90 protein-coding genes (1 of these 90 running past the window's edge) are annotated in these 115,343 nt (G+C 44.0%); 47 read left to right on the top strand and 43 right to left on the bottom strand.

Translation table 11 applies throughout. The annotated features are described in order from the left end of the window. The 4 genes in view from A3860_RS36825 to A3860_RS36810 are tightly spaced (at most 56 nt apart) and all read left to right on the top strand, a layout consistent with a single transcriptional unit that may run on beyond the window. On the top strand, positions 1-342 hold the 3' end of the coding sequence (locus A3860_RS36825) for a GlxA family transcriptional regulator (protein WP_081155605.1). It extends 627 nt beyond the left edge of the window; 342 of the gene's 969 nt are visible here — the last part of the coding sequence; its start codon lies beyond the left edge, outside the window; it ends in the stop codon at positions 340-342. A gap of 3 nt (positions 343-345) precedes the next feature. Beyond that, positions 346-804, top strand: coding sequence for a helix-turn-helix domain-containing protein (locus tag A3860_RS36820; protein ID WP_245843704.1), 459 nt, complete (start codon positions 346-348; stop codon positions 802-804). A 56-nt stretch (positions 805-860) separates the two neighbouring features. Then, complete coding sequence (locus A3860_RS36815; RefSeq protein WP_081155603.1) at positions 861-1,268, top strand: VOC family protein; 408 nt, start codon at positions 861-863, stop codon at positions 1,266-1,268. 3 nt (positions 1,269-1,271) lie between these two features. Further along, a complete protein-coding gene (locus A3860_RS36810; protein WP_081155602.1) occupies positions 1,272-1,721 on the top strand; it encodes a DinB family protein in 450 nt (149 codons plus the stop codon). Positions 1,722-1,798: 77 nt separating this feature from the next. On the opposite strand, the gene A3860_RS36805 is transcribed toward A3860_RS36810, so the two are convergent. Together A3860_RS36805 and A3860_RS36800 are read right to left on the bottom strand one after the other, a co-directional pair. Then, positions 1,799-4,273: an FtsX-like permease family protein gene (locus tag A3860_RS36805; protein ID WP_081155601.1), complete on the bottom strand. Its 2,475-nt coding sequence runs from the start codon at positions 4,271-4,273 to the stop codon at positions 1,799-1,801. A gap of 247 nt (positions 4,274-4,520) precedes the next feature. Then, positions 4,521-5,423, bottom strand: coding sequence for an oxidoreductase (locus A3860_RS36800; protein ID WP_081155600.1), 903 nt, complete (start codon positions 5,421-5,423; stop codon positions 4,521-4,523). 121 nt (positions 5,424-5,544) lie between these two features. Between A3860_RS36800 and A3860_RS36795 the strand changes: the two genes are divergently transcribed. Beyond that, the gene (locus tag A3860_RS36795; RefSeq protein WP_081155599.1) at positions 5,545-5,889 is read left to right on the top strand and encodes a winged helix-turn-helix transcriptional regulator; all 345 of its coding nucleotides are present in this window, start codon (positions 5,545-5,547) and stop codon (positions 5,887-5,889) included. On the opposite strand, the gene A3860_RS36790 is transcribed toward A3860_RS36795, so the two are convergent. The 5 genes from A3860_RS36790 to A3860_RS36770 all read right to left on the bottom strand — a co-directional run bounded on the left by A3860_RS36790 (position 5,879) and on the right by A3860_RS36770 (position 9,706). Further along, a complete protein-coding gene (locus tag A3860_RS36790; protein ID WP_081155598.1) occupies positions 5,879-6,544 on the bottom strand; it encodes a metal-dependent hydrolase in 666 nt (221 codons plus the stop codon). The genes A3860_RS36795 and A3860_RS36790 overlap by 11 nt on opposite strands. Positions 6,545-6,604: 60 nt before the next feature. Further along, the gene (locus A3860_RS36785) at positions 6,605-7,177 is read right to left on the bottom strand and encodes a Crp/Fnr family transcriptional regulator (protein ID WP_081155597.1); all 573 of its coding nucleotides are present in this window, start codon (positions 7,175-7,177) and stop codon (positions 6,605-6,607) included. A gap of 184 nt (positions 7,178-7,361) precedes the next feature. Continuing rightward, positions 7,362-7,667, bottom strand: coding sequence for a hypothetical protein (locus tag A3860_RS36780; RefSeq protein WP_081155596.1), 306 nt, complete (start codon positions 7,665-7,667; stop codon positions 7,362-7,364). 185 nt (positions 7,668-7,852) lie between these two features. Then, complete coding sequence (locus A3860_RS36775) at positions 7,853-8,368, bottom strand: MauE/DoxX family redox-associated membrane protein (protein ID WP_081155595.1); 516 nt, start codon at positions 8,366-8,368, stop codon at positions 7,853-7,855. 801 nt (positions 8,369-9,169) lie between these two features. Continuing rightward, positions 9,170-9,706 carry a GNAT family N-acetyltransferase gene (locus tag A3860_RS36770; protein WP_081155594.1) on the bottom strand — a complete coding sequence of 179 codons (537 nt, stop codon included), beginning with the start codon at positions 9,704-9,706 and terminating at the stop codon, positions 9,170-9,172. 201 nt (positions 9,707-9,907) lie between these two features. Here A3860_RS36770 and A3860_RS36765 point away from each other — a divergent pair, with 201 nt between their 5' ends. After that, positions 9,908-10,204, top strand: a complete 297-nt coding sequence (locus tag A3860_RS36765; RefSeq protein ID WP_081155593.1) for a hypothetical protein — start codon at positions 9,908-9,910, stop codon at positions 10,202-10,204. Positions 10,205-10,366: 162 nt separating this feature from the next. Here A3860_RS36765 and A3860_RS36760 read toward each other — a convergent pair whose 3' ends face one another. Then, positions 10,367-15,238: an FG-GAP-like repeat-containing protein gene (locus A3860_RS36760; RefSeq protein WP_158085479.1), complete on the bottom strand. Its 4,872-nt coding sequence runs from the start codon at positions 15,236-15,238 to the stop codon at positions 10,367-10,369. Between the two features lie 464 nt (positions 15,239-15,702). On the opposite strand from A3860_RS36760, the gene A3860_RS36755 reads away from it, so the two are divergent. Together A3860_RS36755 and A3860_RS36750 are read left to right on the top strand one after the other, a co-directional pair. Continuing rightward, positions 15,703-16,575, top strand: a complete 873-nt coding sequence (locus A3860_RS36755) for an AraC family transcriptional regulator (RefSeq protein ID WP_081155591.1) — start codon at positions 15,703-15,705, stop codon at positions 16,573-16,575. A 65-nt stretch (positions 16,576-16,640) separates the two neighbouring features. After that, on the top strand, positions 16,641-17,378 hold the full coding sequence (locus A3860_RS36750) for an SDR family oxidoreductase (protein WP_081155590.1): 738 nt from the start codon (positions 16,641-16,643) through the stop codon (positions 17,376-17,378). 189 nt (positions 17,379-17,567) lie between these two features. On the opposite strand, the gene A3860_RS36745 is transcribed toward A3860_RS36750, so the two are convergent. The 7 genes from A3860_RS36745 to A3860_RS36715 all read right to left on the bottom strand — a co-directional run bounded on the left by A3860_RS36745 (position 17,568) and on the right by A3860_RS36715 (position 28,634). Continuing rightward, entirely contained in the window at positions 17,568-19,307 is a 1,740-nt protein-coding gene (locus tag A3860_RS36745; RefSeq protein WP_081155589.1) for a hypothetical protein, read from the bottom strand. Between the two features lie 6 nt (positions 19,308-19,313). Continuing rightward, positions 19,314-21,407: a tetratricopeptide repeat protein gene (locus tag A3860_RS36740; RefSeq protein WP_081155588.1), complete on the bottom strand. Its 2,094-nt coding sequence runs from the start codon at positions 21,405-21,407 to the stop codon at positions 19,314-19,316. Positions 21,408-21,416: 9 nt separating this feature from the next. Next, a complete protein-coding gene (locus A3860_RS36735; RefSeq protein WP_081155587.1) occupies positions 21,417-22,373 on the bottom strand; it encodes an RICIN domain-containing protein in 957 nt (318 codons plus the stop codon). 20 nt (positions 22,374-22,393) lie between these two features. Beyond that, a complete protein-coding gene (locus A3860_RS36730; protein WP_081155586.1) occupies positions 22,394-23,566 on the bottom strand; it encodes a hypothetical protein in 1,173 nt (390 codons plus the stop codon). 25 nt (positions 23,567-23,591) lie between these two features. Beyond that, positions 23,592-24,773, bottom strand: coding sequence for an OmpA family protein (locus tag A3860_RS36725; protein WP_081155585.1), 1,182 nt, complete (start codon positions 24,771-24,773; stop codon positions 23,592-23,594). Positions 24,774-24,899: 126 nt separating this feature from the next. Further along, entirely contained in the window at positions 24,900-25,523 is a 624-nt protein-coding gene (locus A3860_RS36720; RefSeq protein ID WP_081155584.1) for a response regulator, read from the bottom strand. A gap of 75 nt (positions 25,524-25,598) precedes the next feature. Then, positions 25,599-28,634 carry a sensor histidine kinase gene (locus A3860_RS36715; RefSeq protein WP_158085478.1) on the bottom strand — a complete coding sequence of 1,012 codons (3,036 nt, stop codon included), beginning with the start codon at positions 28,632-28,634 and terminating at the stop codon, positions 25,599-25,601. A 606-nt stretch (positions 28,635-29,240) separates the two neighbouring features. Between A3860_RS36715 and A3860_RS36710 the strand changes: the two genes are divergently transcribed. The 10 genes from A3860_RS36710 to A3860_RS36660 all read left to right on the top strand — a co-directional run bounded on the left by A3860_RS36710 (position 29,241) and on the right by A3860_RS36660 (position 36,935). Continuing rightward, positions 29,241-30,284, top strand: coding sequence for a T9SS type A sorting domain-containing protein (locus A3860_RS36710; protein WP_081155582.1), 1,044 nt, complete (start codon positions 29,241-29,243; stop codon positions 30,282-30,284). A gap of 91 nt (positions 30,285-30,375) precedes the next feature. Then, on the top strand, positions 30,376-30,627 hold the full coding sequence (locus A3860_RS36705; protein WP_081155581.1) for a hypothetical protein: 252 nt from the start codon (positions 30,376-30,378) through the stop codon (positions 30,625-30,627). 213 nt (positions 30,628-30,840) lie between these two features. Further along, complete coding sequence (locus A3860_RS36695) at positions 30,841-31,860, top strand: amidohydrolase family protein (protein WP_081155579.1); 1,020 nt, start codon at positions 30,841-30,843, stop codon at positions 31,858-31,860. A 56-nt stretch (positions 31,861-31,916) separates the two neighbouring features. After that, on the top strand, positions 31,917-32,507 hold the full coding sequence (locus A3860_RS36690; RefSeq protein WP_143774449.1) for an HD domain-containing protein: 591 nt from the start codon (positions 31,917-31,919) through the stop codon (positions 32,505-32,507). 60 nt (positions 32,508-32,567) lie between these two features. Beyond that, positions 32,568-33,275: a Crp/Fnr family transcriptional regulator gene (locus A3860_RS36685; RefSeq protein WP_081155577.1), complete on the top strand. Its 708-nt coding sequence runs from the start codon at positions 32,568-32,570 to the stop codon at positions 33,273-33,275. 89 nt (positions 33,276-33,364) lie between these two features. Further along, on the top strand, positions 33,365-33,976 hold the full coding sequence (locus A3860_RS36680; protein ID WP_081155576.1) for a methyltransferase domain-containing protein: 612 nt from the start codon (positions 33,365-33,367) through the stop codon (positions 33,974-33,976). Between the two features lie 19 nt (positions 33,977-33,995). Beyond that, on the top strand, positions 33,996-34,445 hold the full coding sequence (locus A3860_RS36675) for a DUF983 domain-containing protein (RefSeq protein WP_081155575.1): 450 nt from the start codon (positions 33,996-33,998) through the stop codon (positions 34,443-34,445). Between the two features lie 16 nt (positions 34,446-34,461). Then, positions 34,462-35,070, top strand: coding sequence for a class I SAM-dependent methyltransferase (locus A3860_RS36670; protein WP_081155574.1), 609 nt, complete (start codon positions 34,462-34,464; stop codon positions 35,068-35,070). A 115-nt stretch (positions 35,071-35,185) separates the two neighbouring features. Further along, positions 35,186-35,479 carry a hypothetical protein gene (locus A3860_RS36665; RefSeq protein WP_143774448.1) on the top strand — a complete coding sequence of 98 codons (294 nt, stop codon included), beginning with the start codon at positions 35,186-35,188 and terminating at the stop codon, positions 35,477-35,479. Positions 35,480-35,492: 13 nt separating this feature from the next. After that, the gene (locus A3860_RS36660) at positions 35,493-36,935 is read left to right on the top strand and encodes a SulP family inorganic anion transporter (RefSeq protein ID WP_216823596.1); all 1,443 of its coding nucleotides are present in this window, start codon (positions 35,493-35,495) and stop codon (positions 36,933-36,935) included. Here the strand turns inward: A3860_RS36660 and A3860_RS36655 are convergent. Next, positions 36,932-38,446 (bottom strand): glycosyltransferase family 39 protein, encoded by a 1,515-nt coding sequence (locus tag A3860_RS36655; RefSeq protein WP_143774447.1) that lies wholly within the window; start codon positions 38,444-38,446, stop codon positions 36,932-36,934. The two genes, A3860_RS36660 and A3860_RS36655, sit on opposite strands and share 4 nt — an antisense overlap. A gap of 141 nt (positions 38,447-38,587) precedes the next feature. Here A3860_RS36655 and A3860_RS36650 point away from each other — a divergent pair, with 141 nt between their 5' ends. The 3 genes from A3860_RS36650 to A3860_RS36640 are packed head-to-tail and all read left to right on the top strand — an operon-like array spanning position 38,588 to position 43,847. Then, a complete protein-coding gene (locus tag A3860_RS36650) occupies positions 38,588-39,871 on the top strand; it encodes a TolC family protein (protein WP_143774446.1) in 1,284 nt (427 codons plus the stop codon). An 11-nt stretch (positions 39,872-39,882) separates the two neighbouring features. After that, positions 39,883-40,794: an efflux RND transporter periplasmic adaptor subunit gene (locus A3860_RS36645; RefSeq protein ID WP_081155569.1), complete on the top strand. Its 912-nt coding sequence runs from the start codon at positions 39,883-39,885 to the stop codon at positions 40,792-40,794. An 11-nt stretch (positions 40,795-40,805) separates the two neighbouring features. After that, entirely contained in the window at positions 40,806-43,847 is a 3,042-nt protein-coding gene (locus A3860_RS36640; RefSeq protein WP_081155568.1) for an efflux RND transporter permease subunit, read from the top strand. Here A3860_RS36640 and mgtE read toward each other — a convergent pair. Continuing rightward, positions 43,827-45,206: a magnesium transporter gene (gene mgtE / locus A3860_RS36635; RefSeq protein WP_081155567.1), complete on the bottom strand. Its 1,380-nt coding sequence runs from the start codon at positions 45,204-45,206 to the stop codon at positions 43,827-43,829. The two genes, A3860_RS36640 and mgtE, sit on opposite strands and share 21 nt — an antisense overlap. A gap of 246 nt (positions 45,207-45,452) precedes the next feature. On the opposite strand from mgtE, the gene A3860_RS36630 reads away from it, so the two are divergent. The 3 genes from A3860_RS36630 (at position 45,453) to A3860_RS36620 (ending at position 49,186) form a co-directional block, all read left to right on the top strand. After that, positions 45,453-46,460 (top strand): YncE family protein, encoded by a 1,008-nt coding sequence (locus tag A3860_RS36630; protein ID WP_081155566.1) that lies wholly within the window; start codon positions 45,453-45,455, stop codon positions 46,458-46,460. 747 nt (positions 46,461-47,207) lie between these two features. Next, positions 47,208-47,912: a carboxypeptidase-like regulatory domain-containing protein gene (locus tag A3860_RS36625; protein WP_081155565.1), complete on the top strand. Its 705-nt coding sequence runs from the start codon at positions 47,208-47,210 to the stop codon at positions 47,910-47,912. Between the two features lie 2 nt (positions 47,913-47,914). Further along, positions 47,915-49,186: an outer membrane beta-barrel family protein gene (locus A3860_RS36620; RefSeq protein ID WP_081155564.1), complete on the top strand. Its 1,272-nt coding sequence runs from the start codon at positions 47,915-47,917 to the stop codon at positions 49,184-49,186. A 39-nt stretch (positions 49,187-49,225) separates the two neighbouring features. On the opposite strand, the gene A3860_RS36615 is transcribed toward A3860_RS36620, so the two are convergent. The 5 genes from A3860_RS36615 to A3860_RS36595 all read right to left on the bottom strand — a co-directional run bounded on the left by A3860_RS36615 (position 49,226) and on the right by A3860_RS36595 (position 55,514). Continuing rightward, on the bottom strand, positions 49,226-50,008 hold the full coding sequence (locus A3860_RS36615) for a phosphatase PAP2 family protein (RefSeq protein ID WP_143774445.1): 783 nt from the start codon (positions 50,006-50,008) through the stop codon (positions 49,226-49,228). An 88-nt stretch (positions 50,009-50,096) separates the two neighbouring features. After that, a complete protein-coding gene (rluF, locus tag A3860_RS36610; RefSeq protein WP_081155562.1) occupies positions 50,097-51,140 on the bottom strand; it encodes a 23S rRNA pseudouridine(2604) synthase RluF in 1,044 nt (347 codons plus the stop codon). A 105-nt stretch (positions 51,141-51,245) separates the two neighbouring features. Further along, positions 51,246-51,476, bottom strand: a complete 231-nt coding sequence (locus A3860_RS36605; protein WP_081155561.1) for a hypothetical protein — start codon at positions 51,474-51,476, stop codon at positions 51,246-51,248. Positions 51,477-51,602: 126 nt separating this feature from the next. After that, positions 51,603-54,047, bottom strand: a complete 2,445-nt coding sequence (locus tag A3860_RS36600; RefSeq protein WP_081155560.1) for an ABC transporter permease — start codon at positions 54,045-54,047, stop codon at positions 51,603-51,605. 162 nt (positions 54,048-54,209) lie between these two features. Beyond that, complete coding sequence (locus A3860_RS36595; protein ID WP_081155559.1) at positions 54,210-55,514, bottom strand: hypothetical protein; 1,305 nt, start codon at positions 55,512-55,514, stop codon at positions 54,210-54,212. Positions 55,515-55,619: 105 nt separating this feature from the next. On the opposite strand from A3860_RS36595, the gene A3860_RS36590 reads away from it, so the two are divergent. Next, positions 55,620-56,267: a phosphatase PAP2 family protein gene (locus A3860_RS36590; protein WP_081155558.1), complete on the top strand. Its 648-nt coding sequence runs from the start codon at positions 55,620-55,622 to the stop codon at positions 56,265-56,267. Between the two features lie 4 nt (positions 56,268-56,271). On the opposite strand, the gene A3860_RS36585 is transcribed toward A3860_RS36590, so the two are convergent. The 5 genes from A3860_RS36585 to A3860_RS36565 all read right to left on the bottom strand — a co-directional run bounded on the left by A3860_RS36585 (position 56,272) and on the right by A3860_RS36565 (position 63,584). Beyond that, complete coding sequence (locus tag A3860_RS36585; protein ID WP_158085477.1) at positions 56,272-57,255, bottom strand: DUF4249 domain-containing protein; 984 nt, start codon at positions 57,253-57,255, stop codon at positions 56,272-56,274. 19 nt (positions 57,256-57,274) lie between these two features. Then, positions 57,275-59,827 carry a TonB-dependent receptor gene (locus tag A3860_RS36580; protein WP_158085476.1) on the bottom strand — a complete coding sequence of 851 codons (2,553 nt, stop codon included), beginning with the start codon at positions 59,825-59,827 and terminating at the stop codon, positions 57,275-57,277. Positions 59,828-60,097: 270 nt separating this feature from the next. Further along, positions 60,098-61,012 (bottom strand): alpha/beta fold hydrolase, encoded by a 915-nt coding sequence (locus A3860_RS36575; RefSeq protein ID WP_143774444.1) that lies wholly within the window; start codon positions 61,010-61,012, stop codon positions 60,098-60,100. A 37-nt stretch (positions 61,013-61,049) separates the two neighbouring features. Further along, the gene (locus tag A3860_RS36570; RefSeq protein WP_081155554.1) at positions 61,050-61,628 is read right to left on the bottom strand and encodes a dihydrofolate reductase family protein; all 579 of its coding nucleotides are present in this window, start codon (positions 61,626-61,628) and stop codon (positions 61,050-61,052) included. A 111-nt stretch (positions 61,629-61,739) separates the two neighbouring features. Beyond that, positions 61,740-63,584: a glycoside hydrolase family 36 protein gene (locus A3860_RS36565; RefSeq protein WP_081155553.1), complete on the bottom strand. Its 1,845-nt coding sequence runs from the start codon at positions 63,582-63,584 to the stop codon at positions 61,740-61,742. A gap of 269 nt (positions 63,585-63,853) precedes the next feature. On the opposite strand from A3860_RS36565, the gene A3860_RS36555 reads away from it, so the two are divergent. Next, on the top strand, positions 63,854-64,846 hold the full coding sequence (locus A3860_RS36555; RefSeq protein ID WP_081155551.1) for a YncE family protein: 993 nt from the start codon (positions 63,854-63,856) through the stop codon (positions 64,844-64,846). A gap of 116 nt (positions 64,847-64,962) precedes the next feature. Next, entirely contained in the window at positions 64,963-65,763 is an 801-nt protein-coding gene (locus A3860_RS36550; protein WP_081155550.1) for a lipid II flippase Amj family protein, read from the top strand. A 77-nt stretch (positions 65,764-65,840) separates the two neighbouring features. Here A3860_RS36550 and A3860_RS36545 read toward each other — a convergent pair whose 3' ends face one another. Continuing rightward, positions 65,841-67,736, bottom strand: coding sequence for a vWA domain-containing protein (locus A3860_RS36545; RefSeq protein WP_081155549.1), 1,896 nt, complete (start codon positions 67,734-67,736; stop codon positions 65,841-65,843). Positions 67,737-67,963: 227 nt separating this feature from the next. Between A3860_RS36545 and A3860_RS36540 the strand changes: the two genes are divergently transcribed. Then, a complete protein-coding gene (locus A3860_RS36540; RefSeq protein WP_216823595.1) occupies positions 67,964-69,472 on the top strand; it encodes an alpha/beta fold hydrolase in 1,509 nt (502 codons plus the stop codon). A 34-nt stretch (positions 69,473-69,506) separates the two neighbouring features. On the opposite strand, the gene A3860_RS36535 is transcribed toward A3860_RS36540, so the two are convergent. Next, the gene (locus tag A3860_RS36535) at positions 69,507-70,067 is read right to left on the bottom strand and encodes a carboxymuconolactone decarboxylase family protein (RefSeq protein ID WP_081155548.1); all 561 of its coding nucleotides are present in this window, start codon (positions 70,065-70,067) and stop codon (positions 69,507-69,509) included. A gap of 12 nt (positions 70,068-70,079) precedes the next feature. Continuing rightward, positions 70,080-70,643: a carboxymuconolactone decarboxylase family protein gene (locus tag A3860_RS36530; protein WP_081155547.1), complete on the bottom strand. Its 564-nt coding sequence runs from the start codon at positions 70,641-70,643 to the stop codon at positions 70,080-70,082. A gap of 129 nt (positions 70,644-70,772) precedes the next feature. Between A3860_RS36530 and A3860_RS36525 the strand changes: the two genes are divergently transcribed. The 7 genes from A3860_RS36525 (at position 70,773) to A3860_RS36495 (ending at position 80,355) form a co-directional block, all read left to right on the top strand. Continuing rightward, on the top strand, positions 70,773-71,471 hold the full coding sequence (locus tag A3860_RS36525) for a DUF6304 family protein (protein WP_081155546.1): 699 nt from the start codon (positions 70,773-70,775) through the stop codon (positions 71,469-71,471). Between the two features lie 542 nt (positions 71,472-72,013). Beyond that, positions 72,014-73,003 (top strand): EndoS/ChiA family endoglycosidase, encoded by a 990-nt coding sequence (locus tag A3860_RS36520; RefSeq protein WP_081155545.1) that lies wholly within the window; start codon positions 72,014-72,016, stop codon positions 73,001-73,003. Between the two features lie 402 nt (positions 73,004-73,405). Beyond that, positions 73,406-75,553 (top strand): hypothetical protein, encoded by a 2,148-nt coding sequence (locus A3860_RS36515; RefSeq protein WP_081155544.1) that lies wholly within the window; start codon positions 73,406-73,408, stop codon positions 75,551-75,553. Between the two features lie 437 nt (positions 75,554-75,990). Further along, positions 75,991-76,524, top strand: coding sequence for an outer membrane beta-barrel protein (locus A3860_RS36510; RefSeq protein WP_081155543.1), 534 nt, complete (start codon positions 75,991-75,993; stop codon positions 76,522-76,524). 540 nt (positions 76,525-77,064) lie between these two features. Then, positions 77,065-77,322: a peptidase associated/transthyretin-like domain-containing protein gene (locus A3860_RS36505; RefSeq protein ID WP_081155542.1), complete on the top strand. Its 258-nt coding sequence runs from the start codon at positions 77,065-77,067 to the stop codon at positions 77,320-77,322. A gap of 127 nt (positions 77,323-77,449) precedes the next feature. After that, positions 77,450-78,046, top strand: coding sequence for a DUF4142 domain-containing protein (locus A3860_RS36500; protein WP_081155541.1), 597 nt, complete (start codon positions 77,450-77,452; stop codon positions 78,044-78,046). A 389-nt stretch (positions 78,047-78,435) separates the two neighbouring features. Next, positions 78,436-80,355 (top strand): kelch repeat-containing protein, encoded by a 1,920-nt coding sequence (locus A3860_RS36495; protein ID WP_081155540.1) that lies wholly within the window; start codon positions 78,436-78,438, stop codon positions 80,353-80,355. A 113-nt stretch (positions 80,356-80,468) separates the two neighbouring features. On the opposite strand, the gene A3860_RS36490 is transcribed toward A3860_RS36495, so the two are convergent. The 3 genes from A3860_RS36490 to A3860_RS36480 form a co-directional block, all read right to left on the bottom strand. Continuing rightward, positions 80,469-81,473: a non-reducing end alpha-L-arabinofuranosidase family hydrolase gene (locus tag A3860_RS36490; RefSeq protein WP_081155539.1), complete on the bottom strand. Its 1,005-nt coding sequence runs from the start codon at positions 81,471-81,473 to the stop codon at positions 80,469-80,471. A gap of 127 nt (positions 81,474-81,600) precedes the next feature. Beyond that, on the bottom strand, positions 81,601-82,827 hold the full coding sequence (locus A3860_RS36485) for a glycoside hydrolase (RefSeq protein ID WP_081155538.1): 1,227 nt from the start codon (positions 82,825-82,827) through the stop codon (positions 81,601-81,603). 440 nt (positions 82,828-83,267) lie between these two features. Then, a complete protein-coding gene (locus tag A3860_RS36480; RefSeq protein ID WP_081155537.1) occupies positions 83,268-87,365 on the bottom strand; it encodes a hybrid sensor histidine kinase/response regulator transcription factor in 4,098 nt (1,365 codons plus the stop codon). 225 nt (positions 87,366-87,590) lie between these two features. Between A3860_RS36480 and A3860_RS36475 the strand changes: the two genes are divergently transcribed. Next, positions 87,591-89,654 (top strand): family 43 glycosylhydrolase, encoded by a 2,064-nt coding sequence (locus A3860_RS36475; protein WP_245843703.1) that lies wholly within the window; start codon positions 87,591-87,593, stop codon positions 89,652-89,654. 43 nt (positions 89,655-89,697) lie between these two features. Here A3860_RS36475 and A3860_RS36470 read toward each other — a convergent pair whose 3' ends face one another. Continuing rightward, positions 89,698-90,459, bottom strand: coding sequence for a helix-turn-helix domain-containing protein (locus tag A3860_RS36470; RefSeq protein ID WP_081155536.1), 762 nt, complete (start codon positions 90,457-90,459; stop codon positions 89,698-89,700). A 96-nt stretch (positions 90,460-90,555) separates the two neighbouring features. Beyond that, the gene (locus A3860_RS36465; RefSeq protein WP_081155535.1) at positions 90,556-90,930 is read right to left on the bottom strand and encodes a SnoaL-like domain-containing protein; all 375 of its coding nucleotides are present in this window, start codon (positions 90,928-90,930) and stop codon (positions 90,556-90,558) included. A 225-nt stretch (positions 90,931-91,155) separates the two neighbouring features. Between A3860_RS36465 and A3860_RS36460 the strand changes: the two genes are divergently transcribed. The 3 genes from A3860_RS36460 to A3860_RS36440 all read left to right on the top strand — a co-directional run bounded on the left by A3860_RS36460 (position 91,156) and on the right by A3860_RS36440 (position 93,763). Then, positions 91,156-91,686 carry a DUF6036 family nucleotidyltransferase gene (locus tag A3860_RS36460; RefSeq protein WP_081155534.1) on the top strand — a complete coding sequence of 177 codons (531 nt, stop codon included), beginning with the start codon at positions 91,156-91,158 and terminating at the stop codon, positions 91,684-91,686. A gap of 518 nt (positions 91,687-92,204) precedes the next feature. Continuing rightward, positions 92,205-92,612 (top strand): hypothetical protein, encoded by a 408-nt coding sequence (locus A3860_RS36445; protein ID WP_143774443.1) that lies wholly within the window; start codon positions 92,205-92,207, stop codon positions 92,610-92,612. Between the two features lie 152 nt (positions 92,613-92,764). Then, positions 92,765-93,763, top strand: coding sequence for a GlxA family transcriptional regulator (locus tag A3860_RS36440; RefSeq protein ID WP_081155530.1), 999 nt, complete (start codon positions 92,765-92,767; stop codon positions 93,761-93,763). Positions 93,764-93,775: 12 nt separating this feature from the next. Here A3860_RS36440 and A3860_RS36435 read toward each other — a convergent pair whose 3' ends face one another. Continuing rightward, positions 93,776-94,276 (bottom strand): DoxX family protein, encoded by a 501-nt coding sequence (locus A3860_RS36435; RefSeq protein ID WP_081155529.1) that lies wholly within the window; start codon positions 94,274-94,276, stop codon positions 93,776-93,778. Positions 94,277-94,458: 182 nt separating this feature from the next. Between A3860_RS36435 and A3860_RS36430 the strand changes: the two genes are divergently transcribed. Next, entirely contained in the window at positions 94,459-95,472 is a 1,014-nt protein-coding gene (locus A3860_RS36430; protein WP_143774442.1) for a sensor histidine kinase, read from the top strand. Then, positions 95,469-96,188 carry a LytR/AlgR family response regulator transcription factor gene (locus A3860_RS36425; protein WP_081155527.1) on the top strand — a complete coding sequence of 240 codons (720 nt, stop codon included), beginning with the start codon at positions 95,469-95,471 and terminating at the stop codon, positions 96,186-96,188. Before A3860_RS36430 ends, A3860_RS36425 begins: the two co-directional genes overlap by 4 nt. Before the next feature lie 70 nt (positions 96,189-96,258). Here the strand turns inward: A3860_RS36425 and A3860_RS36420 are convergent, their stop codons facing one another. The 6 genes from A3860_RS36420 to A3860_RS36395 form a co-directional block, all read right to left on the bottom strand. Continuing rightward, entirely contained in the window at positions 96,259-96,960 is a 702-nt protein-coding gene (locus A3860_RS36420; RefSeq protein WP_081155526.1) for a hypothetical protein, read from the bottom strand. 85 nt (positions 96,961-97,045) lie between these two features. After that, positions 97,046-99,580, bottom strand: coding sequence for a TonB-dependent receptor (locus A3860_RS36415; RefSeq protein ID WP_081155525.1), 2,535 nt, complete (start codon positions 99,578-99,580; stop codon positions 97,046-97,048). Positions 99,581-99,586: 6 nt separating this feature from the next. After that, the gene (locus A3860_RS36410) at positions 99,587-100,564 is read right to left on the bottom strand and encodes a FecR family protein (RefSeq protein WP_081155524.1); all 978 of its coding nucleotides are present in this window, start codon (positions 100,562-100,564) and stop codon (positions 99,587-99,589) included. Between the two features lie 50 nt (positions 100,565-100,614). Next, positions 100,615-101,184: an RNA polymerase sigma-70 factor gene (locus A3860_RS36405; RefSeq protein ID WP_158085474.1), complete on the bottom strand. Its 570-nt coding sequence runs from the start codon at positions 101,182-101,184 to the stop codon at positions 100,615-100,617. Positions 101,185-101,251: 67 nt separating this feature from the next. Further along, positions 101,252-102,061, bottom strand: coding sequence for a helix-turn-helix domain-containing protein (locus tag A3860_RS36400; protein WP_081155522.1), 810 nt, complete (start codon positions 102,059-102,061; stop codon positions 101,252-101,254). Positions 102,062-102,065: 4 nt separating this feature from the next. After that, positions 102,066-103,085 carry an SDR family NAD(P)-dependent oxidoreductase gene (locus A3860_RS36395; RefSeq protein ID WP_081155521.1) on the bottom strand — a complete coding sequence of 340 codons (1,020 nt, stop codon included), beginning with the start codon at positions 103,083-103,085 and terminating at the stop codon, positions 102,066-102,068. Between the two features lie 291 nt (positions 103,086-103,376). On the opposite strand from A3860_RS36395, the gene A3860_RS36390 reads away from it, so the two are divergent. The 6 genes from A3860_RS36390 to A3860_RS36365 all read left to right on the top strand — a co-directional run bounded on the left by A3860_RS36390 (position 103,377) and on the right by A3860_RS36365 (position 112,187). Continuing rightward, positions 103,377-104,768 carry a S41 family peptidase gene (locus A3860_RS36390; protein ID WP_081155520.1) on the top strand — a complete coding sequence of 464 codons (1,392 nt, stop codon included), beginning with the start codon at positions 103,377-103,379 and terminating at the stop codon, positions 104,766-104,768. Positions 104,769-104,793: 25 nt separating this feature from the next. Then, positions 104,794-105,420 carry an RNA polymerase sigma factor gene (locus A3860_RS36385; RefSeq protein WP_081155519.1) on the top strand — a complete coding sequence of 209 codons (627 nt, stop codon included), beginning with the start codon at positions 104,794-104,796 and terminating at the stop codon, positions 105,418-105,420. Positions 105,421-105,498: 78 nt separating this feature from the next. Then, entirely contained in the window at positions 105,499-106,482 is a 984-nt protein-coding gene (locus A3860_RS36380; RefSeq protein ID WP_081155518.1) for a FecR family protein, read from the top strand. Positions 106,483-106,578: 96 nt separating this feature from the next. Beyond that, a complete protein-coding gene (locus A3860_RS36375; protein WP_081155517.1) occupies positions 106,579-109,719 on the top strand; it encodes a TonB-dependent receptor in 3,141 nt (1,046 codons plus the stop codon). Positions 109,720-109,783: 64 nt separating this feature from the next. Then, entirely contained in the window at positions 109,784-111,277 is a 1,494-nt protein-coding gene (locus tag A3860_RS36370) for a hypothetical protein (protein WP_081155516.1), read from the top strand. A 142-nt stretch (positions 111,278-111,419) separates the two neighbouring features. Continuing rightward, positions 111,420-112,187 (top strand): hypothetical protein, encoded by a 768-nt coding sequence (locus A3860_RS36365; RefSeq protein ID WP_081155515.1) that lies wholly within the window; start codon positions 111,420-111,422, stop codon positions 112,185-112,187. A gap of 111 nt (positions 112,188-112,298) precedes the next feature. On the opposite strand, the gene A3860_RS36360 is transcribed toward A3860_RS36365, so the two are convergent. Then, positions 112,299-115,343: LamG-like jellyroll fold domain-containing protein (locus A3860_RS36360; protein ID WP_143774441.1), on the bottom strand; the 3,045-nt coding region annotated here is incomplete at its 5' end.

Here is a 115,343-nt window from a genome sequence, read left to right as displayed (position 1 = left end):
GCCGGCCAACTTGAAAAAAAAATGAACAGACTTTTTAAAGACAACCCCGGGATAAACATTTCGATAATGGCAAAACAATTGGGAATGTCTCCAAGAACTATGGCCCGTAAATTTTTTGATGAACTTCAGATAAGTCCTGGAAAATGGATACAAATAAAGCGGATTGACATGGCGAAAACGTTACTGGAAGAAACGAAACTTTCAATTTCTGAGATATGTTATCATATTGGGTTTGATGATCCATCTTCATTTTCACGGTTATTTTCTAAAATTACGGGAATGGGGCCTATTGAATTTAGAAAGCAAATACAACATCTCCCTGTTCGCAAAAAATTGAAATAACAGATGACGTTTACAATACTAGGTATGGAAGACCCGCAGTACCCAAAAATGTATTTATACAGACGATTGGTGCAGGCAAAGCTTTTCATCGATACCCACTATGCCGAACCTATCGATCTTGATAATATTGCAGACGAAGCAAACTTTTCAAAATTTCATTTCATCAAACTGTTCAAAAATATATACCACAAAACACCACATCAGTATCTGATCTCCGTAAGGATTGAGAAGGCAATGGAATTACTGAGATCGGGGACTCCCGTTTCAATCGTCTGTTATGCAGTAGGATTTGAAAGCTTAAGCTCATTCAGCGGGCTTTTCAAACGGATTGCCGGCACAACACCGTCGGGTTATTTGGCCCGGCAGCAAAAGTTGAGAACGCAAAGAGCCGAATCTCCTCTGGCCTTTATACCAGGCTGCTTCGCTGAAAAGAACGGTTGGCTGAAAAAAACGCAATTTTAGAGAAACAGCGTATCAGCTTTTCGTCGTCCTTTGCTATACAATCTAAAACAAAGGACATGATATCTAAAATGACCCATGTAACAGTATACGTTCTCGATCAGGAGAGCGCCTTCGACTTTTACACCAACAAGCTCGGATTTAAAGTTGTCACAGACGTCCCTATGGGCAAGGATGGCCGCTGGCTTACTGTTTCCCCTCCGGAACAGCCAGGTTTTGAAATCGTATTATTCCCGGTTGCAAAGAGTAATATGTCTAAAGAGACTGCAGATACATTGAGGGAACTGGTAAAAAAAGGGACTTTCGGCATAGCCGTCTTCACATGTCGCGACATCTTTGCAACTTATGAAGAACTAAGGGTAAAAGGAGTGGAATTTACCAAGGTTCCCACAAAAGAATTTTATGGCACTGAAGCTATATTCAAGGATGACTCGGGCAACTGGTTTTCACTCGCACAAATCAATTAATCCATGAAAACTATATTTGACAAAACAACGAGAGATCAACTGATCGCCAGGATCAATAACCTTAATGAAGGCTGCGCGGCTCAATGGGGCAAAATGGATCCCGGTCAAATGCTGGATCATTGCATCCGGTATGAAGAAATGATGTTAGGCCGCATAAAATGCAAAAGATCATTTTCCGGGCTTCTGTTCGGCAGAATGGTTTTGAAAAGCCTTTTAAAGGATGAAAATCAAATCAGGCAGAATATGCCTACAGTTCCTGAGATCAGGATAAAGAACAACTTTTCAGGCGATATAGCTTTAAGAAAAGAGAAATGGATCGCCCTGATAGAAGATTGTGGCCGGCTTCCAGACCAGGACTTCATACATCCCTTTTTTGGAAGAATGACCAAAGAGCAGGTCGGGCGCCTCAGTTACAAGCATACCGACCATCATCTCCGTCAGTTCAATTGTTAGTGTTGCGATTGTGTTTTTGCGCGCGGGGTCTCGTGAAACCTGAATGGATTCGAACTTCATTTCCGGCAACTCAATCGTCATTCAGTACGCAATGTTTTCACCGGATTGGCCATTGCCGCCTTCATTGCCTGCAAACCCACCGTAAGCAGCGCTATTCCAATGGCGGCTGCTCCTGCTGCAATAAACATCAGACCGCTAAGCGGCGCGCGGTAAGCAAAGCCCTGGAGCCAGTTATTCATAATGTACCAGGCCATCGGTGTCACGATCAACAAGGCGATCACGATCAGCAGCACGATCTCCTTACAAAGCATGACCATAATATTCGACACGGTGGCCCCAAATACCTTTCGGATGCCGATCTCCCTGCCCCTTCTTTCCGTAGAAAAAATGGTCAAACCGAGCAGGCCTAAGCAAGAGATAAAAACGGTAATGCCCATCGCCACATTGATCACTTTTTCGTTCCTGAGGTCTTCTGCATACATACCGGCGATGATCTCGTCGAGGAAAGAATAGTCAAACGGCTTCCCGGGGAACACGGTCTTCCAGTCCTTTTCTAAATTGCCAATGAGGGTCTTCAGCTCGCCGGCGGTCATACGCTGAGCGGCGATTTTCACCCCAATAACGATCTCCTTCGTGGGATCGTGAGTGATGATGATCGGCAAGCTCGCCTGATGAAAAGAGAGGTCATAAAAATCGGCTACCACGCCAGCTACGGGCCGAACTTCAAACTCGCCTACGAACACCTCCTGGCCAATGGCCTTGCTCACATCGGCAAAACCCAATGCATGGGCACAGGTTTCACTGATCAGCAGTTCCCTGCTGCTGTCGCCCGGGAGCAGATTTCGCCCCGCGATCAGCTTGAGCCCATAAAAAGGAACGTACGCTTCGTTGCTGTAATGCTGGGATACCTCCATCTTCTCATCGCTGTACCTTAGCCCGCCGCCGCCGAACCTCATACGCATAAAACCTACCGGCGGCGCCCCCTCTTTGATCACCTGCTCTACACCCGCATGTTGCCGGATCTTATCAGCCAGTACCGCCATCTTACCCGGCATTACGGAAGGCGCTGACTGCTCCCCCTGCAGATTCATAGTCACCCCGCCACGTTCCTGCTCGCGCGGAGGAGTGATCGTGATGATCGCATCGGTTTTGAGACCCACGTTTATATGCAACAGGTACCGCAGCTGCGAACCCATGATGAAGGACGCTATGATGAACAACAGCGAGATGGTAAATTGGAAAACGATCAATCCTCTGCGCAGGTCCACTTTGCCGCCGTCTGGTACCGCAGTGATCCCTTTCAGGGTCACCGTGGGTTGATATTTTCCCAGCACCTCTGCCGGATAAAACCCTGCCAGGAGGGTGGTCGCCGCGGTTACCAACAATAAAAACAAAAGTGTAGCACCATCCATCCGGAAATGAACACCTGCCGGTATCAGATCAGCGAACAGGTATAACACCGGCTGTATCATCAGCACCGCAACAACCACAGCAGCTAACGTCAACAACAGGGTTTCGGTAAAAAATTGAACGGCGATGCCCTTCCTGCTGCCGCCCATTACTTTTCGCACGCCGATCTCTCTCGCTCTTTGCATGGATTGCGCGGTCGACAAATTGACAAAATTAACGATGGCAAGAATAAGGATAAAAACTGCCAGGACCATGAGTGCCTTCAAGACCCCCAGGTTGGCCTTTCTGACCACAAAACCGCCATACTCCCGATGAAAATGGATGCCCGACAGTGGTTGCAAAATGGCGTTGAACACCGGATCCTTGCCGTAGTGCCGTTTGGCCAGGGCCACAAATTGCGTATCGATCTGTGAAGGCGCTACGCCCTTTGACAGCTTGACCATCACCTGGCCGGAACCATCTATTTTGCTCCAATCGTCTAACTTTATCTTTTGCTTAAGAAAACTGGCAGGGATAGTGGTAAAAGAGATCCATTGGCTAAAATTAAGATCACTGTTGCCTGTAAGATCGGCGACAACACCTGTTACGGTCACCATCAGCGAATCCTGGTAATAGATGGTGCGGCCTATGATCCTGTCCGGGTCGAGATTGCCAAAATATTTTCTGGCTTTTTCCGCAGTAAGGACGACTGAATTGGGCAGGGTCAGAGAAGTTTTGGCATTACCGCTTAACCATTGGTAGCGAAAGATGTCGAAGTATTGTGGCTCAGTGATAATGAGGCTACCGTCATCGGCGAAGCGCCCAGGTGCTGAATGGGAGGAACCTGGTATCGTTACATCGGCCGCATAGGTACGAAAGGCCGCCACAGTCTGAAGGCCGGTCATTTCCTGGCGCATGGCGGCCGGTATGGGGCCAGGCACGCAATTAAAATGAGCACCATGCGCCCCGAAGTCTACACAAAAGATGCGGTCACGGTCCGGATGAAAGTTATCAAAACTATATTCGAACCGGGTAATTAAATAAATGACCAAACAGGCGCAAATACCAAATGCCAGGCCTAACACGTTGACGAGGCTATAAATTTTATTACGGACGAGCGTACGCCAGGCTACAAGCCAATAGTTTTTAAACATAGCAATCATTTTTCGGGGTAGGGTGACAGGTAGATGAGGCAAATAAAATACCAGTTGAATATCTAATTCATAATTAACTTTTTAAATATAACAATACGCCCATGACTGTTCGATTCCGATACAGGGAGTGTCTGAATTGAGACAGGTCGCTGCGATATTTTTCCCTCAGGAGAAGGAAGGGCACCAACTTATCAATAGGATGATTTCAACCAGGTTATACAGATGCCCCTGTTCAATTTCGTTATAACTGACCTTGCTAACTACCTGGGAAATGAATACCCGTTGCTTGTTCTGCAAAATGCCACAGCCTTTTAGCAACAGCCTCGTCCATTGCATTTTCCTGTATATTGGCTAAGGTTGGGTAGCCTCTCAATCCACTGTTTTCTGGCTCGTACATACTTCCTCCAACCGATTCATCAGAAACTGCTGCATAAAGCAACGACAAGGCTCCCTGCCACGGCTCCATAAATTCTCCGAGCCGTTCTTTACCAATAGCAATTTCTTCTTCACTCAAATGTCTGGTCAATGCTGTTTTATTGGCGCCAGGCTGTGCAGCTATCGATAATATTTTCTGGTCCTTTGCTTTTATTCTGCGATTCAACTCAATTGAAAAGATCAGGTTTGCCAGTTTACTTTGCCTGTATTCCCTAATTGGATTATAATCTTTTTCCGACCTTAAATTATCAAAATCAATGAGTGCCCCTTGATATCCGTTACTGCTTACTGTTACTATCCGGGAATCCGGTGTTGTCAAAAGCAAAGGATATAAAAGCCCGGTGAGCGCAAAGTGACCCAGAAAATTTACGCCGAATTGCAATTCGTAGCCTTCGCTTGTTTTAGATGCAGGTGGCATGGCAACGCCTGCGTTATTGATTAGCACGTGAAGCTGCCGGTATTTCTGGATAAAGACTTCGGAGAACTCATTTATTTGCTTTAAGCTTTCCAGGTTAAGTCTGGCCGCTTCTACTATTCCAGTCCCTTTATGTTCGTTTATTTTTGCAATTGCCTGCTGCGCTTTATGTAAATCTCTACAGGCCAAAATTACATGTACCCCTTTTTCATATAAGGCAAGTGCCGTTTCAAACCCCAAACCTGTATTGGCGCCTGTGACAATTACTATTTTACCGCTTAAATCAGGAATTTTATTTTTTGTCCACATACATTCTTTTTAGCGAAATTAGATTGATGAATAATGCTGCCAAAGCACGGATAAATTTATCCTCCTTTGGCAGCAGATGTGATATGAACAATCGTTGATATTTAAAATTCCGGTAAAAGCTATGTATCAAAAAAAGATACCAGTGTCCAATGACTGCGGATTACAGTTGTTTTTGGCTGTAATGAACGGAAAATGGAAAATTAGTTTGATTTGGTGTATTCATTCAGGCTATAAGCGTCCAAGTGAAATTCACAAAGCGATATCAGAAGCTTCGAGAAGGGTTTTAGATTCCCAGCTCAAAGAGTTGATGGCACATGGTTTAATTTCAAAGACCATCTATTCTAAACGTCCATTAATAGTAGAATATTCATTAACAGCGCTGGGCGAAACGATTATTCCTGCTATTAATACTACAGCTCAATGGGGCGAAGACCATCGAACGGAACTGGAGAAGTTTATAAAGTGAAAAGTACCCTTTTGGTATTGCGATCCACCCAATAAGCCAGCAAAACGAACAACCATTGAAACTGGGCACTCCAGGCCAGGGCGTTTTCACTGGCAGGCGCCGGTCCCCATAGGCTGGAAAGTTGTACCAGTACAAACAGCGCGATCAGTACGCCAAAAACTATTTTACCCAGGGGGTTTTTAAACTGAACGCTGCGGAGATAGAGCATGATGCCTGTTACAAACAAAATTACTTCTATAATAATTTCAACCATGGGTGAACCCCACAAACCTAAACCTACATGGGTTGAATTGTCGGTAGGTAATAAAGGCAGGTCGCCAAAATGAACAAAGAAATCGAGCGCCCAATGACTGAATACTGCTACGCCAAGTATAAGGGCATTCCTGACATTTTTCTTAACCAGGAAGTATACGCAGCCAAATAATACCGACCAGCCTATTGCGCCTGCGAGGCTGTGTGTATAGGGGTAACTTTTAAATTCCAGGATGCGGTTGCCGCCGAGTTCAGGATGTATAATAACATTTTCTATATGCAACAGTAAAAATGTTGGCCAGATCAGGTCTAACAGTTGTACAGCGATAAACAAAGTTCCGAGAGAGATAGCAGGTGCGGTCTTTTTAAGGCTCATGCCTACGCCGAAATGTCCTATAAACATGTGTCATTTGATTTAGGATCCAAATGTCATCGAAAAGAACAATTGACCGCTTGACTTTTGTCAAGAACTTATTCTTTTCCGGATCCGGCTCAACGTTTCTGGCGACATCCCCATCATGGACGCCAGGTACTGCAGCGGCACTTCATTAAAGAGCGCAGGATTGTAATTGAACAACCATTTGTAGCGATCTTCCGCGGTCATTGACAACAGGGAGAAAACGCGCTGTTCCATAAATATAAAACAACGTGCAATAAACAGTTTTTCCAGCTGGTGCCATTTGGGAACGGTTTTCTCCATGGCGTTATACTCAGTACGGTTGATGGTATAACATTCGCAATCAGTGAGGGCTTGTATATAGCATTTTGAAGCGTCATTAAATAGCATCCCCGCCAGATCGGTTATGAAACCGCCTTTACCTGCGATCCATTGGGTAATTTCCTGGCCGCTGTCATCGATGAGGTATACCCGCATTAACCCCGACTGCAAAAAGCTGAGGGTGTTACATATTTTACCGGGCTTTAAGTAAAACGAGCCTTTCTGAATGGTTTCGGGTTGAAAAAAGGAGGCGACCATTTTCAGGTCTGTTCCCGTAATATTCCAAAACGAAGAGATATAGGTTTCCAGTTCATTCATAGGGGCAAATATCTTAATATTTTCTCATTTCTCTCTTATTCATAATACCGCTCGTTCACATCAAAAAAGGCCACCCTTACTGTTGGGATGGCCTTGTAATGACTGCATATCAGACTGCGAAAACTTAATTGCTTCCTCTTTCAACTACATCATCATCTGTTATGAGTTGAAGGAGCGCCAATTATTAGTTCTTTCGTAAATTAAATAAAAATGCACCTCCGCTTTTAGGAAATCCAGTACCAGGTTGGAAGGTAACGTTTGTAAAATCAGGATGATCTCCATTGTCAAATGACATCACAACGGCGCACTCATTGCCAGAACCAAGGCAAATTATGTCAGAATCCATTCTTGTATAATTTGTTGCAATTTTTCTTTCATTTTCTGACTGCAAACCATCATACCGATAAAGTGTAACGTCTTTTTTAACTGTGAAAGCAGTGAAGCCAACTGCCAAAGCAATGGCGGATACGCTTAATAAATACTTTTTCATAAAATGTGATTTTAAAGTTTAATGATCGCCTACTCTCTTAAACAGGTTTTCGGCTTTCCCTGGTTTACCACCATAACGGCGGTGGCTTCCGCTTACAACCTGAGCTGCGCAACTCCAGTTGTAGTGTTGGACCCAACTACAAAAAAATTTATTACGAATTTTCAGTAAAAAACAGTGAATCTTAGTTATGTAAATATGACGAGAGGGGTTTCTGTAATTTCTCCTGTATCCTGTTGCTTTTTATATAGCCGGATGGCAACAATGGCCAGGAAAACAAAAAATATATTGAATATCAAATGCTGCGGCCAACTTAATTTCTGTAGCATGCCGCCACAGGTACACGGTAATTTAGGTGTAAATACAAGCATATAACCAAGATAAAAGGTAAATGCCGTCAACATCGCCAGTGAACCATAAAGACCTGATAATTTAGTGCGGGGTATAAATAATAGCAATGCAATAATTGATTCACTGATAGGTAGCCCCCAGGTTATAACTTGCGGAAAGCTGCCAATAAGGGGAAAGTTTTTTAATACATATTTTAAATCTTTAAGAACAAGAAATTTATTAATTGCCGTATACACAAACAACAATATAAACAGAGCCGAAATCACTTCTACAATCGTAGTTCTTTTCGCAACAACAAAATTCATAAAACCATTTCTTTTCATTGCGCTGCCGGATAAGGTTGTATTTTTCATAAATACGGTTTTTACGCCGGGAACAGTCGGTAAGCTGTCTCCGGTTAATTAGCGAAGGCTGATTGCCGTTTCAACGTGTGCAAGTTAATTCACTTCATTTATCGTGTTTGCACAATTCCTATCATTAATGCACTTTTAAGGTGAGTAGGAAGATGCTGGGGCACAATATTGCAGGATCATAATAGCTTTGTAAATCATCTTCGAATAGTAGTTAGTATCTCCCTGCCACTAATTCAGGACATACGCCAGTCCAAACTGTGCAAAACAACTGCGGCACAATTTTTTATTTATATATACTAAAACATACATTATGAAAAAGTTTTCAATAATTGTTGCTATGCTTATGGTGATTGGTGTCTCAATTAGCTCCTGTAGTGCCGGTGCACACATAGGTACCAAACATCATGGAGTAAGTGCCGGTGCACAAGCTCATTAAGGATTTAAATCAATAGAAAAGTGTACCGGAGTGGTGTATTAAATCAATCCCTACGACGCCAATAACTTACAAAGCCCGCGAAAGTGGGCCTTTATTCATTTGTTCGGGGCACTTTTAATGCCTTGTAAAGTATTACTTTCAAGGCTTTTTCTTTTAAGGTGTGTCAAATTTGTGTCGCATTTTTCCGCTTTCGACCACTATTAATGACACGATGCAACACACTTTTTGATTCAGAAATCGAATTATTAGCAACTCGTTATGCGGATCTGTCAGGTGCGCAAATCGCCTATAGCATGTCTCTAATGTTGAGATCGAGGCCATCTACTCGCATTGTTATTTCCTGGCTAACACATAAAAAACTTTGGTTACCGGTCTGAATTGGTCAAGGTGTAAATAGTATAGTCAGGGTTCTCTTTGTCAGCTTCTATTGATTTTTTAAATCCAAACTTCAACAAAAGTTTGGTTGACTGCTGATTGCCATTATGAGTAAATGCTTCTATTTTTTGAAGCTGCAATGTATGAAAGGCATAGTCAATAACTTTTTCAGCCGCTTCTTTCATTATTCCCTGTCCCTGATAATTTGTCAGAAGTTCATAACCGATCTCGCACTTATTTTCTTCGTTTAAAAAGCTAAAAAGGCAAATTGTTCCAACAAAGGTGTTACTGTTTGTCAGGGTTATTACCCAATAGATCCCATCATTTTTTTCAATGGTATCATTTATCTTGTTGATAAAGTTGATTGCGTCTTCAATTGTCTGGCTTGGTTGTCTTTCAAGATACTTGTTTATCTCCCTGTCAGAACGCAAGGCAAAAATACTTTCCCCGTCATCGGTTGATAATTGTCTAAGAGTTAGTCTTGCGGTTGTCAAAGTTGGAAAGGGTGTAAAGGATCTATTTACCATCCTATCAGATTTTTATTTGGCAATGTTGACCGTTAACACTTAAATATATGCCGTTAACTTGTTTTTACCTAAAATTATTAGCATATACCGGCTTATGCCGGTCACTATAAAAGTAAAATCGTATACTCACCTTGTTCGTAACCACCTCTTTTGTAACTTTAAAAGGATAGTTCACTAATTCATTACATTAATCATTATCAAATGAAAAAGATCAAAATCCTTTTGTTGTTGCCGCTATTGGCCGGCACGTTGCTGTTAAGCTCGTTCTCCCCCTGGCAGCAACACCATGCGAATTATCCCGTAGTGATAAGAAATTACGCATGGTATACTCCTGCCGGACAGTTCGTAGCATGGAGTACGCTGGCAAATGCACTGGTTGTAAGCGGCGATGATCTGGATCCTACCAATGGTACCCTTGACCTGGAGGGTTATACCGATGGTGGCCCGGATGTACCACCATCGGGTACGCTGGTGTATAAGCTGTATTCGCATCCATAGCACCAGCAAACGATCAGCATTTCCTTAAAGAAACATATTGACTATAAAAGGCTGTCGAAAACCGGCGGCCTTTTATTATTTAAATTTTTACTTTACCCCTTTTCGCTTAACGTTTCTTTTCAGTTGTTCACCACAAGTAAAGCTAACCGGGCATCGATTCCCTTATGGCACTTTCAGGAATTGAAAATAACTCGTTTTACCCGATTTTCTTCGCACTTCTGCAAAATACACACCCGTTGCCAGCGTTGACACATTGACGTTGATTGTTGACTGTCTGCCGGCATTGTTCATCACCAGTATCGTTATACCTACATTGCTGAAGACAGTTATTGTCGAAACCGGGTCAAATCGATTTTCATCCTGCACATAGAACATTGAGTTTACAGGATTGGGATACCAACGGTAATCAGCATCGGCTGAAGGAATTCCGGGGATAGCCGTAGGCAAACTGATCCTCATGGAAATTGAATTGCTTATAGCCGTGCAACCTGCATTGGTCTTGCCTACACATCTGACCTTATCGCCGCTTGCAACCGGGGCGTAGTTTATCGTATCCCCGGCAGTTCCACTGATGTTCTGCCATCCGTGCGAATGAGTGCTATCCTGCCAATTATATTGAAGATCCGTGCCGGAATAGGATGTGGTAGCAGTCAAATGGTTTTTAGATCCTGCTACAACTACTGTATCCCCGGAAATCCTGACATCGGGTACAGGGCTTGCCGTAATGACTACAGGAGCGCTGGCGGCACTATCCGGAATGGCGCAGGAAGCGCTACTCCGTAGCAAGACCGAGACTGTTGTATTTTTCGAAAGCCCATTGATGGTATAGGTCGGAGAATTATTTCCTATTATCACCCCATTGTTTTTCCATTGATAACCAGGTGAAGAACCCGGGTTCACCGCACGAGCCGTAATGACGATTGAGCTTCCGGCGCATATGGCGGTATCATTGATCGACAGGGAAACGGAAGGGATTACGATGCTGTTCACGGTCATTGTAATTATCCCGCTGTTTACCTGCGGCTGAAGGCGACAGGCAGCAGGGCTGGTAAGCGCACACTGAACAATGTCCTTGTCGTGTAGCGTGGAGCTATTGAAAGTGTTTGTGTTTGAACCCGTAACAATCCCGTTAACCGTCCACTGATAGCTTGATACAGGGCCGGCATTCTGTGGAGTGGCTGTAAACAACACATTCGTTCCGTTACAAACGGCAGGCGTGGCAGTTGATATACTAACGGACAGGGCAGTTGTATCCGTAACGGCCATTGTAAGAAAATTGCTCGGGGCAGGGCTGGGATAGGCACAAGTGGCAGAGCTTTTCATCAATACCTGCACCCTGTCATTTTTCCTGAGGCCTGAGCTGGTAAAGATCGCATTATTGATCCCCTGGGATACATTATTTACCTTCCAGTCATATACCGGCAGGCTGCCTGCATTCACAGGCGTCGCCGTAAATGTAATGGGGGTTCCCACGCAGGCCGCGAGGTTGGAAGCGCTTATCTGCACGGAAGCTGCAGCGCCATTTACGTGCACGGTGATAGCCTTACTGGTATCCCTGCGTTCGAGGCCGCAGATATCATTATAGATTTGAATCACCCGCACCTGGTCCAGATCCTGCAGCGTATTGGTTGAAAGAAAATTGTCAAAAATGTAACCGGTATTCTTTCCATTGATCTGCCACTGCCAAAAATAATTATGTTTATAACCGGTAGAGTCGGTAGCGGTAAAGGTTACATTCGTTCCAAGACAGAAACTGGTGTCAGTAGCTGTAACAATTAAACCGGGACTGGGAGTATAGTTTAGTTGCAGTACAAAAGTGCTGCTATAACGTCCATCCACCATGCACCGGTATTTATAGCCATTCCACGAGGCAGGGGTATTGTCGAATTGCAGGGTGCTCGTGGCTCCGCCATTGAGGTTGGCATTATTAACGACATTGGTAAACCCGCTGCCGGCATCCTGCTGCCATTGATAAATCTTACCGCTGATATCAGACCCCAGCGTGTTACCACCTTGTTTACTCGTACACATGGGCGTGATGACCGGAACATTGACCGTATTTTTATATACAATGACGATTTTGTCATCACTACCGGTCGACGCAGCAAGGTCAGGTTTGCCATCCCCATCAAAATCCGCCGCTGCAACTGCCTGGGTAAAAATACCGGTGGAGTTGGCGCCAGGTCCATATACCAGGCTGTCCAGTTTGGGAGTGCCGGGCAGGGAGCTATTTTTTTCCATAATAATTTGGCGAAATGGTCCGTCGGTGGCAGAAATTACATCAGGTTTAACGCTTCCGCTGAAATTTGACACGCATCCTCCCCAACCACTCGTAAAATAATTATTTGGTTGCAGACGCATGACAACAGGAGGCAGAAAAGAAAAGTTCCCCACAGTACTGTTGTTCCGGAATACGCAGATATTAACGTCATTGCAAACAACAATGTCCGGTATACCATCCTTATCGAAGTCCACGATTGAAATATAGCTGCCGTTCAAACTGTAGCCTGGCACGCCTACACTAACAAATGGAGCGAGAGAAATATTTCCCCCGCTGCTGGTATTCCGATACAGTAATAAACTGCCTGAGTTGGGATCTCTTCCGTAGGCGACAACATCTTTCAACCCATCGCCGTCCAGGTCACCGGCAGCGATCCCGATAACCGTCATCAAAGAAGTGAAGTTTTGTGTGGCGCCAAAAGACAGGGCGCCCGGCACGCTTGTATTCCTCATTACAGACACGCAATAGTCAGAAAATGCCGTCACCGCGATGTCATTTCTTCCATCATTGTCCAGGTCCGTAATAACCGCTTCCTGGGTGCCTCTTCCGGCGGGGACCAGGTATTCCTTTTCAAATGAAACGACGCCCGGACTGCTTGCATTCCGAAGCACTTTCACCAACTTGTCATTTGTTGGCGACACAAGGTCGGGAAGCCCGTCGCCGTCCAGGTCGTTTATAGTAAAATGACCGAATGTGGGAAAGAAAATTTGACCGATATTCACTCTTGGTGCAAAGGAAAACCGCCCCCCTGTGGTTGTATTACGGAACACCACCACCGAATCGCCCTGTCCTGCGCTTATATTTACAACCAGGTCAGGTTTTCCGTCACCGTCAATGTCTTTCCCCTGCAGGCCGGAAGGGATTCCCGCGCCTTTATTTATAATAATGCCCTCGGTAAAGGAATTAGGTGTAAAATTAGCAGCGCTGTCAGCGAATGGCACATGGAAAGGGGATAGGGATTCTCCCAAAAGGCCATTGTCTTTGTTAAGCACCTGGATAGTACCGAGGCTTGCCCCAACAGGCACCGTACATACAAGCTGCCCCGAAGAAGCCGACTGCAGCTTCGCCGGAACAGATCCAAAAAAAACATTGTTCTGTGAAGCGGTGGTGCTAAATCCGCTGCCGGTGATTGTTACTGTGGATCCTGCTATGCCCGCTGATGGACTGACGGCCTGGATCACCGGAGGCGCTGAAGCAGGTGGCGGATTATACGTGAAGCCACCAACCGGAACAATGCCATAGAATTGCTTCAACGTGATAGTTCCTGTAGCGCCGCCTGCAACGACAGCAGTAATCACCGTGTCACCTATAACAGTAAAGGAAGCCGCAGGCGTACCACCAAACGAAACACCTGATATATTGGTGAATTTTGAACCGGAGATGGTTACGAACGTGCCGGCACTGCCCGATTTTGGATAATAAGAAGATACCCTGGCGATGCCTCCTGCATAAAACTGCGGGTATTTGGTGAGGGTGTCGGAAATTCCTCCGGCAGTAACGATCAGCTGTATCGTATCAACGCTTCTGACGATATCATGTGTATAGGTCGCGTTATAGCTCGTGCTTACCAATGATCCGTTAACCAGCCATTGGTACTGGCACCCTGTTCTGGAAAAATTCAACAACTGAACGTTGCCGGCTATATACATCCCTGAGGTATCTGTTTTAAAATAAGCAGCAGCTATGGGAGTTCCTCCGCCATTCGTGGTCATTTCCAGGTAGCCATGGCCGCCACCTGCCCACAATTGTGTGGCAGACAAGCACTGCAGGTCATTGTGGGAATAACCCAGGTAAGTGAAATTGGTTTCCCGGGAGAGGGGTTCCCAGGTTACGCCGCTGTTGGTTGTTTTATAAACACGGTAAGGAGCTACCAGGGCATAGCCGGTATTGACGTCGGTGAACCGCATCTTATCGCAATTGAAAGGAGTGGCATCAATGTCGTTTTGAAGGGTCCAGCGCACGCCTCCGTTTGTTGTTTTATAAAAATAGCGGTCCTGCCCGCTGTACATACTTAGCCATCCCACGTTGGCATCCAGGAAATACGCATAGGTTAGAACGCCTGTTTGCGGCAATGTGATTGGCTGCCACCACGCGCCGCCATTACTGGTCTTTATTAACCGGTTGGCATTATAATCGGTACTGATCGCAATTACATTATTGTTATCAACTGCCTCAAGGTGGTCAAAAAAGGTGGCGGACCACGTTGACTGCACCGACCAGTTCATCCCTTTGTCCGTCGTCTTCAGCACCCGGTCTGCATCCACCGCATAGCCGATATTATCATTTTGAGGAAAAACCATGTCCTTGATCCCTGTCCTCAGTGTCGAAGGATCAAACTGGGAATGGAAGACCAGCTTAAAAGAATTGCCAGCATCGGTAGAATATAAAATAGCCGGTACCAGCCCGTAATCGCCATATACGATAAGGGTATTCTTATCGAAGGCCTTCACACCCTCGATACCAAACCCAAAGGTTAAGTTGACGTTCGTATAGCTGCCGTAATTGACGTTACTGAGGGTGATAAATTTCTTTGTATAGGTTCTGCCGCTGTCGGTCGTATAGCCGATCCATTTCGCAAAAGCTACATAGCCTTCATTCGGTGAATAAAAACTTATTTTATTGAGATGGTTATCCGGATCAGCATCCTGGTACATCTGCTGCATCTGCGCCAAAGCAGACGAAAGGGAAAAAATATAAATAATAGCAAGGGATAAGAAGCCTTTAAAGGCTGTTTTCAGGTAGGAAAGTTGCATTGACGTGAGTTTAGGGCCTAATAGGATGTAAATATATTCAATTATTAGCATTAGGCCAGTTGATAAACTTAAATAGCAAAACGTTGAGCTAAAAATTGACACTTTAATTTGTCTGTCATAATGGCAATGACATAATTATTGTGTTGAAAAGCAATTGGAACTGTATTAATTCAATTTACAAATGAACAGTACATTGATTTACACCTCCCGGGAACTCAAAATTTGTTGGCAAATGACCAGAAGGTTCGAGTTATCATGAACAATAATTAAGTAGCCTCCTGATGTCGCAAAAGAGGTAGCGTGACGCTCTTGACGTATAAATCTGTATATTGTCGCATAATCGTTGTGAAAATGAGCCAAAGTGGCAAAGTAACCCTACAAAGGGATAAAAAAAGACGTAATATTCCAATCACAGGTTAGCGGTCATTGTATGGCGATACCCTACAAACTTTTGAGCAAATAATATGCAAGAACAAAAAGGGAAATATGAGGGCTTACAGAATGATGAGCTGGGAATAAAGATTCGCTCAAACGACAATCCTTATCTTTCAGTTGATATTCAAAAAAAATTGCTGCAACCTCGCAGATTATCTTCTTATTTTATTGTATTAATTGAAAGCGGTTCAATTTCATACAATTTAGACTTACAAGACTTTACGCTTACCGACGGGCAATTGCTTTTTGCAATGCCAAATCAATTATTTACGCCACCCGCTAAAACAGACAATCTAAAATATTTCAAGCTGCTGTTTGATGAAAATACATTGGCATTGCTGCCACAACAATTTCCCTTTTTGGTGAACCCTTTAAACGCACAAACCATTGTTCTTGACAGTGCTGCAAAAGAAAGAGTAATAAAGGTTTTTGGAATTTTAAATCAGCTACTTCACCTGGATAAATATGAAACCGACACTGAAATAATATTAGCTTATTTGAACACATTGCTATCAGAATTAAACAGCGCTTATTTCAAAAACAAAGAACCCCTCAATCCCTTAAACACTAACCTTTCAAAGTTTATCGAGTTCAAATTGGTCGTTGAAACGTACCTGACAGAGCAACCTTCTATCAACGCAATTGCAGAAAAATTAGCCTTATCTACAAACAGTTTATATCGGATTGTAAAAGAATATTCCGGGACATCGCCAAAAGATTATTTTATTAACCGTTTGATAACGGAAGCTCAGAGAAGATTGCGTTATTCAAATACTTCTATCAAAGATCTGGCCTATGAATTGGGCTTTAATGACCCTGATTATTTTTCAAGGCTCTTCAAAAAAAGCACAGGCAAAAGTGCAAGTGAGTTTTTGCCCAGGCAAGATTTGTCGGGGAAATAAAATGAATTGTCCATTTCCGCTATTTTTTGGTCCTCTACTTTTGCCTCATAAAATTCACATAAGAAATGAAATTTGCATTAGTAACAGGGGCTAACAAGAGCATTGGCTTTGAAGTTGTAAAGCAACTTGCTCAAAAAGGAATTTATGTTTACCTCGGCAGTCGTAATTTAGAAAATGGTATTGAAGCCATTGGTAAATTAAAAGCGAAGGAATTAAACAATGTAGAAGTTATTCAGCTTGACATTACAGATGACGAATCAGTAATTAAAGCCCGTAAGGAAATAGGTAAAAAAACAAAAGTGTTGGACATACTTATTAATAATGCGGGTATTTACGGTGGTTACCCACAAACGGCACTTGACTCAACTATTGACCAGTTTAAAGCAGCTTATGATGCAAATATTTACGGCGTGGTGCGAGTTACACAGGCATTTATTGATTTATTGAAAAAGTCGGCAGAACCTCGTATTGTAAATGTAAGTTCAAGTCAGGGTTCAATTACCCTGCACAGCGACCCAACATATAAATACTACGACTACAAAGGCGTTGTGTATCTTTCTTCAAAATCAGCCTTGAATATGTACACTGTTGTTTTGGCATACGAATTAAAAAATACCAACTTCAAAATAAATGCCGTTTGCCCGGGATATACAAAAACAGATTTCAATGGACATCGTGGGCCCGGAACTGTTAACGATGCCGGAAAACGGATAGTAAAATATGCTCTAATTGACAATGATGGCCCAACAGGAAATTTTTTTAGTGAGGAAAATAATCCTGAAACAGGAGAAATACCTTGGTAACGAAGATTAATCATAAGAACTGAAACAACGAACCGCTAACAGGGTATTTGCAATATGGCACCTGCTAATACAAGCGAAAATGAATCGTCTTTCATAATTGCGCACACGTATGAAGAGGTGCTGGCAGGCATCAGCATGCGATGCCTGCGGATAGGATAAGCCGGCTTAGTGTGACATAGAAGTATGCTTCTATTGTGCAACTATATTTTCAAGCGTTACATGAAATTGCCCGAATTCCCAGCCACCTTTTGAACCGGCAATCTGGTCAATTTTATCTTTCTGAATTTTATCTACTACCTGTTTAACACCTATTTTAAAAGGCGCCTCAATGGTGAGCATATTCATATTTAACCCTGCTGCATTGGTGATTGCGTTCATATTTACATTGCCCTGCAGTTGCTGAATGTTTGCCTGGTCTTTATAATATTCTTCCGAACCCAGGTAGCCGGGTTGTGTCATTTTCGCATCTCGTTTTTTCATGGCCTCATTGGCTTTATGCAGGTTATCGAGGTTTTTCATACGAGCCGGGTCGGGTCGTATGTTGTTAGGGTCGTACCCCATCCCTTTTGCCATTTGGCGCATCATATCCATGTCGGCTTTGCCCTGCGCTGTTTGCATATAACCGGGATCATTCCCGTGCTCCCGCAATCTTTTGGCAGCTGCATCAACCTGGGCTTCTTTTCCGCTGAACTGCGCTGCTTTGCTTTGCATGTTTTGCGCCTGTACCTGCATTTTAGCCATATTTACCGAACCTAGTGTAGCCATAGCCAGACTGTTTAACATAGGTGCATTGAAATCGCTGCCGTCCGATGCAGTATAGGTTTCATTGTCTCCGCCGAATTTGCTGAAAGCAATTTTAAAAACCGGGTTGTCGTCGCACATATTCACCGTTATTGAAACCGGCGCAGAAAAAGTTTGCGGACTTTTATAAACGGCCACGCCCTGGTCGGAAGTAAACACAACATCCACTACTTTAAATTCCATATTATTGCCATCAACAGGTTCCCATACATAACAGCCACCCTCCTGTAATTTACATTGAATGGTTGTTTCGCCGATTGCCAGGGCATGGTATTTCCCGCCGTTATCGTCATGGCCCTGCGCTTCAAAATCAACCTTTAATTTGAAATGCATAAAATCGGTCACCTTTGTCATCCATTTCTGCAAATTTTCTATTGACGGGCCTTCTCCGCCGTGCATTAAGGCAATTTGTCGCGGCAGGTAAATAAAAGCGGGGAAAAGATTATACTGATATTGTTTGGTTAACCGTTCTTCATATTTATCAAAATAAGTTTGCAGCCAATCAGAAGCATAGGTCATGGGCCTGCTGTCGTTAACGGAACCGCCTGTTATCAGGGCATATCCGCGTGTACAGGCCAGCAAAAATTTTACACCGGCATACTCCATTTCGGGATGCGTTTTATATTGTTTTGCCATCTTCAACGCTTTGTCCTCATACACCCGTTCAACCAGCCAGGTTACTTTTCCCAGCATGTCCTGACCTGATAATTTTTTCATGCATTCAGGCAGCCGGTCATACTCCTCAGCCGGGTATCCATCCTTGCCACCCAGCATGGTCCAGGCCCTTGTAATGGCCAGTAAGGTTTTTATCATATCGGCTTCCGGTTGCATCGATTTCGCAACAAAGGCATCTACCTTTTCTTCGCTTTGATCTTTTCCTTTGGGCGCTGAACAGTCATAACAAAAAGGGTCAACCGCAGGTGGTACCGGCACTTCGGGTGGTAGGGTTTTATGGGCTTTGATCCAGTTGTCTATTTCCTTGTACTTTGGCCAGGCATTGGTACAAAAGTTTTGCAAAATCGCATGGATCTTATCTTCGTCGGTTGCAAACGGGTCGCCGATGTTGGTTTGCGCTGCCGCCGCTATACAGCTTATTAAAAAGATGGGTATTAAAAGTATATTTTTCATCCTGTATTATTTTAAGTTTTGCAAAATGCCCCCGGCGCTCATGTCTACAGGCTTTGCCGTACCTTTCATGCCTGTTTCGGCGCTGATGATAAAATCGCCGCTCGCTGTAATGGCGCCGTTAGGCAGGTATTTATCAATTTTATCATTCCCGCTTTTTACAGCAGCCGAGCCGGTAAGGTCGGCACTTCCTTCAACCCCATAATTCGTTACATGACCATTTTGAAAAGTTATAAAAGCATCCAGGCTCACTTCAGCGCCCAGGCCCAACTCGCCTACTGTGTGCCCGCTGATGTTTACATCTTTTGAGGCAGATTTCTCCAGCTTTTTGCCGATGTAGATCTTTGTTACATCCTGGCTTTCCTTTTCGCCAAACTTTGTATCGATGTGCAGGGCGCCGAACCGCAGTTTCAATTCATCGCAGGTCATGATGATGCCGGCCGGCGCTTTGTTGAAATCATAATTCCCGGTAGGTACATTACATTTTTCCGGCCAGGTTTGCAATTTCTTTAAAGGGGGATTGATTGCATCCGCTGCGGCAATGGATATTACAGGCGGATTATCAACGCATGGCTTCGATATATGCAATATATCCACTTCACCGCCTATACGAAGACAGTCGTCGAGCCAGGCACTGTATTTCGTCATTAAATAGTTTTGTACTTCTACCTGCCGCTTATGATTCAACCAGGTATTCAATTGCGGATGATGTACCCGTTTTATAAATGGCGATGTGCTGGCAATATACCAGTTCACGTTATCAAGCCATTGTTTAAACAGCCTGCTCCAGAAACCAAAGTAACCTGAATAATCACTGTTCACTACGGCTAAGTTGGGTTTAGCCCAACGGCACATACAATCTGAACCGGCCTGGCCCGCACAGGCATTGATCATTTTCGTTAACTGATCGCCCATTCGTATAGTGTTATTAAATGCCATCTCCTCCTTTATCATTTTTTTGCCAATCCATATGTCGCGCTTATTAAATTCAAGCGTTACCCGTTGAAAGAGCTTATATTCCGGTTCGTAGTTATAAGGAATGATGAGATCGCCCTGCTCATCGCGGTAGGGTTCTTTTTTCCAGGCGGGTAAGGCAGCTTGTTCGCGTGATATAGCTGTTGCTGCTTTTTTCTGTTCCAGTAAAATTTCTTGTTTTAATTGCCGTATATCATCCATGTGCTCATAAAGACCAAACGCATCATAGGAAAAGTAAGCAGTCAACGCCGGCATTTGCGGCAGCATATTCGCCCCGCCACCGGGGTTAGGCTGGTTGTCGTTTTCGTTATTATTATCGAACAGGTGATTTTCAAAAGGGTCGGCTTTTCGCACGTCGGCGGTATTGTAACTTTCTTCTATCACATCAATCATACCCGGCGCTATTTGTTGCGATGCATTCCCGCCCCCGCTGTTGCATTTGATCCGTTTGAATAAATAGTTCATCAGCGATTTACTGTCGCCTTCCACATAGGCAATGGTTGCCAGTCCCTCCAGGGCGCCATCATGATCGTTGCTTAACTTCAACGCATCGGTAAAATATTTTTTTGCTGCTTCAAAATCGCCGTAATAAGCGGCTGTCCACCCCATATTTGTTTTTACAATTGCCGAAAGCGGCTGCCTGTTTTTATCGGCATAAACAAAACACTGAAATGCTTTATCATACAATCCTTTGCTTTTAAGAATAACGCCAAGATTATTCACATACCAGGAGTCGGCATTTTTTTGAATACCGAGGGTAAGAAGCCAGATGGCTGCCGCATTGTTGTTGCCCGCTATCCACCACATCATGCCCGTGGCGGCAGCGCTGGTATCGCCGCCGGGTTTAGCGAATGCGATTTCCAGCTCGTGCAACAACACGCCATCTATAGCAGGTTTAACCTGTGCCTGAAGCCCTGCGGCCAATTGAACAATAGCGGTTTTATCTAACACAGCAATGGCCGAAACATGTTTTGAAACATCTTTAACAGGCATATTACTTTGCCCGCCAGCACCGGCCTGGTGCTGCTGCTGATACTTGAACAGGGATTGTGTAAAGACAGCGTTCTTTTCCCGGGCAATGCAATGCATGCCTGTAATTACAGCAAACAGGAATATCAATAATTTCATGATATGGTGTTATTGTTCAATGATCCATTGCATGTTCGGTTGTGTAGTGAATGCATCTGTTGTAGTTAACAGATCGTTTTGCAAAACCAGTTTGGCGTTGGTAGATGCATTCTTTATAGTGTAGGTGTTGCGCATACCTGTTTCTTCTATCAGCCACCTGGCATTGGCTGTTTCACTGTTGTCGGAAAGCATAGCGTTATTGTCTATACTGAAAAAACGATTGCTTTGCCTGTTGCGGATTAAATAGTAGCGGGTGCCCTCAACCGGTAATAGCTCCCATTGCGCGCTGAACCAATCATAACTGATGGTTGAGCAGGCAACAGGGCCCCGCTGGTTATTCAGGTAATTGTTAGCTGCCAGGTTCCTGATACGAATAAACCCCTGGAATTGCGCAGCCAGATTACTGGTGGGCCCCAGTGAAAATGTACCCACCAGGGTATTGTTATTCATAGGAAACAACGTGGCTGTAATGTTGGGCCGTTCATTTAGCGGAACAATGAATATGCAGCTGCCCTGGATGGTTTCGTTCGGTCTTAACCAAAAGCCGATATTGGCAGGCCGCTCTTTCTGTATGGTTTTGTCGGAAGAACAATCTTTATCTTCTATAACGGCCTCTATAACACATGGCTTTGCCTGCAGGCTCATTTCTTTGTTTGTAAGCCGGGCGCCGGTAGCGTTCAGGCATCTGAACTGCACCAGGTAGTACGAAGTAGTGCTGACCAACAAACCCGATCCCTGCGGACGCAATAATATTTTTGCCTGATCGCTGGTGTTGGTGATAAAAAACTTCACCTTATACCGGCTGGCATTTCCCTTGCTTACTTCTTTTTCCTGTTCGTTAACAATGCTGTAGCCGAATGTAAGCCCGTCTTTGGTGACGGGAGTAGAATCAGTAACAGGAAATACCTGCCGGCCAAAGGACGAAAGCTGCCCGGCCATTAATAGGAATAACAACAATTTTCGCATACCGTTTTGTTTATGATCGCTTAGTATTGTATCATACTTTTCAGGGCTTTGTAATCAATGCAATCGCTTACCCGGTCAATAATCCTTATATAAGGTCCCTGCACAAACCGGGTATCTACATCTTTTACAATGGCAATTAACTGAAGGCTGGTTTTGGGAAGTGCAGCATTGAAATACGCCGGGTTGGGTGTACATACTGCCATACCATGCGGATCGCTTTCGGTGGTCAGCTCAAAATATTTGTCTGCATCTTTTGCTTTCCCGTTCTCGTCTTTCTCTGCATAGGCATCGGTATTAAAGTACATATAGGCCTGTTTGTGTTTTTCTTCTGCCGGAATGTTCTTTAACTGTGCATTTAATGCCGTTAGCTTTTGCTGAACCTGTGAAACATTGTTCTGTGCTGCAGTAATATTTTTGCCGGCGTTATTAAGTATGACCAGCATGTAGCTATATTTTTCATTGTTCTCGTCGGCAGCAGTTACCTTATGCCCGTCGGGAGCCGTAGCGGCCCTTTCTTTCATATCTTTAAGATCCTGCAGCGCTTTCTTTTGCTCTTCAAGCACCTTTTCCTTTATTAAAAACTGCAGGTATTGTTCCCTGGTATAAGCAATATAAAGCGGCCGGCCGTTGGTTATGATCCGGGTGCCGTTTTCCAGTACCAGGTACCCGCCTGTGGAATCTTTTATTACAAAATTCCTTTTAAAGAAAAAACGGGGCAGTTGAAATTCGTCGCAGGCTCCGCCCGATTCATCAGGGAAAAGTTTTAAAAAACAATTCGCCTTTATAAAAAGCCCTGCCCCTGTTTCTTCATTAGCCACCGTTTTCCCGTTTTCGTTCTTATACAATTCATGAATAGCGAACCAGCTATCGGCTGTAATTACATGCTGCACCGGATACTCATAAGGCGACGATCTATCAACCGAAATCTGTACGTGAAGATCAAATCCTTTGGGTTGCTGAAAGTCGCTACAACTTTCAGCCACACCGTTTATCTTCAACATGTATGTTTTCATGGTGTTCACCGTTACTACATCCAGCCCGCTGTTGTTTAACACGTTGGGCGGACCTTCTTTCCCGGAATAATTACCAATCTTTCCCGGCACGCTCAGGATATTGTTGGGTTGTGCCTGGCTGCGAAGAATGGTAATGGTGCAGCAACCAATAAAAAGCACGATAGCAGTTCTACTAAACATATCAGCGGAATTATTTGGTGATGAGCTATTTTCTTACAAATTCAACCCGGCGGTTATTGGCTTTTCCTTCGGGCGTATTGTTGTCGCTGATGGGTTTGGTTTTGCCATATCCCTTCGACGTAAGCCGCGCGGCATCGATACCCATTTTTATCAACTGGTCCTTTACCGCATCGGCGCGTTGCTGCGATAAGGTTAAATTGTAGCTATCGTTGCCATCGCCATCAGTATGGCCGCCTACTTCAAATTTAACATCGGGATTGTCTTTCATTACCTGCACAATCATATTCAACGTACCCATGCTTTCGGGTTTGATGATGGCTTTGTTATAATCGAAGTTGATGCCGTGGGTCACTATTTTTGAATCGGTAAATTTTTTGCCTATCATATTCATGCCGCCGCCGGTTGCAACACGAACGTTTTTGAAGATAACAGGGTTCTTTTCATCACCAATACCGGCAAAACTTAAACTGGTATAGTCTTCTTTGGTATCGGGGATTACCAATACCCTGAACTGGTCAACATATACTTTCAACTGGTGGTTCTTTATGGCAATGGCCACATGGTGCCAATTATTGTCGAAATTGGCAGCCAGGTCGGGTGAGTAATCTCTTGAAAGTTTAACTCCCCCGGCGGTTCCCGAAAAATTAACGTTGTTTTCTCCAATGAAAAGAGGCGATTCCCTGTCGAGTCCTTCTACCTTATCATAGCCCTTTAGTTGTATAACTACACCAAAGGCGTTGGGCACATGATAATAATCGTACTCAATGGTATACGCGTCTGCCAGGTATTTTTCGGTTTTCATCCTGGGTGCCACTACTGCATAATTACCATCGGTAAGGTGCATGGCCAGTTCATTATTCACTTTATTTAACACAGCCTGGCCGCTTTTCAGCTCCCAATGAGTAGCAAATTCTCCATCCTGGTCATCGGTAAAATGGTCTTCAAATAATATTTTATCGCCGGGAATAAAATCGTAGTTGTTATATATTTTTAAACCTGGTGAAGCAGGCTCCCCACCGGCATTCACCGGATTAGTACCTGGTGTTGCAGCAGGGGCCTTTGCTACATTCTCTTCGGCCTTTTGCTGGCCTTTGTCAATGGCCTGATCAACTTTTTCAGCTACTTTACTTTTTAATTTTTTCAACTGGCTATGTGCAGGCGCCATAACAAGGGCTGATAGAAACAGCAGGCCTAACAACTTTTTCATATAATTTTTTTATAAAGTTGTTCTTTTGGGCGAAGCAGGGCAATCACAAAAAAGTGTTAGAAGAAGCAGGTCAGCTGTCTTTCAGTGAGCTTTAATATAAGTGGGACATTATAACATTTAGAAGCGTCAGCGTCGTCCGTATATTTTATTCAGGGCTTCGGTGCGGCTTTGCACCTGTAGCTTTTCATAAATTTTGCGGGCATGGCTGCGAACGGTTTCCATGCTGATGTTCATGTCATCAGCAATTTCCTTGTAGCGCAGTCCTTTGGCAAGGGCTTTCAGGATTTCTTTTTCCCTGGGAGTAAGAATATCTACTTCGTCAATGGAATCTTTATGCTGAAAAGAGGTAATTACTTTCCGCGCAATTTGCGAGCTCATAGGGCTGCCGCCTTCAAATACTTCTACAATGGCATCCAGGATCCTGGAAGGCGCTGTTTTCTTTAGCAAATAACCGCTGGCGCCGGCTTTGAGCGATTCAAATATTTTTTCATCGTCTTCATATATGGTGCTCATAATAAACTGCGTACGCAGGCATTGCGGTTTTAGTTTTTTCATGGCTTCAATGCCATTCATGCCGGGAAGATGAATATCCATTAATACCACATCAGGGCAAATAGCAGGTATCTCTGCAATGGCTTCTTCGGCCGTAGCAAATGCCTTGTTGCACACAAATCCATCGCTGCTGTCGATAAGCATTTGCAAACCTTCCCGAATTTCTTTGATATCTTCTATAATAACAATGTGAATCATAAGCAACTCCCCCGTATAATTTCAAAAGAAAGGATTTTAATATATAAAAATAGCACAGGAATCTATTCGCTGTGCTCACACAAAAGTGTTAGACGGTATTTCTATGCTTATGTGCGTACCTTTTCCTTTTTCAGCACAGATGCGGCATTCGCCCCCTACCTGTTTAAGGCGATGCTGCATATTCAGCAAGCCGTTCCCGAACTGCCGTACCTCACTGGCATCAAACCCTTTTCCATCGTCCTGTATCGTTACTATTACCGCACCACTTTTTGGTTCAATGCCAATAACCACCTTATTGCACCAGGCATGTTTACCAATATTATTAAATGCTTCTTTTACTGTAAGGAAGGTATTTCGCCTGATCTCATCGGACAACTTTATATCTGGAAACTTTTCGGGATAATAAAACCGGGTAGTTATTTCAAAGGGTTCAAAAAACTGTAATGCATATTCCCTGATGTAAGCGGCCAGGCTTTCCAGGGTGTCGTTTTGCGGGTTTAATACCCATATAATATCCTGCAGGTTATCTACCAGCTCTCTTGATGATTCAGCAATTGTTTCCAGTTGCTGTTTGGCTTTTTCAGGTTCCTGCAGTTGTTTTTTTACTACTTCGCTCAAAATGGCAATTTTAGTTAAACCGCTTCCCAGGCTGTCGTGCATGTCGCGACTGATGCGATTCCTTTCTTTTTCAATGGCCTGTTCCTTTTCGAGCTTCAGAATTCTTTCACGCAGGTTTCTTTGAGAAATATACCGGATAACCATCACTAATAGAGTAAGCACACCACAACCAATTATTATAACGAACCAGGCCGTTTTCCAAAAAGGCGAATGTATAATAACAACAACGTAGTCGCCCTGCTTATTAATAACGCCATTGCTGCCCGCACCCCGCACTCTAAAAATATATTTGCCCGGCGAAAGACCCGCATATTGAATGATGCCTTTATTACCGGCATATTTCCAGTCGGCATCCACCCTTTCCATTTTATAGTAATACTGGTTTAGCAAAGGATTATTATAGTTCTGCACGGCCCAGTGAAACGTGAAATTGTTATGGGTATAATCCAGGTCAACGAATTTTCCTCCGTTGCTTTTCTGTTGCACATAGCAACTCATGTTCTGCGAGTAAACGGCTGTTAACAGTACCGGCGAGGCTGTATTGAACTGTAATAGTTCAGCAGGATCAAAAATGGTGAGGTAGGTTGGTGCAGTGTATATAATTTTTCCGTTTTGCAAAGGCCACAATGCTTCCGTCATGGTATTTTCCATCAGGCCATCATTGGTAGTATACCTATTGAACAGGTGCGTTTGTTTATTAAAAGATAATAACCCTTTTCGGGTGGTAATCCATAAGTTCCCGATCATATCCTGGCAAAAACCATGTACATCTGTGTTAAACTCGTCAGGAATATTCCATTGCTCTATTTGCTGTGTGCGGATGTGAATGCGAAAAACCTTTCCTGTAATAACACCCCACACCCAATCTCCGTTCAGTAACAGGCTGGTTAACGTATAGCGTTTGCCAAATGCTTTTTCAGTTGGTTTTGAAAAAGTGCCCGATGCAGGATTGTAATGAATCACGCCTTCATCCAAATCGGCCATCCAGATGTTACCCGTAGCATCTTCCACAGCCCATGCAACCAGTAATTTTTTAGTTTCATTATTCTCCCTTAAAAAACCGGTGAATATTTTTTTAAACCTGCCGGTATTTTTATCAATCTGCCAAATGCCGCTACGCCAGGGAAATACCCAATGGTTGCCGCGCGAATCGATGAACAGGTTGCTGATAAAATTTATTGTTGGCGGGCTGGGTTCGTTTGTAATGCGAAATGTTTTGGTGCAGCTGTTTTCTTCATTAAGTAAAACCAAACCTTTTTCTGTACAAAGCCATATATTGCTATCGTCTTCCCGGACTATGTTAAGTAAAGCCGGCATTTTTTTATTACCCAATACCTCTTTTTGCAACCGGAAAGTGGAATCATACAATTTCAAAAAATCATTTCCACTGGCGCCAATATACAATGCATTTCCTTTTTGCAGCAGGGATATCGACTGGTGCGTAACAGGTGTTGAAGATAGGATGAGATTGTGGAAAAACCTTTTGTTGAGGTCAACAATCCGTAGACCTTTGTCGGTACCCCACCACAGCAGGTTGTCTTTGGACGTATACGCTTTCCGGATCGTAAATTCAGCAACGGCGGGTGTCTGCGGCACAAGCGGCTGACTGGTTCGGGCAACCGGGTTGAATTGAAAAATACCGGCATTCAAAAGATAATGACCCTGTATATCCCTGATGGCAGTTATGCTGTTAAGGTTACTTCCCTTCACTTTTCCGTTGAGCTCATCTTTTAGGGTTTTTGTTTCGGGATCGAATAACTGTACTCCATCGGCAGCCAGCCCCAGCCATAGCTTTCCATAAGCATCTTCAAAAATGGTATTGGTAAAGGTCTCCCCCGATGGAATATCTTTCTTGCCGATGTATTGTTCAAACTGTGCCGATGCCGGATAAAAACGCCACACTCCGTTATAGGTGCAAAGCCAGAACCTGTTTTTTGTATCAATTAAAATTTTATTGATGTGATTGGATCTTCCGTACACGTAGCCTGCCGGAATGGTGTTATTAAGATAGCTGGTAAATTGATTGGTTTTACTGTTAAACTTCAGCAATCCATTTAAAGTGGCCAGCCATATTGTTCCTGTTGAATCAATTAGTATGTCTTTCAGTATATTGTTTATATTTCCATCCTCCGTTCGCCAGGTATGGAAGCTGTTGGTAGCCGCATCGTATTGGCTCAGGCCATTTTTAGTGCCGATCCACAAATGATGTTGCCTGTCTTCTGTAATGGACAGGATGTCATTATCGGCCAGTTCAGTAGCTGTTTTATTTTTTGATTTATATACGTTGAAAGCAGAACCGTCGTACCTGTTCAGTCCATCTTCAGTGCCAATCCACATAAACCCTTTACTATCCTGGAAAAAACAGTTTACCAGGTTATCGCTTAACCCGTTTTGCTCGTTGAGTTGATAAAATACCAGGCTATCGACTTTCGATTGAGCGCAAAGACCATAGCCAAAAATGATAAATAAGAAAAGTAATCCCTTTTTTCTCAAAAGCAGCATTTATGAATTAAGATAATCAAAATTAATTACCGTCCTGAAAAAATATTCCATTGAATTTTCCCTTACAGTTGATATGCCGGCCGTCCTTTCCTGAGCTTATATTTTTACAAAACCAAGCAAAGAATAAAAAATGTGGAACAAAAACACCACAAATCCAATAGCGAAACGACTTGAGAAAAGCACAACGTACAACAACTAAGCTTCGTCGGGTACGAAGCGTCAACGATGAAGCTTAATGTTGCACGGAACCTTCGGTAGGACATTCCTGTGACTAATAAATATCTCTTAGATCTTACACCAATAAATTTATAGGCCATAAAAATTGAAAGCTATCCGCGAACAAACATTGAGTTTTGTATTGTAGATTTGAACCTTGTTAATATGTTTTGAAAACACTTGCTTTTTCAGAAAATATTATCTAAATTTATAATAGACGCTCTGATCAGTTACTTCGCTTAATATTCACGCCAAACAGTTCCGTACCAACATCCTGTAGAATTCCTTTCACCTGATTTTTGGCCAGTTACAATGCCATTTAGTCTATCTCACAATTGAGGTACCCTTGACTATTTATTCATTTTAAAAATCCCGATTAAGATGAAAAAGATGTACTCTTTTGTCATGGTATCTTTTATTGCCCTTACCGTACATGCACAGTTAGTGCTCAATGAAAATTTTACCGGCTATACCAATGGCGCCCTCAAAGGCCAGGGTAGGTGGGGCGAGGAGAATACCGGATCTCAGGTTGTTGTTAATGATGCCCGTCCGTTGCTATACACAACCTATTCCTGCGGCGGGCAGTATATCACTACTGATCATGTTGATGGTAAAGACCCCTACAAACCATTCTCTGCAAAGATCCAGACAACCACCAGCAAAACAGTTTTTACAAGTTTCGTTATACGGGTAAACGAAGTAATGAGTAATATAGGTTTCTTTTACCTGGTGCTGCGCGATACTACGGCATTAACCCCCAATATTGCCTGCCGTTTTTTTGTACAGCAGGAACCGGGCGCCAGTAAGGAGATACAGTTTGGGATTGCTGTAGGAATTGGCAATGCTGCTTTTACCACCACCGATGCCAGGTATAACACCGGCAACACCTATTTAATAGTAATACGCTACGATATTGTGAATGATGGCCCTGATAAGGCGTTCCTGTGGGTGAATCCTTCTACCGTTGCTGAACCGGCTCCCGGTTCCAAATGTACAGCCTCCTTTGCCCTAAGCACTACCGGCGAAGTTCCCTACGGGCCCCAATGGAATGCCCTGCAGCTCTTTCAAAGCGGCATGTATACCCCGGCAGCCGACCTCGATGCATTTAGAGTGGCAGAAGGAACAACATCTTCTGTAGCCTGGGATTACCTGGGCATTCAAACGGCGGCATTGCCAGGTGAGCGTACTGATTTTGGCTTGTCGCCAAATCCGGTATTAAGTAAACTGAAGATCGAGTATCCCCAGGTGGCAACCGATGGCCATGTTCAGATCCTGAACGTACAGGGAATGCTCATGAAAGACCTGTGGTTACCAGCCAATACAAACGCTTCCACGATTGATATGAGTAGCTTTGCCAGCGGATTATATTTTGTTTTGTTTCATAACGGTTCAACCGTGGTGGTCAAAAAAGTTTTGAAACAATAGACTATTCGCTTTCGATGAAATAAGTGGTATATTTTTCCCCTTTTATCTGGCATATTAATTTTAATTAACAGATAAAAGGGGATTGCTGTTTATGAAATCAGTACTGCTAACAATTCCTGCATTACTTCTTTGTAATATACTCTCCGCAAATGAGGTTATCGCCCCTGTTAATCAATTAAACGAAGAAAGTTTCTGGAGCTCACCTTTAATAGTAGGGGCGCTGTTTGCAACGATGGTAATTATGTTTTTAGTGTTGGTGCGTGCGGCTATAGATGTAATTGGCTTATATAGGGCCATAAAAAAAGCCTCCCGGAGGGAGGCTGCACTAATCAAATACCATTAACCATTAAACCTTATCCTATGCTGTAAATTAATAATTTTAATGATATCATAATACTCCGGTAATAAATATTTATAAATATTGACTTTGATCAAGTTGTTTCTAATGGAACATTTTATTACGGGCCATAATTGTACCTCCGGTACGCCGGTATTCCGGGTTACTTTATGGAAAATGAATCGCTTACAATCATAGAAGGAAAGCCGGCGCTGCATTATGAAAGAACGTTTATTATTTTTATTCATTTCTCACTTCATTTTATCTGCCTCATTTTCCCAAACAAAACCATTGCCTGTTATTGATATGCATGTACATGCCGAACGGGTTAAAGATCGTCGTGGTGCAACGCCTTGTATTGGAGCGCCCTTTCGCGACCTGGGTATTACTGATGCCGCAAATGAGTACAGCATGGTGTTTGATTCAGCCCTGCGAACAAATGCCTGGAGCAACAGCTGGCTTCGTTCACCCGGCACAACAGATTCGCTGCGGCAGCTTACAATCGCCGCTATGAAGAAGAACAATGTGTATGGCATTACCAGCGGGGATATTGATGTTGTAAGAAAATGGAAGAAGGAAGCTCCTGACCGCATCATCCCTTCCATACACTGGGATTTTAATAGTGCGCGTCACGAAGGATTGACCGTTGATTCGCTTGAAAAACTCTTTCGTTCGGGCGAGTTCAAAGTTTTTGGTGAGGTCACCATACAATACGAAGGCTATTCGCCCGGCGATTCCTTATTCGAACCATATTTGGCCATGGCAGAGCGGCTCGATGTTCCTGTTGGTATTCATGTGGGTTGTGGTGCGCCTGGTGCGCCCTATCTCGGTTCACCCCGTTACCGGGCGCGCCTGCACAGCGCATTGGGATTGGAAGAAGCCTTGCTGCGGCATCCCAAATTACGGGTATATGCCATGCATGCCGGCTGGCCCATGCTCGATGATATGCTGGCTACCCTGTATACACATCCGCAATTGTATGTTGATGTGGCAGCCATTTGTTTTATGATCCCCAAAAAGGAATTTTATTTTTACCTCGAACGCCTGGTGAATGCCGGGTTTGGCAAACGGATACTGTTTGGTTCTGATAATATGATCTGGCCGGGCGCTATTGAAGCCGGCATACAAACTATTAACCAGGCTAAGTTCCTGAGCAACAATCAAAAGCGCGATATCCTGTTTAATAACGCTGCCCGGTTTTTACGGTTAACGGCAGAGGAGATAAGGAAGATGTATTAAGAAGGATACTTTAGAATGTCTTCAGAATTGCACAGAAGATTTGTCTTTTATTACGCATGGAAAAAAGATCCCTGTTAGGAGCCGTCGAGATGTATGTGAAGAATTTATTCGATACCTATCACCGGCCGCAATTATTATATCACAATTTTGCGCATACGCAACAGGTAGTGGCTCATGCCTATGAAATAAGCTATCATAACCGGCTCGATAATGACGACCTCTTTATTGTTGTAAGCGCTGCCTGGTTTCATGATACGGGCTATTTGTTTGGTGATGGGGGGCACCACGAAGAAAAAAGTGTACAATTGATGTTGGAATTCCTGGCTGCGTTTCCCATTGAACCGGCAACCGCTGAAGCAATCACGGCCTGCATATTGTCAACCAAAATGCCCGCAAAACCCAACTCGCTGCTCGAAAAAATAATCTGCGATGCAGATACATATCATTTGGGTACAGATACTTTTAAAAGTCTCAATAAACTGGTGTGGCAGGAAAATGAGTCGCGCCTGCATACCAAATTGGCTAACCAGCCTGTACAAACACTCCGTTTTTTAGAGGTGCACCGGTTTTATACGCCCTATTGCCAGTATCTCCTGAATGCCGGCAAGGAAAAGAATATAGCGTGGCTGAAGGCGCAGCTGCAGTAAATTCACGGCTGTTGTAAATATCTCCTGAAACAGCCTTAAATAAGGTAAATTTGCCGTCAGATGAGTATACGCGGCATTTTTCCAATTGATAAATGGGACTTTAAAAGCGAATCTATTTTAATGGATTTGCCCCCTGAGGATTTTGCTTTACTCACCGCCAATAAAACGGAACAGCTATATTCAAAGGGGGAGATCATTTTCAGGGAAGCCGCCTATCCCGCCGGTATTTTTTACATTATTGACGGAAAAGTAAAAAAGTATAAAGTAGACAAAGAGGGTAGGGAGCATATCATTTATGTAGCCAACCAGGGCGAGATCTTAGGTTACCATGCCATTCTTTCTGAAGACCGCTATCCCGATTCTGCCTCCGCACTGGAAAAAAGCAGGATCGCATTTATTCCCAGGGAAGATTTTTTAAACGTTTTGCAACAGTCCTCCGTATTAAGTAAACGCTTGCTGAAAACTTTAAGTCATGAATTCGCTGTATTAGCCAACAGCCTTTCGGTTTTTGCGCAAAAATCGGTTAGGGAACGACTGGCTTTGCAATTGATAGTCTTAAGAGAAAAGTATAAAGTTAATTTTCAACCAGGCATGCCGGTAGAGATCAATATCAGCCGCGACGACCTGGCCAATATTGTAGGCACTGCCCGTGAAACTACCGTACGTATTTTGGCCGAATTTAAAGAGGCTGGTATCGTTGAAACAAAGGGCCGGAAGATAATTGTACATGATGTTAACCAGCTTATAAAAATTGCCAATTATAAATAATTCCTGCATTAAAAATTGACAAAAGTCACTTTTTGGAGTGACAATGACCTGCTGTGAGCGGTTAATAAACAAGGTACTTTTGTACAAATATGTATCAACCGCAAACTTACCCCAATTCAATAGATCACTGGTTTAGCAAAGATGCCCAATTAAATAAATTATATCCTGAAACTATTCAATTACTGGCGGCCAGGCATTGGACGCCAGTACATATTGCCCGGCTGGTGGCGCCATTTCTGGTAACACATCCGGGTGTTAAAGTACTGGATATTGGAAGTGGAGTTGGTAAGTTTTGTTTAGCCGGCGCCTATTATAAACCGCATGCTTCTTTTTACGGCGTTGAGCAACGCAAAGATCTTGTGGAGCATGCCGAAAACGCCCGGGAGGTACTCGGATTGCAAAATGTTCATTTTATCCATTCCAATATTACCGAGCTCGACTTCAGGCAATACCACCATTTTTATTTCTTTAACTCATTTTATGAAAACCTGTTGGATAATGAGAAGATCGACGATAATATAACCTACTCAACCTACCTGTTCAATTTTTATCATAAACAGTTGTATAAAAAGCTCAAAGAAATGCCTGCGGGAACAAGGGTGGCTACTTTTCATTGCCTGGATAATAAAATACCGCCGGATTATCATTTGGTAGATTCACAGGTAGAAACGTTATTAAAATTCTGGATAAAGGTGTTGTAATAAAAAAACAGCTAAAAGTATGTGTGCCGATAAAAAAGATCAAAAGCCTGGTTATTTATGGAGTCTGCTTCATAATAAGTGTGCGCGCTGCCGGTCAGGCGATATGTTTCAGGTGCGGAGTGCTTACAAATTGAAACATGTAATGAAGATGCATGATAAATGCCCGGTCTGTGATCAGCGTATGGAATTAGAAGTGGGGTTTTATTATGGTACGGGATATGTTAGTTATGCTTTAACAGTGGCATTATCCGTAACTACATTCGTTGCTTGGTGGGTATTGATAGGGATGTCGGTGAATGATAATAGATTTTTTTGGTGGTTGGGAATAAATATAGGGTTATTGGTTTTGTTACAGCCCTATTTAATGCGATTGTCCAGGGCAATATGGTTATCGTTTTTTGTACGTTATAATGCAAACTGGCACGCAGAAAAAACGGATGCTACTGAAAGTGAAATGCAGCTCAATTAAAATTACAACACATTTTATGAAGCCTACCCTTAAAACACCGCTTCGTTTGGAAAATTGGTTTAGTACCGATGCTAAAATGCTTCAACTATATCCGGAACCCATAAGAGCATTGTCGCGCATGCATTGGTCCCCACTATACATTACACAAAAAGTGGTATCATACCTGGCGCAAAACGATCAGGTAAAAGTGTTGGATATCGGCAGTGGGGTAGGCAAATTCTGTTTGGCCGGAGCGTTTTATAAACCGGCTGTTTCGTTTTTTGGGGTTGAGCAACGAAAAGAGTTGATTGAACATGCCGAACTGGCCCGGAAAAAACTGGGGTTTCAAAATGTACATTTCCTGCATCGCAATTTTACCCAGCTTAATCTTTGTGAGTATGATCATTTCTATTTCTACAATGCTTTTTTTGAAAACCTGGATGGCGCCGAAAAGATAGATAATGAGATCGTTTATTCGAATGAATTGTATAACTATTATAGCATTTACCTGTATAATCAATTAGAGAGAATGCGCGTTGGTACAAGAGTGGCAACTTATTGCAGTTGGGGCGATGAAATACCGCCCTGCTACAAGTTGGCTGAAACACATTTTGATAACCTGTTAAAGTTCTGGATAAAGATATGATGGTTTAATTCCTACCCGGTAGTTTGGACGGGTTGCGGTGAGGATATGATGTACCCCTAAACAAAAGACCAGCCCTCCAAACTTATTTTAGATGCTAAAAGAAATAACACTGACAATGAAAAACGAAACAAGGGATAACTTTGGGACCACGGCTCCATTCTCTATAGCTGTTTTGGAAAAATTAAAGCACAGCGGATTTCAGTATGTTCAGGTTAAAGGCTTTACATCCGACAAAAGATTGGATTATATGGAACCCCGGTATCTGGTGCTGATCCCTATGAAGGAGCTCCCGGGCGATCAGGGTGAAATAGAAATATATGAATCAATCAACAGCAAGTTGCTCGTAGATTGGGCTACTCATCCCCGGGATGGGATGGATGTGTTGGTCTCTTACAATAAGAAATCCTGAAAATGTCAGCGAGGTGAAACGAACACTAAAATATTACCGGATCATGTGGCTGCGATACGATCTTGCAGCAGGGCTGTCTGTTTTTTTGGTGGCGTTACCGTTGTGCCTGGGTATCGCCCTGGCGTCAGGCGCTCCCCTGTATGCAGGCCTTTTATCCGGGATGATCGGCGGCATCGTTGTGGCCGCCATCAGCGCCTCACCACTGGCTGTGAGTGGTCCGGCAGCAGGATTAACAACATTAGTGGCTGCTTCCATTATTACGTTAGGTAACTACCCAACTTTCCTGCTTACAGTAATTATTGCCGGAGCTTTTCAGGTATTGCTGGGCGTATTGAAATTGGGCGCAATTGCCAACTATTTTCCATCGGCGGTGATCAAAGGAATGCTGGCAGCTATTGGTCTTATGCTGATTATAAATCAGGTTAAACCCTTCCTTCATCATGTAAGCACTGCTTCATTATTAATTGCCATATGCTCGGTGTTGATACTGGTGTTGATGCGATTGCCTTTTGCAAAAAAGTTTTCCTTTTTGCCGGCTCCGTTATTGGTTGTTGGTATGGGGATATTGTTTTCCGGAATACTGGCTGTGGAAAAGGATCAATTGGTAAATATACCTGCTGATATCTTTTCAAAGCTCTCCTTTCCTGAATTTAAGCGGCTTTTCTCCAATATACAGATCTGGAAGAACGGTGTGGTTATTGGGTTGCTGGCCACATTGGAAACCCTTTTATGTATTGAAGCCATTGATAAGCTCGACAGGCATAATCGCATTACCCCGGTGAACCGGGAATTGATCGCCCAGGGTATTGGCAATATGGTTTGCGGCGTATTGGGGGCCATTCCTTTAACTGCGGTAGTGGTGCGCGGGTCGGCCAATGTAGACGCCGGCGCCCGAACGAAAATGTCGGCCATTACCCATGGGGCCTTGTTGTTGCTGGCGGTTGTGCTAATACCTTTTGTATTAAACAGGATCCCTTACGCGGCGCTTTCAGCCATTCTGCTTATGACCGGTTATAACCTTACCCAGCCAAAACTGTATAAGAACATGTTTAGCCTGGGTTGGAAGCAATTTCTGCCATTTATACTGACTATCGTAATGATACTGGCTACAGACCTTTTAATTGGCGTTAGTATAGGGTTATTACTGTCGGCTTATTTTATTATTCAGAATAATTTCAGGGCCGAGTACAGGATCACCAGAACGGTTATGAATGGTAAGGAAACAGAGCTGATCAAACTGAACAGCAATGTAACTTTTTTAAATAAGGTTAAACTAAAAAAGGCATTGGATGAAGTGCCTGAGAACAGTATTTTAACTATTGACGGCAGTAATTGTAATTTCGTAGATTACGATATCCTTGAAATAATAAGCGAGTTTGAAAACAAGGCGAAAGACAGGCACATAACGTTATATACCATTGGTATTGAAAAGGTAAATGTAACAGCAATACACTAAGGCGCCTGATGTGCCGGTGGGTTATATTTCAAACAGGCATATACACAGAATTTTCTAACCACGCTGCCTCCTTTTTTTACCAGAATTGGTTGCAAAGGAGTGATCTGCGTAAAATACCGGTTTAAAACTGGTAGATAGGTTTCGCAATCTGACAGGTTGGGGTGAGAGTCAATAAACAGTGCATTCTTTCCTTTCAGGGTTTGCAAATTGGTATTTACATAATCAAATTGTAAAGCCGGCTCCCCCAGGATATTTTTACCATATACCATTTCATCATAATAGAAGTTTAATACGGCAGCAGTCTTATAATCATCTGCAGAAAAGATAAAATAACCGGGGTAATGGGCCTTAATGCTTTTTACCTGTTGCGACAAATCATTCCAGCCAACCCAGGTATCATCTGATCGCACAATTACCGGGTAAAAAATAATTTCCACCGCCATTACAATATGAATAACCAGGGATGCAATCAATTGGGGCAGTACCCATTTCTGTTTTACATACATGCCTGCCAGTATTATACCGGTGATATAGGCCGGCATGATCCAGTTTATTTTTACCCAATAAAAAAATGAGATACACAAAAAGCCAATAAAAACTGGTGCAAAGAAGGAAAGTAGAAATAATTGTTGCGCCGGGATACTACTTAATTTGAGGCGGTATTTTTTATAGAACCCCCATAACATGGCTATCAGGGAAAAGAATAATACAGGTACCAGCAAAAATGCCTGATGGCCAATAACGCCAAAAAAGTCTTTTACACTAAAATAACTGCTTTCGGCTTCTTCGGCCCTGTTAACCGATTGAAATCTGAATGAAGCAAAATCATGATCATAGTTCCAGATTATAACAGGCAGGGCAGTGATAATAAAAAGCAGCAAACAGGCATATAACCACTTTGATAAAAGTAATTTCCGGTATAAAGGCGTTAATACCAGGAACAGGATAAGGCCGGCAGGAAGAAAAACAGCGGTGTACTTGCTGTCGAAGGCCAATCCCATTAACAGGCCAGCCCAAAGCCAGCATTGCTTTATTTCTCTGAAAACAGCCAGGTATAACGCTATTAAAGAAAGGGTCCAGAAAAATACCAACGGAACATCGGGTGATGCAATCAGGGATAATACAGAGATCATTACGGTAGAAAGCAACAATATCATTGCCAGTAATACCCCTTTAAAATCCAGAAAACACATAGCTAAAACCGCAAAAGCTACTTGTGTCAACAATGTAACAATAGTGGCCGCCAGCTTTACGACAAATACTTTTTTCCCTAACAAAGAAGTGAAAAACCATAACGCCCATGCTATTGCGCCCGGATGGTCATAATAAGAAAGGGCCGGGTGTTCACTGTAAAAAAAATAATAGGCATCCTGTGGCATAAGCCCCATCAGGCCTGTTAATGATAATCTTAAAACGATAAGAAATAGTAATATAAAAAAAACGACAAGGCTCTTTTTGCTTGTTCCTGAGGTGATGACCGGAAGATCGAAGTATCTAAGTTTCTTGTTCAAGGCTCATGTGTCACGCTTTTAAAAAACAAGCCCGAAAAAATATCGCAGGAAGAATAAGCTAATTAAACACTCAATTCTGAAGGAATTTTGAAGTGGGCAGGGCCCGGTTTTTGAATGCAAATTGATTGGAAATCCCGGTCAATGGTGATAGTTCACTTCAGACGAAGCAAATACATTGGATCTAACTTGTTGAGGGCAGGTACCGTTATACTTGTTCTCCTGCTTTCACTATGCGCAGCGGCGCAGCATAATACGCTGGATTACTACCTGGGATATGCTATAAAAAACAGCCCTTTACTGAAAGACTTTCAAAACCAGGTGGCGTCGCTATCGATAGATAGCCAGATCCTGCGTGCCACGCTGCGTCCCCAGGTAACAGGTGTCAGTAACAATTTGTATGCGCCTGTCATTAATGGCTATGGGTACGATGAAGCGATAACCAATAAGGGACAGCTACAGGCTTTACTTTCAGTTAACAAGGCATTTGTTGGCCGCAGGAGTATAGCTACGCAGATTGCCGGCTTTACCATAGAGGCACAGTCGGCAACCAACAATATCCGCCTGTCGCAGCAGGATATTAAAAAAACGATCACCGATCAGTACATCGTTACGTTTGGCGACTGGCTGCAACTGCAATTCAATAAAGAGATCAATGAATTGTTAGGGCGGGAAGATTCACTATTAAAACGCCTTACGCAAGCCAATGTGTTCAAACAAGCCGACTACCTCGCCTTTGCTGTTACCAGGCAGCAACAATTGCTGAACACCACCCAGCTCGAAATACAATACAATTTTGATTATGCGGCATTGAACTACCTCTCGGGTATCCGGGATACTTTGGCTGCCCCGGTGCTGGAAGACCCGCGGCTTACATTGAATTCGCTTCCAGACTATACCAGCTCGGCATTTTACCGGCAATATGTGCTCGATAGCCTGAAACTGCGGAACGACCGGGCCCTGATCGATATAAACTACCGCCCAAAGATCAATGCGGTTGCCGATGCGGGCTATAATTCATCCCTTACCGTGCACCCCGGCAAAAACATGGGCGCCAGTGTTGGGTTAAACCTCTCTGTACCCATTTACGATGGCCGGCAACGCAGGTTGCAGTATCAAAAGATCGACCTGCAGGAGCAAACCAGGCAGGCAAAAAGAGATTATTTTATTAGCCAACGGGAGCAACAGATCTTTCAGTTGTTGCAGCAGCTGCATGCCACCGAAAAACTGATCAGCGATATTAACCAGCAGATCAGGTATACCGAAACGCTTATTACGGTAAATGAAAAGCTGCTTGGTACCGGTGATATCCGGGTAACCGATTTTATACTGTCGCTTACCAATTATTTTAATGCCCGGTACCTGGTTACTCAAAATTATATTGACCGGTTAAAAATTATCAACCAGCTCAATTACTGGAACAGGTAATATGCATATATATGATCAGGATCGTTTTATATTTTGTATTGGCAACCTTTATTTCCTGTGGTCATCAGGCAGCAGATGATGATGCGCCGGAACCGGAAACCATTACCCCGGTAACTATTACGGGTATTACAATAGCGCCTATGGCGGAATATGTTGAACTGAACGCTACCTCAGCCTTTCTGCAAAAAAGCATTGTAAAGGCCAGTGCCAATGGCTATCTGCAAACGGTAAATGCCATTGTGGGAAAAACAGTGCCGGCAGGCAGTGAGTTATTTGTACTAAAAACAAAAGAAGCCCGCAGTATTGGCAATACCATCAATGCGCTGGATTCCACCTTTAAATTTTCAGGTCTTATTACCATAAGGGCTGCTTTAACGGGGCATGTTTCGGAAGTAGATCATCAAACCGGCGATTATGTACAGGAAGGGGAGCAACTGGCAGTTATCAATGATGTGAACAGTTTTGTATTTGTGCTCAACCTGCCCTATGAACTAAGGCCGTATATTTTAGGGAAGAAAAATGTATTGCTGAAATTACCCGATGGCCAGTCATTACCCGGCACCATCAGCCAGGTAACGGCCATGGTTGATTCGGCTTCGCAAACACAGAGTATTTTTATTAAAGTGAACCAGAACAAATTACCGGTGAACCTGGTGGCCAAAGTGACCGTTGAAAAAATTGCAAAAGCCAGTGTGGTGTCATTGCCAAAAGGAGCTGTGTTGAGCGACGAAACGCAAACAAATTTCTGGGTTATGAAGGTGGCCGGTGATACGGTAGCGGTAAAGGTGCCGGTTAAAAAGGGATTGGAAAGCAATAACCAGGTAGAAATTGATTCGCCCCGGTTTTCGCCGGCCGACCGGTTTGTGCTCACCGGCAGTTATGGCCTGCCCGATACCGCGAAAATTAAAATAGTAAAGCAGTAAAACAGTTACAGGTGAATAACTTTTTTCTCACCCATAAAAACCCGCTTACCGTTCTGCTGGTGCTCATTATAGCCGGTGGAACCTTTGTATATACCAGGTTGCAAACCTCATTATTTCCTGAAATTACTTTTCCCAAGATCAAGATCATAGCCGATGCAGGCCTGCAGCCAGTCGATAAAATGATGGTAACGGTAACCAAACCACTCGAAGCGGCCATTAAACAGGTGCCCGATCTGCAAACCATTCGCAGTACCACCAGCCGGGGCAGCTGCGAAATCTCCGCCTTTCTGAACTGGAATGCCAATGTCGATATCAGCCAGCAGCGGATTGAATCAAAAATTGCGGAGATCAGAAACGACCTGCCCCCCGAAACCCAGATCAATGTAGCCCGCATGAATCCATCAATACTGCCGGTAATGGGCTATTCCCTCGAAAGCAATACCCGGTCGCCCATTGAATTAAAGCTTATTGCCAACTATACCATTAAACCATTTTTGTCGCAGGTAGATGGCGTATCGGAGATCAGGATCACCGGTGGTAAAACAAAAGAATACTGGCTGCAGTTGAATGTACAAAAAATGAGCACCCTGTCTGTTACCCCCGATCTGATAACCACCGCACTCAACCAATCCAATTTTATAAAATCGAACGGCTATTTAACCGACTATCGTTATTTATACCTTACCGTAACCGATGCAACGGTGCATAATAAAGAAGAGCTGGAACAGATCGTCATAAAGAACGACGGCAAAAGAGTGGTGACAATAAAAGATATTGCCGATGTACAGGTGAACGGCGCGGTGGAATATATAAAGATCAATGCCAATGGCAGGGATGGGGTGCTGGTGGCTGTTATTAAACAACCCAATGCCAACCTGGTCGACCTGTCGAATAAAATTGAAGCCAGGGTGGCAGCGTTGAAAAAAATACTGCCCGCAGATGTACGGATCGTTCCTTATTACATACAGGCCAATTTTGTAAAGGATTCTATTAGAAGTGTGACCGACAGCCTTTGGATAGGGCTCGTACTGGCTATTATAGTAGCGATCATTTTTCTGCGTTCGCTGAAAGCCAGCGCTACCTTGCTGATCACCATTCCCATTACCCTTTGTTTAACCCTGATCGTGCTGTATGCAATAGGGTATACCTTCAATATAATGACCCTGGGCGCTATTGCCGCAGCCATTGGGCTCATCATCGATGATGCTATTGTGGTGGTGGAACAAATTCACCGCACCCATGAAGAACATCCCGAAGAACCCTCAACTACCCTGGTGCAAAAGGCCATCAGTTACCTTTTCCCGGCCATGCTGGGCTCTTCTGTAAGCACCATCGTGATCTTTATTCCATTTTTATTAATGACCGGGGTGGCGGGGGCTTACTTCAGTGTAATGACCAATACCATGATCATTACCCTGGTGTGTTCGTTCTTTGTTACCTGGCTCGGATTGCCCGTGGTATATCTTTTATTGACGCGAAAGGCTGCCCGAAGAAGAATAAGGGAGGAAACGCCACACGCTGTAAAAACACAAAGATGGGTGTCGTTCTTTATCACCCGGCCCTATATCAGTATTGGAATAGCTGTTGCGTTAATCATTTTGATCGTTATTTTGCTTCCAAAACTGGAGACCGGCTTTTTGCCTGAAATGGATGAAGGCAGCATTGTGCTCGATTACACGTCACCGCCTGGCACCTCGCTCGAGGAAACAGACCGGGAGCTGCGGCAGGTAGAAAAAATAATAACCACTATACCCGAGGTGCAGGCTTACTCCCGCCGCACCGGCACACAAATGGGTTTCTTTATTACCGAACCTAATAGCGGCGATTATTTAATACAGTTGAAAAAGAAAAGAAGCCGGACCACTTCCGCCGTCATTGAAGACATTCGTAATAAAATAGAAACCTCTCAGCCGGAGTTGCGGGTCGATTTTGGACAGGTGATCGGTGATATGCTGGGCGATCTGATGACCAGTGTACAGCCTGTTGAAATAAAAGTATTTGGCGACGATCAAAAAAAGTTACAGGTATTGTCGAAACAGGTAGCCGGTATTTTGGAACAGGTGCCGGGTACAGCCGATGTATTTGATGGCATCGTTATCGCCGGCCCCTCTGTCAGCGTGCTGCCTAATTATCAAAAGCTGGCGCAATTTGGCCTTACGGCTGCCGGCTTTCAATACCAGTTGCAAACCTCGCTGCAGGGAAACGTGGTGGGCAATTTATTTGAACGGCAACAGTATTCAGCCATCAGGCTGGTATACCCCGGCAGCAGGACTTTGAGTTTGAAAAATATTAATGAACTGCAGATCTTTTTACCCGACGGCCGGTTAAAACCCATCTCGGCTTTGGCGCAGGTAAATATCAATGGGGGGGATGCAGAAATTAAACGCGAAAACCTGCAATCAATGGGCGTAATAGAAGCCCGTTTGGAAAACCGGGACCTGGGAAGCGTGATGAAGGATGTGCAAAAAAAACTTTCCCACGGCGTTGAATTGCCGCCATCGTATCATATTGAATATGGCGGTTCATATGCCAGTCAGCAACAATCGTTCAGGGAATTGCTGATGATCCTGGTCTCTTCCAGTTTACTGGTATTTGCCGTGATCCTGTTCCTGTTCAAAAGTTTTAGGGTAGCCTTATTGATCTTAGGTATTGCCGTATTGGGCATTTCTGGAAGTTACCTGGCATTGTACCTTAGCGGTACGCAACTGAATGTGGGAAGCTATACCGGCCTCATTATGATCGTGGGCATTATTGGCGAAAACGCTGTATTTACTTTTCTGCAATTCAAAGAATCGCTTCATGAAAAAAATACCGATGAATCTATTATCTATTCCATCTCTACCCGGTTGCGGCCCAAGCTGATGACGGCGCTGGGCGCCATTATAGCGTTAATGCCCCTGGCATTGGGTATTGGTACCGGCGCCCAGTTGCACCAGCCACTGGCCATTGCCGTAATCGGCGGCTTTGTAATGGCGTTACCCTTATTGCTGATCGTATTGCCAACGGGTATACGTTTTATTTATAAAGACCGGTTACAGCAAAGTTCCCTTTAATAATATAGCCGCTATGGTAAAGTAAATGACCAGCCCGGTTACATCAACCAGCGTGGCAACGAACGGGGCCGAAGAGGTGGCGGGGTCGAGTTTAAAACGTTTTAAAACGATGGGTATCATGGAACCGCTTAAGGTGCCCCACATTACAATACCAATGAGTGAGAGGCAAACGGTTATGGCAACCAGCATCCAGTACGGCCCATAATTATACCAGTGAAAATTTTGCCATAATGAAATGCGCAAAAAGCCGATGCTGCCGAGTATCAAACCCAATATTAAACCCGAACAAATTTCCCGGCGCATGACATACCACCAGTTTTTGATCGTTAACTCTTTAACGGCCATGGCCCTGATAATAAGTGTGGCGGCCTGCGAGCCACTGTTACCCCCACTTGAAATTATTAATGGAACAAACAGCGCCAGCACTACCGCTTTTGAAATTTCCATATCAAAGTACGACATGGCTGTTGCCGTTAACATTTCACTGATGAACAACACGATGAGCCAGCCGGCCCGTTTTTTGATCAGGGAGAAAAAAGGCGTTTTTACATACGGATAGTCCAGGCTTTCGAGACCGCCGAATTTTTGCATTTCTTTGGTGTCCCTTGCTTCCACTACGTCAAGCACATCATCAACGGTAAGCACCCCCAATAAGATATTATCAGCATTTACGACAGGCAATACAACCCGGTCGTATTCCTTAAACAGGGCAACGGCCTGTTCTTTACTATCGGTAATGCGTAAAAGGGCGCAAAAGCCATCCAGGATGTCTTCTATTTTCTTTTGAGGGTCATTTAATACCAGTCGCCGAACGGGAATGTCATCGATCAGTTTTCCCTCATTGTCTACCACATAGATATCATTGGCAGCCTCTGTGTCTTTATGGTACTTACGTAAATGTTCAGCGGCTTCGGCAATGGTCATTCCCCTTTCAATGGAGGCAAAATCTGTATTGATCAGCCGGGCCACGCTGTTGTCGGGATAACCTAACAGGTCATGAGTGGTATCTTTATTGGCTTCGTTCAGGTATTCAATAAAGTTCGACAGCTCAACACCTTTCAGGGAAGAATAAAAAGTTAGCCGGTCGTCGGAGCTTAGTTCATTTAAAATATAGGCGGCTTTTTCATTGCCCAACTGCCTGATGATCTTTTTTTGCGTAAGTGCGTCGAGGTAGGGGAAGATGCCCACCTGCGTTTTTACCGGGAACGATTGAAAGGCCTGGTAGGTGGCCTCAAACGGCATTCCGGCCAGTACCCTTGCTATTTCGGCCGGATGTACATTTTTGTTATCACGGCTAAAGCCCAGCAGGCCGGTGATATCGCCTTTTAATATTTTACTGGTTAGTTCTTTAAAGTTCATATTACTTCATTGGGTGTCGTTACTAAAAAGGTGCTATAGGCTGATAGAATGAATGTTATACAATTGGGGACAAATTAGCAAATTGAAAGGGAAATATCGGGGCCGGCGATTGCGTTAACAATCGCTTTATCATTTTTAATAAATTTTAGTGGTTTTTAGACCTGGCAACCCTTAATTATGGGGGCGAGGGGCTCCAACATTCCTTCAGAATGCGCCTGTTAATTGGCGGAAATATTAATTGCTCTTATGCTACGTTCTTTATATATAATCACACTGGTTATAGGTGTAAATAGCTGCAGCGCCCAGCCTGCGACGGGTATTAAACTATTGACTACTTTTCATATAGGTGGTTCTGGCGGCTGGGATTACCTGTCGCTTCAACCCAATTCAAATAAATTGTACGTATCGCATGGTACGCAGGTGAATGTGGTGGAGAGTTCAACCGGTACGCCCCTTGCCGTTATTCCCAATACGACCGGTGTGCATGGCATTGCATTTGTGCCTGCCCTGAAAAAAGGGTATACCAGTAATGGCCGGTTAAATACACTTACCGTATTTGATTGGCAAACAAATGCGGTCACGGGTGAGGTAAAGGTAGGGGAGAACCCCGATGCTATTATATACGATGAGTTTATAAAGCAGGTGGTTGTTTGCGATGGTCGCAGTCATGAAGTAACCTTTGTTGACCCCGCCACTGATAAAGTAGTGGCTACGGTAGCTGTAGGCGGTAAACCGGAAGAAGCAGTAAGCAATGGCGCCGGAATGATCTATGTGAACATTGAAGACAAAAACGAGATCGTGGCAATAGATGCCCGTAGTTTTAAGGTAACAGCTCGCTGGCCGCTGGGCTCCGGAGAAGCGCCCACCGGCCTGGCCTTTGATAAAACAACCAACCGGTTGTTTTCGGGCTGCAGTGATAATAAAACCCTGGTTGTAATGGATGCTGCCAATGGTAAAGTGGTGGCTTCGTTACCCATAGGCGCCGATTGTGACGGGGTAGCATTTGATGCCGGCCGTAATACTATTTTTACGTCAAACGGTGATGGAACGCTAACCGTAATAAAGGAAAATTCAAAAGACAGCTTTAGTAAAGTAACTACTGTTACTACAAAAAAAGGGGCGCGTACCCTTGCCATTGATACTGCCAGCCATAAGATCTATTTGCCCGTTGCCGACTTTGAGGCTGCTGCAGGCGCCAATGGCCGGCCTGCTATAATTCCCAATACGTTCCAGGTGCTTGTATTCGGGTATTGATGGCAGAATATATTTCTTATCCACGCGAAAACTACTTTTGCCGGGAGATAGTTACTTTTTTGGGCCGATAATTACTTTTTGGAGGCCGATATTTATTATTTCCGGGTCATACTTACTTTTTGGAGGCCGATATTTACCTTTTACCGGGTCATACTTACTTTTTAAGAGCCGATAATTATTTATTACGGGTCATACTTACTTTTTTGTGGACGATAACTACTTTTTCCCGGGCTATAACATCAGAATTGGCAGTTATAATTTTTCCTGCATTGGAGATAATTTTTTTATCAGAATTAACATCATTTAAAGAAAAGATAACTACTTTTTGCCGGTTGTAACATCATTTCATTTAAAGTACATTACTTTTAGGGAAAGTTGATTGCCTGATAGCAGAAGTAAATTTTTTTTCCAATTTGCAGCTCTCTTTTTTTGTAACTCCATTTATTTCCATAAAAGATCACTTAAGATCATTAATAACTAATTTTTTTATAACGCAGGTTCACTCAATTTGCCTGTTTATTCACTTAAATACCGGAAAAAAGTACACTTCTCAGGCCTTATATACCTGAATGCAGGAATATGCTGCTTTAAAAACGGAACATCAATGACCTTCTATCAAAAAAATGGTTGTTATTTATTCGAATTAAATAATATTGTCACCGGTAGAACCAGTGCCATGGCATTGGTATTTTTTTGATATATGAATAAAAATATTCAGGTCAATCTTTAGATCAAACCTTTTTCTATATGAAGAAGCTGGCGGCTTTTGTAACACTATTCCTGTCGATGCTGTGCCAGTTTACGACGGCACAGCTAACCATCGCCGGTAATATAGCTAACGAAAACAGGCAATCTTTTCCATATGTTGTAGTATGCATGCGGAATGGTAATTCCCTCATTGGTTCCACAATGAGCGACAGCACAGGGCATTACCGGTTTCAAAACATTAAAAAGGGAAATTATTATTTGCTGATCAGTCACCGTTCTTACAGAGACTCCGTAATACCGATACACCTGTTGGCCGACACGGTCATCAACCTGCAACTGGTTAATGAAAAAATGTTACAACAGGTTGAGGTTACCGGTAAGAAACCACTGATTCAAATGGAAATAGACAGGTTACGGTTCAATGTGACGGGCACAGACCTGGTTGCAGGAAATAATATTTGGGATGTTATTGAAAAAACGCCGCTGGTGACCATTTCATCTGACGGTACCATACAGATCAGTGGAACTTCGGGCGCCGTGATATATATCAATAATAAAAAGAAGGTGCTTTCCAGTGCTGCGTTAAGATCATATTTAAGCAGTATGCCTGCAGATAATCTGGAAGCCATTGAGGTAATCACTACACCCTCCAGTAAATACGATGCCGAAGGCGGCGGGGGTATTCTGAATATCGTCACTAAAAAGAAAAAAGAAGATGGGCTGATGCGCACGGAAAAAAGTTAAATATCGATTTCGACGCACTGAACTATACTTCTGAAAATACTTCGCTCAGCAAAACAAGCGCATTGGATGCTGCCTCCTATGACCCGTTGTACGTAAGCGATTATTTTAGAAGCTCGGCGCCACAACATGTAAAAAATCAATCGTTCAAAGCCGATCTGCACTGGCCCTTCAGCGCCAGCATCTATCTTGATTTCGGTATCAGGGCTTCTTTTTCGCAAATTGACAACAATCTTGTTTTTGAAAACTATATGGGGAATAATTCCTGGGCAAAAGACATTTCGCGCAGTAATTTATTTTCCTACGATGAAAATGTAAATGCTTCCTATATACAACTGAACCAAAGAATAAATGGGGCATGGTCGTACCAGTTGGGAGCCCGCCTTGAAAACACCATTGCCAAAGGATACCTTGAAGGTGAAAAGGTGGTAAACCGCAACTATGTCAATGTTTTCCCAACCGGTTATCTGAAATATTCAACTTCCGGGAACAGAACATATACCCTGGCGGTATCGAGCCGCATAACAAGGCCGGGTTATTGGGATGTTAACCCTTTCAGGACCTATACTACCAATAAAGCTTATTTTGAAGGCAATCCCTTTTTATCACCTTCTACCTATTACCGGGAAGAGTTCAGTCATTCACTGAATGCCGGCAACGGTAATTGCATTTTTCAACTGGCAGCAAGCCAAACCATCAACGAGATATACCCGCTGGCTTTTAAAGATTCTACAGGCGTTGTGGTAAATAAAAAAACAAATTATGGGAACAAATACAGCTATTCGGTAGCGGCTTTATACAATAGCCAACTGAAAAAATGGTGGCAATTGGCTGCTACTGTCTCAACGGGTTATGTTGTGTCTAAAGGGGCTTATAATAGTAATATTTCCATCGATAACCGGTCGCTTTACTTAAGCATTTCAACCAATCAAACATTTACGCTTTCAAAAAAGCAACGGTTAAGCTGTAATCTGATAGCCAATAATACCCTGCCCTTTACCGTTGTGAATACCCGGGTAGGTGACCGGTTCGATACGGAATTGAGGATAAAAAAATCAGCCGGAGCATTCAGTTTTACCCTTTCGGTAACAGACCTGTTCAAAAGCAATAAAGACGTATACAGGGTGGAAGCAGGCGACCTGTTAATAAAACAACATTATTATAACGATACCCGCAGTGTGGCATTTATTCTTAACTATAATTTTGGAAAATCAACCGTAAAGAAAAAAAGGGACAGGGACACTGAATTTGAAAATGTCAAGAACCGGATTGTATAATATACCCGCCGTTGAGGCCAGGGTATGCCCCAGCCAGTTTCAGAAATTTCTTATCAGCGTAAGGCCCATTGCTCCATTATTGTAAGTAGGAATTACAATAGCATGCAGGGTATGTTTTGAAGAGAACAGCCGTTTGATCTTAGGATAAATATAGTAGGTGAAGTCAACGGATAAGATCCCTGTACCGGCGCCCGCCAGAACATCGCTCAGCCAGTGTTTATTGTTGTACATTCTCAGAAAACCGGTGGAAGCGGCTACAACATACCCGTAAACACCGTACCAGGGCGAAACATTTTTGTATTCCAGCCGCATAAACTCGGCCCCGGTGAATGCGTTGGAGGTATGCCCCGATGGGAACGACTGGTTACTTTCACCATTAGGTCTTGTTTCCCCGCTGATCTTTTTAATGGAAGCCACTACTGAGCTTTGGATCAATTCGGCCATTCCAAACAGCAGGGCCCGGTCGGTGAAATTATGCCGGCCTTTTATTCCGGCAAAGCCAAGGGCAAAAGTACTGGCAGCCGGGGCCCATTGCAAATAGTTGTCTATATGAACCAGGTTATGAGGGTTTTGGGTCCATACCTCGTCTTTAAGCGATTCGTTCCAGTCCTGGAACCAGTCGCAGTTTAAGGCCACTACGCCATACGCGATCATTGTTCCCGGAATGATAATTGAGCGCCAGGTAACATCGGGTTTAGTGATCATTTCCCGGGAATGATTGGGAGGAATAGAATCGATAGCCGGGCTGGCTATTTGCGGGCTTTGCGCAAATGCAATGGAATATACCAGTAGAAATAAACAAATCAGGCTGGGAGCTTTCATGTTAATTGCGGCAAACTTCCAATACAAATCTGTGGATTTTTTGAATATGCGGAACCTTTGGCTACCGTTATAGTTCCGGCGTATACAATCAGCGGCGTCCTTTCTTTCTATAGTTTTTAAAGGAATTTTCTGTGCCCGACCGTTTTCCTTTTTTACTATCAGGGCTTTCTTTACCCGTATTCTTTTCCGGACGGCCGTGTTGGTCCTTACGGCCCTTTGCAGCTCTTTTCGAAGGATCTTCCTTTTTCCAGGATTTTGCGCCTGTTTGGGATCTGCCTTCTTTGGTTGCGGGTTTTGTGGCTTTAGCCTTACCAGCCTGCTCCCGGTCTTTGGTGGAATGGCCGGGTTTGGGCGGAGTAAATGTACGGCCCGCGCCTTTACTTTTATTTGCGGGCGGCTTACCTGCATTGTTGACCTTGGTTGAGCCGGCTATATTTTCCATCAACATCGATAATTCTGCATCGCTGAGGTAACGCCATTTTCCCAGGGCCAGTTTGTCGAGCCGGATGTTCATGATGCGTACGCGTTGCAAACCTGTTACCGCATAGCCAAGGTATTCGCACATCCGCCTGATCTGCCGGTTGAGGCCTTGTGTAAGCGTAATACGGAAGGTTTGGCGGCCCATCATCTGTACTTTACAGGGCAGGGTGCGGGTGTCGAGAATGGGCACTCCCTGCGACATTTGTTGTACGAATGCATGATCAATGGGCTTGTTAACTCTTACTATGTATTCCTTTTCGTGCTGGTTATCGGCTCTAAGGATCTTGTTAATAATGTCGCCATCATTGGTAAGAAGGATCAGGCCTTCAGAGTCTTTGTCGAGGCGGCCAATGGGAAAGATCCTTTTGGGATAGTTTACGAAACTAATAATATTGTCCTTGATGTGTAATTCGGTAGTAGTAGTGATGCCTGCCGGTTTATTAAGAGCCAGGTATACGCGTTTTTCTTTTTTTGCGGCGGTGACGAGGCTGCCATCCACTTCAACAGTATCGCCGGGCTTGTAACGGTTGCCCAAAACTGCCGGCCTGTTGTTCAATAATACCCGGCCTGCGGTGATGAGGTTGTCTGCTTCCCGGCGTGAACAATAACCCGTATCACTGATAAACTTGTTTAAACTGATCGAATTGTCCAAAGATGTTTTTTTTAGAGCGGTTGGCATATGCTTTCCGGGTACAAAAGTCGGGAATTGAAAACAAAAAAGCGACTTCCGGCAAAATATCTCTCCAGGCCTCTCTTATTAGCGGATCAGCATTACTGTTCCTTTTACCACTACGGTTTTGCCTTCATTACAGGTGCCCAGGTTCCAGTCGCGGCGCACTACGGTGCCGCCAGTCGATATGTCGGTAAAGTTTACGCCACCGAGGGGAATACAGCCTTCTTTCTTGTTGATGGAGAAATCGGCAGTGGTTTGTGCCATGGTGATAAACGCAGCACAGCAATACACCAGGACGAGAACCAGCCGTTTCATAAGGGGTGCGGTTTAATTTGGCCGCCAAAAGTAGGTAAGTTTTGTGTTCATGACAGTTTTCCCAGGCCTTTTACCCAGTTAAGTGATAAAAGCTACAACAACTATCTTCTTATTTGTTGTAGGGGGCTATTCTGTTCGCAATGACTTTATTGGGTTGGCCAGGGCTGCTTTTATTGCCTGGAAACTGATCGTAGCCAATGCAATAATAATGGCAACCAGTCCGCCTGCGGCAAATAACCACCAGCCGATGTGGGTGCGATAAACATAATCCTGCAGCCATTGGTGCATGTAATACCAGGCAATGGGGGTGGCAATTGCAAAGGCAATGGCAATGAGCAGGACGAATTCTTTTGAAAACAAATAAACGATATTGCCTGTAGTAGCGCCCAGCACTTTACGAATACCAACTTCTTTTGTGCGCTGCGCTGCCATGAAGGAGGCTAGGCCATACAAACCAAGACAACTGAGGAAGATCGCGATTGCTGCAAAGATCTTGTACAATTGCGCCAGCTGTTCTTCCTGTTTATAAAAACTGTCAATTTTATCATCAAGGAACCGGTATTCATAAACAAAATCGGGAAATGTTTGCGCCCATATTTCTTTAACAGCCTGCAGGGTAGAAGAAATGTTGGTTGTGCCCAGTTTTATGGCGGCCTCGCTGTACATGGTATTGTTGGTGGTAATAAGCAATGGCGCCAGCTCATGGCGAAACGACCGGTTATTAAAATCTTTCAGTACACCCACCACCGGACATTTTATCCGATCGCCCCAGATGCTTATTTCTTTGTTCAGGATAGCTGACGGGTTTTTAAATCCTAAACTTTTTGCGAGCGATTCATTCACCAGGAATTCTTTTGTAAATGGGGAAGGCTGCAAATTCCTTCCGGCTATCAGCGGTAACTTAAAGGCCGGCACATATTCGGGGTCGGCAAATTTGAGGATAGCTTTAAAATCTGTTTCTTTTAGGGCATGATCAAATTTGAACGGGCTCCACATATCATTGATGTCTTCGACCGGGGTGTTTGAACTGTAGCTTACTGCCTGCACGCCGTTTACCAACAGCAACTGTTTCCTTAAATAATCGAGCCTGCTGATGCGAAGACTGTCTGTACGGAAAGGCACAGTTATAATGGCGTTTTTATCGAAGCCCAACGGCTGATTCATGAAATAATCCATTTGCTTTACAATGATCAATGTTCCAATAATGAGCGCCTGTGCAACGATGAATTGAAACACTACCAGTCCTCTTCTTAACGAAAGTCCTTTTGTGGTATTTACGGTGAGTTTGCTTTTTAAAGCATTAACAGGGTTGAAACGTGATAAAACAATGGAAGGATAAAAACCGGCGAATGCGGTTACAACAATGGTTACAGCCAAAAGAAATAAAATAATGGCAGGGTTGTTCAGGATGCTGAAGGAGAGCGACAATTCCAGCAATTGATTTACTGCAGGCAATGCAATACCTGTAATGACGGTTGCAAGCAGTACGGCGCCTGTGACTATCAGAAATGTTTCAACGAGGAACCGGACCTGCAATTGCGTTTTATTGCTTCCCAACACTTTTCTTACGCCCACCTCTTTTGCCCGGGTAACGGCCTGTGCAGTGGAGAGGTTGATAAAGTTAACGCAGGCAATTAACAGGATGAAAGCAGCGATCAGCCATAGTACATTAATGAGGTCGCGACTGATTGTTTTGTTGCTGTAATTGCCGGTTTGTGCGTCATAATGCACAGCAGATATGGGTTGTATAATATAACTATTCTTATTGCCGGCTGACCCCAACTTTCGCGCGAATGCGCTTAATTGCTGATTGAAATTGTTGACAGAAACAGTGGGCGGTAATAAAATATAGCAACCAAAGTCGGTTGTCGTTTCATCCCAATCCTGGGATTGTGCCATTAAACTTCCGGTAAAACCTGTTCCATAAGCCACCACCAGTTTTAGCTGAAAGTCTGTATTGGCCGGGATGGTTGCCAAAATACCGGAAACTTTTAATACCTCGGTGCCGTGTTCGAAGGTATAGCCGCCGGCCTGTAGTTTAATGGTTTTACCCATGGCCGTTCTCCAGTCGCCAAAATATTTTTGGGCGATCTCTTTTGTAAGCAATACATTGTTTGGATCTTTTAAGGAGGCATACGAGCCTGCGAGCAGGGGAAAATCAAACAGGTTAAAGAACGAAGGGGCTGTAAAAAATACGCCCCTTTGTTCTTTAAATATTTTTTCCGTGTTCCCATTATTGTCAGGTATCAGCAACTGATCTTGTTGGCTTGCAAAAACCGGTGCTACCTGTTCAATTTGGGGAAAAGCGGTTTTCAACCCTTCGGGTATGGGAAAGGGAACGTCTTTCCCATAAGAAATATTCGTTGCATCAGCATGATGATATTCGGTGAGCACCCGGTAAACGCGATCTTTCTTTGCATGAAAAGTGTCGAAGCCTGTCTGAAATTGTATAATGATAAAGATCATCATACAAACGGCAATACCAACAGCCATACCGGCCATGTTGATCATTGTGTAGATCCTGTTACGGACCAAACTTCTGACTGCCGTTTTAAGATAATAAAGGATCATAATAATTGGATAGCAACAGGTATTGGCATAGAAAAAATATGCCAGGTAATTACTGTTTTGACCGCCAATTAATTACAGATCTTCAAACTATAAGGCTGTTCGTTTCCGATACATGGCAACGTTTGTTTTTGATACAACTGACCGTTCCCGTGTGCTTACCATTTACAAGCCCAGTTTCATTAAAAATGCGTCTTCATTTCCATGATTGCCGCTAAAATCACCATCTGTACTGCCTGAATGGCCGGCCACCACATACGTGCGGTTGCCAACTGGAATAATGGCAGCCGATTGATCGCTCAGGGAGCCGCCAAATGAGCTGGGCGCCAGGGTGCCGTTAATAGTTAAGTTGAGGAATAACAGATCATAGCCACCTTTGTTGTTATCGGTTTCGCCTTCCTTGCTGTTTGAGAAGCCCCCAACAATGAACCTGCCATCAGTGCCAGGGGTAATGCAGGAGGAGAAATCTTCCTGTGGTCCCCCAAAAGTTCTCTCCCACAGTTTTGTTCCTGATGCGCCTGCATAAACAACCCAGATATCTGAAGCGCCACCATGGTAGTAACCAACGTCGCCATTTGTGCTGTTCGTATTTCCGGTGAGCACGTATTCGTTGTTGTAAGGAACTGTTAAACCACGGGCATAGTCAGAACCTGAGCCGCCGTAAGTTTTATCCCATACCTTGTTGGCAGAAGCATCCAGTTTCATTAACAGATAATCAAAACCACCCTTATTATTGCTGATGTCGCCATCTTTGCTTTCACTTGACCCGCAAAGCATATATCCGCCATCGGCAGTTGCTAATATTTGACCAGGCAATTCGTTTAATGAGCCGCCCAACAGTTTTACCCACTGCTTATCGCCCGATTCGTTGAGCTTAATGAGCATGATATCACTGCCGCCATGATTGCCGGTTGCAATTCCATCTGTACTGGTAGTACTTCCCAACAGCAAATACCCCCCATCAAGCGTTGAGATAATAGAAGTGGTTTCTTCCAGCTTTGAGCTGCCATAGGTTTTAACCCACGATTTATTTCCCGAAGCATCGAGTTTCAGGATCACGAAATCGGAGTTTCCCTGGTTCGAAGGGATATCGCCATCTGAACTTTGCGTGGTTCCTGCTATAAGATAACCGCCATCGGGGGTGGTTACAACAGCGTTACCGTTATCAGCAGCCGAGCCGCCAAAATTTTTAACCCATTGCCTGTTGCCCGAGGCGTCGAGCTTCGCCACTAAGATATCTTCTGCGCCCTTATTGCCGGTTAGATCACCGTCGGCACTTTTTGAATAGCCGGTAACAATAAGCCCGCCGTCGGCTGTTTTTTTCGCATCATTTGCGCCATCCCAATTGGTTCCACCCAGCATTTGTTGCCAGTTTACACCATAGGTATAGCCGTCATTGTTATCCTTTTTATGACAGGCGCTTGTTAAAATTGTTAAACCCAAACAAAATAAAGACACACTCGATTTCATAAAATTAATGTTTAAAAAAAGTTTATTTAAGAAGTGAAAAACGTGGTTTATACTGAATAACATTATCGGTAATTATTTCAGATAAGTTTGTACATTGACTCTCATATGGCAATCGACCAGGCACACAAAAAGCTACTTTACCGGCACGTTTTCGTGCTGGCAGCATTAGCATTAATAAGTGGCTGGCTGTTTGTATGGCTGGCACAGGAGGTGGTTATTGAAAAAAAGGATTGGTTCGACACCCTTGCTTTTCAATTTTTACGGCCATGGATCACACCGGCACATACTACAATCGCGTTAGTGGTTACACGTGGTGGATCAGACGCGTTTCTGATCGCTGTTTATTTATTGATCTTTTATTATTTACTCCGTAATAATTTTAAACGCCAGGCTATACAGTTGGTTGTAGTTGCCAGTGCCCCTTTTTTATGGAGCTGGCTGTTAAAAAAAATCTTTCACCGGCCGCGGCCATTACCGCCTCATTTCGATTATGTGATCAGCTATAGTTTTCCCAGCGGGCATACCCTGGGCACTTTTACGCTTTGCGGCATACTGGCCTGGATAACCTGGAAAATAAAATGGCCTTTTATCACAAAACTGACTGCAACTATTTTCCTGTTCCTGTATGCCTGTGTCATAGGCATGAGCAGGGTATACCTGCATGTACATTATTTATCCGATGTAGTTGCAGGCGCCTGTGTTGCCTTGTGCTGGCTGGCGATCGCGGCTGTATTTATAAAGTTGACAGATTAATTGCTCAGGGTAATATCAGTTTATACGAAACGCTGGTGGCGTAAAATAATCCCAATGCATTATTGCTGAAATTTCCCTTTGCCGAGGCGGGCATTGGTTTATACACATTGCCATCGTCCTCGAATTGACTGGTTAATACCCTGTAATAGTCATATGCCTCTTTGGTTAAAGAAGACAGTCGTACCTGTACTGCCTCGCCAGGCATAATATAATTTTGATGATACCCAAATGGATTATGGGTTGATTCGGTTTCCCACACCACCTGGCCATTTACATACGGCGGCAATGTTTTATCGTCTATAACATAGAATGGCGTACGGGTAGATAACACACGGCTTCCGTATGGGTTATCATGGGGATAGTCGCCAATATTGTTATGTTGTAACAGGTAATAATTTGTTTCCTGTTGGGGTTCCTTAAAATATACAAAGGGCAGGGTATATTTATCCCATGAAGCGGAAGCGATAGGGCCTTTTAATACAGCGGAATCGAGCGCCGGTACAAAAGGCATATAGGCCGAAGCCTGGTATTCTTTATTGTCAACCACTACCTTCAGGTGATAAGTATGCCCCGCAATACCCTGCATTTTTGTTGTTTCATAATACCCAAGGTCATTGGTTAAAAATTCATTCTGGTAATCCTGCTTAAAAGAATCAAGCTTGCCATTGAGCATAAAATAATTAAATCGCGGTGGGTTTCTATAAACACTTGGTTTCAGGGTGTCTGATACGCCCATATCATCCCATATAATCACCTGGGCCCCTTTTACTGCCAATGCTGTATCGTCAGACGATTTCCACCAATGGGGAACGCTGGCTATTTCATTGGTTGATCTTGTTACCCGAACATAGTAAGGGCCTTGCAGATCGCTTATTCTTGCGTCAATAACGATCAATGGTTCCGTTTTATCGAGTTTGATTTCAGTTTCTTTAGTGCATCCTGCCACCATTAATAAAAGAATGAACAACAAAAAAGATCTTGTAAGCATAAGAACTATTATTAAAAATTTAGAATTTAAAGTTGTAAGTGATTGATGGCAAAAAGCCAACGAGGGAAACCTGACTGGCTGTTGAAAGGCCGGTATAGAACCGGTCCTGGCTAACATACAGGGCAAACACGTTTTGCCTGTTGTACACATTATAAATGCTAAAGACCCATTCGCCCTGCCACCGTCTTTGCGGTTTTATTTTATTTTGCCATATAAGGCTTACATCGAGCCGGTGACTGGCTGGCATTACATACCCGTTCCTTTTTCCGTAAAAAACATACCTCACCCCGTTATAAATGTAAGACCCTTTGGGCATGGTAGTGCGCCCGCCGCTGCGGTAGATCCAGTTACCGGAGATACTTAATCTTTGATTTATTTTGTGAAGGAATACCACGGAGATATTGTGCCGGTGATCGTAGGTGGGCGGGTACCACTCATTGTTATTGATCCCTTTAATATTACGCAATGCCTTCGACCAGGTATAGCTTATCCACCCGGTTGATGCCCCTTTGTTCTTTTTTATCAGCCATTCTGCGCCATACCCCTTTGCTTTTCCGGTCAATATCTGTGTTTCAATTTTATTATTCATGAACACTTCTGCATTATCCCTGAAATCAATGATATTATACGACTGCCGGTAATATAATTCCATGCTGGCTTCCCAGGTTTCATTCTGCAGGGTCTTGTATACACCTGCTGCAAACTGGTCGGTATATTGTGGTTTGAAATAAGTATCAGAGGGCAACCAGATATCGGTTGGTAACCCTACCGAAGAATTGGTTAACAGGTGCTGGTACTGATAATTGCGGCCATAGGATAATTTCAGGGAACCGGTATTGGATATTAATACGGCTGCCGTAATTCTTGGTTCAAGGCCAATGTACGACGAAATGATCTTTCCTTTGGGGTACCAGGTGCTGTCAATAACAGCCGATGTATCTGCATTATAACGATACACCATAGCATCGCCCAAAGCCGCAAAACCGGTTGCCCGCATTCCGTAAGAAAGATTGATCCGGTTGCCTATTTTCTGATCATTGCTGATATAGGCAAACAACTGTGCCGAGCTGCGGTCTTTCAGCGATATGGCTTTTGCGGTAGTGCTGTCGCCGGTGGGAACTATTTTGCCAGGCAATACATTCTGCCAGGTGATACCAGCCCCAAACTTTACCTGGTTACTGGTATTGATCATCCAGTCAAAGTCTGTTTTGGCCGTTATTTCCTGCAGCCTGGCTTTCCAGTTAAAATCTTTAGTAACGTCTGTTGAATAATAGGAGTAATTATAATTACTGTACAGCAACGAGGTGTTGGCAAACAAACCCGGATTGAAAACATGGTTCCACCTGCCCGAAACGGTCGTATTTCCCCATTTCATACCGTCAGATTTGTCGATCAGGTCCATGAAAAAATTGTCGTGCCCCGTGTAAGCCGACAAATACAGCCTGTCTTTTTTGCCTATAGTGGTATTGAATTTTGCATTCAGGTCATAATAGGCCATCCTGTTATTGTTTGAATTGATCTTAAACCGTTTTGCAACAAACTTCCTGTTCAACAATACGCCTATATTGCTGTACCTGCCCGAAAGCATAAACGAAGACTTATCTTTTTTGATTGGCCCCTCCCAGGTTAACCGGCTTGCCAGCACGCCTATACCACCGGTAACTATATGCTGCCGGTTATTGCCTTCTTTCATCCTGATGTCGATCACTGAAGATAAGCGGCCGCCAAACTGGGCTGGAAATACGCCCTTATAAATGGACACATCTTTCAGTGCGTCTGTATTAAAGGCTGAAAAGAAACCAAGCACATGCGTGGGATTATATACCGGGGCTTCATCGAGCAGGATGAGGTTTTGATCATACGATCCACCCCTCACCGATAAATTGGTGGTGCCTTCATGCGAAGTTTGTATGCCGGGTAAGAACTGCAGGCTTTTCAGCACATCCGGTTCCCCGCCGATCATGGCCATTTTTTTGATCTCGGTGATGGTTAAATGATGATTGCCGGTAATGGCTTTTCTTATATTACTTTTTTTTGCAGCGGTATACACCGTAATTGGTTGCAGGTTATTATCTTCTTTAACACCCAGCTCAATATTGTTTTGAAAAGTTTGGCTGCAATCAATTACCTGATCAAAATCGCGGTAACCAACATAGGAACAACTTAACCGGTACGATCCGGCCGGAAGGGTTACCGAATAAAAACCATAGGCATTGGTGATCGTTGACCAGGTATTACTGCCCGATACCTGTACGGAAGCACCCTGTAATGTTTCGCCGGAATGGGCTGATTTTGCAAACCCAAATACCGTTACCTGCTGTGCGGCCTGTTTATTGTTTTTTTTGATTATTATATAATACTGCATCTGTTCGTACCGCAATGAAGTGCGGGATAACAGATCGTCCAGGATCTTTTTTACGGAAACCTGCCGCTGCGAATAGTTTAAATTACGAATACCCTTTATGTCTCCGGATCTGTAATTGAATTTAAAAGGAGTTGCCTGTTCTATTTTGAGAAAAGCCTCCTCCAGGGTAGCATTATGCAATTCAAGGCTGATTGTTATCTTACTCATATCCTGCCCGTATATACTAACAGTCTGCAGTAGGATAAGGAGAACAATAGCCGTAATTGATCTGATCTTTTTCATTCTATAGCCTAACGATTTTGCGCCGTATAACTATATAGAAGGCTGAAGAAGTATTTAGGACTATTGCAGGGGAATTTTTTTTCCCCTGATAGCTGAAATTATTTCATAGGTGCATAATATGTCTGAAAAAAACCATATATGTCGCCGGTAATTCAGGATGGTGAAACACTGACATTGGGTACCGTCCTCACTGAATTAGTGAGGGGCAGTAGGAGGAGGAAGGGGCTTTTTATTGGCTGCTTCAAGGCTATAGGAAAGAAACCGCTTCATTATTTCATAGCCTTGTTCTTTATTCAGCGTGCCGGCATACTCTTTTACAATGGCATTGATGACAAGGGAGGGATTATCTCTAAAAATAACATGCCCGCATCCATAAGCAGTAATGCCCTGCCGGTTAGGCTGGGCAGCTGCAAATTGCCTGTGACAGCTTCTCCATCTAGCAGCCATTACCGAATCAGGGAAATTATTTTCCGAAACCAGATCAATGACCGGGATGGTTGCCGGAAAAGGCTTTTTTTTCAGGAGCTCAACTATATTTTGGAGATTTAAAGACTGGTAGTACATAGCCAGGTCCTTATTTTTTGTAATTGCCGAATCCCTTATTCTTTCTTTCATTTGGTCTTCGACCCAGGCATCTGTAAACCAGCAAACATGATTGGCATCGATCAATACAGCCGCTTTTACCGTAGCAGGGTGTCTTGCAGCATAAAGCGTTGCATAAAAACCACCGAAGGAAGCGGCAATCAGCATGATGTTTCCGTTATAGCCCAATTTTTTAAGGCCTGTTTCCAGTCCTTCCATACCATGTATAATTCCATGTTTATTTAGGTCCTGATTCGAGGTATCCAGTTCGCTTTTCCCAAAACCAGATCGGCCATAGGTTATCAGTGTTGCGTGCGTAATATCAGCTATTGGCTTCAAAATAATCTCAAACATGCTTCCATCGTCCCCACTTCCGGCTTCAAACAGGATCGGCATTCCTTGTCCCTTCAGGATGTGAAAATGGAGCCGGTAACCACCAACATCTACCGATGTATCAATAGACTGGCATTTGCCTGTACTGGCCATTAATCCCCAAAAAGCAAGTGTTGTAAAAAGATATTTTTGCATCTGACGTAGATGCGCAAACCCGGATATTCCATAAACCTCATATCCCGTAAGTGTGTACGGTGGTCCCTTTCGGGAAAGCCTTTACATCGACCAACTTCAGGTAGAAAGGAATTGTACAACTATTAAAGATCGGCAATCCGGCTCCCAATACCACCGGATGGATAGCCAGATGGAATTCGTCGACAAGCCCTGTGGCTATCAGGTTCCGCATGAAGCCGGCGCCGCCAATGGCTGTGATCGGTTTTCCTTCCCCGGCTTTGAGTTCCCTGATCGCCCCGGCAAGATCGCCGTTAAAGACCTGCGCATTTGCCCAGGAAGCTGCGGCGGGTGTTTGCTCATGCCCCGGATCAATGCCCTTAAATCCTTTTTGGGTAAAAACGGCTTTGGGTATCTCGTTCATTGGCACGGAAAATTCATCGGTTGCGGTGATCCAGTAAGGCGCCATACTCTCAAACGACTTTCTGCCCATGATAATCAGCCCTGCCTCCCTGATTTGCCCAACAGACCAGGCCTTCGATTGCTCATCCCCCGTCTTGAAGACCCAGTCCATTTCCCCATTGGCTCCGGCAACAAAACCGTCGAGCGACATTGACATTTTCATTTTTAACTTTCGCATAACTAATAGAGTTGTTTCCACAAATCTAAACCGCCCTCACCGCACTTGCAGGGGGGTAAAACGACAATCCGGGGGGCGTTTGTGCCTTTTTTCAATATGATCTGATGGCGTTTATTCTTTTACAAGCGTTGCTTTTATCACTATTGCCGTGCGGGGAGCAAGGTCTTTCACTTCATATTCCCCTTCGTGAACGCCAAGCGCTGTTCCTTCCCAAAAGTTTTTTAACGTTGCCCTGCCTTTCAATTTTATTTTGAGTGTCACTGTTTTTTTATCATCCCAGTTCAAGAAATAATAAAATTGTTCGTTGCCCATATCGGTAATACCAGTTTGAAATTCGTCGGTAGTAAACTGGGCGCCTTTGCCGGTGGGCTGTAATTCTTTTTTAATTACTTCAAATTGTGCAGGTGTAAGATTGGCATATTTGTCGCCCAGCAATACCAGTCCGCCAACTGCATGAACAATAGAAGCATGAAACATATACTCGTTTTGGGGCACATCTTTTCCTGAACCATTATTCGGAACCAATACCAGGCAATCGGGATCATTGTACCAGAGTTTTCCATTTTGCCATCCTCGGTAGAGGTTTTCCCGGCCAGTTGATGTAAAGGAGTTCCAGTCACGAAATACATCATTACTGGTGCGGAAGGAGGTAACGAGGCCCAGCGAAGGCCAAACAGGCGCATTACAACCAAGTACTACCGTATTCGTTCCGCATGCTTCCAGTATGGCTTTCATTCCCTGCCGGTATGCTTCGATGCGGGTAGCATTTTTATCGTAGTGAACCCCTTTATGAATAGCACCCCAATAATTGGCATCGAGTTTGAAATATTCCACACCCCATTTTTCCCGCATGGTTTTTACCACCTGTTTCAGGTAAGCTTGTGCCTGTGGATGTGTGCCATCCAGAACATACCAGGGGCCATTGCGCCAGCCGCCAAACCCAATAGTTGCTGAATTAAGTGGTTGGCCACTGCTGTCTTTTACAAACCAGTCGGGGTGCTCCCGAAACAGCCTTGATTTCTTTTCGGCAATAAAGGGAGCCAGCCATATAGCTGGTACGAAGCCGTTCTGCCTGATATTCTCTAATGTATTGGCTAATGAACCATATGCCGGGTTTTCATCGAGCCAATCGCCCATAAACGGTTGAAAGCCGTCATCAATCTGGATGTATTTTACCGCAGGAAGTTCGGTAGCAAATCCTTTCAGGTTTTCCTGTATATCTTTTTGCGTAACCCCGGGGCCATAACAATACCAGGAGCACCAACCTACCGGCACCTGTTTATTGAGCAATGGCCTATGCGTTTTGGCAATTTGCCTGGCAAGCGCATCGTACAGTGCATTCCTGTCGGTTCCGGCTGATAACATAAAATCTTCCAACTGCAAGCGCTGGCCGGGCTTTAATGTCAGGTTTTCGCCATCAACAGAAACCATTATTTTGCCAGCATTAAAACTTATGCGGCCAATAAACTTCCTGCAGGTAGAGAAACCAAACAACAAATGCGATCTTTCTGAAAGCGTGAGATTAAACATGCCATAAGCCGTGGGCATATTGTGCGGGCCTGACAGTTTATAATGTCCCTCATCGGTATAGCCGCCAAGAGATACGGGCTTGCCGAGTGTGCCACCCAGCTGGGTTAGTTTCTGGAACCCCTCGCCGTAAATCTTATAATTGCTGTTGAGCAATGTACCGTCTACTTCAAACAACACAATATTGTTGAGCGAAACAGGGTGATCTCCTTTATTCACAATCCACAACCTGCAAACATCCTTCTCCCATACCCGTGTTATTTGAACAGGAGAATTATATACCCTGTTTCCGCTAACATCTTCGATATAGGCATTGGATCTTTTAAGGGCAGCTATCAATTGAATAGCATCTTTTATCATTTTCCCGGGCGAAGCGGCTGCAATAACATAACTACAAAAACCGAACAGCAGAAAGAACAATCTTTTCATTTGTAAGCTAATTTATCGAATGGATACCTGCCAATAATAACACCGGCAGTTTTTTCCTGAAAACCAAAATTAAAATGCGGGAACCAGTTAACTCGCGGAGATTTAGACGCTTTCTTTGCAAATAGTAATGTAAAATTACCCTGGGGCCCGATCAGTTTTGGAATGTTAGAGGCGCTCCTGGCTAAGAATATTATTAATACTAATAATTTGCCAGGGATCAATCTTAAAGGATTTATAAGTAGATTGGGTGAAGTTAAACGTTACTTCAAATGAAAATGAATACAGGATTATATATGATGGCGCTTTGCCTGGCGGGGTCATTAACTGTTGCTACTGATATACAAGCGCAAACGGGACAATCCCGGAAATTACTGGCGCTCTCCAAAGCTGATCATACATTGGCTGTTGTAGACCCTGTATCGTTAAAAGTGCTTGCAAAGATGCCCGTAGGCGCCGATCCGCATGAAGTAATTGCTTCCACTGATGGAAAAATGGCTTATGTGTCTAATACCGGTGGCGGCCGTTTTCATGTGATGAATGTAATTGACCTGGTAGCACAAAAGACAATTGATAGTATAGATACCGCTCCATTAATGGGACCGCATGGGCTTGCATTTGCCGATGGCAAATTGTGGTTTACTGCAGAAGGTTCAAAAGCAGTAGGCCGGTATGACCCGGTATTAAAGAAGGTTGACTGGGCGATGGGCACAGGGCAGAACAGGACTCATATGGTGGAAGTAACAAAAGACGGCCAACATGTATATACCACCAATGTTGATGGCGGCACAGTAAGCCTTTTCAACAAGGTGAATATGGATTGGGCACAAACAGTTGTTTCAACTGCCAAAGGGGTAGAAGGGTTTGATATTACACCAGATGGAAAAGAAATTTGGGCCGTTGCAGCAGAAAACGGCTCCATTTACATTATAGATACGGCCTCCAAAGCCGTTATTAAAACACTTGATGCGAAAGCTGTAGGCGCCAACCGCCTGAGAATTACCTATGATGGAAAGCTCGCATTGATAACCAGCCTGCGTACCGGTGAACTGGTGATCTATGATGTAAAAACCCGAAAGGAATTAAAGCGGCTTAAAGCAGGTACCGGGGCTGCCGGTTTGTTGATTGACCTTGACAATACCCGTGCCTTTGTTGCTTGCTCGCCCGACAATTATGTAGCGGTTGTGAACCTGAAAACCCTTGAAGTAATTACACATATAGATGTAGGTGGAAAGCCCGACGGACTTGCCTGGGCGTTGGAGTGATGAAACGGCTTGTTGCCAAAGCAAACGGCAAGAAGGGAAATGATCCTGATAAGTATATCTTAAAAATAATAGTTTGCTGAAATCGTTCTATTGGAAGCACAGCACAAACAACAACAATGACAACACAGGTAGTAATAGTTTTGATTCTCACTTTTGTGATCAATCTGATCACGACACTTTCTTATTCAGTTAGAATTGTTGGTATTCGAACAGGGCGTATTGCGATCTCATTTGCGTTGTTTAATATCCTTGTTTTAGTTTCAAGGACTGCAAATGGATTTCAGGCGCCACTTTTAGCCAAAACTGTTGAAACCGACATCAAGCTGGGCATATTTGATAATTCAGCTACTTTCCGGCTCATCATACTCTCTTGTTCTGTTGCAACTGTCCTGGGCGCATTTTTTATTCCTACATTTCAACGGGTGTTGTCGAGAGCGGTTGTTAATTTCAGCACACACAAATCAATGGGCAGGCTTATACTTCATGGCTTTTCAAAAACGGGTATTCTTTATTTCAAAGATAACATGACTGTTCCGGTAAAAGAAAATATTTACAGTATCAGGTTCGACAATGAGTTTCCCTGGAAGATCTTCATCCTGAATGTTGTAGCCGTATCAATTTTGACGATCGGTGTTTTGTCTGCCGTATATGCCTCTTATTTAAATCCCGATTACAGAACAACAGCGAGCAACTTATCGGCATTTATCAATGGTTTTGCAACAATATTAATGTTTGCATTTATTGACCCTCATTTATCGGCCATGACAGATGATGTAACATTGGGTAAGTGCTCAGAAGCAACCTTCAGGAAATATATCGTATATATGACTATTGCCCGGTTCGCAGGAACTGTTTTAGCTCAATTATTATTTTTACCCAGTGCGCAATTATTAGCGTGGACAGCAACACACATTTAAGCTTCTAATAAAGCTTTTCAAGCCAATGCCCGACAACATCGCTGTCGGGCATTGGCTTGAAAATAAGATAGCTAAAATTACTTTGATTCGTCGGATTCCTCCGACTCCTCTGAGTCAAGCTTTGCAGTAGCTTTCAATTGCTCCGCTTTTTTCACCAGTTCCAGAAATTCTTTTTTGTAGGCATCACTGCTACTATCGATGCTGCCTGTTGCAAGCGATCTTACCAGTTTATAGTCGCTGCTCCCCTTGAGTGCCGAGTTCCTTAGCACCATTCCAAATGCTGCCACAGCCGAAGCAAAACGCATGTTATTACTGGCAGTCTGTAAGTTGTCTTTTACTGATATCTCCATTAAGTTGCTGTTATCTTCATCCGGCTTTTTATAACGGATCTTCACAAACATCAATTCATTGGAAAAGGATGTGGACTGCTTTTTGTTTTTTTGACTTTGGTAACGCAGGGGATCAACTGTTCCTAATTCTTCATCAGTCGCTGCATTAGCCGGGATGATCTCGTACAAAGCAGTAACAGTATGATTGCTGCCCATATCGCCCGCGTCTTTTTTATCATTGTTAAAATCTTCTTTTGCCAGCATCCTGTTTTCATACCCAATGAGCCTGTAACCTTTTACCCTGGCAGGGTTGAATTCAATCTGCAGCTTTACATCTTTCGCAATGGCGAATAGCGTTCCGCCGAATTCGCTGATCAACACCTTTTTCGCTTCATTTATATTGTCGATGTAAGCATGATTGCCATTGCCTTTATCTGCCAGCTTTTGCATTTTCGCATCCTGATAGTTGCCGGTGCCAAATCCAAGCACCGTAAGGTATACACCGGAAGCACGTTTTTGCTCAATAAGATTTTCCAGCTCATCATCGCTGCTGGCGCCCACATTAAAATCACCGTCGGTACAAAGCACCACCCGGTTATTGCCGTTCTTCATAAAATTTTGTTGTGCAGTTTTGTAGGCGAGTTCTATACCGGCGCCGCCTGCTGTAGAGCCTCCTGCCTCAAGCCCATTGATCGCCTCCCTGATCTTGTATTTGTCATTTGTGGAAGGCAAAACAAGCCCTGCATTACCTGCATATACCACAATTGCGATCCTGTCTTCCGGGCGCAATTGTTCTGCTAACAGGTTCAACGATGATTTAACCAGTGGCAACTTGTTTTCCTCCTCCATACTGCCGCTTACATCAATGAGGAAAACAAGATTGGAAGGAGGCAGTTTATCGAAATCTATTTTCTTACCCTGCATCCCGATCATTACTAATTGATGAGCTGCGTTCCACGGGCATTGTGCCGATTCGGTGGTTATAGAGAAAGGCTTGTCATTGGAAGGCTGCGGATAATTGTATGAAAAGTAGTTGATCATTTCTTCAATGCGAACCGCTCCCGGAGTGGGAAGTTTGCCTTCATTGATCACTCTGCGAACATTACTGTAGGAAGCAGCATCTACATCTATAGAAAAAGTAGACAACGGATGATCTGTAACTTTCTGAAATTCATTTTCTTTAATATTGTCGTACCCCTCTCTGTTAAAGTCGTCGTCCCTGGTAGAGCCGGTAAGCGGCCGTGGGTAATTGACATTGGTTCCTGAAATCATTCCGGAAAGTGTTGCCACAGAAGCTGTCATGTCCTTTTTTTTCTGTGCTCCATAGCCAACCACCACCACTTCGTCAAGACTTTTTACAGACGACCTGAGTATAACGTTGATCACCCCTTTTCCTTTTACCTTAATTTCCTGTACATCGAAGCCAACGTATGCAAAAATGAGGGTTGCTTTCTCGTTTGGCACCTGTATTGAATAGAGACCATTTACATCGCTTGCTGTACTTGTTTTTGTACCCTTTAGCGTGATGCTGGCCCCTTGTAGCGGCGCACCCTTTTCATCGGTAATTTTTCCTGTAATGGTTGACTGTGCATGAAGCAACACCGTGCTTGCACACAGCAATAGCAGTGATAATAAAGTTTTCATTGGCTGTTTTAGAAACAGATGCAGGAAAAAAGTTAATTACATAAAGTAAAAAATAAAAGTGTTGCCTTGTTGGCGAAATACGGATTCCTTCAAACTGAAAACCATTCATATCCAACGATCTGCAGGGGTGGTAGGGCCGGGTGAAAAAATGTGCAACCTCCTTTGAAAATGTCCGTTTTTTACTTTTTACCGTTGCCATTAAACAGTTTTTTTGTAAAAAAGTTTTTATGGTCCGCTTTTCATTGCTTTTATTGTTTGTTTATTCATTTCAGGTGGGGTATAGCCAAAATAAAAAAGTATATAAGCCTTCCATGCAAACCTGCAATTGCAATTTTAAAATCGACAGCAGTTATATGGCATCGGTGCCCGCACGCTTAAAAGCCGACTCCACCTTTCCATATAATAATGACAGCAGCTTCAGGACTATATGCGGTTATCTTATTGTGCCCGAAAACAGGCGGAAGGCGTCTTCAGGAATGATCAGGCTTCCGTTTATTGTTTTGAAGAGTAAAAATCCGGATAAAAAGCAGGATCCATTGCTGTTTACAACCGGTGGGCCGGGGGGCTCCTCACTTGGCTGGATCAATGGTATGCAAAAAAGCAGTGTTATTGAAAGCAGGGATTGTATTGCCTTTGAACAAAGAGGCACCCAGTTTGCCATTCCAAGTTTGCGAAGCTTTGAATTAGATACAGCCATTCGTGAAGCCTACCGGAAAAACCTGAATAAGGACAGCATGTGGCTCGAAGGTGTAAAGCGGTATAAAAAGAAACTGGAGAAAAAAGGTATTGACCTTTCGGGATACAACACCGATGAAACGGTTGCTGATATCATTGATCTTTTGAAAGTGTTGAAGATCGATTCCGTGAATTTATACGGTGTCTCTTACAGCGGTGGGCTCATGTTGGCGGTTCTTCAAAAAGAGCCATCAAAAGTGCGATCGTTGGTATTGGATTCACCACTGCCAACATTTGTTCCGATTGATGAAGAGGAACCAATGAATTTTGTTAAGGCTATAGCTGTTTTGTCGGGGCATTGCGAAAAAGACTCTTCCAATCAACAACGCTATGGCAGTTTGGCAACCAGATTCGAAAACTATTTCAATTCTATTGCTGATAAAAAATTCTATTTCCCATATGTTGAAAAAGGTACTGTTGACACGCTTCAGGTTGAATACACGAAAAACGAATTATTAGACCTCCTTGATAATACCTTGCAAGACGCTTCTGCTATTAAGAATGTCCCATTCATGATCACTGAAATGATCAGTGGTAACCATGCTCCGTATATTCAAAAGAAACTCGACGATATTTTCAACAAGAATATTGCACCGAACGGAATGCGAATTTCGGTGTACTGTGCCGACCAGGCAAATTACCACAGTGAAGAAAGGATTCAACAGTTGTGGCGGTTATATCCATTATTGAGCGGCTATCACATCAACGATGTGTATAAAGCATTTTGCGATTGCTGGAAGGTTCCACCCGTAAACGTTCAAACCAGGCAACCGTTCCATTCGAACAAGCCTGTGCTGATTGGAGATGGAGAAATGGACCCGGCATGCAGTCCGCTCTATATGAGCAGGATCAAACAATATATGCCTAATGCGCAATGTTTTTTATTTATCAATAGGTCGCATGGGGTGGGAGGGGCCACGTTTCGCCAAATGGCGCAAACATTTTTAGATGATCCTTATCACAGGATCCAAAGCCACAACGAAAAGGTTATTGCGTATTGAAGTGAAGATGCGCTATTTCCACCAGCCTGTGGGCCTATTGAACAAGTCCTGCATATCTATCCTCGGATGGCAAATAGCCTTTTTTCTGCAGAATGCTGCCAAGCCGGTCGTAGAACGCCGGTTCGTCGGGCGTAACTGTGGCAAGTCCATCCACGTAACGGTTATAGAGGCTGAAGAGAGCCGCTATGAGAACCGTATCGTGCAATTCGCGGTCGGTAGCTCCCTGTTCCCGGGCGGTCTGGATCATTTCCGGTGTTACGAGGCGTCCGCTTTTGCCAACAGTTTTGGCGATGGTCAGGAGCGCTTTCATTTTTTCGCTTACAGCTGCAGTCGTTATATCTGATTTCACTTGTTCTGCAAGGGAGGGATCGGGCAGGTAAGCATTAGCTGCGGCAGTATGGGCGGCGGTACAAAACGTGCAGTTATTACCATGGCTCACAACGGTAGCAATAAGCTCGCGTTCGCCCTCGGTGAGGGATGATTCACCACGAAGCAAAATATGGGTAAGTTGGCGGATGGGCAATGCAGTATCGAGCCGATAGTCGAGCAGGCCGGTTATTCCCGGCAGGTTTTCATTTAATTGAATGTATGGCATTGGAGCTGGTTATTATTGTTGTGTGATCCTGAACGGTTTTGTGAGATAGCCTTCACTGGCTCTTTGTTTACCGATGGCGTCGTAAACTGCCGGATCATCCGGAGTCCAGGTTCCCAAACCATCGACATAACGGTTGAAGAGACAGAAAGTAGCGGCGATCAGTACGGTGTCGTGGATCTCTTTATCTGTAGCGCCTTGCTTTCTGGCTGCATCGATGTCTGCTGGAGTAACGCTCTTACCGCTCTGTTGAACCCTGGCGGCAATATTTAACAATGTCTTGAGTTTGGAACTAATGTTGGCGGTCGCAGGATCTTTTATTACACCATTTACTACATCTCCATCACCACCCAATTGATATTTGGCGATGGCGCCATGCGTGGTGGCGCAGTATTTACATTCGTTAAGGCTTGAGGTATAAGCGGCAATAAGTTCGCGTTCGCCCGGTGTAAGGGTAGAGGTTGCAGGATCATGCAGTAGTGTTTGAACCAGGTCGTTCAGCGGTTTGGCAGTATCGGGACTGTACATAAACAGACTGCGAATGCCGGGGAATCCTTCGGGTAAATCAATATATGGCATGGTATCTTATTTAACTGAAAGGTAGAAAAAACCGTGAGGATCTTCGCTGGTTTTTGATGCTGAATTTATTTAGATTCGCCAATTAATACTGTTTTTAGCAGGAATACTTCGAACCCATAAATTGAATTAATGACAGCGATCTATAAAGGACTTTACAAAGATAGTTTGGGAACCCGGGAAATTCAGATTGAAAATGATTTCAATACATTGACAACAGAGATCGATGGCGTTGTATTTAGCGGTTCCGAATTTGATGATCTGTCCGTCGACGATAAGTCGAAGTATACAGCTGAACAATTGGCAGGATTTACCTTTCTCAGGACGCCCATTTATCAAACAGACCGTTTTGCAGAAACGCTTTGTAATTGTTTGTTTGAAATAGCGGTGCCCCAGGTTATTATTGACAGGTTGAATAATCTTCAATTTTATTCAGACCTGAAAATTGAAATTTCTTTGGGGAACGCTAGAAACGACAGGCCAGGGACAGGAATTGAATATGAGCACGTGACGCTTTCTCTGGAAATAGCCGACAAAATATATACGGGAACAAGTGGCTATTTTGAATCTTGCTTTGATGGAATTCGTGACCAGATCAGGGATGAATACCATTTGAAGAATTGCTATGGTTGTATGTATGGTGATTATAGTGTGTATGGGCAGGGTTCTTTTGGGACAATGCTTTGTTTCAGGAACCAAAAAGAGGAATATAGCAAAGTGACAAATAAAGATGAATATATGGAGCTTGATGCCCCCTACAGGCATGTTCAGGAAATATACTGCTGCGATCAGTATGAGATCAGGAAAAAGGGAGCTGGTTATCGTGGGTGAGAAAAGATATAGGTTTCGATCCTGTTATTGAATGATCATATAGAAATTCATCAACTTAAACATATAGTTTATTGCCAATGGAATATTTCCGGAGGCAGACACTGCATTCCTCATATATCTATAGCGGCTGCGATCAGCTGACAATATGCCTTTTCAGGGCCGCACAACCGAAGTTGGATGATCATATAGTCCATTCCGGTAGTAAATCAATTGTAGATTTTACGCTATTTTTGCTTTACCCACTTTTGTTTGGGGAACTTTTATCTTGCGTCAGCGATTGCCATTACACTGATTCATAATACGCCATTTGAATTTGTATGCTAACCATACTGACGAACAGCTTGTCGCCTTATTAAATAACAGCGATGCGAGCGCTTTTACGGAAATCCACAACCGTTATTGGTATAAATTGTTTATAGCCAGGGCCTCACCTTCCAGCTTTTCTAAAAAAATAATTTACCCCGCCTAGGGGGGAATCCTTCCATTGATTGCCTTTATAGTATAAGCATTCCTGTCATTTCCAACACCAAAATATAACAATTATGAAACTACATGATTTTTCCAACCGGAGGTGGCTATTGGCTGCCACCGTGTTGCTGCTCACCATGAGCATTGTTTCCTGTTCGAAGCCGGGTTTTAAAAACGCCTCGTCTACTTTGTCAGGAAGTGGAGCTATAACCAACGCTGAACTGGCGGCCGCGGCCATTCCCAGTCCGCCCAATCACAAGATAGCCTATTACGCATTTGATGCAACCCCTACCTGCAGCCCGGCAGTAAAGCTGCCGCTGACCAATTTTGCCAATGCCGCCAACGAGGTGGTGCTCTTTGAGGGAACGCCCTGGGAAATGGCCGATTCGGTGCATTATGGCAGTAGCAGTGCCTATATCAAGACTGTGAACCCCAACTACACTTCTTATGCCGCCATCATCAGGGATGCAAGAGTACTGCAATCGCGGGGCGTGAAGGTGCTGTGGAATGTGGATGATGCCAATTCATGGAACACGACAACGCCGTTCACCACCTACAACGGCTCAGGGTTGAACTATCACCAGTTTGCCGCCTTTGTAAAAGCCTGGGTTGTTGATTCGCTGCATTTTGACGGGATAGCCCTGGATGTAGAGCACATGGGAGGTACGGCCGCCAACACGAACTTCACCAACCTGGTCAAGGAATTCGGATTGTATTTCGGGCCCAGGTCCTCTAACCCCACCGGCACAATTTATACAGCAGCGATCTATGACGGTGCACAGGCCGGGTTTGCCATCGGTCAAAGCACTACCGTTGCGGCCTACCTGAATTATGTGGAGGACATGGGTTATTTTGAGAACAACACCACGCGCTTCAACCGCTGGGCCAATGTTATCGGGGCCTCGAAAACCATGATCGGGGTATCCAAACAATACAACAGCCTCAGTAATGCTACCACAGCAGCGGCATGGGAACCGTCTGGTGGCACCAAGGCCGGTATTATGGTATTTGCCGGGAATGTCGATTCTGCTTATACGAATAAAATATTCAGGGCGGTAAAATAAAACTGGTATTTATAAAAAAAGCGCCTTCAAATCTAAAACTTGAAGGCGCTGATGGCTGCATTTCACGACCAGCGCAAACCGCTGATGGAAAAGTATGGTTTAAAATAACCTTCAGCCCCAAAAATCCCACTTTGTGGTAATAAAAGTTATTTAGATTATATATTACTTTTATCACGCGTTAGGAAATTTGCTTCCGCTTTTTAATTATACCCTACTCAATCCGCACTAACCCGGCCCACCATCGTCCACGGAAAAAACAGAGATGATTCCCAGGTAACTGAGGAACTCAGTTAGTACCACATTATTGTAATGCTAAGGCTGTATCGGATTAATCTATGCACGGATTTTTCATGGGAAGAAACCGCCCATTGGATCTTCATTTATTCACTCTAAAACACTTTTATGGAACAAGTTCAGCCTGCGGTTGAAACTGCATTGGTTCATGAGCCGCTTGTCGACAGGGAGTTGGCCAGAAAAAAATTCCTGTTCAAACAGATCAGTAACCCTATTGCTACACAAAGTATTACGTTTTGGGAAGAATTAACCTGCCTGGGTTATAACCCCAAAGAAAAGCGATTGGAGGGTATGGTTAGTATCAAACAATCTTCCGGGTACAGCGGGGGATTGTGCACGCCCGCCTCAAAAGAGTATGTTCGATTCTTTGTTGATTTTAAAGATGGCTCAGGCTTTCAGGATATGGGTTACAGCAGCTTTAAAGCCTGTGATATTTCGGATGTTCCGCCCGGGCCCCAACATCCCATCATGTACATGAGCTATGTGTATATCAATGATGAAAAATACAGGAAATTACTCAGCTGCAACAACGCCGTTATTCCCACTGTAAGAGGCATATTGTCGTGGAATGTAATACCACCATCTAACCCCAGCTATACGCCGTTTTATGGTAATGTAAAAGATGTATCGGTTCAGCTTCAAAGAAGATCGATTATCTGGTGGAAAGACATTTTCGACATCCTGAAAATAAAACCCAATCCCGAAATTTTGGGGATTTTACCTCAAAAGGACGAGATCAAATTACCTATCCCGCCTCCGCCTCCTGTTGAGGACATTTATAAATTATACAAATCAAGCGGCGTTCCCGATCACCGTACATTTTACAGTACCGTTGCCCCGCTGGTGAACAATAAAGCCAGTTTCATCAAGGCATCTCCCTTCAATGTTAACCAGGTTTCAAAACTCAATGTAGATCTTGAAAATATTGTCGGCCTGTTTTTAGATCAGAATAATAATGCCGACGTAACATTCGAAGAGCTGAAGTGCATTGGGTTGAATACAGCCACTGATACGCTGGGCGCGGTGATCCATGTGAAGAAGTCGAGCGGGTTTAACGGAAACCTTTGTCAGAAAGGCTCCATGGAACATGTGGCTTTCTGGGCCGACTGGGACAACAACGGAACCTATGATGAATACCTGGGCACAGTGAGTGTTGAAGTGCATGATATTTCAAACATCCCCTTAGACGGATTATACTACAATGTGGCGCTGCCTGTTGATACAAGCAAACGCCTTAGAAAATGTGCCAACCCCAATATGATCAGGGTTCGTGCAGTGTTGTCGTGGGAATCATTGCCTTCCACCACCGATCCCAATCATCTTGATTTTTGGGGTAACCGTGTAGATGCTGTTGTGCAAATACGCCCTGGTACCACTTCCGGTGTAAAGGGAAAACTCAATTTTGTGGGTGGGGTCGACAGGGAAGATATTGACCCATTCAATTATTTGTACAATTACAATGCCTTTGCGCCTGATATTAATAATAACCGGCCCTGGGGTGGTTTGGTGAATTTCCAGGGTATTATTGACCGGAACGGATTCAACGGCACTATCAAATACAGGATCCTGTACAAAAAGTTCGGCGCACCGGATACAGATTATGCAACCGTATCAACTAATGAATCGTTCCAAATGTTCAACTTTGGAACTTTCTCTGAATTCACAGATACCCAAAATGCTCCGGACGGATGGTTTGAGTATAAACAGAATACGGCCATCGGATTGTACAATGAAACCAATCACCTCGTATGGTGGAGCACTGGTGGCCTTACCGATGGCACTTATACAATAAAGTTTATTTATACCGACGAATTTGGTTTTGAACAAACGGGAGATGAATTTTCCATGATCATTAACAACAAGCCGATGACGGTGAGCCCAACAGCCAATACATCAGTAGATACAACGTTTGATATCGATGATGTGATCGATGGCGGTGATTGCCATAGTTACGACGAGGCCAATCCAACCATCAGTGGCCATATAAGGGCTACACATCCTTACTTCGCTTCCTGGAGTTTAGTGCTGGAGCCTTCATCGCATTCGCATGGAACCGGTCCCGTACCTGCGGGAAGGAGTTATAGCTCCTTAAGTGATATTGGCGATGCCAATAGTCCCTGGACATTAAATACTTCGCCACTCGATCCGTGTGGATATACAGTAAGTTTGTTGGCTACCACAAGGGTAATTCTCAACAGCAGTACGGTATTCCCGCAATATGGCCCGAAGGCAGTTGGCTTTGCCGTGCTTTCGTAATAGGTGAGCTTTGTGTTATTTGTTGTATAGCCCTTCCGGCTTGCCGGGAGGGCTTTTTACTTTTGATTTATGGAAAGCGGGTGAGCTCAATTCGAAAAAAGTAAATAAAAAACGTGAAAAACACCTTTTTTTTGAATGATTATCAAGTATAAGCCTGATAAAGCTTATTCCCGGTCAAAAAAACTCTAACTTAATAGCAATAAAAGTTATCGCACCCGGGTATACGGTAGTATATTCAGTTGATCTTCTTTAAAAATCGCCTCTGATTAGCAGTCCAATTCTATTTAACAGAAACCAAAACTCTGTTCAATGATTGCTAATGCCTTTACCAGGACCCTCACTATAGTCATACTCACTTTGATCTCTTATGCATTAAGGGCGCAGAATGATTCTTTGTCAAAAGGTCCAAGCTCGTGGAGCTTTCTTTAGAAAACTTAATGAATTTTGAAGTAGTTACCGCTTCCCGGTTTGTACAGAAAATAAGTGAAGCCCCCGCTACTATGATTGTGATAACAGCCCAACCTATTCATGGTTGTGAGGCGAGCCTTGATGTGCAACCCTCGGGCGCCTTCTCTGCATTTTTAAATTTCACCTATCAAAAGGGAAAACAGAACAACGGAAGTAAAAAAACGGAAATACCCAATTTTGCGGCAATAAAAGGCAACCTGGGCCTCACGTTTCATGTACCCAATCTGCTTTCATTCAATTTGATCTCAAACTGGATGGGGCCCCGCTCGGTTTCCACCACCAATCCGGTTGGGAAAGTAAAAGGATATTTTATAACGAACCTTGTTATTAATACAAATAAACTTTTTGATAACCGGGTAGCAGCAAGCCTGAATATCAGGAATTTGTTTAACCATACTTATTGGGATCCCGGGATCAGATCAGCAGATGGAAACTTATATTCAACTGTTCTTGAACAACCCGGTATCAATGGCGTATTTAAAGTTGCCATAAGTTTAAACTAAAAAGTATTGGAAGCCAGGGCTATAAACTTCCATAATACACCAGTTGCAACAGGAAAGAGGTTATTCTATCAGCTACCGAGTTGGGACTTTATTGGCTGTTGCTTAATCATACGCCTGACCTGGCTTAGGATTTAATTCTATCTACATGATTACTAGTCTATTATCTGACGACGGAAAATGACTGGGCAGATGAGGCCAGATCCTATTCTTAAGTAAGAATGCCTTCAGATTTAACCTATTCAATTCCTCTTTATAGAGAACCAATAGATTTTATTATTCGTTATATAATTAAAGGGTCGTATATGAAAAAGCAATATTTACTGTCATTGCTTTTCGAAAAAATTTGATACACAAGGTACTTTCCCATATCGCTGTGTATATCATTCAATGATGAAGGCTACTATCATCGTCAATTAAACCGGACCCGGTTGGAGCGCTCAGTTGAATAGCAAAATAACAGTATGATATCCTAACGATATCGTTCCCGGGACAAAAAGGGAGATTTCTTTAACTGTATTTAATCACTGAAAATAATTATATATGACTGAAACAAAAAGCGTGAAAGGAGTAGTTCATAGTTCTTCCTCTGGCGGGCCTTTAGAAGGAGCAATAGTTGTGATTACAGGAGGATCATATGAACATCCGGATATCGCATCTCAATCCGATGAACATGGGGTGTTTTATTTGCCGGAGATAAAAATACCCGGAACATATAATTTGCTTATTCGCCACGGTGATCAATCCAAAACAATTGAGGTCCATCTTAACAGGGAAAGCGTAATAAGCATCATCTTTTGAGCACTGGTAGCATGACGTAATTGTGGTAACAACTTAAATTATCAGTCTCTTTTTATTTGTATGCTGCCTGATGATGGTATGAAACATTAGTTTATGTTTTAATAATTTTTCATAAAACTGCTTGACCATGAAAAAGAATAATGTTACAACCTGTCTGCTGTTCCTGTTTGTTTTAGCCTGTACCAGCAACCAGAATAAAAGTAGTGTTGCAATAGCTGATTCTGCCAATGAAGCAAAAACAGATACTACAAAATACAGGGATACAACAACAACAGCGGGGATTACTATGGGAGTGAACGATGAAACTGCAAGGTTCCTCGTAGATGTTGCCGATGTAAACATGACTGAAGTAAAGTTAGGACAAATGGCAAAAGACAAGGCTTCCAGTCAAAGGGTCAAAAATTTTGGCGATATGATGGTGCGCGATCATACGAGTGCAGACAATGAACTCAGGACCCTGGCTGCTAATAAAAATGTAACACTGCCCACTTCTGTAGGCACTGATCATCAAAATAAAATAAATGCCTTAAGTAAAAAAAGCGGTAGGCGCTTTGATAAAGCCTGTATGGATATAATGGAAGACGGGCACGAAGAGACCGTCAGGGATTTTAACAGAAATAAAGACAATAAGAATGCTGACGTGGCGGCTTTTGTAAATAAAATGCTTCCCACTTTGCAAATGCATCTTGATTCTGCAAAAGCTATTAAGAAAGCGCTCAGGTAACCCTGTATGAGCATTGGCGGCAATACGGTTAGGCATAATTGTAAGGGGAGATGAAGCCGGCCAATAACCTGTAAGCAAGCTTCGTGCTGAAGTCCGTTATATAAACAGGGCCGGAAAGCGATTGATGTTCTTGCCCTGTTTCCAAAAAATGGAATTTTTGTTCGCTTTTTGGGAATAAATCCGCGTTTTTTTAATCTCCTTCCACTGAGTATTATTTTTTAATGCGTGCTGATATTTAGTAAAAACTTAAATAGTAAGGCATTTAGATCCATTAAAATAGGGGGAAATTATTAATCTGTCAGCAGCAAAACACCTGCATTTTAATAGGTATTCTTATTTAGTTGGCGTTTTTGTTGAATATGGTACCATGAACAATTACCTGTACCCTTATGAAACTCCCTGTACCCACGAACTACAAGTTCTCTAAACGTTCTGTTTACAGAACTATTTCATTTCTTTTATTATTCCTGTCATTTATTGCCAGCCATGCACAAACCAGTCAATGGACCTGGGTAAGCGGTGACAATACTGCTAACCAGTCGGGTGTATACGGCACCAAAGGCACAGCCGCGGCTACCAATAAACCTGGTGATCGCGATAGTGAAAGCGGCTGGAAGGATGCTTCCGGCAATTTCTGGATTTTTGGCGGCTGGGATATTAACAGTGATAATTATAATGATCTCTGGAAATACAATACCAGTACCGGGCAATGGACCTGGGTGAGCGGTGATAATACTATCAACCAGTCAGGCGTTTACGGCACCAAAGGAACTGCAGCTGCCACCAATAAACCGGGCGCCAGGCGTAATCAGGCCGCCTGGGTTGATGCCAGCGGAAACTTCTGGATCTTTGGCGGTTATGGTACTGACGGTGCTGGTAATACGGGATATTTGAACGATCTCTGGAAGTACAATACCGGTACCGGGCAATGGACCTGGATGAGCGGCGATAATACCCGCAATAACGGCGGAACCTATGGCACTAAAGGAACTGCCGCTGCAGCAAACAAACCAGGTGGAAGATACAGGCTCGCAGGCTGGGCCGATGCTTCTGGTAATTTCTGGATCATTGGCGGTAGCGGCTATGATGGTTCGGGAAATAATGGGAGTTTGAACGACTTATGGAAATATAACCCAACCACCGGCCAATGGACATGGGTAAGCGGCGATAATACCCGTAACAGCAGCGGTACTTATGGTACCAAAGGAACTGCAGCTGCCACCAATGAACCGGGTGGCCGTTACGGGCTATCGGGAGTAGTAGATGCCTCCGGTAATTTCTGGATCTTTGGCGGTAACGGTTATGATGGTTCGGGAAATAATGGCGTATTGAACGACTTATGGAAATACAACCCAACCACCGGTCAATGGACCTGGGTCAGCGGCGATAACACCCGCAATAATAATGGCAGCTATGGAACGCAGGGCACTGCCGCCACCGGTAACAAACCGGGCGGAAGATATGGTCTTAATATGGTACTTGATGCCAGCGGTAATTTCTGGGTGTTTGCAGGATTGGGCTATCCGGCATCGGGTGGAACGGGCGTTTTGAACGACTTGTGGAAGTATGACCCGTCTGCTGGTCAATGGACATGGGTGAGCGGCGATAATACCCGTAACAGCAACGGTACTTATGGCACAAAAGGAACCGCAGCTGCCACTAACAAACCTGGCGGAAGATTTAATGCTGCAAGCTGGATAGATGCCTCCGGAAACTTGTGGAGTTTTGCCGGATACGACAACAATGGCAATAATTTCAATGACCTGTGGAAATTCAATTCATTGACCGTATTGCCTGTGCGGCTGATTACCTTACAGGGCAATCATCGCAACAGTGATAACGTGCTGGTTTTTACAACAACCGGTGAAGATAATACCGATAGGTTCAATATAGAAAGAAGTGCAAAAGGTATTAATTATAGTGTAATGGGCACTGTTACTGCCGTAGGTTCTGGAAATAACCGCTATTCATTTACTGATCACGATGCGGCTAATAATAGTTTCTATTACCGCATACAGGTCATCGATAAAGACGGCCACACCTCTTATTCGCCGGTTATAACCCTTAATTCAGACCCGGATGGTAAGGTAACGGTGTATCCTAACCCAGCCACAACGGGTGTTTATGTAAAATTGAATGACAACAGTTTGCTCAATACCACTGCCCGGTTATATACTGCTACCGGACAACTTATTGCATCAATCACAATCACCAGCAGCGTGCAGTACATCAATTTGCAACAGTATGCTAAAGGCCTGTTTACTTTGCGATTGAATAATGGGAAAGCTATTAATGTTATAAAAGAATAGGTAAGAGGCCGGAAGCCTGAGGTAGGAGGTAAGAAGTAGGAAGTACGAAGTTCGCGGAATTTCAGATGTTGCGAATTTCGGGTTCTTCTTACTTCATACTTCTTACTTCAGATTCAATAATTTCGAATTACACCCAAATCATAAGGAATATTTGAATAATCCCCATAATTGCCATTCAATACACCTTGTATTAATAGTTCACAATGATCAATATTATTGATCTCCATCCGCTCATTGGTGCCTGATCTTATGGCTTCCACATGCGATACCTGATCGGTCCATACTTCAGAGAGGAACGTCATTCTGTCCCGCGATGCCCATTTTTCGGAGACTTGTGTCCAGGTACCGCCCAGGCTGGTAGCTGTCCACAATTCCTGGTAGCGGCCGAGGTCTTCCACGATCATATAATATTTTCCATCGGCGATATTCCGGTACACATGCGGGGCTTCAAAAGTGTTGGTGGCTACTACCGTGGGCGATTCCCAACTGTACGGGAAATTGGCTACGGTTGTACGGCGGCGTTTTATGGTGTGTGAACCGTCCTGGGCTGAATAAAAGCAATACACATACGTACCATCTGAAATACACCAGAAATCGATGCCATCGGTAAAACCCATAGCCCGGTTGGCTGTCCATAATGCCGGGTTACCAACATCAGTAGACGTAGCAAATGAAGCGCCGAGTCCGCTTTGATAAATAAGGAACCATTTACCTTTTACCGGGAACCAGAATACCTGGGGTGCGCAGAAGTAAGAGCCTGCATTCAGGGCGCTCATCAGCGTACGGCCGGCCGTTTTCAAATTGGCAATGGTAGTAGCCGAAGCATAGCCCATACGCCAGCTACCGCCGGTGCCTTTATCGCGGGCAGTGTAGAACAAATGATATTTTCCGCCTGAATAAATAATGGAAGGATCTTTTACCGCCAGGTCATCAAAGGCGCCGGAAGGCCCATCGAGAAAACACCTGGCTTCTGCATACCAGGCAGGCGTGGGGTTTGCTTCTTCGGCCGCTGCTACGTTTGCAGGATTGCCGGAAGCAACTTCTTTTGATTTTTTTGAACAATTGACGAACAGGAATAGCAGCAGGCATGTTGCTGCCAGGTATTGTATGCGTGGCATAGTAATAAGGTTTGATTTTAAGAAGATCAGTTTCTGGTTACAGGTTACAAGTTACAGGGCGTTTGCTTCGTTTTGCCCTGCAACCTGCAACCTGAAACTTGTAACAGCAATTTTTATTTTACTGTCACTAATATGAAATTAACGTAGTTACACTTTGAGCTGGAAGGTTGATCCCAAAGCTTCCGCCGGTTATGCTAAAGCTGTCTGAAGTGAGATTGGCCGTGCTGGTTGTTCTGTACCGGTTAAACCCGGTAACCGTAGCGCCGCTGACCGTAAATGGCTGATACGTGATCGCTGTATTTTGATTGATGGCAACCACCACGATCTTTGATCCACTTTTGTATGCGGTAACATATACACCCGTGGCCGGATTGGCGGTACAGGAAATTTTCAGGTATCCCGGGCGCACCCATCTGGCATAATGCGCCATTACATAACCGCGTTTGGTTATATTGCCGCTTTCATCCATGGGTCCATAGCTGCGGCGGATGTACCACCATACATACATGTTATACCCGGCATTCATACAATCGTGTATTTCTTTGGCCACACCCAGGGCGTCCGCCCAGCCATTGGCATCATTGGTATTGTAAATATGCTCGGTCATCCACACTTCCTTGCCCACTGAATATACATAGGGCGTTGCGCCGTAGATATGTCCGCACATAAAGGAGGTCTTTGAAGCGGCGGTTGTATTGCTCAGGTAGGTGTCCATGTACGTTTTATTCATGTTGAAGGTTTCGGGGGCCATAATGGGCGCGCCGCAATTGCTTCCCTGGGCTGCGACAAAAGCGGCCAGTTCCGAAGCGGTGAGGTTCATAGATTCATAGGTCACAGAGATATTCGGTTCATTGCTCGGACTGATAGCTGTTACGCCGCCTACCGTTGAACAAAAGTTGCTCAGGTGTGCTGCATAATCGGCATAGGAGCTTGTATTGAGCTTGCCGGCTATCAGGCTGTTGTTATCTTTCATGGAAGCGGGGGCCGTCCAGGCGGTAGCGATCACGCTGGCGCCATAAGATTTAGCCGCATCGATGGTGGGTTTTTCAGCGGCAAAATCGCTGCTGTTGGGCGATACACGTACCCGCAGCACGCTTAACCCAATGCCATTGGCGGGGTCAAATGCGGTAGTCCGTTGAGCAGCGGTAAGGTCGGCAATCCATCCGCGAATGTTGGCGCCGCCAAAACCCCTGATGTTTTGCTGGGTGGTGCCTGCAGCAATAACGGCCGTTGCTTCTGCGGCCGGCGTGCGGCCCGATTGATTTTCTTCTCCCGACACTACCTTGTCGCCCTTTTTGGAACAGGCAGTGACGAGTAACGCGATAGCTAAAAAACAGATAAAGTTTTTTTTCATAGACAGTTTGCTTTTTAAATCGTTTGCAATTATTATAAAATATGCCGGGTGCAGATGAAGACCCGTCCGAACGCCAGCCCGAAAGAATCATTCTGGCGGGGATTCATCCGGGCGGGTATCTGCAACAGATCAGTATCAGAATGTTTGTCAGGAAAAACAGACGCGGGTGCCTGGAGTTTATTATGGCATGGCTATAAGATGTGCATCATGTAGATTGTTGTTCATATGGCAGGCAATCGATCTGGTTCGTTTCCTGATTAAAGTTAGTGATACTTCAGAGATTGTGAAAGTTTGGCTTTATCAAAAATTGGTCTATTCGTCTCAAAATGAAGTAGGAAGTAGGAGGTAGGAGGTAGGAGGTAGGAAATACAAAACATGAAGCGAGGCTTTGAAATTAAGCATCTTCTTACTTCCTACTTCTTACCTCTTACTTCTGCCTCTTATTTCCTCTTTTTCGCAATAAACTCCGAAGGAAGCATATTAAATTTACTCTTGAATGCCCGCGCAAAATAATTCGGTGTGGTAAACCCAACCTGGTACGCAATTTCAGCAATGGTCATGTTGCTTTTTTCCATTAACAGGGCCGCTTTTTCCAACCTGAATGAACGAATATATTCTACAGGCGATTCACCGGTGAGTTGCAGCAATTTTGAATACAGCGTGCTTCTGCTCATGCCCACCTGTTTGCTTAAAGCTTCCACTGATAACTGCGGATTTGTTATGTTCGTTTCGAGGTAACTGACTATTTCCTGTAACAGCTTTTCATCGGCCGATTCAATCTCCAGCTCAGGGCCAACTACTTTTATTTGTTTGGTGTACGTGCTTTGCATGGTGCTCGTTAATTCGAGCAAACTTTTGATCTTGGCATTCAGCACTTCGAAGTTGAAAGGCTTGGTAATATAATCATTGGCGCCGGTCCCCAATCCCCGCAGCTGTTGTGCTTCATCTGTCATGGCCGTAAGCAGTATAATGGGAATATGACTGGTGCGTTTGTCGGCCTTCAGTTTTTTCACCAGCGTTATGCCATCCATCTCCGGCATACTGATATCACTTACGATAAGCTGGGGATGACTGGCCAGCGCTTTTTGCCAACCTTCTTTTCCGTTCTCAGCTTCCAGTACTTTATAATTAGTGCGGAGATTATCTTTCAGGTAGAACCGGAAATCTTCATTGTCCTCAACCAGCAAAACTGCAGGGGCGCCTGATGCGTCTGTAGGTTCTTTTACTGGTAATTCCAGCATTTCGGGTACAGCTGTTGGTTGCACTGTTACCTGGTGGGGTAACAACGCGAACGGAATATGGAGTATGAAGCTGCTTCCTTTATCGGGTTCGCTTTGCACGGTGATGGCGCCGCCATGCATTTTTACAAATTCTTTGGTGATCGACAGGCCAATACCTGTTCCCTGGTTCAGGATATGCGCCGGTGAATCGTGTTGGATGAACCGTTCGAATATTTTTTCCTGTTCTTCTTTAGGTATGCCAATGCCCGTGTCTGTAACAGTAATTGCCAGCCATTGATTGCCGGGATCGGGTTGGTTTTTTGCGGCCTGTATGGTTATACTGATGGAACCTTCTGCCCGCGTGAATTTAAATGCATTCGACAACAGGTTGAACAAAATGCGTTCTATTTTATCCCGGTCGAACAGGGTCTCCAGTTTGGGAATATCGCTTGTGAAACTGAACCGGATATGTTTTCTTTCCGAAAGATCGCGGAATGATTCGGTAACATCTTTTATAAAGGAGATAAGTTCTCCTTTCTCTGTTTGCAAATGAAGCTCATGTTCTTCCATCTTTCTGAAGTCGAGCAACTGGTTCACCAGGTTAAGCAGCCTTCTGGCATTCCGCCGCACCATGCGCAGTTTGTCGAGCTCGTTGGTGCTATGTGCCGAGGCAATCAACTGATCAACCGGGCCCATGATCAATGAAATGGGTGTTCTGAAATCGTGGCTGAGGTTGGTGAGGAATTTGATCTTCAGGCGGTCGAGTTCCTGCATGCGTTGAGTTTCCTGCCTTTCCTGTTCCAACGCAAACTTTTTTCTTAACCTTGTAATACCACGGTACCGGCTGTACAACAGCAAACCGGCTGCGGCCACAAAGTAAAACAGATAAGCATAAATGGTAGCCCAGAAGGGCGGCTTCACATAGATCTTTATCTGCGTTTCACGGGTGCTCCAGATGCCGTCGTTGTTGCTGGCTTTAACCCGGAAGGTATAATGGCCGGGGTCAAGGTTGGTATAGGAAGCCGTGTTCACTGTTCCGGTGTAATTCCAATCCTTATCGAACCCTTCCAGTTTGTACGCATACGAGTTTTGTTTGGGATTGGTATAATTCAATGCCACAAAGCTCAGGGCAAAGTTTTGTTTGTAATCTAACCTGATCTCCTGTGCCACTGAAATATGTTCGTTGATAGGCGATCCGTTGCCGGCGATAATTGATTTGTTGGAGATTTTCAGGTCGGTCAGCAGCACCGTGGGCACATTGTGATTGATGGTTAGTTTGGCGGGATCGAAATAATTGAATCCCTGCAAACCGCCGAAAAATACCTGGCCATTGGTGAGGCGTATCCCCGACCCATGTACGAAGTTGTTGTTTTGCACCCCATGCTGGCTGTTGAAGCTGCGGAAGCTTTTGGTGGCGGGGTCAAAACTACAGATGCCGGTATTGGTAGAAAGCCAGATGCGTCCCTGCCCGTCTTCCACTATTTGGTAAATGGTCGTATTCTGCAGGCCGTCTTTCTCGGTATAATTGGTGAACCGGTTCCTGGCTTTATCGTACATACTAAGTCCGCCGCCAAATGTGCCTATCCATAATTGCCCATGACTGTCATATAAAAGGGATTCTATTTTGTCACAGGGCAAGTGACTGTTGTTGGGGGCATATACGGTAAAGGTGCGGGTAGCTGTATGGTACAGGGCCAGCCCCGCGCCATGCGAGCCTATCCACATGTCGCCATCGCGGTCTTCTGCAAAGGCGCGAATATAACCGTTGACCGGCAGCAGTATTTCGTTCGGTGCAGCAGGGTGGGGCGTGAATTTGGCAATTACATTTTTATTGAACAGCACGTTCACTCCATCGCCATTGGTGCCCATCCACATGGCGCCTTTGCTGTCTTCTTTGATGCAGAAAATATCATTGCTGTTGAGGTCGGTGGCGCCGGCGCCTTTTTGTAAATTTTCCACTGAGCCCGTAGCCGGGTTAAGTATGAATAACCCATGGCCATAGGAGCCGATGTATAACTGGTTGTTGCGGGTGCGGTACAGGGAAATGATGGCGATGGGGCCATTCGTGCTGCGCGCGAATTGAACACGCCGCATTGTTTCTGTTTTCCCGTCGAATTCATACAGTTCGCCTTCATCGGTTCCAACAAACGCATTGCCATTACTGGCTTCGGCAAAGGCGCTTACAATGGAAGCCTTGTTGCTGTTTTCCTGGAAAGTATTGCTGAGCTTCAGATTGAACAGGTTACCGTTTTTGTCGTATTTATTGATGCCGCCGCGGAATGTGCCAAACCAGTAGATGCCCTGTTTATCAATATAGGCGCATTTGATATTTTTACTGGTGAGGCTGTGAATATTATCGGGTTCCGGTACAAATACATCCACGTTACCGGTGTGCGGGTCAAATTTGTTCAGGCCGGCATTGGTGCCAATCCATAATTGTCCCTCTTTGTCGGCCGCTACGCAATTGATCTCATTATTGCTGAGTGCTATGGCATGGGGGCCGGTATTTTTATAACTCGCAAAACCCGATGTGCCGGGCAGTAAGCGGTTCAATCCATCTACGGTTCCCACCCAGATATTGCCAAACGCGTCTTCGGTGATCGACTTTATAAAGTTGCTGCTCAGGCTCAGCGCATCGGCATTGTTGTGAGTGAACGGTTGAAAGGAATCTGTTTCCCTTTTATACAGGAAAAGCCCCTGATCCGTTCCCACCCATATGCGGCGCTGACTGTCTTCAATTACACTTAATAATGTTCTTTTGACAACATTTTTGTTGGTGATAGCATCCAGCTTCATTTCCCGTACCTGTCTGGTGCCGGGATCAAACACATAGAGCCCATCGAATTGGGCGATCCAGATCTTTCCGGTATAATCGCTGCAAATACTTCTTACGACCCCATTGGTGGCAAAGCCGCCATAATTGTTGGTATCGGGGTAATTGGTAAAATTATCTTTCCGGTGCCTGTAGAGGCTTATACCGCCACCGCCGGTGCCGATCCAAAGATTTCCCTGTTTATCTTCAAATAGTGATAATACGCTGTTCGACCGTAAACTGTTTGTATCGCCCGCCATACTCCGGTAAGCCGTAAAATTTGTTCCATCGAATTTGTACAATCCGTCATCGGTGGCGAACCACATCAATCCCCGGCTGTCCTTTAATATGGCGTTCACCACGTTCGACATGAGGCCGTCTTTGGAAGAAAGGGAGGTGAAATTTACAGGTGTATGCTGGGCAGAAACGGTCAGGTACAAAATGGGCAGGAAAAAAAGCAGTATATGTCTTTTAGTTAGCATATGAAAAGCAATCGTAATGGTCAATGGTCAATGGGTTTCCGGCGGCGAAAGGTCGTTTATGAATTTGAACAGTCGCGAATTATTCACCCCGCCCGAACGACGTTCAGTCGGGCGGGCATTCACCTTTGACCTTTCACCATATAAATGTACGAATGACTTTTTAAAATGTAATGGCTGCAGGGGGCCATACGGTTCAGGCATAGGATTGTATGCCTTCTTTGAACATTTGAAACAGTAAATTAGCGAAATGTGCCATTAAAGAAGTCCAATTACCTGGATTTTTATGGAATGAAAAGAACCAGTTTGCGGATCAGCCTTGGTAGTTTATTACTGATAAGTACTTCAACCGTGCTCGCGCAGAACGCGGCGGTTGATAGTTCAATATATTATAATGAAGTTGCAACCTATGTAAATCCCGTACTCCCTGGTGACCATCCAGACCCAACCCTGTTAAAATCAGGTGATGATTTTTATCACTGCGGGTCCAGTTTTCATTTCACGCCGTATTTGCCTGTCTATCATTCAAAGGACCTGGTGCATTGGGAAGTGATAAGCCGGGTTGTGCCACCGGCAAAAGCCGGCTGGGTGCAGGACAAGCCATCGGCCGGCATCTGGCAGGGCGCCATCACTTATTTTTATGGTTCCTACTGGATCTATTTTTCTGCCAGCGGACAATGGTTCTGCAAAGCCCCTTCACCGGCGGGGCCCTGGAGTGAACCGGTGGCGGTAAAGAGTAACCTGGTTACCGGGTTACTGGGGTACGATAATTCCATCTTTGTTGATGAGGATGGAAAACCGTACATGCTCATTAAGAACGGACAAAAAGTAAACCGCATACAGGCCCTGGGCCGTGACGGGCAGCTAACCGATACGGTGATCAACCTCGACTGGATAAACGCCCGGTTGCAATACAGTTGGGCCGAAGGCCCGGTAATGTGCAAGCGCAATGGTTATTATTTTTATTTTCCCGCGGGTGATGTTGCGGGTGGACAATATGTTCTGCGAACAAGGGAGCTCACCAGCGATTCAACCAAATGGGAAAGGCTGGGCAATTTTTTTCAGCCAATAACTGACGCGCACGCAGCATTCAGAAGTCCGAACCACATCAGCGCGCCTTTTCAACTGGCAGATGGGTCCTGGTGGACGATCGGTCAAAGCTATGAACGCAACGACAATAACGACTGGTCGGGCATGGGGCGGCAGACTTCATTATATAAGGTGATCTGGGAAGGCGACCGGCCCTGGGGCTTGGCGCCGGTAAGCACCCCGTTGCAACGGCCCGATTTGCCCAATACCGGCATTTTGTGGCGCAGTGTACATTCAGATTATTTCAGCAGCAATACATTGCATGCAGGCTGGCATTTCCTGAGTAAGAAAGCGGCAGGCCGCTATTCATTAAAAACGAAGAAAGGCTGGTTGCAGTTGATGCCCGATAGCAGCCGGGCCCATCTTGTTCAAAAAGAAACGGACCACTTTTATACTGCGGTAACGAAAGTAGCATTAGATGCAACCGATTCAATGGCCAAAGCCGGTATTTACCTCACGAATGGAAATGAACAGGTGACTATTCGTTTATACAGCGGGTATGATAATGGGAAGAAGATCATTTTTCGATTAGATACAGGTGTGGCGGCATCCCGACTTCGCCCGATGCCTGTCGCGAACTTCGATGCCGCTCAGGCCCAAATACGCACCATTCCCAACCAGTTTGGCAACACCGTTTGGTTAAAAATGGAACGACGCGAACATGAATTAACGGGTTATTGCAGTGCAGATGGAAAAAACTGGGTTTCGTTAGGCGCGCCCATCAGTGCGGTGCCAATAGACAAGGTACAACCCGGTTATAATTCCTGGGTAGGTACCAGTATTGGATTGTTTGCAGAAGGGAAAAATGCCAGCTTTGATGAGTTCGTTTGCAAGGATGGATTTTCTGCGTTGCCTGCGATTGGTTATAGCAACTATTTTGGCGTAGAAAAAGTGCACAGGAGGCTGGCAACTGCCGTAACAAACAATTCAACGCATGGCGGTTGGTTTATGATCTCGGGTGTGGAGCTGGGGAATGGTCAGCATGTACCGGCGCAGGTAGCCATTGAGGTGGCAGCCAATGCAGCCGGGAAAATTGAGATCTGGCTCGATGACCTGAAGAATGGCCGGCTCATCGCCACCATACCCGTATCAGCAACAGGAAGTGACAGTGCCTGGGCACCATTCAGCAGTGCGGTAAAAAATGTTTCAGGCCGTCATGATGTTTTCGTGAAATTCCCCGCTGGAAAACCGGGAGAGATATACATTAACAATATTTCCTTTCAGTAAAGTTTGTAAGTTTTAAGTTCGGTTAAGAAGGAGAACTAAAAACTTACAACTTCTTATGAATGCGCTGGTATTCTGTGGGTGTTACCTTGAATTGTTTCAGGAATGCCTTGCCAAAGGTGCTTTGGGAGCTAAAGCCAACTTTTTGCGCTACTTCAAAAACCTTGAAGTTGGCCGATAATAAAAGGTTGGCTGCCTGCTTTAATCTGGCCAGTCCGATCAATTCGTTAGGCGTGCGGTCGGTAATGTTTTTTATTTTCCGGTACAGGGTAGGGCGGCTCATATGCATTGACCGGGCAAGGTAGTCGACACTCAAGGCGCCTTTGTGCATATTGTCAATAATACAATCATTCAGTTTTTTCACAAACTCATTGTCTTCCTGAAAAGCCAGAGGGTCAGTGGCCGCAGAAAGCGTATGCTCGAAATGTTCTACAATTTTTGTGCGGTTTCCTATAAGGTTTTTTATTTGTGCGTGCAGGAAGTCAGGATCAATGGGTTTTGTAACAAAGGCGTCGACGCCCGATTCAAGGATATTGATCTTTGCCCGTACACTATTGCGCGCCGTCAATAAAATAACCGGAATGTGGGCATAATGGAAGGAGGATTTGAGCGCTTTACAGATCCCCCAACCATTTATCGTGGGTTTTTCTTCGTTGCAGATGATCAGTTGAATGGACCCAAATTCAATCATGTCGCGCATCTCTTCCACATTCCGGGCTATATAAATATTGTAAGTATGCCGAAGTTTTTCCAACAGGGCATTCAATTCCTTTTCGTTATTTGCAACTAATAATACATTGTTTATCATGTGGCCCGCTTAAGATCGTTGCAACAAAATTAGCGGGGCGGTGAGTGAGCCACTTGCTCATTTCATGGAAAGAATAGCACTTTTGTTCAACGGCGGTTAATAAAAGAACTGTTCCAGTACAATTTGGCCATCTTTCACTTCATAGAGCATGATCTGGTGCCATTTTACCTGGCCATGGCCTTTAACGGTCATGTCTAATTCCCTGCCTACGGCAAAATGATTACCACTTACCACCGGTTCCGAGGTATAGGAGCGATGAACAGCTTCGATCTTTTTTACGAATTCCTCCCCCTTCTGGCGAACGGGTATTTTGCCTTCCGCATTTTTCATATAAGGCGAATTGGCGGGTTCAATGCTTCCGACATTTTCTGCAAAAAATTCATCCTGTATCTCAAACCATTTTTCCTGTTGCGCCAGTTCATTGAAGCGGGCCGCAATTTCGGCTGTAGTCATTACTTGTTCCTTTGTCATGATTGTATTTTTACTGTTTATATTAAATCAACACAGCAAAGTTATTGTCTGATTGTTGCTTTCATCTGGTGTGAAATGGACTTTATGAAGGGGTGAATTGGACAGGGGTGGGAGTTGGCTAATTAGCGGTCATTGATGTGCAGAATTCTGCCTGGTTATTGATAATTAATTCATTAAGTAATGTTTTTTGCCTAAAAGAGAGACTTGATGTAACTTGTCTTCTTTATGGTAGCATTTTTTCAAAAGATAACTGATGTGCTCAACGAATCGAATATACCTTATATGCTTTCTGGCAGCGTAGCAATGAGTATTTACATCGTTCCCAGAGCAACAAGGGATTTTGATTTTATTATTCATCTTGAACAAAAAAATATTGACCGTTTTATTCAACACTTTCAGGATGGTTATTATTGTGACAAAGATGCCATAGAGGATGCGGTAAAAAGACGAAGCATGTTCAATATCATTGATCATGCATCTGGCTTTAAAGCAGATTTTGTAGTTTTAAAAGATCAAGCTTTTAGGCAGGAAGAATTTAACAGAAGAAAAAAAGTGGATTTTTTTGATAAAACCATATATGTGGTTTCGCCGGAAGATTTACTTATATCAAAGCTCATATGGATACAGGATTTTCAATCGCCACAACAAATGGAGGATATCAAAAACCTTTCTGCTATTGAGCAACTTGACTGGCCGTATATAAAAAAATGGATTAATAAGCTAAATTTGAAATCATTTGATTTATTAGGCGCATGAACGATACCCCACAACATATAAAAGAGATACAGTTAAAGATATGGCTCTCAAAATCTCCTGGAGAAAGACTCAAACAATTTATGGAAGATAATGCTTCCTTATTTCAGTTTTGGAACGCGGCTCAAAAAAAAGTGGATCATAAAGCACCGGATTCTAAAACTGAATCAAACTCAACAGATTCATTGCTATAATGAGGATAAAATTTTTTATTGCCTGAACGTAATGACAGCCTGGGGTTGAGGCCGTTGGTGTTGTTGATAGACTACCTTGGTTTTCGTCCAGGTATTTTTTCCGAAGTCGGCAAAGTTGCTGTATACCCCTGATAGTTCAAAGTTATCAAAGACAAAAGGCAGACCTTCAGAACCCAGCGGTGAAACGTCATTAGCGACATGCAGATGCAAATACGGACGAACCATATGAAAACCCTGACCAGAACGATGTTAATAGTATCCCTGATTGGATGCTTCACCAATTGTCACTCAAAAAGATTATCCGCAAAAAATAACAAAGATCAGATAATGGAAGTAAAAAATAGTTTTCAACGGATCGATGATAAATATGCAGCCGGAACCTCATTAATCATGAATAGGAACATTGCATATGTTCAGGCGCCTATTGGCGATTTCCTTTCCAGGATCTGGAATTTATATGGTAAGCCAACCGAAATTTCTTATGAGGGCTTTGGATATACCTTTAAAGATGTAAAAACAGGGTTGATATTTACGGTTTATTCTGCCGGAAGCGGGCCAGCTTATGGGGGAGATGATAGCAACAAGGATAAGCTACTGCCAATTATTACCCGGTTCGACAACATGTTAACTGTGACTGATAACGCTGATTGTGAGATCACCGTGGAAAACGATTTTGGAACTATGAAAACCGGTTCGAAGAACGGCGTGCCGTATGACAAAATGATAAGTGAGTAATTAATAAACATCTAAAATACCGTCCCTGGGCCTTTGATAAATATTCCAAAAACTAAAGTTCAGCTCCTTAATTGATAAGGGGCAAAATGGACTTTGTAGCGGGTTGATTTGGACATGGTGTTTAATTAACTTTGTTGTTACAAACCAACGCAATGAAACACATTACCATAATTGTTCCTGCAGGAAAAGGCACCTTAGCCACCGTAACTTGTATTGCCAGTGCAATTGAAGTATTTGCAACAGCGAATAATTACTGGAAGCAAAGCGGGAAGAAAGAATTGTTTCGGATCGAATCGGCAGGCGTTTCAAAGAAGACGGAGATCTATGATAGTATGTTTACAGTGAAGCCGCAAATCAATATTTCGGCTATAGAGAAAACCAATCTGATAATTATTCCGCCGGTGGCTTATCATGATACGAAAACAATAAAAGAAGATCAATTGCTGTTAAAGTGGATTACGCAGCAATACAAGAGAGGTGCTCAGATAGCCACTATGTGCTCCGGTGCATTTATGCTTGCCTCATCTGGATTGCTAAATGGTAAAAATTGCTCCACTCATTGGGTGCACGCAGATACCTTCCAGGCTATGTTTCCTGAAGTGAAATTACAGGCCGATCAATTGATCACGGATGAAAATGGTATATATACTAATGGCGGTGCTTATTCCTTTCTAAACCTGCTGATCTACCTGGTAGAAAAGTATTATAACAGGCAAACAGCTATTTACTGTTCCAAAATGTGTCAGATTGAAATGGATCGAAATAGTCAGTCCCCCTTCACCATATTTACCGGGCAGAAACAGCATGGCGATGAAATGGTGAAAAAAGCACAAACCTATATTGAAAGCAAACTGGATGAAAAAGTATCCACCGGACATCTGTCTTCCAGGTTTTCTGTAGGGAGGCGAAACTTTGACCGAAGGTTTATTAAGGCTACTGGCAATACACCCATTGAATATGCACAGCGGGTAAAAATTGAAGCCGCAAAGAAGGCTTTTGAAACAACGCTCAAAACCATCAATGAAGTCATGTATGAAGTAGGCTATACAGACGCAAAAGCGTTTCGTGAGGTTTTTAAAAAGCTCACCGGCATGTCGCCACTTGAATACAGAGCAAGGTATAACAAGGAGAACAGTTTAAAGGTTGTTTAAGGTATGACCAACCTAGTTCTCACCCAGGCTATACACCTTTTTTGATGTAGAAATGATAAAGTCAAACGACCTTCTTCCTGCACCTTCAATTAATAAAAAAAGACAAATAAGTAATTGTGCATAGTCTGAACGTATTTCATGCAACACGGCCCAAATACCCATTTTTGGTGGAGCCGGGGGCAACGGCAATGGGCTTGTACCAAGATATAAATCAATTTTTGTACTAATCACTGCAACAATCATCTGTACAATAAAATAAAAAGCTGTTATTCTTGTAAATAAGCCAACAATGAGCAACAAACCGCCGATAATTTCTCCGATAGCTATAAAATGTGCGGTAGTCTCAGGGAACGCAAATCCTAATTTTGTAAACCTGCCAACACCTTGATTTGCATAAACAAATTTCAGAATACCCTCCCAAAAGAAGACTCCTCCCGCCATTAGACGCAGGATTAAAATAGTAGATTGTCCGGTAACAGGCGGATTGAGCAACCAATTGATAATTTTTTTCATTGCATTTTGTTTTAATTAAAATGATTGCACAAACATCAGTAGGGCAAGGCTGTATTAAAAACTATTTACAGGACCCATGGCTTTTTCTTGATTAAACCCTCTTTTATCAAGGATCTTACCGGCATCATGTAATAAAATTCAAAACTCATATAACGTTATTATCTTTGAGAAAACAAAAGGAATTGAAAAAAAGAGCATTATCATACCATTTCCTTTTTTGGGCAGGCATTTATCTTTTGTGGGTGCTTATTTTTCGCAGTTATTCGTTTTCGATAACTAAAACAATGACGATAGAATTCTGCTATCTTATTTTCATTACGCTGGATTTTTATGTGATCAATATTTTCATTGTTCCTCAGTTTTTATTAAAAAAGAAATATGCCTTTTTTGTATCAGCTACGATAATAATTATTGTCGCTTCAGCCGGGCTTAGAGCCTTGGTAGCGGAAACAATGAACCTGCATTATTTTCATGTAACGCCAACCGGTTTCAGCACATTGTTTTTAAATTCCGTAATTAATATCTCTCTTTGGGTATTGCTGATCACAATGGTAAAAATATTAATTGACAGGGTGCAAACCCAACAACGATTGGAAATATTGGAAAAAGAGCAGGTAAAAAGTGAATTAGATTATTTAAAGGCACAGATCAATCCCCATGCACTTCTTAACTCACTAAACACCATTTACGGCCATATTGATAAAAGCAACCAGGCTGCCCGGAATATACTATTACAATTTGCCGAACTATTGAGGTACCAGCTATATGAGTGCGGGGCAGACAAAGTGGATTTAGAAAAGGAAATACGCTACCTTGAAAATTATATAGCTTTTCAAAGGTTGCGGAAAGATGAAAAATTGATTGTGAATTTTGAGGCAAAGAATATTGAAAAAGGGTTGAAAATTGCGCCTCTTCTGCTGGTTGTTCTTGTTGAAAATGCATTCAAATTTGTTAGCAATTTTTCCGACCGGGAAAACAAAATTAACATCACGATCTTAACAAAAGGTAATATGCTGCATTGTTTTTTTATCAATACAAAAGAGATGCAGCAAAATGCAGTCACTACAAATTCGAATGGTATTGGCATAACTAATTTAAAGAGAAGATTAGAACTATTGTACGCTCAAAAGCACAAATTTAGTGTGAATAATGAGCCTGATTTTTATGAAACAAATTTAATTGTAGACTTGTCATGAAATTAAAATGTATCATTATAGATGATGAGCCAATAGCAAGGAAAATATTACAGGAATTTATTGAAGAGATAAATTATCTGGAATTGGCAGGACAGGCAGAAAATCCGTTGAAAGCAATAACGCTGCTCAATGACAATGATATTGACCTTGTTTTTTTAGATATTAATATGCCCAAAATAAATGGGATTGATTTCCTGAAAAATTCAAAAACCACGGCCAGTATTATTATGACGACTGCTTATGCAGAATATGCCGTGGAAGCTTTTGGGCTGGATGTGTTGGATTATTTAATAAAACCAATTGCCTTTGACAGGTTTTTGAAAGCCTGTAACAAAGCAAAAGAAATAAGTTTATTAAGAAAAAAACTGCACTCCCTGCCCGATAGCCATAACGACCATTTTTTCATAAAATGCAATAATCAAATTGAGAAAGTGTTTTATCATGATTTATTGTACGCCGAGGCGATGTTGAATTATGTGATGCTCTACACCCATTCGAAAAAAATGATGGTCTATGTTACCATTAAAAATCTGGAAGAACAATTGCCTGCCGATATCTTCATTAAGGTGCATAAATCATTCATTGTGAATAAAACAAAAATAAAAAGCATAGAGGGCAACATTTTGGACATCGGAAATGAAAAGATCACGATCAGCCAAAGTTTGCGGGAAAAAGTCGTCGCAGAAATTGTAAAAGACAAAATGATAAAACGTTGACAAAAGGCCGCCTCATTGCTGAAGCGACCTATAAAGCTGTCGGTACAACAGGATGCTGACCATCCCCTTATTACTTTCCCACCTGCAACCGTGCTACCTGCACTATTACGGAGTCTTTATCGCGCAGCAAACCATTCGTAAGATCCTTGTTCAAATAATTGGGCATAGGGGCTGAATTATAATAAAAAATATTACAGTTACTTACCACCGCATAATTCAGGATCGGCAAATAATATTCTCCATTTGAAATTTTGATGGGATAAACCTTGCGGTATTTTTTGCAATTGCCGCCGGCCTTATTACAAATAGAATAGGGATTATATTGGGGCACCTGGTTATGCAATAACATGCAATGGCCAAAGAGCTCGCCTTCCTTGCCTGGCATATTGGTTGAATCCATGGGCGACAGCAGCATTTCCGTATCGGTTTTACTGATGATCTCCATAACCGTGTCCTTTAACTTTACTTTATTGTTGTCAATGAATTCAAGTTTTGTGCTGATGAAATGATCAGTGACGGTTTTCTGGTCATAATAGAACCTGTTCACATATTCGGGGAAATTGCGGGTTACAAAATCTTTGATCATTTTTACATCGCGGTGAGCGCCATCGCTGGTATATAACACCAGGTCATCTATCAATAATGGTTTTGAATTATTGTTAGTTGGATTGCCGCCGGGGTTGTTGGGTGAATTGTCTGAATTGTTGTTTTTGCTACAGGCATTAAAAATTACTAATGAGAAAACTATCAGCACCAGGTTTCTTGTTGTCATGTTTTATTGTTTATACCTGTACAACCTGGCTTTTTCAAAAATTCCTATCGGGAACAAAAAAAAATACAAAATATTTTCAAACCTATTAGAAACTTATATTATAAGCTATATACCAACTGTATTTGAACAGCTGGTCGGGAAACAGGTCAATATTATAATCAGTATTGTTAGGCGTCGAAAACCGGGTTGTATAGGCGTCTGAAGGATGGTCCATAATATGAACGCCGGCATTCAGCTTGTGGGTAAAGATCTTCCAGGGTTTAAAATAACAGGTAGCGTTTATATTTACCCGGTTAAATACATGGCCGCGGTAAGGTGTAAATGTTGACGTGCTTTTATTCATGTTTTCCTCGGGGTTCGATGGAACAAGAGCGGGAATGGTTATCCAGTCGCCGGTATGAAAATGCCAGAGCACACTGATTTCGAACCGGGCATCCGGCTGATAGCTGATCAACCAGTTACTGTTATGCCGCCGGTCGTACCGGTAAGGTTGCTTGGCTCCATTTTGTACACTATCGAATTGCCGCCAGCTCCACGACAGTGTATAGGACAACAGTGTTTTCCATTTTTTGAATTTCCGCTCCATTACCAGTTCTGCGCCGTAACCCGATCCTTTGCCTTCAATGAGTTTTTTCTCTATGGCCGCATTGTAAAAAAGCACATTGGTCGTCTCTGAAAAATTCACCACGTGTTCAATGGTCTTGTAATAAATATCGAGCGACAAATTAACGATACGGCTGTTTTTATATTGATAACCGAAATTGATCATTTTGCTCAGGGCCGGTTGAAACTGGCTGTTGGCGGGTAACCAGATCTCGCGGTTAATGCCCGGGTAGGGACTGGTAACCTGATGCAACACCTGACCCATATGCGAATACGCAATACTAAGCTGCTGTTGGTTATTAAGCCGGTAGCTGGCGAAAAACCGGGGTTGAACCGACTGGTTATTATAGGCCTTGCCTGTATAGGCGTTCACATGTACACCTGGTCGTAAGAGGAGGTTATTGCCAATACGGAGCGAATTTTCATACCACATCGAGAAATTATCGACCGGCAGCACTGGCAGGGGGGTATACAATGATCTATCTTCTACAAAACCCGTCGTAACCAGGGTGGTATAGGGCATTATATCAACATGCTCATAATTTCCACCAAAAAGGAATTTCAAACCGGGATCAGCAGTTATTTCAAAGGTTGTTTTTGCTTCATAACGCCGGCCCGAAGCATAGTTATTGAAGACCGTGGTCCCATACAGCGGAAGGGTACCGGGATCGGTCATGTTGTATTTCAATGCCACATAATTGTCAAAGCTGCTTATGTTAAATGCGGTGTTTATGAAGGAACGCTTTCCGGTTACGAGGTCCCAGTTTACTGTAAACAACCCATTGCGCCATGTTTGCAAATAGTCGGAATTGTCGTCAGTTTGCTGCAGGCGGTCATTACCGGTATAGCCGCTGATCGATAGCTTGTTGTTTTTATTGAGTTGACTGGTCAGCTTCAAATGCAGGTCGTTAAACAGGGCATCATAGGCTAACAGATCTTTATTGGCGGCATCGCCCAAACTGCTTCGGCCCGAAACCATCAGGGCAGTACGCTTTTCGGTTACTGGCCCTTCGAACGTAAGGGCTACTGAGCTAAACCCAGCCTCCGCTTCGCCGGTCCAGCGTTCCATATTGCCATCTTTGGTGTGAATGGCGGTAATGGCGGAAATGCCGCTGCTGAAACGGCTGGGGAAATCATTTTTATATTGCTTTACTGATTTTATACTGGTATTATTTACAATGGAAATTTCACCCAGTAAGTGCGCCGGGTTAAATACAGGATTGCCATCCAGCAAAAAAAGGCTTTGGCCCGGTTCACCCCCACGTACTATTAGCTGGCCACCGGTTTCCTGGCTTTCTGTATTACCGGGTAGCAGGTAAACAGCGCGTACGGGATCCGTTTCACCCAGCATATTGCTGTACATTCCGGTTTGTTCCTTGTCGAGGTTGTTGCCAGCATCCCCTTTCAGGATATTCCCCGTGCTTACCTGTACTTCGGGTAGAACCGCAGGGGAGAGGATCAAATTAAACCGGGTGTCTTGTTGAATGTCTGCTTCTATGATGCGGGTAGTAAAACCGGTGAACGACACTTCGAAGCGGTGTAACCCGGCCGGCATATTCATTGTATAAAAGCCGGCTATATTTGATTCGCAACCGGCGCTGCCTGATACTTCCCGCACCGAAGCAAATGGCAATGGTTCCAGGCTGCCTTCCTGCTGAACAAAACCAAATAAAACAACATGCGGTAACAGGGCGCCTGGTGGCAATGGGGTAGTGGCGGCGGCAATGATGATCTTGTCATTTCGCTCAATAACAGCAACCCGTTGTGCTTTTAATATTTTATTCAGTACCGCACCAATGGTTGTTTCGCCTGCGGTTAAGGCGATCTGTTGCGAATTGTCGAGGCTTGATGGGGAATATTCAATATTTATTCCGCAATACGTAACCAGTTCATGCAGCAGCCCGGAAGCCGTGCCGGCCGATGCTTTGCAATTAAATTTTGTTCTTAATAACCGTTGCTGTGCCATACTGCCTGTAAACAACAGGGTACAAACAACAACCAGTATTACACGCTGCATCCCGTTCTACTGTTTAAATAATATAATGGTGTCGTTTTGTTTGCGATAACTTATATTGGCAAGCAGTTTAATTTCTTCCAACACGGCCTCAACCGGCTGCTGATTGAATTTTGCTGTAATGGTAGGCGTTACCGGCAATTTCATCAACCCGCTGTCTGGTTGAATAAATACTTTATAGTGATCCCTCAGGGCAATGGTTACCAGATCAATGGGCGTATTATCAAATGTGAGCTGGCCCGTTTTCCACGAAAGGAAATTGGGATTGTTCAGCGCTTTGGTTTCAAAACCTTTTGCATTTAATACGCTGGTCTGGTTGGGATAAACGACTTGCTTTTCAGTGGTTGCCGCTTTATTGGTGAACAACACTTTTCCTGAGGTTACCACCAGTTCATCCTGCTCATCATTTGTGCTGATGGTAAATGAAGTACCCAGGTCTTCGAAGATAGCCCTGGAGGTTTGTATGCGAAATGGATGCGCTTTGTCGTGCTGCACATTGAACCAGGCTTCGCCGGTGAGTGAAACGGCGCGTTCGTTACCGGTAAATTTTTCCGGAAAAGAAAGCGTGGCCCCTTTGCGCAATACCACCTGCGAACCATCGGGCAGGGTAACCGGTGTATTTATTTGTGCGGCCTGTACCAATCGCAGGGCAGGCGTTTCATTATGAAATAGCATCCAACCACCGATGAAAAGAATGCCGGCAATACAGGCGGCTACAGCCAGCCTGGTGAGGAGGCGAATGGCGCCTTTCTTTTTTCCCTGATCAAGACGCAGGTCTACTTTATCCCAGGCCCTTTCTGCATCATATGCAGGTTCCTGTAATATGATCCCCGATTCCTGCCATATTTTTTCCAGTTGGCGGAAAACGGTTTCATGCGCCGGGTTGGCTGAACGCCATTGTTGCAATTGTTCCGTTTCCGCTTCGCTGGGCTGGTCTTTCAATTGTTTTTCGATCAGTAATAATATATGTTCGGGTATTTGAATCATAACTCGATATTAATAGTACAGGGAATTTTAAAAAACTCCTATTGTAATGATCATAATCTGGTAAAAAAATAGGTGATGAATGGCCACAGCCAGCTTTTGGCCTTTTGCACAAATGCTTTCAGCAGTTTCATGGCCTTCCAGGTTTGGTTATTGACGGTTTTAATGCTGATACCCAGGTTATCGGCAATTTCCTGGTTGCTGAGGTTTCCGGTTCTGCTCAACTGAAAAACTTCCCGGCATTTTTCAGGTAACTGCTCTATGCCTTTTTTCAACAACTCCCTGTAATTGGGTATGGTGGAATCATCAAGTTCTTCTGATACTGTCCAGGGAATAAGATCTTCATCTTCCAGCTCGGCATCGGAAAGACTGAAGACCGGCATTCGTTTTTTTGCACCGAGGTGGTTGAAGCAGGCATTTCTTACGGCCCTGTACAAATAAGGCCGCACCTGTGGCGATTGAATAACGTCCTGGTGCTTTTCCCAGATACGTATGAATACTTCCTGTACTGTATCCTCGGCCACATCATGGTCCTGCACAAGCGAATAGGCATACCTGCCCAGCGGATCATACAACGTGCGGAATAATTGTTTGAACTGCCCGTAAAGATCGTCCTGATTCACAAGAAAGGTTTTGTTTATACGCAGCTAAAAAACGAAAGACCGGGCAATTTGTTTGAACCGCTTATCATTATTGGCCAGGGATGGCATTGGGAGGATAACCAAAATGTTTTTTAAATGCAAATGAAAAATGGGAGAGGTTCTCAAAGCCGGTTTCAATATATACATCATTGGGCTTCCGCTGTTTTTGCGCAATTTGGTAATGCGCCAGCTGCAGCCTTTTTTCAGTGAGCCATTTTTGTGGCGTCGTATTATATATTTTTTTAAAATCCCTTCTGAAGGTAGCGAGACTGCGACCGGTAAGATAGCTGAATTTATCCAACGGCATATTGAACATAAAGTGGCGCTCCATAAATTCGGAAAGGTCAATTTTGCCGGGTTCTTCAAAATTGGCTAACAGGCCATCCACGCTTTGATCAATTGACCGTAAGATGCTAATAGCTTCTTCAATTTTTATATTGGCTATATCAGGGGGAAGGTTGCGGCCCAGATCAAAATAAGGGATCAGCGAGGCCAGACAACTTTCCAGCAACGGATGTTTTGAAAAACGATATACTTTTTGAAGCGGTCGCGCCCTTACTGCCGCTTTATATTTTGAATAATATTCTTTTAATTTTTCCGGGGTAAGATGCATGGCCACCGCCTTGTGTGGCAATCCGTTTTTGGGATAGTTGATAACGGTGGCCAGTTGATTCCCCGGAATGAGAAATATATCGCCTGCGGTAAAAACATTGGTAGTGTGTGCCTGAATAATTTTGGTTTCACCGGAAATAAACCACACCAACAGGTGATGTTCAAACATCACTTCTGTTTTAAATAACTTTCCGTTGTATTCAGAAAGTTTTATCTCGGGGGCAATATATTTTGTTTCAAACTCCATAGTGTCAGATTGCAAATTTACAAAATGTGAGCTGTTCACTTAGCACCCACAATTTCTTTGCATTCTCCCTATCCAGGGAATATGGTTTTACGCCCCGCAAGGAGAGCGGTTCATCATAATTGTGTTCAATGTTCCCTTCATCCAGTTCGGCCACATCTACATTCTCGCAATAAACCCCTCCAATACCATTCAATTGCGGGCTGGTAGCACACCACACGGAAGTTGCGGCGCCCTGCTCAACAGTCTTGAGTTTGGCTGCTACAGACGGTTTTAGATTTCCGTTTTCATCGTGCGTACCCATTTGTTGAAACAATGCCATGGGGGCTACCCGGCCGAGGTCTGTTCCATTAACCGATCCCGGATGAACCGAAAAAGCACGCACCCCATATGCTTTTCCCCGGTGGTCGAATTCTACGGTAAAAAGATTATTGGCTGTTTTGGATTGCCCATAACCCTGTAAAGTTTCATAGGCCCTGTTGGTAAAATGGGGATCATCAAAATTAAATGGGGCCATCTGGTGGCCATAGGATGATACATTGATCACCCGTGCGCTTTGGGCGTTTTTTAACGCCGGCCACAAACGGGCCGTTAGCTGAAAATGCCCTAAATGATTGGTGGTAAGTTGCGACTCATAACCGCGTTTGTCACGTTGCAGGGGTACCCACATAATGCCGGCATTGTTCACCAACAGGTGAAGCGTGTTATTGGCTGCAAGGAATTCTTGTGCAAACCGGTCAATTGATTCAGGGTCCATGAGGTCCATTTTTTCAATGGTCACAGAAGGCACAGCCCTTAAACTGCTGGTGGCTTTCTGTATATCACGGGCGGGCACAATGACTTTGGCGCCTGCAGCCACAAAAGTTTTTACGGTCTCAAGGCCTATACCTGCATAACCACCGGTTACGATGGCTGTTTTACCGGTGAGATCAATTCCTTTTATTACATCATGTGTTGTTGAGGTGGCGTTAAATCCCGATTGAATGGGTTGTTGTAATGCGCCATTGTAGTTGTCTTTGCGTTCCATTGTTTTTGATTTTATAAGACAAAATTACAGCGTGCATCAGCAACCTGTTTTGTTTAGAAAGTCAGATTACTTTGTTTAGAAAGTCAATTCCTGAAATGGATGATGGCCCCGGTTCAGGGAACTATCGTACTGGTTCGAATATTGTTTATAGTTAATGTCTTAAAGCTATTCAATAAAAAAATTATTTGTTGGTTGCGTTACATCAGCTAAAACGTCATTTAATGTAAACTTCATTTGTAAATGTGGGATAAATCGGCCGGAATGATCAACATTTGTTGAAAAGCTAATACAATGAAACCCTGTTTTAGCGGATTATTGCTGCTGATAATAGTGGGGACCCTTACGAACTGCAGAAAAAAGGATGCCATCTCAAAATATATACCTACCGATTCCATTGGTTTAATAAACCAATGGATCCTGGACAGCATGCAACGATATTCTTACTGGACAAGCGACATACCCAACGATCCGGATTATTCGAAAACGCCGGATGCATTTTTCAACAGTATCAGGTCTTCACACGATCGTTTTTCCTGGATCAGCAATGGAACTTCTATTCCCCAGCCTTCCAACTCCTGGTTTACCTACGGCTTTCATTATGCCTTTGCCCAGGTGCCGGGGTATGATAATTATATTGGTGTAATTACCTTTGTAAACAAAAATGGGGGCGCAGACAGGGCCGGTTTACAACGGGGCAGTTATTTTATGCAGGTAAATGGCATGATCGTTAATCATAGTAACCTGGATGCCGTAAACCAGCAACTAAGATCGGGCGCCAGTTGCAGGCTTACAACTGCCAGGTACGATAACGGTTCCTGGAAGGCAGATACTGCTGTTACTGTACCTGCAATCTTTAATACGGAGAATGTGATCACTTATACCCGTTCATTTACTGCAAACGGTAAAACTACCGGTTATATCTATTACAGTTCATTTGATGAGCGTTATGATAACAGTTTGCTGGGGGCATTTGATAAATTAAAAGGGGCGGGCGCTTCAGAACTGATCCTTGATCTGCGCTACAATGCCGGTGGCAGTGTGGCAAGTAGTGCCAAGCTGGCCGGTATGGTGGCCACTACAATGGGAGCTGCTGATACCTATGTTATATTGAGTGGAAACCGGTACGAAGGCAGGCAGGTACGCAGTCTGCAGCAGGTGCTTAACACCTCAGGAAATGTTTACGGGAAGCAGTATGCCGATTTACAAAGCAGGCAGTTAGCGTTGCGCCGGGTCTTTATTTTAACTACTGCGGCCACGGCTTCGGCAGCAGAACTGGTGGTCAACGCCCTTAAACCTTACCTGACCGTAATACAAATTGGACAAACGACCACAGGTAAAGATGAGGCTGGCTTTGTAATAACCGATACGCGTTCGCCACGCCGGGTTTTCTGGACGCTTGAGCCTATTGCCTATAAGTTATTCAACCGGGCCAATGAAGGCAATTATGCTGCCGGATTAACGCCCACGTATATGGTAGATGAGATGGCCGAATTGCCATTGGCAGATGCAGGTACCCCTTTGGATCCACTTGTAAAACAGGCGCTTCAATTAATATATGGCAGTACCCTGCCGGTTACCTTTACCAATTTGCGTATGTCGCATACACCCGTACACATCCGAACGATCTATCAATCAGCTAATGCACAGGCCCCGGCTGGTGCCGTCATAAACAGCTTACGTTAGTATTGCAAAGAATAATAAATTATTTATGCTTTCAATATCCACTTCCGACAAAGAATTGCTTGAACGAATGCAGGATAATGATGAACAGGCTTTTGCGTCGCTGTTTCACCGTTACTGGGAAGAATTGTATATAGCAGCCGGCAAGCGGCTGGGGCATGCTGCCAGCACAAAAGACATTGTGCAGGAAATAATGGCTTCCCTATGGGTACGGCGTCATGCCATCAGTACCAATGAGGAAGGCTCGCTGAAAGCATATTTGTACACTTTACTGCGCTATCGCATTTTTGACGCTATTGCCCAGGACCGGCAAAAAGAAATATCTTATCATGTATTTCAACAGCTATTGGGCCTGCAGCAAACCCACGTACTCGAAGAGGTGATCTCGAAAGAGCTGTTCAAAGTTATTTATGAAGAAATAGAAGCCATGCCCCCCACAATGAAAAAAGTGATGCAGCTGAGTGAACGCCAGGGATATTCCAACCCCGAAATTGCCACGCAACTGGAACTGTCTGAAAAAACAGTGCGTAACCTCACCTCCCTGGCCCTGGCGCGCATCAGGGCCTGTATAGATAAATATTATGCCGATGCTCCGGTGTCTTCTCCTGCGCAGAATGCCTTTATATTATTTGCGCTCTCATTTTTAAGCATTTGATCCTTAACATTCTGGTAATATACTTCTTCGGGACAAATGCTGCTTTAGTGCTGTATTATATATGAACGCAAAGGAAGTATGGAATTTATTAAACGCATATTCAATAATTACCTGGATGGGAAAGCTACCGTATCCGAAACTACGGTAGCAGACACCTGGTATGAAGAAACCGGCAGGCAGCCTACGCCGGAATGGATCACGCAAAAAAGCCTTGACCGGGCAAAAGCCGAAACATTGGAAAACCTGTCGGCCCAACTGAATTTGCCGTTAAATAAATTGCAACAGCGGTCAGGATCAAAGTTCTTATATATAAGAAAATATCTTCCTTATATGGCCGCAGCAGTGGTATTGGTAGTAGCGGGTTTTGGTATAATTCGCACGATGATGGTACCCGCGGCCCATAACCGGAAGTTGCCGGCACGTCAGGTATTTTCTACCGCCCCGCGTACCCGTAAAAAGCTAACCCTGCCCGATGGTACAATAGTTTGGCTGAACAATGGCAGCAAGCTGTCGTTGTCATTGGCCGATTTTCGCAGGGCTGCCACCCGGGAAGTTTGGCTTGATGAGGGCGAGGCTTATTTTGAAGTAGCCAAAAATGCGGCACGACCCTTTATAGTGCATGTAGATTCGCTACAGGCCAGGGTGCTGGGTACCGCTTTCAACATCCAGGCTTATCGCCAGCTGGCTGGCATACAGGTACTGGTAAGCCATGGAAGTGTACAGGTATCGGCTTCGGGCAGTGTGCTCGATACGCTGGTGCATAACCGGCAGCTGACCTTTTTTAGCAGGCATCACTTTTATGTAAGTCAGCTGGTCACCGAACAAAACCTGGGCTGGTGGAACAACCGTTTTGTGCTCAATGGGGCCAGTTTTAAGGAGCTGGCGTTGCGGCTGCAACTCAGGTTCGGCGTACAACTGATAAGCAATAACCAACGTATTTTACAAACATCTTTTTCAGCAGGTTTTCCGGAAAATGCTTCACTGGAACAAATGCTGACTGTATTATGTACATTATATAAAACCAGTTATCACCGTGTAAACAACCGGATCATTATTTATTAATCAGCTCTAAGCGTGAACGAAAAAAGGGTTCTTGAAAAAGAGCATGGTAATGGTATGCCCTGGCACTAACAATTAACCAACCTGTATATTCTAATTATGATGAAACTACGCTTATTTATTTTTTCCGGATTGCTATCATTGATCTGTGCACAACTGGGGGCCCAGGTGTTGCAGAAGAAGCTGACTGCAACATTTAAAAAAGAACCCCTTAATGTACGGTTAAAAGCCATAGAAGGACAAACTGGCGTTACCATTGCTTTCGATGAAAACCAGGTAACACAAAAAATGGCGCCTGCCCATGACTTTGTCAATGCTTCTTTACAGGAAGTATTGCAACAGGCGCTTAAAAATTCTCCACTTGAATATAAAGAGGTGAATGGAACGGTAGTGATCATGGCCAAAACCCACGCCGCCACAACAACCCCGTTGCAAAAAGGAAACGTTGTTGTTAGCGGAAAAATAATTGACCAGGAAAGTGGCGAAGCGGTATCGGGCGCCACCGTACAATTAAACAACAGCTCTGTAATAACCGATATAGAAGGTAGTTTTTCACTAAAAGTTCCTGCAGGGGTTTACCAGGCAGCCATCACTTCTGTTGGCTACCTGGCAAAAAAGATCACCGGTATCGAATTAGGAAAGGAGGAGGTATTTACACTGAATTTGACCCTCACCCGCGAAGGTGCCAATCTTAAACAGGTTACGGTAACCGCTACGGCCCGCAAAGAAGGCGTAGCTGCATTATATACACGCCAGCAAAACAGTGCAGCCATGACAAACGGTATTTCGGCAGAACAAATTTCCCGCACGCCCGATAAAAACGTAGGCGAGATCATGAAACGGGTGAGTGGGGTAGCTACCGTGGACAACAGATACCTGGTGGTACGTGGATTGAGCGAACGGTACAACCAGGCCGTACTCGACGGACAGGTAATGCCCAGTACCGAATTGAACCGGAAGAATTTCAGCTTCGATATTGTGCCGGCTACCATTGTTGAAAATATAACGGTGACCAAAACTCTTACACCCGATCGCAGTGCCGAGTTTGGCGGCGGTATTGTAGAGGTAAACACCATCGACGTGCCCACGCAAAACTTTTTGAGCCTGAGCGCCGGCACCAGTTATAATGATAAAACAACCAACAAGACTTTTTTATCGCTACCCCTTGAAGGACGCGAATATGCCGGTAAGTTGTCAAAAAGCCGTACCCTCTTTGGTACCCTCGATTGGAAAAGCCCTAAAGAGATTTTTGATTATTACGATGCGAATAATAAGAATCATACTCTTATAAGCAATAACTGGGGTATTACTTCCTTTAACGCACAGCCCGCACAGAACTACCAGTTGTCGGTGGGCAGGGTGTTCAAGCTGCCCAACAGCGATCAAAAGCTGGGTATTATAGCCCTGGCCAATTACCGGAATACCTTGCAAACACAGGATATTAATACCGGCAGAGACGGTTGGCTGGGCGACCCGGAGCCGCTGGCTGGGGCCAGTGGCAAGCGGTATGGGTTTACTACCAATATTTCGGGCCTTGTGGGCGTGGGTTTTCGCAATAAGAACACCCGGGTGAAGGCAAGCAGCCTGTATTTACGTACGCTCGATCAGCAACTGCTGCTGGTTGACCATGGTTCAAACCAGGACGGGAACTGGGGGGCGAACGATGTCACTTACCAAACAACAATGCTGCAAAACCAGCTGGTTGTTGAACGGTCAATTGGCCACAAGGGCGTAAAGTTGAATGCAACAGGAAGTTATTTGTATATGAACAGGCTGCGGCCCGACAATCATTTTATGATCCACACGGCTATTGTAGATTCCAATATGAAGAATGATGTGAATCTAACGGGTGCAGGTACCCGGTTCTGGACCCGCGCGCTTGAAAAAAATTATTCATGGGACGCTTCGGTGAGCGTGCCATTCCTGATAAAGCAAAACAGCCAGATCTTTAAAGGTGGTTATAGCGGCTGGAGTAAAGATCGCCTCTTTTACACACTTTTTGGTAATGATGTTGCCAATACCAATTTCAATGGGGTTACTTACTTAGTTCCCCTGCGCAGTATTTATACCGATGAATACAATGCCTCTTTCGATTTTCAACGCAGGTTTTTTGATGCGTACCATAAAACGGCCAGCCTGCATGCGGTATATGCCATGCTCGACAATAAATGGGGCATTCACTGGCGGCTGGTGTGGGGTGTTCGGGCAGAGTATTATGACCTGAACAAGGTCAATAACCAAATAGATTCCCTGCAGTCAAGAAATCCGGGAATGGATTTTTCCGCGCTCCGCAACCGGGAAAAAAGCCTGAACCTGTTTCCTTCGGTAAACCTTACCTACCACCTTACCAGCCAGATGAACCTGCGTCTTTCGTATGTTAAATCAATTATCCGTCCCGATTTGCGTGAACTGGTAAATTTTGCGCAGTACGATTATGAGCTGGGCGGCGCATACCATGGTAACCTGGTGCATTCTACCCTTATTGATCATTATGATCTCCGTTATGAATGGTTTCCGGCGGCCGGTGATATTTTGTCAGCATCGCTGTTTTACAAAAAACTCAGGTATCCCATGGCCATTTACCAGATGTATGGGAATGCCGATTACCAGTTGATGAACGACAAAGACGCCAAAAACTACGGTATTGAGCTGGAAGCCCGTAAATCATTTGCGTTTACCGGACTGCCTGTTTTACGCAATATTACTTTATATGGCAACTTTACTTACCTCGATGCCCGGGTACGGCAAATGGCTGCAGATGCAACGACCGATCCCGACAATCCTAATCGCCTGATCATAACGGAAACCATCTACCGTACTGAAAAAAGACCGCAAAGCGGCGCCAGCAATTATATGTACAATGCCGGTTTTTATTACAACAGCAAACTGGTTTCACTCAGCCTGGTCTATAACAGCGTTACCAACCGGATGTTCCGCCCCGCCGGCCCGGGTCACCAGAACGAGTCGTTATACGAACAGCCGTTAAAATCATTGGATGCGCAGTTGGCCGTACACTTCCTGCACAGGCAGGCCGAAGTGAAGATCAACCTGGCCAATTTGCTCAATAGTTATTCTGTAATATACCAGAACAGGTTTAATGATAATGATGATGACCTGTTATCAAGCAAAAAAGATCCTTCCAAAAAGGAAGCGCAGTACCAGTCCGGTAAAGACCTGGTTAATTATAAAGTGGCGCCCGGACGTACCTACAGCGTTACACTCAGTTATACATTCAAATAAGAACCAAATGCCGATATAAGTAAAGAAATGAGATTCCCATTAAACCAAATTCAAATCAAACATTATGATTAAGAGAAAGATCCTTATGGCTGTGGTAACAATATCATTGGCCGGAGGAATGGCAGCTTGTAAAAAATCAGGCGTAAATCCAAAAAATGATCATAGTCTGAACGCTGGTATCGCAGAAGATTGCGGTTGTTCTGTAGTAGCGACCTCCGATAGTACAATTTCCGGACAGATCACAACCGATCTTCACCTCAGCAACACCGTTGTTTACAAATTAAGCGGACTGGTGTTTGTAACAGGTAATCACACACTTACTATCGACCCGGGTACACGCATTCTGGGCCTTCCCGGTACCGCCGATGGTTCAGTTGCCGGTGGTGGTCTTGTTATAACCCGTGGATCAAAAATTCAGGCGGTAGGTACTTCAAGCTGCCCGATCGTATTTACATCTTATCGTTATGACAACAATCCTCAGTCTGGTGACTGGTCGGGTATTGTCTTACTGGGTAAAGCGCCTACCAATAACTATCCTGCTTCCATTGAAGGTATCAACAATACGTTGTATCCCGGTATTGATGTGCTGTATGGTTCAGATGCTCCGGATGCGCATGATAATTCTGGCACAATGAAGTTCGTACGCATAGAGTACGGCGGCTATGTACTGAGCCCCAACAACGAGATCAATGGTCTTACCTTTGGCGGTGTTGGCGATGGCACAACGATCGATTATGTAGAAGTATTTAAAGCCAACGACGATTCATTCGAGTTTTTCGGTGGAACTGTAAGTCCTTCTCATATTATCTCTGTTGATGGATTGGATGATATGTTTGATACTGATAATGGTTACGCTGGTACAATTTCGTATGCATTAGGTATGTCAGATGTTACCCGTCCTGATGTAAGTCAGTCAAATGGTTTGGAAAGCGATAACAACGCTACCGGTACAGGTGCTACACCTAATACGCACGCACATTACAACCACATTACCATTATTGGTTTACCCAATGCAACATTGGCATCTGAACAAATTACCATTCCACCAAATGGTAATGCAAGTTCTGGTACCGGTCGTTATGGCCGTGCCGCACACCTGCGCAGAGGCGCCGAATTTGATATTCAAAATGGTATTTTCCTGGGCTTCAACTATGGGCTTTCTATAGACACTGCACTGGGCAATACCAAGGGCAAATATTTAGCCGGCACTTCTTCAGTTACCAACACATTTGTGCACGCATTTGGCACTTCTGCAACTGCGGCTGCCCCTCACCTGGCAGCGTATGATGTAGAAGGCAATGGTATCTCAGCAACAGGAAGTGGCTTTAGTCTGGATGCTGCTTTCTATAACAAAGCTATTACCGATGGCAACACCGGCATGGTTGATGCTGACCCGGGTGTACTTGGTCTGGAAGATCCGTTTAACCGCAGCTCTGTAGGTGCACTCAACTTTATGGCTGGTTCGTTCACTGATGCTGACCAGGCTGGTGCTGGTGCTTTCCCTGGCCGTGAAGACTGGACCATCGTTAACGGATGCTATAACTGGACCAGGTATTAATAATTTTAATTAATCACTATCAACTAACAACCAAACAGTATTTCTTTATTTATAAAGGCAGAAGAGCGGCTTTCCCTCAACTATGGGGGAGAGCCACTCTTTATATATAAAGCCCCACTTAACCCGGCAAATACAAACTATTATGAAAGGAAACATTATTATAGCTGTATCGTTGATGAGTTTAATAGCCATTTTTTCATGCCGTAAGGGCGATTATGCGCCGGAGCATTATTATGGCGGTATCAATATCAATAACTCCGCATTGTCGGTAGCAGGTATGGATGTGTTCATGGACGGAACAAAAGCGGGAACCATCAGCCCTGGAAAAAGTATCGACCTCAACCTGCTTACTGCCGGCGCAAGCGGACATTTAACTATCTATAAAGCAGATTCTGCGCACACTGCCGATAATCTTGTTGCCGACACCATGCTCACTTTCCCCAAAAACAATAAAATAAGCCTCGATGTTATTTGCAGTGAACTGCTTCAAATAAAAGGCTTCTGGGATAAAAGCATTCTTTCAGTTCCGTCAGATTCTGTACGGGTGCGCATTAAGTATGTATCAACAGTAACAACCATTACCAAACCGCTGAACGCGTATAATATCCGTTTATTCAATGGCGCTCCCAAAACCGCCAGGGATAGTTTTCCAGTGGTTCCGCTTACAATAAATAACTATTCGCAGGCATTTACTTTGAAAAAAGGCCTCGATCTGTATTATCGGATGATAGATCCGGCCACTGGCGCGTATTTGAAAGATAATACCACCAATTATTTCTTCCGGTTATATAATTTCGGTACCAGCACCGTGTACGTTGGGGGCTCTTATGCGTTAGTTACCATTACTATTTCTGAAAATGCCGGCAATTATAAATTAACCTATCCGGCAACGCTTCAAAAAGTGAATTAAACGGCGCGTTAAAAATTAAACTTTAACCCTTGAAAACATTAAAGCAGGAAGAGGCAGAAAAATATAAATTCTCTGCAACTTCCTGCTTAATAAACGGCTGTGAAAAACCGGTTATTTAATGATTGTCACTTTTTTAGTTATCAGTTCCCCGGTGTTGAAACGGATCTGCAAAAGATAAGTGCCTGATGTTAGTGCACTGAAATTTAACATAAACGTGCTTTTGTTGCTGCTGTTTATTTGCTCCGAAGCCTGATATACGGTATTCCCATTCATATCCTGCAGGTATAGGTTAACATGCGCGTTATCATGGGGTGAAGTAATATTCAGGTAGCCCCATCCTTTATTTGGATTGGGATAGAATTCAACGTTAGTAATTGCATCGCCGGGCTGCCCGGCATTTACCGGGGGTGTAACAGCCAAATCTACCCGGGCCGCTGACGGCGCCGATATAGCGAACTGACCAAAACTGGTCACGTTGCTTTGGTTATTAAAAGTAATAGAACTGTTTCCGGCGGAAAAGGCAAAGCGTGCTGCCTGCCGAACGTCTGTACTCCACGTAGATCCCCATGCGCAGGAAGCCCGTTTGTAGATCTTAAAATCGGTTGCCTTAAAATTGGAGCTCGCAATATTCAAACCACTGAACCGGATGCTATCAGGCACCGTAAAGGTTTTGTTACTGCCATAATTATTAATAATGAAGTAATGCGATCCCGGCACCAATGGCAACGAATTAGGCTTCGTGTCGGGCGGCGAATTGAGCTGAAACGCCACTACCTCGCCATTGGGATAGGTAGCATTATTCTTCAGGAAGATATCGATACCTGTACCTGTGAAGCTATGCTTGCCGCCGGCATTTACATTTGATTTGCGGAAAACGCTCCCTGTGGCAACCGGCGCCGTGGAGGTTGTGATAAATGCACTACCCGGAATGGTGGCTTTAAAGTCACTCATGAGATCGGGCACCGTGCCGGTAGCCGCGTTGTATTGGTTGAACTGGAAATATTTCAGCAAGCCGGTTTCAGCCGCCGCATTGCTTTGTATAAGGTGCATCTTTTCCCTTACCTCGTTCTGACTTAAAGCATAGTTATAAAATTTGATCTCATCAATGGCTCCCTTGTAGGCAGCATCCTGCCAGTGAATATCCAGGTTTACATAAAAGGGATCCTGCGACAGGTTTAAAACAGGCATAGGGCCGTTATTAACAGTGGCGGGTACGCCGTTCAGGTAAATTTTAACCCCTGAAGGCGAATAAGTAAGCACCACAAAGTTCCAGGTCGCGGTGTCTGCGATTAACCCGCTGGTATTGCCCCATCCTACAATAGTATCGGTGTAGCACAACTGAAGATTGGGTGCATACCCTTGATTTACATCAAATATAAAACCAAGCCCGAACCCCTTGCCCAACGACGGATTTGGATTCCAGCCTATGATCTGCGAAAGTGCTTCTTGCAGGCCATCCGGCTTTATCCAGCAGGAGATGGAAAAATTATTGCTGTTGATATTTACTTTACCCAGTCTAATAGGGGTCAGGCTGCCATCCATTTTCAGGCACTTGCCTGCAACCGTATCCGCTTTCACAGCAAGTGCCGACAGTGCGAACTGGCCAAAACCGGTTACATTATTACCAGTGCCGAAAGTGATGGTGCTGTTGCCTGACATATAATTAAAACCGGTTGACCGGCTGATTTGCGGACCCCATGAATCGCCCCATGCTCCGGAAGAACGCCTGTATAAATTAAAATCTGCTGTACCGTGAGCGGCATCAATATCACGGCCGTTAAACCGGATGCTGTCGGGTGCAGTAAAGGTGGTATTACTACCGTAATTATTTATAATGAAATAGCCGGAACGGGGTATCAAAGAAAGGCTGTCAGGTTTTTTGTCGGGCGGCGAATTGAGCTGAAACGCCACTACTTCGCCATTAGGATAGGTAGCGCCATTCTTCAGGAACAGATCGATGCCTGTGCCGGTAAAACTATGCTGTCCGCCCGAATTCACATTTGGTTTCCGGAACACTTTGCCGGTAGCAACCGGCGCTGTGGATGGAATGAACAGGCTGGCGGGAACCAGCGCCTGGTAGGAGCTTGCTATATCCTGTACAACCCCTGCGGCACTATCATACTTGTTGAACTGGTAGTATTTGAGCAAACCTGTCTCTGTGGCCGCATTACTTTGGATGAGATGCATCTTTTCTCTTACCTCGTTCTGGGTTAAGGCATAATTGTAAAACTTGATCTCATCGATGGCTCCTTTATAAGCGGCGCCCTGCCCGTGGAGATCCCTGCTTATGTAAAAAGGCGACTGCGACAGGTCTATAACGGGCATTTGTGCGTTATTGACCTTGGAAGGCACCCCATTCAAATAGATGGTTACCCCTGTTGGCGAATAGGTAAGCACCACAAAGTTCCAGGTGGCGGTATCTGGTATCAGCCCGCTTTCATTACCCCATGATACTAAATTATCGGTATAGGCCAGTTCAAGATTGGACGGTCCGCCTTTCCATGCAAATCCAAGCCCAAACCAGGAGGATGGACCCGGATAAGCATCATGTCCCAGCAATTGCGTAAGCGCGTTTTGCAGGCCATCGGGCTTTATCCAGCAGGAAATGGAAAAATTGTTGCTGTTGATATTTACCTTACCCAGATTAATTGAGTTATAGCTGCCATCCATCTTCAGGCATTGGCCGGCAACCGTATCGGGTGAACAGTTGTCCCGGGTAAACGTGATCATTTGGTCAACCGTGCGGGTATGTTTATTGCCCGCTGCATCGGTTACCTCAAGCGATACCGTATAAGACCCCGGTAACTGGTAAACCACTTTCGGTTCTCTTGCAGTGGTGCTGCTTACATACGAGGCGCCCGGAAATGTCCATTTCCATTGGGCGCCTGCATAATTTACATTCGAATAATCGATAAAGGAAACAGTATCCCGAATACAGGAAATAAATTGCTGATCGGCCATGGGCTGGGCCACGGGCGTTCCGGCGCCGAATAACGGCGATTCCCATACGCCCCTGTTGCCTGCAATGCGCAACTTGCTATCGCGGTAAAAAATAATTCCGCCCTGGTTGCAGGCAAAATTCAGCGGCAACCCGTTGCTGTAGTCAACCCAGTCAGCCATCGTATTATCCCGGTAATAGACTTTTGCCGGCGCATT

The sequence above is a fragment of the Niastella vici genome (assembly GCF_002077945.1).
Lineage (GTDB): Bacteria > Bacteroidota > Bacteroidia > Chitinophagales > Chitinophagaceae > Niastella > Niastella vici.
The sequence above is the reverse complement of the archived record's forward strand: the minus strand, read 5'-3'. Positions and strand labels throughout refer to the sequence as shown.

What these genes read in the sequence shown, in the direction of transcription:
- A3860_RS36820 (WP_245843704.1), top strand. Translation starts at nt 346, where the DNA reads ATGACGTTTACAATACTAGGTATGGAAGACCCGCAGTACCCAAAAATG.
- A3860_RS36815 (WP_081155603.1), top strand. Translation starts at nt 861, where the DNA reads ATGATATCTAAAATGACCCATGTAACAGTATACGTTCTCGATCAGGAG.
- A3860_RS36810 (WP_081155602.1), top strand. Translation starts at nt 1,272, where the DNA reads ATGAAAACTATATTTGACAAAACAACGAGAGATCAACTGATCGCCAGG.
- A3860_RS36805 (WP_081155601.1), bottom strand. Translation starts at nt 4,273, where the DNA reads ATGATTGCTATGTTTAAAAACTATTGGCTTGTAGCCTGGCGTACGCTC.
- A3860_RS36800 (WP_081155600.1), bottom strand. Translation starts at nt 5,423, where the DNA reads ATGTGGACAAAAAATAAAATTCCTGATTTAAGCGGTAAAATAGTAATT.
- A3860_RS36795 (WP_081155599.1), top strand. Translation starts at nt 5,545, where the DNA reads ATGTATCAAAAAAAGATACCAGTGTCCAATGACTGCGGATTACAGTTG.
- A3860_RS36790 (WP_081155598.1), bottom strand. Translation starts at nt 6,544, where the DNA reads ATGTTTATAGGACATTTCGGCGTAGGCATGAGCCTTAAAAAGACCGCA.
- A3860_RS36785 (WP_081155597.1), bottom strand. Translation starts at nt 7,177, where the DNA reads ATGAATGAACTGGAAACCTATATCTCTTCGTTTTGGAATATTACGGGA.
- A3860_RS36780 (WP_081155596.1), bottom strand. Translation starts at nt 7,667, where the DNA reads ATGAAAAAGTATTTATTAAGCGTATCCGCCATTGCTTTGGCAGTTGGC.
- A3860_RS36775 (WP_081155595.1), bottom strand. Translation starts at nt 8,368, where the DNA reads ATGAAAAATACAACCTTATCCGGCAGCGCAATGAAAAGAAATGGTTTT.
- A3860_RS36770 (WP_081155594.1), bottom strand. Translation starts at nt 9,706, where the DNA reads ATGGTAAATAGATCCTTTACACCCTTTCCAACTTTGACAACCGCAAGA.
- A3860_RS36765 (WP_081155593.1), top strand. Translation starts at nt 9,908, where the DNA reads ATGAAAAAGATCAAAATCCTTTTGTTGTTGCCGCTATTGGCCGGCACG.
- A3860_RS36760 (WP_158085479.1), bottom strand. Translation starts at nt 15,238, where the DNA reads ATGCAACTTTCCTACCTGAAAACAGCCTTTAAAGGCTTCTTATCCCTT.
- A3860_RS36755 (WP_081155591.1), top strand. Translation starts at nt 15,703, where the DNA reads ATGCAAGAACAAAAAGGGAAATATGAGGGCTTACAGAATGATGAGCTG.
- A3860_RS36750 (WP_081155590.1), top strand. Translation starts at nt 16,641, where the DNA reads ATGAAATTTGCATTAGTAACAGGGGCTAACAAGAGCATTGGCTTTGAA.
- A3860_RS36745 (WP_081155589.1), bottom strand. Translation starts at nt 19,307, where the DNA reads ATGAAAAATATACTTTTAATACCCATCTTTTTAATAAGCTGTATAGCG.
- A3860_RS36740 (WP_081155588.1), bottom strand. Translation starts at nt 21,407, where the DNA reads ATGAAATTATTGATATTCCTGTTTGCTGTAATTACAGGCATGCATTGC.
- A3860_RS36735 (WP_081155587.1), bottom strand. Translation starts at nt 22,373, where the DNA reads ATGCGAAAATTGTTGTTATTCCTATTAATGGCCGGGCAGCTTTCGTCC.
- A3860_RS36730 (WP_081155586.1), bottom strand. Translation starts at nt 23,566, where the DNA reads ATGTTTAGTAGAACTGCTATCGTGCTTTTTATTGGTTGCTGCACCATT.
- A3860_RS36725 (WP_081155585.1), bottom strand. Translation starts at nt 24,773, where the DNA reads ATGAAAAAGTTGTTAGGCCTGCTGTTTCTATCAGCCCTTGTTATGGCG.
- A3860_RS36720 (WP_081155584.1), bottom strand. Translation starts at nt 25,523, where the DNA reads ATGATTCACATTGTTATTATAGAAGATATCAAAGAAATTCGGGAAGGT.
- A3860_RS36710 (WP_081155582.1), top strand. Translation starts at nt 29,241, where the DNA reads ATGAAAAAGATGTACTCTTTTGTCATGGTATCTTTTATTGCCCTTACC.
- A3860_RS36705 (WP_081155581.1), top strand. Translation starts at nt 30,376, where the DNA reads ATGAAATCAGTACTGCTAACAATTCCTGCATTACTTCTTTGTAATATA.
- A3860_RS36695 (WP_081155579.1), top strand. Translation starts at nt 30,841, where the DNA reads ATGAAAGAACGTTTATTATTTTTATTCATTTCTCACTTCATTTTATCT.
- A3860_RS36690 (WP_143774449.1), top strand. Translation starts at nt 31,917, where the DNA reads ATGGAAAAAAGATCCCTGTTAGGAGCCGTCGAGATGTATGTGAAGAAT.
- A3860_RS36685 (WP_081155577.1), top strand. Translation starts at nt 32,568, where the DNA reads ATGAGTATACGCGGCATTTTTCCAATTGATAAATGGGACTTTAAAAGC.
- A3860_RS36680 (WP_081155576.1), top strand. Translation starts at nt 33,365, where the DNA reads ATGTATCAACCGCAAACTTACCCCAATTCAATAGATCACTGGTTTAGC.
- A3860_RS36675 (WP_081155575.1), top strand. Translation starts at nt 33,996, where the DNA reads ATGTGTGCCGATAAAAAAGATCAAAAGCCTGGTTATTTATGGAGTCTG.
- A3860_RS36670 (WP_081155574.1), top strand. Translation starts at nt 34,462, where the DNA reads ATGAAGCCTACCCTTAAAACACCGCTTCGTTTGGAAAATTGGTTTAGT.
- A3860_RS36665 (WP_143774448.1), top strand. Translation starts at nt 35,186, where the DNA reads ATGAAAAACGAAACAAGGGATAACTTTGGGACCACGGCTCCATTCTCT.
- A3860_RS36650 (WP_143774446.1), top strand. Translation starts at nt 38,588, where the DNA reads ATGGTGATAGTTCACTTCAGACGAAGCAAATACATTGGATCTAACTTG.
- A3860_RS36645 (WP_081155569.1), top strand. Translation starts at nt 39,883, where the DNA reads ATGATCAGGATCGTTTTATATTTTGTATTGGCAACCTTTATTTCCTGT.
- mgtE (WP_081155567.1), bottom strand. Translation starts at nt 45,206, where the DNA reads ATGAACTTTAAAGAACTAACCAGTAAAATATTAAAAGGCGATATCACC.
- A3860_RS36630 (WP_081155566.1), top strand. Translation starts at nt 45,453, where the DNA reads ATGCTACGTTCTTTATATATAATCACACTGGTTATAGGTGTAAATAGC.
- A3860_RS36625 (WP_081155565.1), top strand. Translation starts at nt 47,208, where the DNA reads ATGAAGAAGCTGGCGGCTTTTGTAACACTATTCCTGTCGATGCTGTGC.
- A3860_RS36615 (WP_143774445.1), bottom strand. Translation starts at nt 50,008, where the DNA reads ATGAAAGCTCCCAGCCTGATTTGTTTATTTCTACTGGTATATTCCATT.
- A3860_RS36605 (WP_081155561.1), bottom strand. Translation starts at nt 51,476, where the DNA reads ATGAAACGGCTGGTTCTCGTCCTGGTGTATTGCTGTGCTGCGTTTATC.
- A3860_RS36600 (WP_081155560.1), bottom strand. Translation starts at nt 54,047, where the DNA reads ATGATCCTTTATTATCTTAAAACGGCAGTCAGAAGTTTGGTCCGTAAC.
- A3860_RS36595 (WP_081155559.1), bottom strand. Translation starts at nt 55,514, where the DNA reads ATGAAATCGAGTGTGTCTTTATTTTGTTTGGGTTTAACAATTTTAACA.
- A3860_RS36590 (WP_081155558.1), top strand. Translation starts at nt 55,620, where the DNA reads ATGGCAATCGACCAGGCACACAAAAAGCTACTTTACCGGCACGTTTTC.
- A3860_RS36585 (WP_158085477.1), bottom strand. Translation starts at nt 57,255, where the DNA reads ATGCTTACAAGATCTTTTTTGTTGTTCATTCTTTTATTAATGGTGGCA.
- A3860_RS36580 (WP_158085476.1), bottom strand. Translation starts at nt 59,827, where the DNA reads ATGAGTAAGATAACAATCAGCCTTGAATTGCATAATGCTACCCTGGAG.
- A3860_RS36575 (WP_143774444.1), bottom strand. Translation starts at nt 61,012, where the DNA reads ATGCAAAAATATCTTTTTACAACACTTGCTTTTTGGGGATTAATGGCC.
- A3860_RS36570 (WP_081155554.1), bottom strand. Translation starts at nt 61,628, where the DNA reads ATGCGAAAGTTAAAAATGAAAATGTCAATGTCGCTCGACGGTTTTGTT.
- A3860_RS36565 (WP_081155553.1), bottom strand. Translation starts at nt 63,584, where the DNA reads ATGAAAAGATTGTTCTTTCTGCTGTTCGGTTTTTGTAGTTATGTTATT.
- A3860_RS36555 (WP_081155551.1), top strand. Translation starts at nt 63,854, where the DNA reads ATGAAAATGAATACAGGATTATATATGATGGCGCTTTGCCTGGCGGGG.
- A3860_RS36550 (WP_081155550.1), top strand. Translation starts at nt 64,963, where the DNA reads ATGACAACACAGGTAGTAATAGTTTTGATTCTCACTTTTGTGATCAAT.
- A3860_RS36545 (WP_081155549.1), bottom strand. Translation starts at nt 67,736, where the DNA reads ATGAAAACTTTATTATCACTGCTATTGCTGTGTGCAAGCACGGTGTTG.
- A3860_RS36540 (WP_216823595.1), top strand. Translation starts at nt 67,964, where the DNA reads ATGGTCCGCTTTTCATTGCTTTTATTGTTTGTTTATTCATTTCAGGTG.
- A3860_RS36535 (WP_081155548.1), bottom strand. Translation starts at nt 70,067, where the DNA reads ATGCCATACATTCAATTAAATGAAAACCTGCCGGGAATAACCGGCCTG.
- A3860_RS36530 (WP_081155547.1), bottom strand. Translation starts at nt 70,643, where the DNA reads ATGCCATATATTGATTTACCCGAAGGATTCCCCGGCATTCGCAGTCTG.
- A3860_RS36525 (WP_081155546.1), top strand. Translation starts at nt 70,773, where the DNA reads ATGACAGCGATCTATAAAGGACTTTACAAAGATAGTTTGGGAACCCGG.
- A3860_RS36520 (WP_081155545.1), top strand. Translation starts at nt 72,014, where the DNA reads ATGAAACTACATGATTTTTCCAACCGGAGGTGGCTATTGGCTGCCACC.
- A3860_RS36515 (WP_081155544.1), top strand. Translation starts at nt 73,406, where the DNA reads ATGGAACAAGTTCAGCCTGCGGTTGAAACTGCATTGGTTCATGAGCCG.
- A3860_RS36510 (WP_081155543.1), top strand. Translation starts at nt 75,991, where the DNA reads ATGAATTTTGAAGTAGTTACCGCTTCCCGGTTTGTACAGAAAATAAGT.
- A3860_RS36505 (WP_081155542.1), top strand. Translation starts at nt 77,065, where the DNA reads ATGACTGAAACAAAAAGCGTGAAAGGAGTAGTTCATAGTTCTTCCTCT.
- A3860_RS36500 (WP_081155541.1), top strand. Translation starts at nt 77,450, where the DNA reads ATGAAAAAGAATAATGTTACAACCTGTCTGCTGTTCCTGTTTGTTTTA.
- A3860_RS36495 (WP_081155540.1), top strand. Translation starts at nt 78,436, where the DNA reads ATGAAACTCCCTGTACCCACGAACTACAAGTTCTCTAAACGTTCTGTT.
- A3860_RS36490 (WP_081155539.1), bottom strand. Translation starts at nt 81,473, where the DNA reads ATGCCACGCATACAATACCTGGCAGCAACATGCCTGCTGCTATTCCTG.
- A3860_RS36485 (WP_081155538.1), bottom strand. Translation starts at nt 82,827, where the DNA reads ATGAAAAAAAACTTTATCTGTTTTTTAGCTATCGCGTTACTCGTCACT.
- A3860_RS36470 (WP_081155536.1), bottom strand. Translation starts at nt 90,459, where the DNA reads ATGATAAACAATGTATTATTAGTTGCAAATAACGAAAAGGAATTGAAT.
- A3860_RS36465 (WP_081155535.1), bottom strand. Translation starts at nt 90,930, where the DNA reads ATGACAAAGGAACAAGTAATGACTACAGCCGAAATTGCGGCCCGCTTC.
- A3860_RS36460 (WP_081155534.1), top strand. Translation starts at nt 91,156, where the DNA reads ATGGTAGCATTTTTTCAAAAGATAACTGATGTGCTCAACGAATCGAAT.
- A3860_RS36445 (WP_143774443.1), top strand. Translation starts at nt 92,205, where the DNA reads ATGGAAGTAAAAAATAGTTTTCAACGGATCGATGATAAATATGCAGCC.
- A3860_RS36440 (WP_081155530.1), top strand. Translation starts at nt 92,765, where the DNA reads ATGAAACACATTACCATAATTGTTCCTGCAGGAAAAGGCACCTTAGCC.
- A3860_RS36435 (WP_081155529.1), bottom strand. Translation starts at nt 94,276, where the DNA reads ATGAAAAAAATTATCAATTGGTTGCTCAATCCGCCTGTTACCGGACAA.
- A3860_RS36425 (WP_081155527.1), top strand. Translation starts at nt 95,469, where the DNA reads ATGAAATTAAAATGTATCATTATAGATGATGAGCCAATAGCAAGGAAA.
- A3860_RS36420 (WP_081155526.1), bottom strand. Translation starts at nt 96,960, where the DNA reads ATGACAACAAGAAACCTGGTGCTGATAGTTTTCTCATTAGTAATTTTT.
- A3860_RS36415 (WP_081155525.1), bottom strand. Translation starts at nt 99,580, where the DNA reads ATGCAGCGTGTAATACTGGTTGTTGTTTGTACCCTGTTGTTTACAGGC.
- A3860_RS36410 (WP_081155524.1), bottom strand. Translation starts at nt 100,564, where the DNA reads ATGATTCAAATACCCGAACATATATTATTACTGATCGAAAAACAATTG.
- A3860_RS36400 (WP_081155522.1), bottom strand. Translation starts at nt 102,061, where the DNA reads ATGGAGTTTGAAACAAAATATATTGCCCCCGAGATAAAACTTTCTGAA.
- A3860_RS36395 (WP_081155521.1), bottom strand. Translation starts at nt 103,085, where the DNA reads ATGGAACGCAAAGACAACTACAATGGCGCATTACAACAACCCATTCAA.
- A3860_RS36390 (WP_081155520.1), top strand. Translation starts at nt 103,377, where the DNA reads ATGAAACCCTGTTTTAGCGGATTATTGCTGCTGATAATAGTGGGGACC.
- A3860_RS36385 (WP_081155519.1), top strand. Translation starts at nt 104,794, where the DNA reads ATGCTTTCAATATCCACTTCCGACAAAGAATTGCTTGAACGAATGCAG.
- A3860_RS36380 (WP_081155518.1), top strand. Translation starts at nt 105,499, where the DNA reads ATGGAATTTATTAAACGCATATTCAATAATTACCTGGATGGGAAAGCT.
- A3860_RS36375 (WP_081155517.1), top strand. Translation starts at nt 106,579, where the DNA reads ATGATGAAACTACGCTTATTTATTTTTTCCGGATTGCTATCATTGATC.
- A3860_RS36370 (WP_081155516.1), top strand. Translation starts at nt 109,784, where the DNA reads ATGATTAAGAGAAAGATCCTTATGGCTGTGGTAACAATATCATTGGCC.
- A3860_RS36365 (WP_081155515.1), top strand. Translation starts at nt 111,420, where the DNA reads ATGAAAGGAAACATTATTATAGCTGTATCGTTGATGAGTTTAATAGCC.